Here is a 115343-nt window from a genome sequence, read left to right as displayed (position 1 = left end):
CCCTGGCATTTCCAGGGGATTCCCCCGGCGGCCGGGCGGGGGTGGGGCGCCAGGGGGCGGGGCCCGCCTGCCTGCCGGGCGCGGACCGGGGCTCCCGTGCCCACCTTCCAGGAGGTCCCTTCCCCCCCACCCGCCGGAGGTGTGCCCATGGCCCAGGCCCACGAAACCGAAACCGAGAAGCAGGAACGCCACGCGCGGCGGCATGAAGCCCACCTGCGCGCCACCTACGCGGCGTTCATCCATCACCTGTGTGATTTGAGCGCCCTGCCTCCCGCGCTCGCGGAGTCCGCCGCCGTGTCGGTGCTGAGCGCGCTGGAGCGCAGGCTCATGCCCAACGGGGCGCGCAACCTGGAGTCCCAGCTGCCTCGGCTGCTGGTGGAGTTCCTGCCGCCGCCGGAGGAGCGCCCCCGGCACCCCCACCGCTTCGGTCGCGAGGAGTTCATCGCCTCCGTGGCGGAGGACCTCCAGATGCCGGTGGACCAGGCGGAGGTGGTGGTCCGCGCGGTGCTGCGCGCCTTCCAGGACCAGATTTCGGAAGGCGAGGCGGACAAGGTGGCCAGCAACCTGCCCGCGGACCTGCAGGCCCTCTGGCGCCTCACGCAGTAATCGCGAGGCGCCTCGGGGCCCGGGCGCTACTCCGCAGGGCCGCTGCCCGCGCCGTCCCCGGTGGTGAACACCGGGGTTCCGCCGGGGATGCTGGGGTCGTGCGGGAGGCTGCCGCGCGGGCTGCGCAGGTAGACGAACGGCGTGGCGAAGAGGAAGTTGCTCACGCGCGACGTGTAGATGTCCGCGTAGCGCTCCACCTGCCGCGCCAGGTGGCTCTTGTCGTTGCCGGCGCGGGTGAGCAGGCCCCAGTGCGGGTTGGACAGCTCGCCGGCCGCGCGGGCCATGGGGCCCAGCTCCGCGTCCAGCGCCTCCAGCTCCGCGCGCAGCTCCGTGAGCCGCGTCACCAGCTCGCCCTCCGTGGTGTCCTCCACGCGAGGGCCGTAATGGTGCTTGCGCCGCTGGAGCTCCAGGCGCACCTGGCAGCTCTCCGCCTCCAGGCGCTCCTTCTTGAGCATGCGCTCGCCAATGCGCACCTCGGTGGCTCGGAAGGCGGCGATGGCGCGCACCTCGTCCTCCAGCTCGCGCAGGATGAGCGCGGTGCGCCAGCGCAGCACGTTCTTGCTCACGTGCACGTCGCCGAACATGTGGTCGCCCACGTAGAGGATTTCGTCGCCGGACAGGCCCAGGTGCCGCTCCAGCTCCAGCGCGCTGCCGCCGAAGTAGGGCTTGTTCTTGTCGAGCGGTCCGGAGTGCGGCCGCAAGAGTGCTTCACCATTCGCCTCCACCACCTCGAAGAGGGTGGAGCGCGTGGTGAAGAACTCGGGCTTGCGCGCGCTGACGATGACCACGTCGAAGAGCTGCCGCCAGGTCATGCCTTCGGGCAGGTGCCGGTCGAAGGCGAAGTGCATCATGGGCTCCGTGTAGGCCCACTCGCTGTTGGTGATGAGCAGCACCTTCTTGCCGGCGTTCTTCTGGTCCAGCAGCGCGAGCGGCGTCTCCGGGTCGTCGATGACGTATCGCTCGGGGTCCGCGATGATTTCGGCCTTGAGGCGTCCCTGCATGTGCGTGGCGTCCAGGTTCTTGCGCACGTGCTCGTAGAGGTCCGCGTAGCCCATGGGACCGGGGAGCTGGCCGGCGTCCAGGCGGTCCACGAGCTGCGCGTAGATGCAGGCCTCGGAGAGGGAGAACAGCGTGTTGAGGAACACCCAGCGCCGGTCCGCCAGGTCGATGACGGTGCGGGTATAGGCCTCGCGCTGGGACTCGAAGTCCATGGGGCGGCTGCCGTGCAGGGCCTTCTTCACGAAGCCGAAGCGGTTGGCCTTGAGGAGGTTGCCCTTGGCCGTGTCGATGATGAGCCCGCGGATGGCGAGCATCGGGTCGAAGGTCAGGTCGGCCACGGGCCAGCCCTGCTCCACCAGACGGTCGCGAATGTATTCGTAGGCGCGGCGTTCCCACGCCTCCACGCGATAGTGGATGAGCGTGTAGTCCATGTCGTAGCCCACGGCCTTGATGGCGCGCATGTTCAGGGTGCGGTTGCAGAACAGACCGCGCTCGGGCGGGGGACCGGAGAAGTGAGGAGCCATGGGAGCAAGGCTTGCCAAGGCTTGCTCGCAAAGTCGAGCGGCCCGTGTGTCCAAGTCGTCTCGTGGGCAGGCCCGGGCCGTTCGGGTGTCGGAAAGATGGGATACAGGTGACGTGCGCGCCGCGAGGGCCGGGCACGCGCGGAACCAAAGGGCAGAAGACATGTCGGGAATGACGCGGCGCTGGGGCCTGGCCCTGGCGGTGGTGCTGGCGGCGGGTGTGGCGGGGGCTCAGGAATGGGAGACGGTGGCGACGAAGCCCTTCGTGATCAAGGTGCGGCCCCGCCCGGGGACGAAGGCGAAGGACATCTGGGCGGAGGGCGAGCTCAAGGCGAGCGCGTTGCAAATCCAGACGGCGCTGGAGGACCAGGACTCGTACCGGCTCTTCATGCCGTACGTGAAGGAGTCGCGGGTGGTGCGGCCCACGGACGACGGCGGGCGGCTGACGTACACGCGGCTGGACCTGCCGGTGGTGTCCTCGCGCGACTACATCTGCCACGTGGTGACGGAGTCGAAGGTCGCGCCGGACGGGACGGGCGTGTACCAGCAGCGCTGGAAGGCGGAGCCGGACGCGTTCCCCTCCCGGCGGGACGTGGTGCGCCTGCGGCTGAACGAGGGCAGCTGGAAGGTGGAACCGAAGGGCGAGGGCACGTCCTGGGTCGTCTACAAGTTCACCGTGGACCCTGGGGGTTCCGTCCCGGGTTTCCTGGCCAGCGTGGGGCAGAACGACGCGGTGGTGGACACGCTGCGCGCGGTGGAGAAGCGGGCGAAGTCGCTGCCCGTGGAGCCGCCGCCCACGAAGTAGAGGTTGGAGGCGTAGGGGATGGAGGCAGGCGGGCCGGGTGTTCCCTCCGGACGCCATGGCTGACAACTCCAAGATTGAGTGGACGGACGCGACGTGGAACCCGGTGCGCGGCTGCGTGAAGCTGAGCCCCGGGTGCAAGCACTGCTACGCGGAGACGTTCGCGGAGCGGTTCCGGGGCGTGCCCGGGCACCCATATGAGCAGGGCTTCGACCTGAAGCTGATTCCGGGGAAGCTCGCCGAGCCGCTGCGCTGGAAGGCGCCCAAGCGCGTGTTCGTGAACTCGATGAGCGACCTGTTCCTCGACGACGTCCCGGAGGCGTACATCGAGACGGTGGCGCGGGTGATGGCGCTGGCGGACTGGCACACGTTCCAGGTGCTGACGAAGCGCGCGGAGCGGATGCAGCGGTTGTTGTCCACGCGGCTCGCGTTCGCGGCGAGGCTGCCAAACGTCTGGTGGGGCGTGAGCGTGGAGGACCGCAAGTACGGCCTGCCGCGGGTGAAGCACCTGCAAGCGGCGCCCGCGCGGGTGCGCTTCCTGTCCATCGAGCCGCTCCTGGAGGACCTGGGCTCGGTGGACTTCACGGGCATCGACGGGGTGATTGTCGGAGGCGAGAGCGGCGCGAAGTCGAGGCCGTTGGACCCGGACTGGGTGCGCTCGGTGCGCGAGCAGTGTGACGCGGCGGGCGTGGCCTTCTTCTTCAAGCAGTGGGGCGGCAAGCGCAAGGCGGCGGCCGGGCGCGTGCTGGACGGGCGCACGTACGATGCGCTCCCCCGGAGCACAGCGGCGCCGTTCCCGGAGGACACCCGGCGCCTGCGCTTGCTGGAGGAGGCCGAAGCGCTGGCGGCCCCATGGCTGATGCCGCCAGGCTTGGTCAGCGCCGCCGCTTCAGCTTGAAGAAGTCGATGAGCGCCTTGAGCTTGGGCGCCACCTGGACGCGGCTGGGGTAGTAGAGGAAGAAGCCGGGGAGGGTGGCGGAGTACGGTTCGAGCACGCGCACGAGCCGCTTCTCCGCGAGCAGTTGCTGGACGCGGCTCTCCGGGACATAGGCGAGCCCCAGCCCGGCGACGGCGGCATCCAGCACCAGCTCCGCGTCATCGAACGTCACGAGGCCCTCGACGGCGGCCTCGATGCGCTTCCCGCCGTCGCTCAGCCCCCAGCGGAGGAGCCCGCCAGTGGTCCGGCTGCGATAGTTGATGCAGTCGTGGTCGCGCAGGTCGCGAGGGTGCTTCGGCTTGCCACGAGCCGCGAAGTACGCGGGCGAGCCCACCACGTGCATGACGATGTCGCCGCTCACGGGGATGGCGATCATCTCGCGGTCCACGAGCTCCCCGACGCGGAAGCCCGCGTCGAAGCCCTGCTGGACGATGTCGACGAGCGCGTCCTCCAGGTGGATGTCCACGCGGATGTCGGGATGGGCGGCGAGGAACTCCGCCAGGCGCGGGCCGAGCACCTCCTGGTAGCCATACCGGGGCAGGGTCAGGCGCAGCAGCCCCGTGGGCCGGTCGCGAAGCTCGCCCAGGGACTCGAAGGCGTCCTGCACGCCGTGCATCGCGGGTTCGAGCCGCGACAGGAAGCGCGCGCCGGCCTCGGTGAGGCCCACGCTGCGGGTGGTGCGTTGGAGGAGCCGCACGCCGACGCGCTCTTCCAGGGCCCGGAGGCTCTGGCTCACCGCGGAAGGGGTGACCCCGAGCTCCGACGCCGCGGTGGTGAAGCTGCGTCTGCGAGCCACCGCGAGGAAAGCCATCAGGCCGGAGAGGTCGTCGCGCATTCCTTAGCGTAGCTACAAAGTGCATCCAGAGACGACGCGTTTCGGAGCGAAGGGCCGGGGCGTACTTCATGGGCCACGGAGGCAGTCATGAACGCACAGGGCAAGGTCTGGTTCGTCACGGGGTCGTCGTCGGGGTTTGGCCGCAACATCGTGGAGGAGGTCATCGCCAGGGGGGAGCGCGTGGTCGCGACGGCGAGAGACCCGCGCACGCTGGAGGACCTGGTGGCGAGGGCCCCGGACCAGGTGCTCGCGCTCCGGCTGGACGTGACGAAGCCAGAGCAGGTGCAGGAGTCCATCACGGCGGCGCTGAAGCACTTCGGGGCCATCGACGTGCTGGTGAACAACGCGGGCTACACGGTGTTGGGCGCGGTGGAGGAGACGAGCGACGCGGAGCTGCGGGCGGTCTTCGAGCCGCTCTTCTTCGGAGCGGTGGCGATGACGCGAGCGGTGCTGCCGCACATGCGCGAGCGGCGGACGGGCATCCTCGTGCAGGTCTCGAGTCTGACCGGACTGGTCGGGTACCCGGGCGCGGGGGCGTACAGCGCGGCGAAGCACGCGCTGGAAGGCATCTCCGAAGCGCTGGCGAAAGAGGTCGCGCCCTTCGGAGTGAAGGTGCTCCTCGTGGAGCCGGGAATGTTCCGCACGAAGCTGCTGGGCTCCGGGTTCCGGCCGATGCCAGAGCTGCCTGCCTACGCGGAGTCGATGGGTCCCACGAGAGCCTGGGTGGCGCAGTCCGCCGGCACGCAGTCCGGGGACCCGGTGAAGGCCGCGAAGGCCATCGTGGACGCGGTGGCCGCCGGAGCCCCGACGCTGCGCTTGTTCCTGGGGTCGGACGCCCCGGCGGCCATCCGCGAGAAGCTCGCGCAGGTGCAGGACGACGTGAACCGTACGGAGCAACTCGCACTGTCGATGGGCTTCTGAGCCGGGAGCCCCAGGAAACGGGCAATGAACCGCCAGACGCGCGGAGCCCACCGGCCCACGTGAAGCAGTCCGCCCTCCCTTGGATGTTCCACGGCATGGGTCCGTTCACTGGCACTGGTGACTGGGGCATCGGACAAGCCTTCCAAGACCGTGCCCATCATGTCCTCGGCGCACGTCCCACCGGATTCGGATGGGACGCGCACCGCGAGTGCTGGAATCACCGACATCCCGTTGTCAGACTCCACGGGGGAGGCTTTCTCGTCGGGGCGAGTTGAGACCCCAGGCACCTCGGTGTCCCCGGTGACTGGCTCGCAGTGACTGTCCGGAGAGGGAGAGGCAGGCTCCTTGGGGGGAGGAGCGAAGGCGTTCAGGACGCGCTCGTCGCGCGCCTTGAGCAATGCCGGTAGCTCGTGCTGGAGGGGCTGTGGGTCGCGCTCGGACAGGATTCTCATGGCGCAGAGAGCCCACTCGCGTAGCGCCTCGCCACCCATGAAGGGCTGCAGCCGGGTTGCTCCTCCCAGGAAGGCCCGATGCAGGGACTGCACGAGGAGCACATGCCCGGGACGATCCGCCACCCGGGCCGCCAGCCGCAGCAACTCGAATTCCACCTGTGCGCAGTAGGTCCCATCCTCCCAGTGCGCCGCGTCCTGGAGCTGGAAGCACGTGTACCTCAGCCGGTCCAGGTCGAGGTCCGAGGCTCTCGCGCAGCAGTCAGCCAGAAGCTCCACCAGGACCTGCCGCTTGAGGCTGAAGTAGCCCTCCAAGAGCCGCTGTGCGTTCGGGGCGCGCACGTCATGCAGCCCCAGCCCCAGGTTCTCCAGCGTCAGCGACTCATCCATGGCCACCGCGCGCGTCCTGCGGCCAGGGTGCTGCACCACCAAGCCCCGCGCCGCCAGTCGACGCACCGCTTCGCGGAGGGTGCCTCTGCACACGTTGAATCGACGCGCCAGCTTCGCTTCCGGACCGAGCTGCCCACTCGGATGCACCCGTCCCAGCGCGATATCGCGCTCGAGCTGCTCCTCCACGTACGCCACGAGTCCGCCTCGTCCCATCCCCATCCCCTCCTCGAATCAGCATGGCCATCCAACCACAGGGGTCTGACATGGACGTGCGGGCCCACCCTCCGGTGGCCCGGGCGGCTAAAACCTGTCCGACAGTCGGACAGGTTTCTGGAAAGCGCCTCCGGCGGGCGGCTTCTGTCCGTGCGGCGTGGATGGATCAGATGGAAGGAAACCGCACTCCCGGCAGGACGAGCAGCTTCGCGCCCTCCGCGTCCTGGAGTTCCAACGTGTAGACGCCGCGAGCCTCCTGGGACTGCGCTTCGGCTTCCACAATGATCTGGGCGCTCTCGGCTTCGGACCCGGAAGCCACTTCGAGCACTTCCACGACCCTCAGGGTTTGATGATTCGGGCCGCGGAGGCTCGCCTTGGCGGCCTTGCTCGGAAGGGGCGTCCGCACGGAGAACTCCAGTTGCACCGCGACCCGGCGTGCGGAGCGGAAGCTTCTGACTTGGAACATTGCGCCCGAGGCTCCTGTTTCGGGAGCCTTTAGCTGCAACGTTTGAACTCCTCCTTGACCCAGAACCGCAGTGGACAGGATCGCCGCCAGCCCCACGTCGGGACAGGACTGCTCGGAAAGCAGAGTGGCTGTGTCATCGGACACCCCTCCATCCGCGGCTGCGAGGAACGGAAGCAGGAACAGGAGCATAGGTCCTCCTATTCGTCGTATCGCCACACGCCCCGGATGGACATCATGTTGGGAACAACGGCGGTGTTCTCATTTCCCCCCTCGCTGCGAGGAACACCCCGCGTGCGGTCATCCAGGAACCAGAGTTCAATACAGACAGGAAATGTTTCACCGGTCTTGTTCTGACGCAGTTGCGTGAAACGGCCATAGACTCGTTTGGAACCGACGTAGAGCGTGCCCGTGAGCATGGAGCCGTGCCTTACGCGTCCCTCACTGCCGAGGGTGTACACAGCGGCACGTCCTTCTCGGACTGTAACGAAATCGGAGCGCGTATTTGGGTCAAATTTGGCGGCCCACTGGATTCCGTCAACCCTGAGCGCCTTCATGGCTGCCTTTGCATCCTCCGGACAGTCCTCCGCGGGAGGCGTGGGCCGGTCCACCAGGGGAGCGCTGGCGCAGGCCATGCCCGCCATGCAGGACGCAAGCGTCGCGGCCTTGAGCGCACGAGCGGGTTTCGGAGACGGCGGGGCAGGGGGCTTGGTCGTCACGGGAGTGTGTTCCTCTTTCTGTGCCACCACGGGGGCGGCGACGGGAACACTGTGCGGGCGGTCCGGCGGGCTCGCCAGTTTATGACCAACAGGGGCGGAAAGACTATCCGAGACCTGGAGGGTTGTATGGCGAGTCCAGCCCCGCAGCAGGACCTCCCAGGTCCGGGGGCCCGCCAGCAGCAATCCCAGGCAGGCCACCACTCCCACCCAACCCCAGGCCGGCAACCGTCGCGGGGCCACCGGCTCGGGAACGGGCCGGGGCCTGGGCGCGGGTGTCAGGTAGGGCTGCGCGGGCCATGTCGGACGGCGGATCTGATTGGGCGTGCCCGGAATCTCGTCGAAGAGGTGCGCCTCGAACGCCGCCGCTCCACCCGAAAGCAGCCCCCGCATCAGCTCCGAGTGCGCCGCCTCCCCCGTGCGCGGGCGCTGCTCCGGCTCCTTCTCCAGCAGCCGCAGGATGGCCCTCGACAGGAGCTCCGGCACCTGGGGATTGATGTCCCGGGGCGACGGCGGCAGCCGCTCCGTGATGGCCACCGCCAGCAGCTCCGGCTCCTGACCCGGTGGGAACGGGTAGTGCCCTGTCACGGCCCGGTAAAGGCACACACCCAGGGCATACAGGTCATCCGACTCCCGGTATGGGTAGCGCAGCTCCGGCTGCCTCCAGTGGCGCTGCTGGAAGCGGATGGCCTCCGGACTGCGCAGGTGCAGCGTCCCCGGGGGCAGGGTGGTGGTCGTCAACGTCGCGGCCCCCGTCTGGTCCCCGGCCCCGAAGTCGATGAGCACCGGCACCTGCTCCCTCGCGCGGACCAGGATGTGCTCCGGCTTCAGGTCGCGGTGCAGCACGCCTCGCGCGTGCAACACCCCCAGCGTCATCGCCACCGAGCCGCCCACCATCGCCACCTGACGGAACGTGGGGTTGAACGTCTCCGTCCAGAGGTGGAGCGCCAGCCCCTCCACGCAGTCCATGACGAAGTACGGCAACCCCTCCACCGGATCCGGCCATCGCCCCGTGGCATGCACCCGCACCACGTTCGGATGCCACGCCCGGTCCAGCAACAGCGCCATCTCCCGCAGCGCCCGGGCCGGGTCCGGATGCAGCGACAGCTTGAGCGCGAAGCTCCGCCCCGGCGCGTCCAGGGGCTCCACCCGATAGACCGCGCCGTACCCGCCCACCCCCAGCGTCCCCTGCACGCGCCAGCGCCCCACCTCCGCGCCGGGCTGGAGCGCCCCCGGGAACACCTGTGACCCTTCCTGACCCATGGACCCGGAGAGTCGCATGACTTTCACTCAACCTGGAAGGTCAGCCGGGGCAGAGGGCCGGAGGCAACCTGGGGCCGTGTGCTCCCAAGTCAGGAAGTCTCGCCTCGTGGGGCCAGGCGGAATGCCCCCAGCGGAACACGTCTGCGGTGACTGAAATGTGACATGAGCGAAGCGCGTATCGGGCCAGTGGCGTCAGACGGATTTGATGTATTAAGCCGCGTCTCATCGCAGCACTCCCCCCTCATTCAGGAGTTCCTGATGCGTCGTCTTGGCTCAGCCCTTCTCGCCGTGAGCATGCTCGTTGGTTGCGGTCCTGGTACCCAGGCGGAGACTCCCCCCGAGTCCGCGCCGGCCGCCGAGCAGCAGCAGCAGGCCCCCATCCTCACGACGACGAACGTCGACGTGGCCATCGAGTGCTCGGGCATCCTCGAGTTCGCGAACACGGCGTCGTACTCGCTCCTCGACCGCTACCTGCCCAGCAACGTGGTCACCAACATCGTGAACCGCCGCGCCACCGCGCCGTTCACGTCGCTGGCGGACCTGTCCTCCGTGCCGCTCGTCGGCCCGGCCCGGCTCAAGCAGTTGGAGGGCGGCGCCCGGACGATGGACTTCATCGACGCGGACTGTGTCGGCATCATGGATGGCATCGCCATCTCCCGTGACGACCAGACCGCCATCGTCGCGCTGGTGAACAGCATCGACGACTCGGAGCTGCATGACGTCCTTCCGGACGCGTGGAACGGCGCCGTCAACCTGCTCAACACGCGCCCCTTCACCACCGCGCAGCAGATCTCCGACACGGCGGGCATCGGTGACGTGAGCTTCCGCAACATCCGCAACTCCGCCACCCTGAGCCGCCCGCTGGAGGCGCTCTTCTCCGCCATCAACGCCATCCCCTCCAACGGCTCCTATGGCGCCACCACGCTGCGCCACTTCGACTGGTGGAACATCGCGTCCGCCGGCCACTACTACCGTGACGACAAGACCTGCTTCGGCCTGGAGCCGAGCAGCGTCCCCTCCGGCGCCGCCATCCGCCCGAACCTGGCCGACGCCGCCGAGGTGCGCGCCGCGGTCGCGAACGCCTTCAACTACGTCGGCGGCAATACCAAGGTCTCCGCTGCGGTCCGCGACGCGGGCTTCGCGAACCTGGACGCGCTGACCCAGGGCCGCTCCTTCAAGGGCTGCATCATCACCTACGAGAACGACCCCTGGAGCCGCAACACCGTCCACATCTACGTGGACACCGTGAACGGCTTCAGCGTGATGACCGAGACCTGGTGGGCGGAGTAGTCCTCCCCACCTGACGTCCCTGCCGTCCCGAAGCCCCGGGTTCCCTCATGGAGCCCGGGGCTTCGTCGTGTCCGGAAGCAGGCAGGCCCCTGGCGGGCAGGCGGGCCCGGGAAGGAAACCGTGCATCCCCGCGTGTCTATGGGTATAGACACGCCCCATGTGCCCCCTGGTGAACACGAAGGACCTGATTGACGCCCAGGAGGTGGCGGGCCTGCTGCGCCTGGCCCACCCCAACAGCGTCAGCACGTACCTGCGCCGGTACCCGGACATGCCGCGTCCGGTGCTCGACCTGGGCGCCGGGCGCCCGCGCCTCTGGCTCAAACCCCAGATGCTCCGCTGGGCCCGCGCCCGCCAGGCCGCCGCCAACACCGACACAAGCTCCCGAGGCTCCCGATGACCACCGCCACCCCCCGAACCGCCCCCGCCGTCCTCCCCGGGCCCAATGACGCCTGCTGGTGCGGCAGTGGCTCCAAGTACAAGAAGTGCCACCGCGGCGCGGACACCGTGGAGGCCCGCCGCAAGGGCGCCGACACCAACCGCAAGGGCATCCGCCCGGGCATCGTCAGCCCCCGCCGCGTGGTGCCGCTCACCATCGCCCGGCCGGACTACGCGGACTCCATGGCGGGCCGTCCCTCGCGCTCGCGCAACGAGCCGGACGTGAAGTCGCCGGACGTCATCGCCCGCATGCGCCGCGCCTGCCAGGCCGCCGCGCAGGTGCTGGTGGAGACCGCGCGGCACGTGCGTGTGGGCATCACCACGGACGAACTGGACGCCATCGCGCACGAGGCCTACCTCAAGCGCGGCGGCTACCCCAGCACGCTGAACTACCACAAGTTCCCCAAGTCGCTCTGCACCTCCGTCAACGAGGTCATCTGCCACGGCATCCCCGACAGCCGCGCGCTGGAGGACGGCGACATCGTCAACCTGGACATCACCATCTACCTGGATGGCGTCCACGGCGACTGCTCGGCCACGTACCTGGTGGGCAACGTGGAGCCCCAGCACCAGCGCCTGGTGCAGATCGCGAAGGAGTGCCTGGACATCGGCATCGCCGCGGTGAAGCCGGGGCGGCCCATCAGCGACATTGGCCGCGCGGTGGAGGCCCACGCCGTGAAGAACGGCACCAGCGTGGTGCGCGCCTACTGCGGCCACGGCATCGGTGAGACGTTCCACACCGCGCTCCAGATTCCGCACTACTACGAGCCGGAAGCGGACACCGTCATGCAGCCCGGGATGATCTTCACCGTGGAGCCGATGATCAACCAGGGCCACTGGGACCACCGCACGTGGAACGACGACTGGACCGTCGTCACCGCGGACGGCCTGCGCAGCGCCCAGTTCGAGCACACCCTGCTCGTCACCGACACGGGCGCGGAGATCCTCACCGTCCCCTGAGTGACGCCTTCCCCCTGAAACACCCCGGGCCCCGGACGCGCTTCGCATCCGGGGCCCGCTTCATTTCACGCCGCTGACCTTACGCGCGGCGGCGGCGCAGCTTCAGCGCCAGGCCGCAGAGCATCAGCAGGCTGGTGGCGCCCAGCGGGCCGGGCACCGTGCTCTGGCAGTTGCAGCCGTCGGACTCGTCCGGGTCCTGCGGGTCGCCCGGGTCGTTCGGATCCGGATCCGGGTCCACCACCGCGTCGTCGGTGACGAACACGGCGGTGCTGCGCGCCGGCACCGTGAAGCCGCCCGTGGCCGCGTCGTACGCGGACGTGCGCACCACCGGGTCCGTGGACGCCGCCAGCACCGGGTGCAGCTTGAGCTTCAGGGACTTGTACCCGTCCGCCTTGAACGTCTGCGCGTCGTCCGTGCCGTTGAACAGCACGATGGCGCGCTTGCCCTCCGCGTTGGTGCCGTGGTCCTGCATGGCCATCACGATGAGGCCCGGAATCTGGCCCGGGCCGGTGTTCTCGAAGCGCACCAGCTGCTTCACCTCGTCACCGGTGCGCAGGCGGAACAGCCGCGAGCTCTTGCGGAGGGTCAGCATCTCCTCGAAGTGGTCTCGCGCCCGGAGGATGTCCGCGTTCGTCGGCTTCAGCGCCGCGTCCGCCAGCAGCGGCCCGAAGAGCCCCCAGTTGCCCTGGTTGTCTGCGGCCGGGGGCAGGCCCACGCCCCAGTTGTTGGACTGGTAGGTCCAGTCCACCTTGTTGAACCAGTCACCGGAGTTGTAGCTGTTGCGGTCCAGCGACTTGGAGCGCAGGAGCTCGTCGCCCGCGTGGAAGAACGGGATGCCCTGGCCCAGCGCCACCAGCGAGATGCCCAGGTTGTGCATGCGCACGCGCTCCGCCATGGGCAGGTCGCGGCGGGCCTTCAACTGCACCGCGTCGAACAGCGTCTCGTTGTCGTGCGCGGAGACGTAGGTGATGACCTCCTGCGGATCCAGCGTGTAGCCGGCCTTGGCCCCGTTGTAGTCCACGCCTTCACCCGTGACGGTCGCGCCGGTGCGGTCCACCAGCGAGTAGTCCTTCAGGTTGCCGGTGAGGCCCACGCGGATCCAATCGCTGTAGCGCAGCAGCTTGTCCTTCTGCTCCGCGTCCGTGCCCTGGTTCGTGCCGTTGGGGTCGGACAGCAGGCCGGTGATGAAGCCCTGCTCCTGCAGTCCGCTGAAGGGGCCACCGCCGCGAGCACCGTCGCGCAGGCGGTCGTTGAACGAGCCGATGCCCGTACCCGCCATGTTGGCCTGCGTGGCGTTGGTGCCGCGCGCGTTGCCGGCCACCTCGCCGAAGTCCCAGCCCTCGCCGTAGACGTAGATGGCCTTGCCGTCCACGCCGTCCTTCTCCACGGTGAGCCCGTCCAGCACGGCGCGCAGCTTCACCATGTTGGACTTCATGTGGTGGCCCATCAGGTCGAAGCGGAAGCCGTCCACCTTGTACGCCTTGGCCCACGTCACCACGGAGTCGATGAGCAGCTTCTCCATCATCGCGTTCTCCGACGCGGTGTTCTGGCAGCAGGTGCTCATCTCCACGTTCCCCTCGTCGCTGAGGCGGTGGTAGTAGCCGGGGACGATGCGGTCCAGCACGCTCTTGGCGTCCTGTCCGGCGGAGTTGGTGTGGTTGTAGACCACGTCCATCACCACGCGCAGGCCGTGCTGGTTGAGCGACTGCACCATCTCCCGGAACTCCACCGTGCGCGTCGTGCCCTGCGCGTTGGTGGAGTAGCTGCCCTCCGGCACCGTGTAGTGGAACGGGTCATAGCCCCAGTTGAAGCCGTCCAGGTCCGCCACGGCCTTCACCGCCGCCTGCTGCTGGTCGGAGTCCGGCGGCAGCGACACCAGGTCGCCCTGCGGGTGCTGCTGCGCCGCGCGGTCCTCGTTGATGGTCGCGATGTCGAACACCGGCAGCAGGTGCACGTGCGTCAGGCCCGCCTTCGCCAGCCGGGTCAGGTGCTTCATGCCGTCCGAGTCCCGCGTGAACGCCTTGAACGTGCCGCGCTCGTTCTCAGGCACCGTCAGGTCGTTGATGCTGAAGTCGCGCGCGTGCAGTTCGTAGAGGACGATGTCCTCCGGGGCCTCCAGCGCGGGCTTCGCCAGCGTGCTCCAGCCCTGCGGCGCGAGCGCCGGGTCCGCCAGGTCGACAATCTGGCTCAGCTCGCTGTTGGTGGAGAGGGCCACCGAGTACGGGTCGGTGACGCGGTTGGTGACGACCTTGCCCTCCTTGCGGGCGTAGACCTCCACCTCGTAGAGGAAGAAGCGGTTCTTCCAGGACGCGTCGCCCGTCACGCTCCAGACGCCCTTGTCACCGGCCGTCATGGGCACGCGGGTGGGGGTGGACGTGGGGGTGCCGTCCGCGAACAGCAGCAGGTTCACGTTCTTCGCCGTGGGGGCCCACAGGCGCAGCGTGGGGATGCCGTTCTCGAACGTGGCGCCCAGCGCGCCGTCATACGTGTCCAGGTCATCCAGCACGCCCGCGAACTGCGCGCTGGTGGCGTCCAGCATCACGCCCTCCGCGTTGGTCGCGGACACGGCCACCTGGCCCTTGAGCCACGTGGCCGCGTTGGCCACGTCCGCTTCGGCCAGCTTCAGCACCGTGCGGCCCACCAGGTTCGGGAAGCGCGCGGCCTGCGCGGCGGTGAGGCCCGCGGCGTCCACCGTCAGCGTCGCCGTGGTGCCGCCCTGCACGCCGGTGCTGTTCAGCGTCATGCCGCCGGTGGGCGCCGTGTGCAGCTTGAACACCGTGCCAGCAGGGGCCGCGACCTCCGGGCTCCACACCACGGTGTCGCGCGAAATCCAGTGCGCCCGGGCCAGCAGCAGGTTGCCCGCCGGAGCGCCCGCGGCGCGGATGGTCACCTTCTTGGACGCGCCGGAGTCGAAGGTGAAGATCAGCTCCTGACCGTCCTCCTCCACCGCGAACGACGCGTTGCCGCCGGGGTAGGCGGTGGTCCACTGCTCGTCGAGCGCGACCTTGCACTCGTAGTTGCCCGCGGGCAGCGCCTTCGTGGTGAAGGTGTAGATGCCGTCACCGTCCAGGTCATGCATCATCGAGCGCAGGCAGTCCGGCTGCCAGTCACCCGGACAGCCCAGCTCGCTCTGGAAGCTGCCCGCCACCGTGGCGATGGTGCCGGAGCGGTTGCTCGTCACGAAGTGCGTGGTCGCGTCGAAGTAGAACTTCACCGCGCCCGCCGTCGCCTGGGTCAGCACCACGTCCGCGCCGCCCGGGCCGCCGTACGTCTGCGTCAGCGACCCGTCCAGCGCGACCTTGAAGTGCCAGGTGCCCGCCGGCACGCTGAACGTGCCCGTCCACTTGTCGTCGTCCGCGTCGTACGCCAGCGCCGTCTGCGCGCAGGTGGGGTCGTTGTTGGTGGCACAGCCGGCGCCCGTCTGCAGATCGCCAATGACAGTCACGGACGTGGGCGCCGCCAGCGACGACAGGGGAAGCAGCGCACTCAGGAGCCCGCCGAACGCGAGCGCTCGCGTCATGCGGGGAACCGCGAATGGAACTTTCAGGGGAAACCTCCAGGGGGGGTGAAATCCCGGGCACGGTACCAGCCGCACCTGTCACGGGAGACCCCTGGTTGTTTTCAGGAATTGCGTGACCCACTGGATGATCAGCGTTGGGACCGGCGCATCCCCCCCGTGACGTCGGATGGAGGAGGGGGTCCAATCGAGACGCGGTGCGGCAGAAAACACGCGCTCCGTTGAGTCCGCTCGCGCCATGCGTCACACGGATGTGCAGAGGAAGACATCCGGGACATGGCGCGTTGCGCCATCAGCCGATTGTTCCGACGACCCTTCACCCCTTTCAAGACTGTTGGATACAGTGCCGCGCCCAGATGTCCTCCCGCCTCCCCTGCCCACAACCGAACGCTGTCTCCCACCGCGGTCGGTGGCGCCCGATGCTCCAGGGACTTGCCGCTCTGTGTCTGGCGGGGTGCGCCACGGCGCCCACCCCGACGCAGCCCGCGCCGGAGTCCGCCGCGACACAGCCCGCCACGCCGGCGGCGCCCGCTCCCGCCACGGAACCCGTGAAGGAGGCCGCGCCCGCGCAGCCTGCTCAGGCTCCGGCGCCGAAGGAGCCCGCGCGCCCCTGGGCGGATGAGGTCCTGTACTTCGTCGTGGTGGATCGCTTCGCGGACGGCGACCCCTCGAACAACGAGAAGGGTGACGTGACGGCGCCGGGCACTTTCCACGGCGGCGATCTGAAGGGGCTCACCGGGAAGCTGGATGAGCTGTCATCGCTGGGCGTGACGGCGCTGTGGGTGACGCCGCTCTTGAAGCAGATCCCAGGCTTCGTCACCGGCTCTGGCTTTCCGGACTGGGGCTACCACGGCTACTGGGCGGACGACTTCCACGCGTTGGATCCGCGCTTCGGCACGGAAGAGGACTTCAAGGCACTGGTGGACGCGGCGCACGCGCGCGGCATCCGCGTGCTGCTGGACGTCGTCTACAACCACCCGGGCTACAACTCGCGCTACCTGAAGGACCACCCGGACTGGCTGCGCTCGGAGGACAAGGGCACCTGCGGTTCGGATGACCTGACGACGTGCGTGGCGGGCCTGCCGGACTTCAAGACCGAGCGCCCGGAGGTGGCGAAGTACCTGCTGGACGCGCAGATCGACTGGGCGAAGCGCTCTGGCGTGGACGGCTTCCGGCTGGACACCGTGAAGCACGTGTCCCACGACTTCTGGAAGGAGCACCGCCGCCGCACGCGCGCGGAGATCTCCCCGGACTTCTTCCTGCTGGGCGAGGTGTGGGGCGGCGACGTGGAGGTGCTGGCGCCGTACTTCACCCCGGACGAGATGGACGCCGGGTTCGACTTCGCCTTCCAGGGCAACGCGCTGGCCTTCATCCAGGGCCGGGGCCGCGCGGTGGCGTTCGACCGCTACCTCCAGTCGCGCGCGAAGGTGACGCCGGACCACCACCTGTCGCACTTCCTGTCGTCGCACGACGTGGACGGGGCGCTGCACCAGTTGCAGGGCAACGTGCCCCTCTTCCGCCTGGCCGCCACGCTGCAACTCACCACGAGCGGCATCCCCGTCATCTACTACGGCGAGGAGGTGGGCCGCGCGGGCGGTGACTGGCCTCAGAACCGCAGCGACATGCCGTGGGGCAAGCAGGCGGTGAAGCCTGGCGCGGGAAAGAAACGCGACGAGGCATTGCGCGAGTATTACAAGCGCCTCATCGCCATCCGCCGCGCGCACCCGGCCCTGTCGCGGGGCACGCACGCGCCGCTCTCCACCGAAGGTGATGTGTATGTCTTCCAGCGGCGCGATGAAGCGTCTGGCGACATGGTGGTGGTGGCGGTGAACCGTGGCAAGACGAAGGGCGCGGTGTCGGTGCCGTGGCCGGAAGGTTGGACGGGCGTCGGCGAGGTGGAGGATCTGCTGAACGGAGGGCGGACGAAGGCTGGTGCCACGCTGGACCTGGCGCTTGCGCCGCTGTCCGCGCGCATCCTCGGACGCGTGCCGTGAGGCACCCGGCGGTGCATGCGCAGAACCTGACCCGGACGTGCTGTTGTCACCGGCGCGAGCGGGGCTCTTGCTGGAGAACCTAGATGGCCGGCGTGTCGTTCAAGGACGTGGCGAAGCGGTACGGAGACGTGTCGGTCATCGAGGGGCTCAACCTCGATATCCGCGACCATGAGTTCATGGTCCTCGTGGGGCCGTCCGGTTGCGGCAAGTCCACGGCGCTCCGGATGATCGCCGGCCTGGAGGAGATTTCGGGAGGCACCATCTCCATCGGTGAGCGCGCGGTGAACGCGCTGCCCCCGAAGGACCGGGACGTCTCCATGGTGTTCCAGAACTACGCGCTCTATCCGCACATGTCCGTGCGGCAGAACCTGGAGTTCGGCCTCAAGATCCGCAAGACGCCCAAGCCGGAGATGGACAAGCTGGTGGACGAGGCGGCGGAAATCCTCGGCATCACGCACCTGCTGGACCGCAAGCCCAAGGCGCTGTCCGGCGGCCAGCGTCAGCGCGTGGCCCTGGGCCGCGCCATCGTGCGCAAGCCGGCGGTGTTCCTCTTCGACGAGCCGCTCTCCAACCTGGACGCGAAGCTGCGCGTGCAGATGCGCTCGGAGATCAAGAAGCTCCAGCACCGGCTCCAGGTCACGTCCGTCTACGTCACGCACGATCAGATCGAAGCGATGACCATGGGCCACCGCATCGCGGTGATGAAGGACGGCAAGCTCCAGCAACTGGGCACCCCGCTGGAGGTCTACGAGAAGCCGGTCAACGTGTTCGTGGCGCAGTTCATCGGCACGCCGCCCATCAACATGCTCACCGCCACGCTGGACGCGGACGGCGCGTCGCTCACCGGTGAGGGCTTCAAGCTGCCGGTGCCGCAGAAGCTGCGCGCGATGACGGCGGGCAAGGGTGGCCGCAAGGTGAAGGTGGGCCTGCGCCCGGACAACGTCCTGCCCGCGGGCAGCGCCGCGCGCGGTGAGTCCGCGCCCGCGGAGGCGCGCGTGGAACTGGTGGAGCCGCTGGGCAACGAGCTCATCGTGCACGCCCGCCTGGGAGACAACCCGCTGGTCTTCCGCCTGCCGCCCCAGTCCACCCCGGAGCCTGGCGCCGCGCTCCCCGTGACGGTGGAGCTGGAGTCCCTGCATCTCTTCGACGCTGAATCCGAGCTTCGGCTTTCCGTTTGAGTATCCGGAGGATTTTCCCCATGACGAACCTGCGAACGTTGCTCGCGGCCCTCTGTCTGTGCGCAGTCGGCCTGTTGCCCGTCCCGTCCTTCGCCGCCACGGAGCTGGTGCTCTGGCACGCCTACCGCGCGGAGGAGAAGGCCGCGCTGGAGAAGGTGGTCGCCGAGTACAACAAGGCCAACGAAGGCAAGGTCAAGGTCACCACGCTGGCGGTGCCCTACGACGCCTACGCGGACAAGATCTCCGCCACCGTGCCGCGCGGCAAGGGCCCGGACCTCTTCATCTTCGCGCAGGACCGCCTGGGCGGCTGGATTGAAGCGGGCAACACGGTGGAGCCCATCGACTTCTTCCTGGATGACGCGACGAAGAAGCGCTTCATCCCCACGACGATGGAGGCGATGACCTACCGCGGGACGGCGTACGGCCTGCCGCTGAACTACAAGGTCATCACGCTCATCTACAACAAGAAGCTGGTCCCCACGCCGCCCAAGACGTCCGGCGAGATGGTGACGATGGCCAAGAAGCTCACGGACGCGAAGGCGGGCCGCTTCGGCCTCGCGTACGCGTACAACGACTTCTACTACCACGCGGCGGTGATGAACGGCTTCGGCGGCGGCGTGTTCGACGCGAAGAACACCCCCACGATGAACTCGCCCGCCAACGTGAAGTCGGTGGAGCAGGTCCTCAAGTGGAAGAACAAGGACGGCATCCTCCCCGCGGAGCCCTCCAGCGCGCTCATCACGTCCCTCTTCAACGAGGGCAAGGCCGCGATGGTGTTCTCCGGCCCGTGGTTCCTGGGCGAGGTCGCGAAGGGCGTGGACTACGGCCTGGCCCGGCTGCCCACGCTGGATGAGAACAAGGGCACGCCGATGAAGCCCTGGATGACGGTGGAGGGCGTGTACGTGGCCGCCCCGTCGAAGAACAAGGAAGCGGCGTACGACTTCGCGAAGTTCCTCACCGACGCGGGCCCCGGCAAGACGCTGGCCCTGGAGGGCCGCCAGAGCCCCGCGAACCAGGCGGTGTACCAGGACGCGAAGGTGGCCGCGGATCCGCTGCTCAAGGCGATGAAGGACCAGGTGGACGTGGCGGTGCCCATGCCCAACCTGCCGGAGATGTCCATGGTCTGGACCCCGGCCACCAGCGCGATGAACACCGTGTTCAAGAACACCGCCACCCCCAAGGCGGCCCTGGACGCGGCCCAGAAGAGCGTGGCGAAGGACGTCGCCGGCCTGCGCAAGAAGTAAGTGAGGAGCTGAAGTGAGCCAGAACGCCCCCCAGCAGCCCCCTTCCGCGGCCGGCGCCCCCACGCCGGTCCGCGACTCCCCGAACGACTCCGTGAAGGACCCTTCGACTCCGGGACCTTCCGGCCGTGCGGGCGGCTACCGGGGGCGCGTGCTGGTGGGGCTCGCCCTGGCCCTGGGCGTGTCCCTGCTCCTGGCGCACGGCCTGCTCGCGCGCGCCAACCAGGAGCGCGCGGCGGAGCGCGAGCAGCGCACGGCCACCGTGTCCCTGCTGGGGCTGGCGGACCTGGTGCAGCGCGCGGGCGGCACCGGCGACGGCGTGAAGGCCGTGGTGGCGGGCTGGCCGGGCGTGCCGGGGAGCTCCGTGCGCGTCATCGCCTTCAGTGGCATCCGGCTGGAGGCGTCCACCTTCCCGGATGACACCGGGGACAAGGCGGCGCCGCGCCGGCTGTCTCGCGACGAGAAGCCGCTGTACGACCGCGGCCAGCGCCTGCGCGCCGCGGTGGAGACGAACCGCGAGGAGGGCAGCGCGCGCAAGGCGGAGGTGGAGTCGGAGCTGCTCGACAATGGCGCAAGCCGCCTGTTGTCCGCGCCCGTGGAGGTGGATGGGCAGGTGGTGGGTTCCGTGGAGTCCCTCACGCCGGTGGTGGTGAAGGGCGAGACGCCGTCCTGGACGCCGGTGCTGCTGGCGTTCCTGCTGCCGCTGGCGGCGTGCGCGGCGGCGGTGTTCGCGCTGTCGCGCCAGGGCGTGCGCGTGGCGGTGGCGGCGGCGCTGTTCCTGGCGGGCCTGGGTGGCTACACCGTCTATTCGCTGCGCGCGCTGGACGCGGAGCTGCGGCAGACGGAGGACGCGGTCAGCGCGGAGCTGCGCACGCGCGGCGAGAAGGCGCAGGCGCTGATCGCCGCGAACAACCTCGACGCGGAGCCCGCGCTGAAGCCCGGCGCGTGGGACGCGGACGCCATGCGCCGCCCGCTGGGCAAGCTGACGGAGTCCGGCTCGCCGGACGAGGCGAAGCTCGCGGCGGCGGGCGCGCAGGTGCGCGGCAACGCGACGAAGGCGCTGGGGGCGCTGGGCGTGGTGGGGCTGGCGGTGCTGCTGTTCATCGGCCTGGGCGCGCTGCACCGGGCGGTGGCCACGGCGGTCGAGTTCCGGCAGGCCTACGCATACATCCTGCCCGCCATGGTGGGCATGGTGGTGCTGGTGTTCTTCCCCTTCGGCTACGGCATCACGCTGTCGTTCACGGACGCCAACCTCTACAACAGCAGCCAGCCGCTGTCCGAGTTGTGGGTGGGCTTCCGCAACTACGTGGACATCCTGGGCGACTTCAGCTTCGCGAAGACGGCGGCGGACGGCTCGCTCGTCTTCAACTACCTGAACTTCTATTACACGCTGCTCTTCACCATCGTGTGGACGGTCACGAACGTGACCATCGGCGTGACGGTGGGCCTGCTGCTCGCGCTGGCGCTCAACGTGCCCAATCTGAGGATGCGGCCGGTGTACCGCGTGCTGCTGATCCTCCCGTGGGCCATGCCCAACTACATCACCGCGCTCATCTGGAAGGGCATGTTCCACCAGCAGTTCGGCGTGGTGAACCACGTCATCCGGATGTTCGGTGGGGACGGCCTGGCGTGGTTCGATTCACCGCTCACGTCGTTCTTCACGGCGCTGGCCACCAACGGCTGGCTGTCCTTCCCGTTCATGATGGTGGTGTCGCTGGGCGCGCTCCAGTCCATCCCGGGTGAGCTCTACGAAGCGGCGCGCGTGGACGGCGCCAACCGGTGGCAGCAGTTCACCGCCATCACGCTGCCCGCGCTGAAGCCCGCGCTGGTGCCGGCGGTCATCCTGTCGGTGGTGTGGACCTTCAACATGTTCAACATCATCTTCCTGGTGACGGGCGGCGACCCGGGCGGCTCCACCGAAATCCTGGTCACCCAGGCGTACAAGTTCGCCTTCGAGCGCTACCGCCACGGCTACGCGGCGGCGTACTCCACCGTCATCTTCGGAATCCTGCTCCTCTACAGCATGGTGCAGAACCGCGTGAGCCGCGCCACGGAGGCCGCGTAAATCCCATGGCGCTCTTCTCTGAACGTCGCGAGGGCATCTCCCACCTGCCGCTGCACGTGGTGCTGGTCACCTTCACCCTCTTCACCATCTACCCCATCCTCTGGGTGGTGAGCCTGGCCTTCTCCGGCAAGCAGAGCCTGGCCATCGCCACGCTGCCGGAGAACCCCACCTTCTGGGACCGGCTGCGCGCGGTGACGCCGTGGCCGGAGACCTTCAGCGTCTCCAACTTCGCGTCGGTGATGGCGGATCAGCCGTTCGCCAAGTGGATGCTCAACAGCGCCATCGTGGCCATTGGCACCACGGTGCTGGGCGTCTTCATGGCGTGCACGGCGGCGTATGCGTTCAGCCGCTTCAAGTTCCCCGGCCAGCGCGCGGGCATGATGGCGTTCCTGGTGTCCCAGATGTTCCCGGGCACGCTGATGCTCATCCCCCTCTACATCATCCTGGTGCAGTGGCTGGGCCTGGGCAGCAGCCGGCTGGGCCTCATCATCGTGTACGCCACCACGTCCATCCCGTTCAGCGTGTGGATGTTGAAGGGCTACTTCGACACCATCCCCAAGGACCTGGAGGAGGCGGCGCTGATGGACGGCGCGTCTCCGGGGCGCATCTTCTGGAGCATCATCCTGCCCTTGGCGAAGCCCGCGGTGGCGGTGACGGCGCTGTTCAGCTTCATGACGGCGTGGAACGAGTTCATCCTCGCGGCGACGTTCATGGACCAGGAAGCCATGTACACGGCGCCGGTGGGCCTGCGCTTCTTCGTGGGCGGCTTCAGCCAGCAGTGGGGCTACTTCGCGGCCGGCTCCATCATCGTGTCCGTGCCCGTCGTCTTCCTCTTCCTCTTCCTGCAGAAGTATCTCGTCTCCGGGCTCACCGCCGGTGGCGTGAAGGGTTAGTCCCGCAGTCCTTTCGTCTGTCGTTGCAAGGAGCAAGCACCCCCATGATCAACCCCCGCATCGCAGTGCTCACCCTGGCCGCTTCCCTGTCCGCGGCGCCGGCCCTGGCCGAGAAGGTGCAGTTCAAGGACCCCACCGGCGACGACAAGGGCCCGGGCAAGTACACCTACCCGACGGACCCCGTGTACAAGCCGGGCTCGTTCGACCTGACCGGCTTCAAGCTGGACCAGGGCGGCAACAAGACGGACGTGGAGATCCAGCTGAAGGCGTCGCTGGAGAACCCGTGGAAGATGGCGGACGGCTTCTCCGTGCAGGAGGTCTTCATCTTCATCGACACGGACCACAAGGCCGGCAGCGGCTTCACCGACAGCCCCCCGGGCCTGAACGTCTCCTTCGCGCCGGAAGACGCGTGGGACAAGGTCATCATCATCTCGCCGCAGGGCTCGTCGCGCGTGCGCGCGGAGGCCAACAACAAGGCCGGCGCGATGAAGGGCGCCGTCGTGGTGCCCACCAAGGTGCGCGCCTCCGGCAACAAGATCACCGCCACGGTCATGAACTCCGACCTGGGCGCCGGTGACCCCTCCACCTGGGGCTACCAGGTCGTGATGCAGTCCAACGAGGGCTTCCCCGCGGACAACGACCTGCTCACCCGCCGCGTCAACGAGTACGAGGGCCAGCACCGCTTCGGCGGCGGCTCCGACTTCAACTGCGATCCGCACGTCATCGACGTGCTCGCGGGTCAGGGCAAGGGCGACAGCTCTGAAATCAAGGCTCAGTACGAAATGCTTGCCTACGAGTGCGCGGGTGACGGTTCCGCCACGAAGAAGGCCACGCTGAAGATGGTCTCCGGCCCGAAGCGCCCGGCGGCGCAGGGCAGCGCGGCGGCGGCTCCGGCGCAGGCTCCGGCCGCTCCGGCTCCTGCCCCGGCGGCTCCTGCCCCGGCTCCGGCTCCGGCTCCGGCGCCCACGCCGGCCGCTCCGGCTGGAACGACGGTCGCTCCGGCGCCGACGACGGCCACGCCGACGAAGTAGCCGGCGGCGGACTGTTCAAAACAGTCCGTTTCAAGGTTTGATGCAACACGGGGAGGGCTGCCGTGGAGACCCCGCGGCGGCCCGGGAGAGGGGATGACCCCCCTCTGGTTCAAGGCTTTCTGAGAAGGGTTTTCCGGACATCATGAAGAATCGCAAGAACGTGGTGCGGGGAGCGTGTGCGCTCACCGTTGCGGTCGGCCTCATTCCCGGGGCGGCCATGGCGCAGGACAGCGGCCCCAAGCTCACCATTGGTGGCACGACCTATACGAAGTACCTCTGGGGCACGCAGCGCGACCAGGGCGCGCTCTACAACTTCACCACGGTGCCCGGTGAAGGCTACGGCGACAACGGCATCGGCACGGAGCTGGAGCTCCTGCTGAACGCGAAGATCTCCCCGCAGGTGGAGGTCAACGGCCGCATCCACAGCCGCTTCAACCAGAACTTCTGGACGAACTTCGGCGGTTTCGGCGGCAGCAACACGGCCACCAACTGCACCGCGGGCGACTGCGGCGAGTTCGACCCGCGCTCCAACCAGTACATCAAGCTGCGCGGCATGTCCGTGACGCTGCGTCCGGGCTACCTCATCGACTCGGCGCTCATCGGCGCGACGGACCTGGGCCAGTTCGACCCGTTCGTCATCGGCCGCGTCCGTTACATCGACCGCGACAACGCGGCGGCCATCATGCTGCAGGGCTCCAACTTCGACCGGATGCTCACGTGGGACGCGGCGCGCATCTCGCTGCCGCGCTTGTGGGCGGGCCCGAACTTCAGCACGGGCGCCTTCCACGCGCGTGACGCGGCGTACGGCTTCCAGGCGAAGGTCACCCCGTCCGAGCTCTTCGACGTGGGCGGCATCTTCCAGTACGCGAACGACCAGGAGATCAACCCGGAGGACACGGACCTGGACAACGGCCGCGACCTCACCCCGCGCTACCGCAACGGCGTGGGCGGCCTGAAGGCGGGCCTGCACATGGGCTCGTGGCTGGACGTGCGCGGCGCCGCGTACACGTCGTACTCCAACGCGGACCCGGTGCTGTCGCCCAAGAGCTTCGGCGTGGGCGGCTACAGCCCGGTGCTGGCCGGCCACCACACGGACCAGACGTACATGCTGAACGCGTCCATCAACGACCCGCTGGACGTGGGCCTGTCGCTGAACCTGCAGTTGTTCAGCATTGGCGCGGAGTACATGGCGGTCATGGCCAGCCGCCGCGAGGCGGACGTGCTCCTCACGGAGGGCCACGACGGCAGCTTCGCGTTCCCCGGCCCGTCCAACGCGGCCTACGGCGTCTACAAGGGCAACCCCACCCGCATCGGCTACGGCGGCTGGACGAGCGAGGCCCAGCAGGTCGCCACGCTCAACGTGGACAACGACTTCACGGACTTCGACGAGCCCATGGCGGAGACGGCCATTGGCTGGAAGGGCGTGACGGCGAACCCGGTCTACACGAACGGCGCGCTGGAGGTGGGTGGTGAGTACTCCTTCATCACCTACAACACCAACTGGCAGGCGTACGGCAACGCCGACCAGGCGCTGGGTGACAGCCAGTTCCCCGGCACGGAGCTGGACTCCGGCGTGGGCCACAACTTCCGCACGGCCTACCAGCCCTTCCAGGACAAGAAGACGCACCTGGTCGCGCTGCGCGCCAAGTACGTGGTGGACGTGCTGAAGGGCATCGATGTGTTCGGCAAGTTCAAGTACATCCACGAGACGGACAAGCGCATGAACGACCCGCGCTTCCTGCCGTTCCAGTCGGGCGCGTGCGCGGGCGGCGGCGTGGCGTGCGACAACGCGCTCGTCAACGAGTACAGCGCGGGCAACAGCACCTCGGACCTCTACCGCAACCCGAACGTCATCACGAACAGCCAGGGCGACACGGGCTACCAGTTCAAGCCGTTCGACAACATCGCGGACGACGACCGCCTGCTGGACTACACGACGTTCACGGCCGGCGCGGGCTACCAGTTCACGGATGACCTGTATGTGTCCGCCAGCTACTCCAAGTTCTTCGCGGACCTGCTGGACGGCAACACGGCGTTCCAGGCGTACGGCAACCACGAGATGGCGTCCGGCAAGCACAACAAGAACCAGGTGCTGGTGAAGGCGCGCTACATCCTGTCCGGCGTGGAGTTCGGCCTGGAGGGCCAGTACGCGTTCGGCACCTTCCGTCCGGACTTCGGCGACGGCTACGTGGTGCAGTACGCGGACGACACCATCGCGGCCGACCACAACGTGGCGGTGGGTTCGCGCGGCTTCACTGGCCGCAACGGCGGCTGGAACAGCCTGGAGGAGCGCAACTTCGACCACATGCGCGTCAAGGCGTTCATGAAGGCGCAGTTCTAGTCACCGCGCGCTCCGCTTCGGGCGGGGCACACGGTTGATGCAGTGGGAGCCCGGGGCGCCTGTGAAGGCACTCCGGGCTCCTTGCGTTTGGGGCACCGCGCGGTACACCTGGACGGGCCGTCCCTTCGTGCATGAGGTGCCCTTCCATGTCCGTGCGTTCCCGCGTGTCCGCGCTCCTGCTCGCCTCCTCCCTGGCCGCGTGTTCCGGCGGCAAGACGCGCGAGGACGCGCTGCTGTTCCGGTTGACGGATCCGGTGGGGGACGACCACGGCGACGGCGAGCTGCTGTATCCGCGCCGGGCGGACCTGGGGCGCGGGGACCTGGACGTGGTGTCGGTGGCCGCGTTCGCGGAGGGAGCGGCGACGCGGTTCGAGGTGACGTTCGCGCACCCCATCGCGAGGCCCTCGCGCGCGCAGGCGGTGGACCTGGAGGGGGCGACGGTCGCGGAGCGGGCCCGGCACGGCTTCTACACATTCAACGTGGACCTGTACGTGGACCAGGACCGGGTGCCCGGCTCCGGGCGCACGGACACGCTGCCGGGGCGCGGGCTCACGTTGGCGGCGGACTCGGGGTGGGAGAAGGCGGTGGTGCTGACGCCGCGTCCCTATGAGGCGCGCGAGGCATTGCGCAAGGCCTGGCGGCAGGCGGCGCTGGAGGCCTACGAGAAGAAGTCCGGGGGGATTGGCGGCAAGGTGGAGGCGGAGCTCAACGCGGCCACGGAGCAGGAGCTGGAGGCGCGGGTGTTCTTCCCCACCGTCATCCAGGTGAGCGGTCGCACGGTGGTGTTCCAGGTGCCGGACCGCTTCCTGGGCGGACACGCGAGCGCGGACTGGGGCTACGGCGTGGCGGTGACGGGCGCGACCATCGACCGGCGCGTGGCGCTGGGCGGGATGTTCGGTGGGGACACGAACGCGAACCCGCGGCTGATGGCGATGGGCATCGTGCCCGGGGAGCCGCCGTCCGCCGACCGCTTCGGCGGTGGGCGGAAGGGAGACCCGTCACAGTCGCCGGTGGTGGACCTGCTGGTGGCGCCGGGGACGACGCAGGAGGAGGTGCTGGGGGCCTCGAAGCCGGCGTGGAGCGCGGTGGTGCCGTCTGGGAAGGCCGTGACTGCTCCGGTGGAGGACGCCGGTGTGCCCGCGGACGCGCCGGATGCGGGGGCTGTGATGGAGGACGCCGGAGTCGTGGGTCCCGTGCCGCCCGCCCCGTGACGGTTGGTTCCCGCGCTGTGCGCGGGAGGTCCTGGTCGCGGTGAGTCCGCGCGGCCGAGGATGGATGCCTTGGAGGCATCCATGTCTTCGTGCCGGAGCTGGGCGGTCGCGGTGCTGCTGTTGCTGCTGAGCACGGGATGTTCAGCGACGCGTGGCGTCCGGCTGAAGACGGGGCCGGGGGCGCCTGTCGTCCATGTGCCTCGGGCGGAGGTCGAGCCCGTGGAACTGGACGGCGATGCGTTCACGGACGCGGTGCGGACGCTGGCGGAGGATGCGCCGGTGTCCCCGCGTCCTCGTGAGGATGTGTATCGGCGGTTCGCGGGGACGTTCTCCTCGAAGGCTTATGCCCATGTTCGTGGACGCCTGGGGCTGGTCTCCGTGGAGGAGCCTTCCCGGGCTCGGTTGCTGGTCGATGATCCGGACCGGGAGCTGGCGAGCGCTTATGGGCGGTGGTGCCAGCGCAAGCAGACGCCAGGGGACTGTCTTCAATTGCTGGAGGCGGGTTCCTCGCTGGATGAGGAGGGGCGGCGTTCGCTGGCGTTCGCCATCGCGCTGGATTCGGTCTGGGAGGAGACAGCGGAAGCGCTGGTGGGGATGACGGACCAGAGGGCGGTGCTCGCCACCCTCGTCGCGACGGGCACGGTGTACCTGTCGCTCTGGTTGCTGCCCGAGCCCGTGTCGAAGGGCATCGCTGCGACGATGACGGTGGTGCTCATCGCCTACCTGGGCATCGACACGGTGTGGAACCTCATCCAGGGATGGATTGAGTTGTCCGAACAGGCGCGAGTGGCCCGGACGTTCGATGAGCTTCGAGAAGTGGGGGAGGAGTACGGCGAGGTGATGGGGAAGAACGCGGCGCGGGCGTTCGTGATGTTGGCGTTGGCGGCGGTGGGCAGCACGGCGGAGACGTTCGCGGCGAAGGTCGCGACGCTCCCGGGTTCAGGGCATGCCTCGCTGGTGGCCGCGGAGGTAGGCGGCTTCAGGCTGGGCGCAGCGGCGCAGGTGGAGTCCGTGGCCGTGTCCTCCGAGGGCGTCGTCACGCTGGTACTGCCGCCGAACGCGGTGGCCATGTCCGCGCGGGATGAGAAGAGTCCCGTCGCGAGTGGCGCGGATGCGGAAGGGCATGAGCACCACATCGCATCCAACAAGTGGTGGAGTGCCACGAATCGCGGTGGCCCGTGGTCACCGCAGTTCCAGAAGATCTTCGACAAGGCGGGGATGTCGCTTGATGATCCCGCGAACAAGGTCCGTGTGCCGGGTCACAGAGGGCCGCACCCAGAGGCGTACCACCAGTGGGTACTGAAATCCCTTTCCCGAGCAACCCGGCAGTGCCGCAGCATGGAGCAATGCAGGGCCCTGCTGACAAATGAGTTGAGAAGCCTTGCCCGTCAGATCACCGAAAAGGGGGGCATCATGAATCGGTGGGTGACTGGCCTTGAGTGATGCGGGAAACCGGTGAGGACCATGGAATACTTCGAGCTTCATGCGGATGTCGCTGAAGGGTTCTGGTGCCTGGGGCATCCGCTCGACATGCAGAGGCGCGAACTCGACGACCCCTGGCAGTTCTCGGTTGGAGAACCCGCGCACTTCAAGGACCCGATCCGGCTTCCGTTGGACCTGGAGGGGGAGCCCCGTGACTATTCACATGCGGCGTTTGGTACCCCGGTCGTCAACGCGAAGCTGGCGGCTTTATTTCGCGAGTTGGCTCCGAATGACATCGAGTTGATCCCCGTCGAGATCGACTCCCATGCAGGGCCGTACTTCATCCTCAATGCCATTCGCACCATTCCGTGCGTCGATATCGAGGCTTCGGAAGAGGTCCATTTCTGGACCGAAGAGGATGAGATTCCGGAGAAGGTGGGCACTCTCCGTTCCATCTACGGCATGCGCATTGACCCGTCGAAGGTGGGCGATGCGAAGGTGTTCCGTCCCTCGGAGTGGGAGGTCTCCCTCATCATCTCCGAGCAGATCAAGGACGCGATGGAGCGCGCGGGCCTCACGGGCGCGAAGTTCGAAGCGGTTACGGGGCCACCGACCTTTGACCCTGTGCGTCGCGCGGAGACGAAGCGGCGAGGCGAATTGTGGGACCAAGCCCGCTATGCCCGTAGAGCCGTGTGGCGTGGGCTCGGCACCATGTCCGACGATTTCTATATTCCCCCTGTCGTGGGCGGTCCATGGCCTGGCGAACGGCAGTGGTGGACGGCCATGCGCCGTCCCGACGGCGGCATGCTCATCGTCACAGACGGCCTGTCCGACCCGTTCAACGACATCCTGGACCGTCCCACCGCGGGCTTCGGGCTGGAGCTCGCCATCGAGACTCCGGAGCCGCTCGGGGAGGTGTGGAAGAGCTGGCCGGTGCACCTGCTCGAACGCGTCGCCTATGAGGTCGCCGAGTTCGAGAAGCTCCGCGTCTCCCTGGCCAATGGCACGCTGTCCATGGAGGTGGACGGCGTGGGTATGCCCGAAACCCTTGTCACTCCCGAGGGCCGTGTGGCCGTGCTCATCGGCATGGAGACGGACTCGCTACCCGCTCGCTTCACGCTTCCCGGGGGCGAGGTCCGGCTGCTCACCGTGAAGGTGCTGATGCCCGCGGAGCTGAAGTGGCTGCTCCAGCAGGGCAGGGGGGCGGCGGCGGAGCTCCTCCGCCGCTTCAAGGCTGCGGGAGAGACGCACCTCTCCCGCTCGTGGCGTCAGCCTGTCGTCAGCTAGCGCAGCCGCCAGATGCCCGTGGCACGCGCCGGGATGCTGGCCTTCCATGCTCCCGTGCCACCCGTGAGCTGCGTCACCCCGGGGTCCAGGAACAGCGGCTCCGCCGTGGTGGCCTCCACGTCGAACGGCCCCACCGACTCCTGCGAGGTGGAGAAGTTGTGGACCACCAGCACCTGCTCGTCGTCCAGCGTCCTCACGAACGCGAGCGTCCGTGACACTCCCGTCGTCGCCGTGAACAGCCGCAGGCCTCCGTTTCGCAGCGCCTCCGAATCCTGGCGCGCGTGGATGAGCGAGCGGTAGCGCGACAACAGCGACCCCGGGTTGCGCTGCTGCGCCTCCACGTTCGCCGTCTCCCTGCCGCTGGAGAACGCGTACCACGGCGAGCCCGTCGTGAAGCCCGCGCCGGCCGCGCCGCTCCAGGGCATCGGCGTGCGCTTGGACTCGTCGTTGTTGGCGTTGCCGTTCCCCAGGCCCACCTCTTCGCCGTAGTAGAGGAACGGCGCTCCCGGCAGCGTCAGCAGCACCGCCGCCGCCAGCCCCAGCTTGGCCCCGTCGTTGGCGAACTGCGTCGCCAGCCGCACCTGGTCGTGGTTGGTGAGGAAGGGCGCGTCCGCCACCCCGGCCGGATAGTTGTTCTTCATCTCCAGCAGCTTCGCCGCCACGCCCCCGCCGCTGCCCGCGTTGATGCCTTCAATCACCCGCGCGGACATGGGGAAGTTGAAGTTGAGCGGCAGCTCGTCCCCGCCCGGCACCGTCGCCGTGGAGCCGTAGTACTTCGCCACCGACGGCGTCTCGCTCCAGTTCTCACCCACCAGCACCGCGTCCGGCTTCACCGAACGCACGTGCGCGGCGAACTCCTTCCAGAAGGCGTGCGTCTCCGGCGTGTCCGCCTGCCCCGCGCCGCCGCCCGTCTCGATGAGGTAGCGCGCGGCGTCCAGCCGGAAGCCGTCCACGCCGCGCTGGAGCCACAGCGTCGCCAGGCGCTTCACCTCTTCGCGCACCGCGGGCGTCTGGAGGTTCAGGTCCGGCATGCCGCCCCAGAAGGCGCCGTAGTACCAGCCCGTGTCCCGCTGATGCCACGTGCCGGTCTGCGAGTAGAGGTCCCAGGGCTGCTTCCAGCCGGGATCGCTCGCGCGCCACTGGTACCAGTCCCGCTTCGACGACTGCGCCGAGGACGCCGAGTCCACGAACCACGGATGCGAGGAGCTGGTGTGGTTGATGACGAAGTCCAGGATGACGCGCATGCCCCGGCGGTGCGCTTCGTCACACAACCGTTGCAGGTCCTCCAGCGAGCCGTACGCCGACTGGATGCGCTCGTAATCCGTCACGTCGTAGCCGTGGTAGCTGGGCGACGCGAACACCGGCATCAGCCACAGCGCGTCCACGCCCAGGTCGTCCGTCGTCGCCGGGTCTCCGTCGTTCAGGTAGTCCAGCCGCGAGATGAGCCCCGGCAGGTCTCCCACGCCGTCGCCGTTGGAGTCCTGGAAGCTGCGGACGAACACCTCGTAGAACACCGCGCCCCGGTACCACGCGTCTCCCGCGGGCGCGGCGAGCGTGATGCTTCCAGGCGCGGCTGGAGCCGGAGCGGGCGGGGGCGAGGAACCGGCGCAGGCCGACAGCAGGGCCGCGCCACAGAGGGAGAGTCCGCGGAGGGGGCGCATGGCCTCTTCCTCTAACAGCGAACGTTCCACGCGGGCCAGCGCGCCCCCCGGATGAAGCGCGCTCACCCGGACGGTAGGCTTGTGGCCAACATGTCTCACCCCTCGCGCCGCCTCCATTCCCTGCATATCCGGCAGGGGCACCCGGACTTCCTCGACCTTCCGTGGGAGCTGCCGCTGGAGGCGTGGACGGAGCGTTCACCGCGCGTGGTGGAGGTGCCGCGCGGTCTGTCCCGGCACGTGGTGGTGTTCGTCTCCTACGGCGCCACCATCTACGCCTTCAAGGAGACGCCCGCGCGCGTGGCGCAGCGCGAGTACGACCTGTTGCGCGGCCTGGAGGACCGCCGGCTGCCGTCGGTGTGTCCCGTGGGGCTGGCGGTCCAGACGGAAGAGGGATTGGACGCCGCACCCGGGGACAGGCCAGGGCTGCTCATCACCCAATACCTTGCATCGTCGCTGCCGTATCGCGCGCTGTTCATGCATCAGGGATTGGAGCGTTACCGGTCGCGGCTGTTGGACGCGATGGCGGGCCTGCTCGTGCGGCTGCACCTGGGCGGCTTCTTCTGGGGCGACTGCTCGCTGTCCAACGTGCTCTTCCGCCGCGACGCGGGCGAGTTGCAGGCGTACGCCGTGGACGCGGAGACGTCCGAGTTGCATGAGCAGCTCTCCGCCGGGCAGCGGGAGATGGACCTTCAAATCATGGAGGAGAACGTCGCGGGCGGCCTGGCGGACCTGGCCGCTCGCGTGGAGCTGGCGGAGGAGCTGCCGCGGGAGCTGGAGGCCTGGCAGGAGACGGCCGCGAGCATCCGCCAGCGCTACGAGCGGCTGTGGGCCGAAATCAACCGCGAGCTCATCCTCCAACCGCATGAGAGCTACAGAATCCACGAGCGGATCCGCACGCTCAACGACCTGGGCTTCTCCGTGGGCGAGGTGGAGCTGCTGGCGAGCGGGCAGGGCAGCCAGCTGCGCATGCGCACCATCGTCACCGACCGCGAGTACCACCGGCACCAGCTGCACTCGCTCACCGGCATCGTCGCGGAGGAGCGCCAGGCGAGCCTGCTGCTCAACGAGATGCAGGAGATGAAGGCCACGCTCACGCGCAAGCTGGACCGCAGCGTGCCCCTGAGCGTGACCGCGTTCCGCTGGCTGGACGAGCGCTACCACCCCACTCTGTCACGTCTGCAGAAGGAGCTGGGCCGCGCGGCGGACACCGCGGAGCTCTACTGCCAGGTGCTGGAGCACAAGTGGTTCCTGTCCGAGCGCGCGAAGCGCGATGTGGGCCTGGACGCCGCCGTGCAGGACTACGTGACGCTCACCCTCAAGCAGCCCGGCATCGCGCCGCTGCTCGAGGCCGCGGCGCGGGACCCCAAGGCGCTGTAACCCCGCGCGCCACAGGACGGCCCGGGGCTGTGACAGCCAATGCCACACATGGGATGGGGCAGCCCGGGCTCCCGCACGGAGAGTCATTGGCATAACCGGTGAATGCAGGCGCTGGCCGTCTTCCTGGGATTTTCCCTTGGAACCCATCAGGAGCCCCCACCATGCGTCTGTTCCGCCGACTTGCCCACTCCAGCCTCGCCACGCTGTTCGTGATGGCCCTTCCGCTCGCGCAGGCGCAGGCGCAGGACTGTGTCCAGTTCTCCGGGATGAAGCACTGCGCGGTAGGGGACGCGAAGCTGGTGGTGGATGGCAAGGAACTGCTCGTCCAGTCCGCTGACACGTCCGGCAAGGACGGCGTGGCCGTGGACACCGCGCAGGCCAAGAACTGGAGCGCGGGGCTGGCCCACGAGCCCTCCGGCGAGGCCCGGGAGACGACCGTCAAGACGGTCATCTCGGACGGCAAGGTGGTCGCCGCCTCCGTCGTCACGGACACGTCTGAAGGGCAGGAGTTCACGGCGAGCTTCGTGGACGCGAACGGCAAGCCGGCCACCTACTCGGCGATGGTGTTCCGCGACGGCCAGCTCGTGGCCTCCGTGAGCGGACTTCCCAGCGGCTCCGTGGGGGCCAGGTCCATCGCGGGGTTCGGCAAGAAGTCCTGCACCACCCTGACCTACAAGGCGTGCATGAAGCTGTGTCTGGGCGGTCCCATCGAATGCGCCTACTGCAAGGTCCCGTGCATCGGCAGCGTGAACCAGGAGGAGTGGGTGCTCAGCAACGGCAAGTATCCCCACATCGACTTCTCGTTCCAGTCGCCCTTCGGCGCCTTCTCCGTGGGGGACGTCGCCAAGGCGGCTCCGCAGATCGTCGTGGGGGATCAGCTGGTGCTCGTCTCCGACGCGCCGAGCGAGGGCGCCCAGGGCATCGACCAGGTGCTCGTGCAGAGCACGGCGAAGGCGGTGTCGCTCTCCAACGAGAGCGTGTCTCCCCGGTAGTCCCCCGTCCGTCCTCCCGCCACGAACGGCGGGAGGGCGTCAGCGGCAGACGCGGATGGGCGGCTCGATGAGGAACGGCTCGGTGGCGTTCGGGTCGTCCGGGTCGAACGCGGGCGACATGGGGCCCGCGCCGGTGGGCTTCCACTTGCGCGGCACGCGCTCGATGCCCACAGGGTAGATGGTCAGCGCCCCGTCCTTCCCGATGCGCATGCGCAGGAAGTTCTTCCAGTCCGGCAGCGCGAGCGACCCGAAGGCCTCGTTGGAGTGCGCGCCGAAGAAGTTCACGCTCATCCAGAGGTACAGGCCCGTGATGAACGGGCCCACGAGGAAGCCGCCCACGAAGGTGAACGTGCAGGAGAAGAAGAACTTGCCCGCCAGGTGCAGCCAGCCGTCCGCGCAGTGCGCGCCATCCGGTGACAGCACCGGACACACGCCCAGCTTGCTCACCGTGAAGTAGGTCGCGCCCCAGGCGACGAAGAACGCCGCCACGATGTGCGCCACGCCGTGCAGGCTGCCCAACAGCGCGCGCCACCTCCCCAGCGCCGCGTCCGCCAGCCCGGCGAGTCCTCCCACCGTCACCATGCCGAGGATGAGCGTCCAGGGCCGGTTGACCATGCTGTTGGCCACCGCCGTCACCACCTCCGGCAGGCGGGAGAGGCCCAGCGAGCCCACCTCCGCGTAGGCCGCCAGCGCGAGCAGCAGGTACCACAGGCCGGTGATGAGCCCGAACAGCGGGCTGTGGCGGATGAGGAAGAGGTTCTTGCGCGCGAGCTTCCGCGACGTGGACTCGTCCGGGAAGCTCTTGCGCAGCGTGGAGCCGTCGCGCAGCACGGGCGCCGCGGGCGCGTGCGTGGGGTGCATGAAGGCGCCGCCTCCGCCCGCGGTGATGCGGTGCTGGCCGGTGTCGTCCTCGTGCCGGCGGTAGTGGTGCAGGTCGCCCGCGAGGAACACGGCGATGCGCCGCCCGAGCACCTTCTCCTCCAGGTACTCCAGGTTGTTCTCCAGGTAGCTGCCCTTGTGGCGCCGCGCCGCCGCGGCCAGCACCCACGCCGGCTCCGCGTTGCAGAGGATGACGCGGTCGTCCGGGCCCATCTGCTCCGCGACCTGGCGGAAGTACTCCACCTGGGGCACGTCGATGTCGCTGTTGAGCTGCACGTCCGTGCCGATGAGCCACCAGTTCTTCGGCAGCTTCAGCGCGAAGTAGCTGCGGCTCTGCCGCGTGCGGCGCCCGGCCAGCCAGCGCTGCGCGCAGAACAGCCGCATGAAGGCGGACAGGCCGTCGTACCAGTCATGGTTGCCCGGGATGACGAACAGGTCCGGGTGGGGCGCCTGCGAGCGGCGCATGGCGGCCTCGTAGGGCTGCACCGTGCGCTCCTCGTACGTCTCACGGCTGGCTCCCGGGTAGACCTCGTCGCCGCCGAACACCAGCACGCGGCCTCGCGGCGTGACGTGCGCGGTCTTCCCGTCCTCCTCCGGCAGCCGCAGCTCCGGCAGCGCCAGCAGGCGCGCCACCGCGTAGGTGGAGTCCCAGCCGTCACCGATGTCGGAGACGTAGTCGAGCCAGAAGTCGCCGTCCGCGCCGGACTCCTCCGAATAGTCGAAGTAGGGCTGCTGCGGACGCACCACCGCTTCGATGAGCCGGTGGTCCGCTCGCGCGCCGAACACCGTGGCCACCACCGCGTCCAGGCCCGTGCGCAGCACCTGCCCGGGATGCAGCCAGCGCACCATGTCCGCGTGCTTCTGGGGCCGGGTGGCGGTGGCGGTGCCGCGCTCGCGCACCAGGTGCGGCGCGGGCGCGGGGCCCTGCTCTTCCCAGGGCGCGGGGGTGTCGTAGCGGCGGTCCTCTTCGGGCCGCGTGGGCTCACCGGCCATCGCGGAGACCCGGGACGGCGGAGGAATGGGATGCGACGGCGGGCGGCGCCAGCGTGGACCGGAGAGCCATGGACCCCTGGCTTAGCATGCCTGCGCGGGACTCCTGGAGGGCAGGCAGGCGTGGTTTCCATTCCCTGGCGGGATGGTCCCTGCGACCCTGGGGGCATGTCGAACGCCGCCCTGAAGGACTTCCCAGTCGTCGTGCCCTTCCCCGTGCACTGGAGCGAGATGGACGCGTACGGGCACGTCAACAACGCCCGCACGTTCACCTGGTTCGAGTCCGCGCGCATCGCGTACATGGCCCGCATCGGGTTGGTGGGGCCGACCGCCGCGGGCGCGGATACGACGTCCGCGGACGGCGTGGGGCCCATCCTGGCCAACACGCACGCGGACTACCTCAAGCCGGTGGTGTTCCCGGTGAACCTGGTGGCGGGCGCGCGCGTCACGCGCGTGGGCAATTCCTCCATCACCTTCGAGCACGTGGTGGCGGGCGCGGATGACGGGGTGCTCTACACGCGCGGCGGTTCCATCGTCGTGACGCTGCGCTACGCCACGCATGAGAAGGTGCCGGTTCCCGCGGCGGTGCGGGCGGCCATCGAGAAGCTGGAGGGTCGTCCGGTGGGTGGGCAGACCGGGTGACCGGGCAGGGGCGTGTCGCCATGAACGCGAGTCCACGGGCGGTGGCCCTTCCAGGCCGGTAGATTGGTTCCCATGAGCGCGTCCTCCTCCAATCCCCACATCCGTCCCGCCGCGGCCATTTCCGCGGACGTCGAGGCCGTAGGCCGCATCGAGGCCGTGAAGACGGTGCTGCGGGTGCTGACGCGGACCACGGGCCTGCGCCTGGCGGTGGTGGCACGCGTGACGCCGGAGTCGTGGACGTGCTGCGCGGTGCTGGACGAGATGGGCTTCGGCCTGCGCGCGGGGGACACGTTGGTCGTGTCCACGACGTTCTGCAACACGGTGCGCGGCCTGGGGGCTCCGTTGCTGGTGAACCACGCGAGCCGCGACCCGCGCTTCAAGGACCACCCCGCGCCGAAGATGTACGGCATCGAGAGCTACGTCGCGGTGCCGCTGTACCGGCGAAATGGGGACTTTTTCGGCGTGATGTGCGCGCTGGACGCGAACGCGGCGGACCTCACCGAGGGCACCCTTGAAATCTTCCGCCACCTGGGCGACCTGGTGGGCCACCAACTGGAGCAGGAGGAGGTGCTGAACGAGCGCGACTCGCAGCTCCTGGGCGCCCGGGAGGCGTCGGTCCTGCGCGAGCAGTTGATGGGCATTGTCAGCCACGACCTGCGCAACCCCCTCAACGCCATCTCCCTGGCGGCGGCGACGCTGATGCGCAGGACGGACCTGGATGACCGGGCCCGGCGGGGACTGCGGCGCATCCTCGACTCGTCGGACCGGGCCAACCGGCTCATCCGCGACCTCCTGGACTTCACCCATGTGCGCACGGGCATGCCCCTGCCGGTGAAGCCCCAGCCCATGGACCTGCATGAACTCGCCGAGCAGGTGGTGGACGAGGTGCGGCTCACCGCGCATGGGTGCTCCCTGGACCTGGTGTGCGAGGGCAGCGGGCGGGGGAGCTGGGATCCGGATCGCATCGCGCAGGTGCTGACCAACCTGCTCACCAACGCCGTGCAGTACAGCGCGCCGGGCGCGCACATCCGGGTGGAGGCGCGCGGGGACGCGCGGGAGGTGGTGCTGGCGGTGACGAACCTGGGGACGCCCATTCCGCCGGAGCTGCTGCCCGTGCTCTTCGAGCCGATGACCCGGGGCACCACCGAGGGCAGCGAGCACCGCAGCGTGGGGCTGGGGCTCTTCATCGTGAATCAAATCGTCCGCGCGCACGGCGGCGCGGTGGACGTGGTGTCCACCGAGGAGGCGGGCACCACCTTCCAGGTGCACCTGCCGCGCGGCTGTTGATCAGCCCGTGCCCAGCGGGTGCATCCGCACCGCGCAGAGCAGCTCCGCCACGCGCTCCGGCGCCGGAGGCACCGGGCCCACCTTCGCGAGCTTCCCCGCCGCGAAGGCCGTGCTCCTCCGGGCGCAGGTTTCCAGGTCGTGGCCTTCCAGCCTCGCGGCCAGCAATCCGGCAACCAGCGCGTCGCCCGCGCCCACGGTGCTCGCCACCTCCACGGGAGGCGGCAGGGCCCGCCAGGCGCCGTCGTTCGACACGAACAGGGCGCCGTCCGCTCCCATCGACACCACCACCAGCCCGATGCCTGTCGCGTGCAGTTCGCGCGCGGCTCGCGCGATCTCGCCCGCGTTCCTCAAGGGCCGTTCGACCAGCTCTTCCAACTCGTGCGCGTTCGGCTTCACGAAGTCCGGCTTCGCGGCCACCGCGTGGCGCAGCGGCGCTCCGCTCGTGTCCACCGCCACCCGCGCGCCCTTCGCGCGCAGGCGCTCCGTCAGCGTGGCGTAGATGGATGCGGGCACTCCCGCCGGCACGCTGCCTGACAGCACGAAGCAGCCGTTCTCCTCCGCGAGCGCCTCCACCGTCTCCAGCAAGGCGGACAGGGACTCCTCCGGCACGCTCGGGCCCGGCAGGTTCAGGTCGGTCACCGCGCCGCGGGTGCGGTCCACGACCTTGATGTTCACGCGGCTGGAGCCCGGCAACCGGAGGCAGCGGTCGCGGATGCCTCGCTCGCGGAACAGCGTCTCGAACAACGGCACCGTGTCCTCGCCCAGGAAGCCCGTGGCCGTCACCGGCTGGGTGCCTCCCGAGAGGAACGCCGCCACGTTGATGCCCTTGCCTCCCGGCGTGCGCGTCTCCGCCACCACGCGGTTCACCGCGCCCGCCGTGAACCCCGGACACTCCAGCGTCTGGTCGATGGCCGCGTTCAACGTGACCGTCACCACCCCCGGCTTCGTCGGCCTCACGCCTTCGCTCCCTTCCGGGCCAGCAGGCCGCGCACCAGGTCCCGCACCTCGGCGGCGTTGCCGCACTCCAGCGCGGACCGGGCCACGGCTTCCGCGTCCGCCATGGAGATGCCCCTCAGCAGCGCCTTCACCGCGGGGATGCTGGGGATGGCCACGCTCAGCTCCGTGACGCCCAGGCCGGACAGCACCACCGCGCCGGACGGTTCTCCCGCGATGCCTCCGCACGCGCCCACCCAGATGCCCGCCTTCCTCGCCGCCTTCACCGTGAGGTCCACCATGCGCAACACCGCCGGGTGCAGGCCGTCCGCCTGGGACGCGAGCACCGGATGCTGCCGGTCCATGGCCAGCAGGTACTGCGTCAGGTCGTTGGTCCCGATGGAGAAGAACGACACGTTCCGCGCCAGTTGCTCCGCCATCATCACCGCCGAGGGCACCTCCACCATGATGCCCGTCTCCACCGGAGCCGCGCCCACCTCGCGGCGCACGGACTCGGTGATGGCCTGGGCCTTCGCCAGCTCCTCGGGCATCGCCACCATCGGATACATGATGCGGACGGGGCCCTCCATCGACGCGCGCAGGATGGCGCGCAGCTGCGTGCGGAACAGGTCCTCCCGTTCGAAGCACAGCCGGATGCCGCGCACGCCCAGGAACGGGTTCGCCTCCGCGGGCAGCGACAGGTACGGCACGTGCTTGTCTCCGCCGATGTCCAGCGTGCGCAGGATGAGCGGCTGGCCGTTCAGCGCGCGCACCAGGGTGAGGTACGCGTCGAGCTGCTCCTCCTCGCCGGGCGGTTCGTCGCGACCGAGGAAGAGGAACTCCGTCCGCATCAAGCCCACGCCATCGCCGCCCGCGTCCACGGCCCTGCCCGCTTCCGCGGCATCGCTGATGTTCGCGGCCACCTCCACGCGCTGGCCATCGAGCGTGATGGCGGGCCGGTGCCGCTCCCGCTGCTCCTCCTTGCGGCGCGAGCGGATCCGTTCGCGCTGGTGCGCGGCCTTGGCCCGGTCCCGCTCCGACGGCCGCACGACGAGCACGCCCGCGTCGCCGTCCAGGATGCAGTGCTGTCCGTTGCGCAGGTCCAGCACCGACGGCCCCAACGCGACCACCGCGGGCAGGTCGAGCGAGCGCGCGATGATGGCCGTGTGTGACGTGGTGCCGCCGCCCGCCGTGCACAGGCCCAGCACCATGGCGGGGTCCAGCTTCGCGGTGTCCGACGGTGACAGGTCCTCCGCCAGCAGCACCACCGGATGTTTCGGGAAGGTGGGCTCGCCCTCCAGCACCCGGGCCAGTGGCCGCAGCACGCGCCGGCCCACGTCCCGCAGGTCGGCGGCGCGCGAGGCCAGCACCGGTTCATCCATCGCGGCCAGCGCCTCCGCGCGGCTCTCGAAGACGCGGAGCCAGGACGCGCCCGCGCTCAGGCCGGTGTCGATGAGGCCGTGCGACTCCGCCAGCATCTCCGGGTCGTCGAGCAGCTCCAGGTGCGCCTTGAAGATGGCGGCCCGCTGCGCTCCGGCCTTCTGGAGGAAACCTTCGTGCAACTGGCGCAGCTCCGCCGCCGCTCCGGCCAGGGCCGAATCCAGTAATGGGTGTTCCCTCGCGGCGTCGGCGGCCCGCTCCTCCACCTCCAGCCGTTCGCGCTGGAAGGTCCACACGGGCCCGGCCGCGATGCCCGGCGAGGCGGACAGGCCCGCGACCAGCGTCCCCTCGTAGTCGAGCACGGGGGCGGGCATGGGCTCCGGTGCCCGCGCGCGAGCCGTGGGCGGCCCTTCTCCCAGGCCGACGTCGAAGGCCTCCTGAAGCGCGAGGAGCACCGCCGCCGCGTCGTCCCCCGCCGCGGTGAGCGTCAGCGTGGAGCCGCCCCGCGCGCCCAGGCGCAGCAGTGACAGGACGCTGCGGGCGTTCGCCTGCCGCCCCTCGTGGTGGACGGTGACGTCCGCGCGGAAGCGGCGCACCACCTCCACCACCGTGGTGGCGGGGCGCGCGTGCAGGCCGTTCGGGGAAGGGGAGAGGACCTGGAGCGAGAGCCCTTCGAACGCGGGCGCGTCCTGCGCTTCCGGCGGAGCAGTGGAGCCCTGGAGCGCATGGATGATGACGGCCGTGTCCAGGGTGGAGGCCAGGGCCACGGCGCGGGCCTCGTCGTCCAGCACGCCGGTGAGGTTGGCGAGCACCTGGAGGTGTTCGTCGGACCTCGCGGCGATGCCCACCACGAGGTGCGCGTGGCCGTCCTCGCTCCAGACGACCCCGGCGGGGAACTGCACCACGACGACGCCCGTCTGGAGCACGAGGTGGCGCGCCTCCGGCAGGCCGTGCGGAATAGCGATGCCGTGGCCGAGGAACGTGGCGGACACCTGCTCGCGCTTGATCATGCTGTCGACATAGCCGGGCGAGATGAAGCCGGACTCCACCATCACCTGTCCGACCAGGCGGATGGCCTCCGCCTTGTTCGTGGCGGACCATCCCAGGCGGACCTGTGACGGCGTCAGCGACAGCATCGGTGCTCCTTGCCTCGGGTGCGCGCGAGCTTCACGCGGGGAATGACGGTGCAGTCTGCCCGGTGTCGTCCGCACACGCCCGCGTGGGCTTCCCGAGCCCCGTCTTCCGGGTAACAGCTCACAGAGGCGAAGACGTCCGGCATCCGCGTGCGTGACGGCTCGCACGGGGGTGTTAAAGGGGGAGCCGTCATGTCTGACAGCGTCCTGGACTTCTACGAAGGGCTGGCCGAGGAGTACCACCTGCTCTTCGCGGACTGGGAACAGTCGGTGGACCGGCAGGGCGCGGTGCTGGACGCGCTGCTGCGCCGCTCGGGCATCGCGCCGCCCCGCCGGGTGCTGGACTGCGCGTGCGGTATCGGCACGCAGGCGCTGGGGCTGGCGGCGCGGGGTTATTCCGTGCACGCCACGGACCTGAGTCCTTCGGCCGTGGCGCGCGCGGAGCGGGAGGCCCGCGCCATGCACGTGAGCATGACCACCGGCGTGGCCGACATGCGGATGCTGGACTGGCAGGTGCCGGGCACCTTCCACGTGGTGATGTCGTGTGACAACGCGGTGGCGCACCTGTTGGAGGACTCGGACCTGGAGGACGCCGCGAACGCGATGGCGTCGCGCCTGGTGCCCGGGGGCCTGCTGGTGGCGAGTCTGCGCGACCATTCCGCGCTTTTGGAGAAGCGGCCGCGCTTCACGGCGGAGCGCGTGCTGGACACGCCGATGGGCCGCCGTGTGCTGTTCCAGGTCTGGGATTGGGCGGTGGATGAAAGACAGTACACGGTGCGCCAGTTCATCCTGCGCCAGGAGTCCGGCATCTGGCACACCACCGAGCACACCGGCGTCTACCGCCTGCTGCAACCCGTGGAACTGGAGCAGGCGCTCACGCGGGCGGGGCTGGTGGATCCGCGCTGGTACACGCCGGAGGAGACGGGCTTCAACCAGCCGCTCATCACCGCGCGGAAGCCTTGAGCCGCATCAAGCGCGTGGGGGCCGTGAAGTGCTCCGGGACGCCACCGCTTCGTGCCACCACGACTCCAGCTCCGCGAGCACGAACGGCGCCGCGTGACGGCGCACCGTGACCGCGGCCTTCCACCAGACGCGGGCCGTGTGCTCCCCGGCGCTCAGCGTTTCCCTCAGGTGCATGGGAGGCAGCAGCGCGAGCAGCAGGTAGAACGCCAGGAGCCAGCCCACGCCCTCCCGGATCAACGGAGAGAGCGGCACTGGCTCCCGGCGTGCGTCAGGGCTCCCCTGTCCATGCGGCGGTCGGTCCACGGCACCCCTCCTGACGACAGTTGTAGTCAGGAGCGGTATGCCATGGCTACAGTTGTAGTCAAGTGGCCTTGTCGCGAGGCAGGGCCCAGAGGTCTTCCGCGGGCCGGTAGGCGCGGGCGTCCTTGCCGGCGGTGCCGTGGGCCTTGGTGTCGAGCAGGCCCGCGTGCCAGAGGTTCTGTTTGAGTTTGAAGACGGTGGACGGGTTGATGTCCGGCCCTCGCAGCCCGGGCTTCAGCGTCGCGGAGGGGTCCGCGAGGAAGAGGGCTGTCGCCAGCGCCGGGTCGTCGTGGCCCGCCGCCACGGCCAGCTCCAGCAGCGTGAGGCTTCCGCCGTGGTCCGTGAGCGTGCGGTGGATGAGGCGCACCGCGGGCTGACGGATGAGGACGAAGCGCGCCACGGCTGCGAACGCCGCGTTCACGTCCAGCAGGCGCTTTCGCTTGTCGTAGCGGGTGTCGGGGTCGAACTGGAGCGCGGCCAGGAGGTCCGCCACGGTGCGCCCTTCGAGCGTGGGGTTCCAGTCCAGGTCCAGCAGCCCGAGCGTGTTGGCGCCCATGGCCGCATGACGCCGGGAGCTGTCGCTGCCCAGGTCCTTCCAGTGCGCGGCGAGTGACTTCAGCAGCTCTCCGGAAGGCGCGCCCCGGTCCGCGAGGAACGCGGCGGCGAGGTAGTTGAGCGGATGGTTGAGCTGGAGGCTGCGCGCGGCGGGAACACCTTCGAGCAGCGAGGATGCCTGGCTGACGGCGCGGGGCAGCGGAGAGGGATCCGCGGGCGGGATGACCTCCACCCAGTGCTTCGCGTCGCGGGCGAGGATGCCGACCCCGATGCTCTTCGCCTGCGCCAGGGTGGGGGCGCGGAGGTCGGCGGCGGAGGACGGCAGCGCGAGGTACGCGTGATGGACGCCCGGGCGATAGCTGTGCGCCTGACCCAGGCCCTGGACCCAATCCCTCTCAGAGGCCTTCACTTCAATGCCTGTGACGAGGACGCCCTCGGGCCGCGCCACGCTGCACAGGATGTCTGGCCTTGTGCCCTCCAGCGTGAGCCGCGTCATGGGCTCCAGGTCCCGGGCGAACGGGCTGCGGACATACGAGGGATGCGCATCCACCAGCAGGTGCAGGACGCGCGATTCGCGCAGCCCATGGGTGAGCAGGTGATGCTTCAGCTCGCGGACGACCCTGGCTTCGGCGTGGGGCATGCGGCTCAGGCGCGCTTCGCGTCCGCGGGCGCGTTGGGGTGGCGCGCGAGCATCATGCGCAGCGGGGGTTGACGGCGGACCAGCTCCTGCTTGAGCAGGTGCGCGATGAGCGCGGGCGGCGCGGCGCTCCAGCGCGCGATGTTCTGGATGAGCATGGGCGAGCGGTACGTGCGCCCGCACAAGAGCGACGTCGTCTTGCCGTCCACCGGCATGCCCACGAGCGCGCCCAGGGCCCGGCCTTCCGTGTTGAGGATGAGCTCCACCTTCTCCTCGGACGGACCGGTGGAGAAGCGCTGGCGGAGCAGCTCGCGCGCGGTGCGGCGGGTCTGCTCCGGGACGTCCCGGTCCACCGTGAGCTTGTGGTGCTCCATCAGGCGGCGCATCGCCCACAGGCGGCGGAAGAGGGCGGCCGGTAGCTGCGGGTTGCGCACGAGGAAGCGGCGCACGCCTGTGTCCGATGCGAACGCCGCTCGGGCCACCATCGCCTCCAGGCCCACGGGGTTGCGGTGGTGGCGCGCGATGAGACGTGCGTGCGCGAGGCCCACTCGCGAGTTCTCCAGCACGGCCTTGATGACGGCGGGCACCGGGTCGAAGCACAGCGCGGACAGCTCCGGGTCTTCCGCCCCGTGCGCGAGCGCTACCCGCTGGTCCTCCGGCAACGCGTGCAGCCGCGTCTCGAAGAGCTTGCGGTAGTCGCCCTGGATTGCTTCGGGCACTTCATCCACGGGGCCTGCTTCGTCGTCCGCGCCGTCTCCCGCTTCCGGCAGTGGCTCTGTGTCGCTCGCGTCGAGTGCTGGCTCGGCACGACCGTGGGCCACCGCATCAGTGGCGAGCGTCTCGCTCCCGATGCCGCTGCTCACCGCGGACGCCGTGCTCACGGATGGATGAGCGGCAGCGCTCATGGCTGATGCGTGCTGCGTCGGCTCCAGCCGTGCAGTGCTCGCGGATGCGTGAGGCTTCATGCTGCCGGCGGCGCTCATGGCTGACGCGGCATTCGCTCCCAGGACCGTGTTCGCGGGGCTCGTGGCCTCCGTGCCTGGCAGCAGCGCTCCCTGGGACACCAGCCTCGTGAGGATGTCCCGCAGCTTGTCAGGCGGGAACCCTGTCAGCGCGGGCAGGTCCTTCTCTCGCGTGTGGCCGTCCAGCCGCGACAGCACGAAGCCTTCTTCCGCGTTCAGCGGGAGCCGCCGCAGGTCCACCGCCGGGTTCAGCTTGGGCGTCCAGTCACTCATGCGCGCTCCCGAGTCTTTCACGACACGTGCGGTTCGCGCCTCCCTCCGTGCTCGCCGTCCGCGTCGGATTGTTCCCGGTCCGTCCGAAAACGACGGGGCGCGTCGAGGACCGCCTGGCTGCCCTCCTGCCCTTGGGCCTGTTTCCGGTGTCGCGACCGGCACGAAGAGGGCCCGCATGGGTTGACGAGAGGCGGGCAGCTGGACACAACTTCACTTCATGTCCGACCGCATCCAGACCTATGCCGAGTTCTGGCCGTTCTATCTGCGCGAGCACTCGCAGGCGTCGACACGCTGGCTGCACTTCGCTGGCACCAGCCTGGGCGTGGGTCTGGGCATCACCGCCGCCGTCACCGGGCGCGGCGCGCTGATTCTCGCCGCCCTCGTGTGCGCCTACGGCTTCGCGTGGGCCAGCCACTTCAAGATCGAGCACAACCGGCCCGCGACCTTCAAGTACCCGCTCTGGTCGCTCATCTCCGACTTCCGCATGGCCGCGCTGATGCTCACCGGCCAATTGGGCCCGCACCTGGAGCGCGCGAACTCCGGCGCGACGGCCGCCGCCACCCTGGCGCCGGCCCCCGTGCAGAGCCGTTGACGCTCGCGGATTCTTGGGTCCGCTACCTCGGCGGTGGCGGACCGAAGCGGCCCGCGCGGTACCCTGCGAAGGAGCTCAGGATGTCGTCCTGGGTGTCCCCGATGAACGGCCCGTGGCTCACCAGCGGCTCGCGCTGCGGTTGGCCCGCGTACAGCAGCACCCGCGCCCGCGTCGTCCCGGTGATGCGCACCGTGCTGTCTCCTCCCGACACCGGACGGTCCAGCCAGCCCACCTGCCCGGGTTTCAGCGACTGACGCTCCGGCCCCACCGCGACCTCTCCCTCCAGCACGAGGAAGAAGCCGTTGTACGAAGCAGGCAGCTCCTGCGCGATGGATGCTCCCGGCTCCAACTGGAACTCCGCCAGCGTGACGGGCACGTAGTTCTTCGTCGCCGACCGCACCGTTCCCGACGTGCCGCTGTAGAGCCGCACCTCCACGCCCGGCTCGCGCCGCACCGGCAGCTCCGCGTACGACAGGTCCTGGTAACCGGCGGGCACCCAGCGCTGCGCCTTCGGCAACGTGAGCCAGAGCTGGAGGATGCGCGCCTGCCCCATGTCGCCCTCCAGGCCCTCGCCGTGGATGACGCCGCTGCCCGCCGTCATCCACTGCACGTCGCCTTCGCCCAGCTTGCCGCTGTCATGGGTCATCCCGCCCTTCACCACGAGGGTCACCGTCTCGAAGCCCGCGTGCGGATGCGGCCCGCCGATGGGCTTGCCGTCGATGCGGTCGTCCATCAACAGGATGAACGGATCCGACCGCGCGTAGTCCTCCGGTGAGATGACCGGCACCACCGTGTGCGCGGGCCCGAACTGCCCCTGCGTGGGTTCGGGCAGGTCGATGATCCGCTCCAGCCTTCGCTGCGTGCTCATGACGGTTCCCTCCTTTCCGGCTCAGCTCAGAGCCGGGTAGCTGGTGAAGCCCTGCTCCTCGCCCTGGAAGAAGGTCGACGCGTCCGGCGTGTTGAGCGGCGCGGACCGGCGGAAGCGCTCCGGCAGGTCCGGGTTGGCGAGGAACGGCACGCCGTACGCCACGAGGTCCGCCTCGCCGCGCTCGATGACCGCTTCGCCGCTCTGCGCGTCGTAGCCGCCGTTGGCGATGATGACGCCCGGGAACGCCTTGCGGATCGCCGGGGTGATGCGCTGCTCGGGCGCCGGAGCGGCGGGGCCCGTGACGAGCTCGGTCACGTGCAGGTAGCCCAGGCCCAGCTTGCCCAGCTCGCGGGCCAGGTACGTGAAGGTCTCCGTGGGCGTGGAGTCGTGCATGCCCGTGTATGGGAAGTTCTGCGGGAAGAGCCGGTAGCCCACTCGGTCCGCGCCGAACACCTCCGCCACCGCCCGCGCCGCCTCCAGCGGGAGGCGCGCCCGGTTCTCGATGCTGCCGCCGTACGCGTCCGTGCGCTGGTTGGAGCCGTCCCGCAGGAACTGGTCCAGCAGGTAGCCGTTGCTGCCGTGCAGCTCCGCGCCGTCGAAGCCGGCCTCCTTCGCGTTGCGTGCGGCCTGGCGGAACTGCTCGACGATGCCGGGGAGCTCATGCGTCTCCAGGGCCCGGGGCGTCACCGCGGGCTTCTTCCCCTGGAACGTGAAGACCTCCTGCTGGACGGCGATCGCGGAGGGCGCCACCGGCAGCTCGCCCCCGTGGAAGTCCGGGTGCGAGACGCGCCCCACGTGCCACAGCTGCGCGAAGATGAGGCCGCCCGCCGCGTGGACCGCGTCCGTCACCTTCTTCCAACCCGCCACCTGCTCCGGCGAGTGGATGCCCGGCGTGCGGATGTAGCCGACGCCCTGGGGGCTGACCTGGGTGCCCTCGGAGACGATGAGGCCCGCGGACGCCCGCTGCGCGTAATAGGTCACCGCGAGGGGGTTGGGGACGTTGCCGTCCACCAGCGCCCGGCTGCGGGTCATGGGGGCCATCACCAGCCGGTTCTTCAGTTCGAGCCGGCCCAGGCGCAAGGGGGAGAGGAGCTTGAGTGTATTTGCCATGGCCGTTGAATGCTCCAGGCGCTATGGACGTGCCATGGCATCCAGTCCAAATAAATTGACCGATCGTCCACAAACGGTGGAGGGACAGGGGGCGGATGTCCTGGCGGAGGTGCTGGACACCCTGCGCCTGTCCACCCGGATGCACGGCCGCTTCGAGCTGTTCGCCCCGTGGGGGCTCCAGTTCGGGACGACCCCGGGCGCGCACATCATCCTCGTCGCGCGCGGCGGGGCTCGGCTGGAGGTGGAGGGCGTGCCGGAGGCCCTGGAGTTGTGCGCGGGGGACCTGGCGGTGCTGCCGCACGGCGGAGGCCACACGCTGCGCGACGCGGAGGGCAGCCCCGTTCATGTCCTGGAGCACGGGGCCTGCGCGAACGCCCGCGGCAAGGGCTCCATCCGGCTGGGCGGCGAGGGCGAGCGGACGACGCTGGTCGCGGCGTCGTTCCAACTGGGGGTCGCGCCGCGCACGCTCCTCTTCAAGGAGCTGCCTCACGTCATCCACCTGGCCGCGGACGACGCGGCGACGGCGCCTTCACTGGCGTCCACGGTCCAGTTGATGCTGGCGGAGAGCGCGTCGTCGCATCCGGGCGCCACGGTCATCATGAGCCGGCTCGCGGACATCCTGCTGGTGCAGGCGCTGCGGGCGCACATCATGAAGTCGGAGGGGGCGTGCCGGGAGAGCGGGCTGCGGGCGCTGTCGGACCCCCAGATTGGCAAGGCGCTCGCGCTCATCCACGAGCGCCCCGAGGAGCCCTGGACAGTGGAGAGCCTGGCGTCCGCCGTGGCGCTGTCGCGGTCCGGCTTCGCGGCGCGCTTCAGCGAACTCGTGGGAGAGCCGCCGTTGGAGTACCTGGTGGGATGGCGGATGATCAAGGCCGCCCAGCTCCTGCGTGAAAGCGAGCTGCCCCTGAGCGAGGTCGCTCCGGCCATCGGCTACCAGAGCGAAGCGTCCTTCAACCGGGCCTTCAAGCGCTGGGACGGGACCGCTCCCGGCGCGTACCGGCGCAGCCACCGCCGGGCGTGAGTCTGTCATTAGCGGGCCGTTGGAGGCGCGGCGCCTCAATCTGACCGACAGTCGAACAGGTCTTCCAAGGCCACATCGGGCACGCTCTTCTCGGTGCATTCCCGTCGGAGTTCGCCGACGAGGGCGTCCGGTGCCGTGTCCTGCTCCGCGGTCGACACAGGGCCGTCGAATCCATGCTCTTCCTGCGCAGGGGCTGACATGGGAGCGCCGAAGTCACATTCCTCCGTGCAGGGGCGTTTCTCTGGTGTGGAGTCCTGCGGGGTTGATGACACGGGGGGAACGTGGGCCTCGGGTGATGCCTGTTCCTTGGCCGCGGGGACAAAGGCGTCCAGCACTCGCTCGTCGCACGCCTTCAGCAGCGCTGGGAGCTCGTGATGAAGTGCCTGTGTGTCGCGCTCGTGCAGGATCGCCATCACGCGGAAGGCCCACTCGCGCAGCGCCTCTCCGCCCAGATGAGGCAGCAGTTGGGCGGCTCCTCCCAGGAAGGCCCGCTGCAGGGACTGAACGAGGAGCACGTGCCCGGGACGTGCCGCCACTCGCGCTGCCTGCCGCAGCAACTCGAATTCCGCCTGCGCGCAGGCTTCCCCCGACTCCCAGCGCGCCGCGTCCTGAAGCCGGAAGCACGCGCTCCCCAGCCGGTCCAGGTCGAGGTCCGAAGCTTTCTCGCAGCAGTCGACCAGCAGCTCCACCAGCACCTGCCGCTTGAGGCTGAAGTAGCCCTCCAGAAGCCACCGGGCATCCGGGTTGCTCGCGTCATGCAGCGCCAGGCCCAGGTTCTCCAATGTCAGCGATTCATCCAGCGGCACCGCGCGCGTCTTGCGTCCGGGGCGCTGCACCACCAGGCCCCGCGCCGCCAGCCGTCGCAGCGCCTCGCGGATGGTGCCCCGGCATACCTCATAGCGCCGCGCCAGCTTCGCTTCGGAGCCGAACTGCCCGCTCGGGTGCAGCCGCCCCAGCGCGATATCGCGCTCGATTTGCGCCTCCACATAGGCCACGAGCCCTCGCCGTTCCATCCCCATCCCCTTCCTCGTTCCAGCATGGCCATCCAACCACAGGGGTCTGACATGGACGTGCGCGCCTGCCGAGCCAGCGCGCCCCCGGGCGGCATGGGGCGAAAACCTGTCCGACAGTCGGACAGGTTTTGAGGCAATCGGGCCCGGGCGGGCGCCTCCATCCGTGCCCCACGTTGGCGTTCGCGCACGCACGAGGTCGCGCTTCCGCCGAACCGGCGTGGACTCGGGGCACATGCGGCGGAACCCTGTCCGACAGTCGGGCGGGTTTTGCGGCAACCGGGCAGGTGCCGCTGCTCGTTTCCCGTCTTGCCGCCCGTGCACGCCTCCATCGCAGCGCTCCGTGAGGCGTGCATCCTCGCGGAGGACTTCGGGGCGCAGGACTTGTTCACGGGCCGCTGGCCGCCTGCGTGGGGTTCAGCTTTCTTCCTTGGGCGGCGGGCCTCGGAAGGCATCCAGCTTCTTCGCGGCCTCCAGCTTCACCGCCTTGCCCTCCTGCGCGGAGCGGTAGAGCGCTTCGATGATGCGCATGTCCGCGAGCCCTTCTTCGCCCGGCGTGTGCGGGACGATGTTCTCCTGCACGCAGCGCGAGAAGTGGTCCATCTCCCGGGCGAACTGGCTGGGCTGGCTGAAGCTGCGCTCCACCGTGTCGTCCGCCTTGGGGAAGGACTTGGACTTCATGCCCACGCGCAGGCGCAGGCCGCTGTAGGAGAAGCCGGGGTCCATGGAGGCCCAGCCGTCCGTGCCCATCAGCCGCAGGTCCTTCGTCTCGTGCGTGCTGTAGTGGCTGGTGCAGTGCGCCTGGAAGCCGGAGGGGAAGCGCAGGTGGAAGGCGAAGGACTCCTCCACCTCCTTGAAGCGTGGGTCGTTGGGGGTGCTGTAGCTGAAGCCCTGCACCTCCGTGGGCTCCTCGCCGCTGAAGTAGCGCGCGGCGGAGAGGCAGTAGATGCCCACGTCCGGCAGCGCGCCTCCGCCCGCCAGCGACTTCTTGTGACGCCACTGGTTGGGGTCGCCCTGGTTCTGGCCGTTGTTCGCGGTGAAGAGCTTGAGCGTGCCCAGTTCCTTGTTGCGCGCCATCTGGATGACCGCGCGGTGGTGCGGTTCGTACTGGAGGCGGTAGGCGATGCCCAGCTTGCGGTCCGCCTTCTTGCAGGCGTCGATCATCTGCTGGCACTCGGCCGAGGTGTTGGCCATGGGCTTCTCGCAGAAGACGTGCTTGCCCGCCTGCGCCGCGCGCACGGTGAACTCCGCGTGCATGCTGTTGGGCAGGACGATGTAGACGGCCTGCACTTCCGGGTTGTCTTTGATTTGATCGAACGACTTGTAGTCGTAGAGGGCCTTGTCGGCGACGCCGTACTGCTTCGCGATGGCTTGTGCCTTCGCTCGGTCACCGCTCACCAGCGCCACGAGCTTGCCTCGCTTCATCTGTCCGAAGGCGGGGAGGAGTTCTTCCAATGACAGGTGGCCCAGGCCGACGACGGCCCAGCCCACGCGCTCGGATTCGGGCTGCGGGTTGGGTGGGCCGGGGCGCTCGCGCTCCGTCTTGGCGTAGGTGTCCGGCAGCTTCACCTGCGGCGCGGTGGCGGCGAGCACCGGAGGCATCCATGCGCTCGCGGTGAGGAGTCCCCCCGTGGCTCCAAGCATGCGCCTGCGGGTCCACAGCCGGGGTGTGTCGTCCATCATTCGCGGGCCTCCTGGTGTCGGTGCTTGAAGCGGTTGGAATCCAAGCGCCGGATGGGACGAGAGGGGTGGGCTTCTCCTGGTCCGACGTGGGGGGCTGTTGGAAACAGGATCGAGGCGGCGTGTGCTTCCGCCCATGACGACCTCTCCTGAACAGCGCGGTGATGCCGCGTCCTTCTCCTCCTATTTCGCCGGCCGCGCTGTCGCCGAGCGCGGCTTCGTGTGGGGCGCCCCCGACGGAGCCCAGGCCCTGGCGGACGCGTCGGATGTGGTGATCCACCGGTGGGACGAACGTGGGCTGAAGGTGGCGTGCATGGTGAACCGCGCGCGGGACCCGGCGCGGCGCTTCGCCCTGACGCGTGAAGAGGTGACGGCGCTGGCCCTGCGCTGTCTCGATGCCGGCGCGGCGCGCTCTCCTGCGCGACGTGTGTCCATCGAAGTGTTCGAGCTGGGCACGCCGCCCACTCCCGAGGACCGGGCGCGGCTTTCACCGCTGCGCAGGGGCTCGGGCGCGGAGGGCGTCGACATCACTCCGTGGATCCTGGCCCCGTCCACTGGAGCCCTCTGGTCCGGAGCTCCGCTGGGTGGCTTCTTCGTCGGACGGCGCTTCTTCCAGGAGGTGATGCGCGGTTACTCCGCCGCGCACCGGTCTCCCGCGTAGCACGCGTCATGCGGAGCGTGGCCGGCTCCGGTCGTGGCTGGAAGGCGATGCGCGGTTACTCCGCCGCGCACCGGCCTCCCGCTTGAGGATGCGTCATGCGGAGGCGGGCTTGCTCCGGTCGTGGCTGGAAGGTGATGCGCGGTTGCTTCGCCGCGCACCGGCTTCCCGCTTGAGAATGCTTCAGGCGGAGGCGGGCTTGCTCCGGTCGTGGCTGGAGAAACGCCACGTGTCGGGGAGACCCCGCTCCTTTAGGAGCGCCTGGCACTTGGACAGCCGCGCCTCCACGTCGGGCGTGCGCGGGTCGAAGAGCAGGCCCGCCACTGTTCCGCTGTGCGCTACCTGGAGCCCCACCGCTCCGGAGGCCTCCATCACCTCCAGCAGCAGGTCGAAGTGGGGCTTGGGCAGGAAGCGCTGGTTGATGCGCGCGCTGGTCGTGGCCACCTCGCCCAGCAGCCGGTAGTCCCCCGTTGCTAGCGCCCGCTCCAGTGCGGCACGCAGGCGATGGAACTGCTCGATCTCCTCGCTGTCGTAGCGCGCGGGCGCGTGGGCCAGGGTGTCCACGCCCTTGCCACCAGGGTCCAGGTTGATGCTCACCACTCGCAGGTCGAGTACCTCTCCGCTGAAGCGTTGGAGCACCACGCCCTCGCGATGCGCGAAGATGAGCGCGCTGTTGCCGAAGATGGTGGAGTCCGACGCCGTCTCCGCCTTCACCGCCAGCCGCGCGGTGTCCTCCGGTGTCAGCGGCCGGTCCAACGCCGCGGACACGGCGCGGATGGTGGCCACCACGTCGCTCGTGGAGGAGCCCAGCCCCCATCCCACCGGGATGTTGCTGTGCACCACCAGATGCCCGCCGCGCGGCTCCACGCCTGCCCACTCCAAGGTGAGCGCGGCGGCCCTCGCCGCCTTGGTCTTCCACGTGGGCTCCACGGTGAGCCCCGTACCAGACGTGAGCTGGAAGCGCGCATCCGAGCGCAGCATGCCGCAGGGCAGCGACAGCAGGCCCCGATGCAGGCGCCCGTCCGCGTCGCGGAACACGCCTTGGAGCAGCTCACCATGGTGACCTACGGCTTCGCCCCGTCCCTCGGGGGAGAGCGCAGGGGCCGCTTCCACCACGGGCACGGCTGGGATGGCGGGCGCCGTGTCTGGAGTAGGTGCGCGGGCGGCAAGGGCTTCGCCGACGAGCTTCTCCAGGCGGTGGATGGTGCGGTGCTTGAGCAACTGCCGCAGGCCCAGCGTCACTCCGAACTGGTCGGTCATGCGCGCGAGCAACTGGAGGGCTCGCATGGAGTGCCCGCCCAGTTCGAAGAAGTCCGCGTGGATGCCCACGGTGGGCAGGCCCAGCACGTCCTTCCAGAGCTCCGCCAGCCGCTCCTGGAGCGGCGTCTGGGGCGCGACCATCGGCGCGGCGGGACCTTCGTCACCGAAGGCCGGGGGCAGGGCGCGCTCATCCACCTTGCCGCTGAGGTTGCGGCGCAGGCGCGAGACGAACTGGTAGCGCTCCGGCAGCATGTAGTCCGGCAGCGTCTTCGCGAGGAAGTTCTGGAGGCGGGCTCCGTCCAGGAGCTGCCACGCGGCGGATTCACCTTCCGCGTGCGGGTGCTCCATCCACACGCTTGGGTCGAAGTACTCGGCGACGCCCCGCTCCACGTCCACCGTCACCGGCTGCATGGTGCCCGGGAGCGCGTACTCGCCGGACGCGGTGAGCCGCTGGCCGCTCCACTGCTCCCACGAAGCCAGGTCCCCGCGGATGTACTGCGAGCGCGGCTCCACGTGGAGCATCCGGCCTCCCACGCGCTCGTGGATGCGCAGCCACGGGTCCTGGAGCTGTCCGTCCTCGCGGCGCGCGTGGCACCACTGTTCGAAGGACAGGTCCGGACGTGACGCCTTGCCCGTGGGCCGCACCGGGACGACCACCCGGCCCAGCCCGTGCGCGCGCGCCAGCACCTTGAAGCCCCGCAGGATGAGCGTGGCGAGTCCCCGGCCCAGGGCGTCCTCGGCCACCACGCCGGTGAGGATCATCAGCGTGTCGGCGGGCACGCCGCGCGCCGCGTCCTCGAAGCCCTGCCGCAGCCCCGCGTCCCAGCCCGCGGGCAGGCCCTCGCGCGTGCCGTCCCAACGGATGGGCAGCGCGTTGCCGGCGGCCACCACCGCGTCGTTCTCGTCGACGAGCGCGAACTGGTGCGCGGCGAACTCCTCCGCGAGCCTCGGCCAGAACTCGCGCAGGACCGTGTCCCCCGCGAAGAAGTCCGGCCACGCGCCCACGTGCAGGTCGTCCATGGCCCGCTTCAGCTCCGGACGCTGCGCGAGCGTGAACATGCGGTAGCGCAGGCCCTCGCCCTGGAGCGTGCTCGCGGCCTCGTGCAGCTCCACGGTGGCCACCAGGCCGTCGCCGCCGCCGGGCTTCTTCGCGTGCCGCACGATGCATCCCGCCACCGCCGGGTGCGCGGCGAGCCGGGATTCAATCTCCTCCAGCTCCACGCGGTTGCCGCGGACCTTCACCTGCTTGTCCACGCGGCCGATGAACTCGACGTCGCCCGCCTCGGTGTACCGGCCCAGGTCTCCGGTGCGATACATCCGCGCGCCCGGCTCCTGGCCGAAGGGGTCTGGCAGGAAGGCGCGAGCGGTGCGCGCCGGGTCGCCCAGGTAGCCGCGCGCGAGCCCCGGCGTGCTCACGTACAGCTCGCCGGTGACGCCGAAGGGCACGGGGCGCAGCGCTTCATCCAACAGGTATAGGCGCGTGTTGGCGATGGGCCGGCCCAGCGGGACGATGTCGCCGTCCACCGGCCGCGCGCAGTCGAAGCGGCTGGCGTCCACGGTGACCTCCGTGGGGCCGTAGTGGTTCGCCAGGCGGGTGGGGAACGTCGCGACGAACGCGTCGCGCAGCTCGCGCGGCAGGTACGCGCCGCCGGAGAGGACCCGCCGCAACGACGGCAGCTCCGGGATGCGCCCGGCACGCCGCGCGTCCACCAGCTCCCCCAGCATCAGGGGCACGCACTGGAACAGGGTGATGGACTCACGGCGCACCACCTCCGCCAGGTGCTGGGGCGAGCGGGCCGCGGCGTGCGGCGGAATCACCACGCGCGCGCCTACGGTCAGCGGCCAGTAGAGGTCCAGCACGAACGGGTCGAACGTGAACGAGGTGAGCAGCAGCACCGCGTCGCTCGCGTCCAGCGCGTAGTCCCGCTGGGTGGAGGCGACGACGTTGGCGATGCCCCGGTGCTCGATCTCGATGCCCTTCGGCACGCCCGTGGTGCCCGACGTGAACAGCACGTAGGCCAGGGCCCTGCCACCCAGCGAACCCTCCGGAGAAGTGGAGGGACGGGACGCCACGGCCGCGCTCTCCGCGTCCATGGAGAGCACCGCCAGCCCCGGGCGCTGGAGGCTGGTGGCCAGCGGCCCCTCGGTGATGAGCAGCCGGGCTCCGGCGGTGTCGAGCACCTGGGCCTGACGCTCCTCCGGATGCTCCGGGCTGACGGGCACGTACGCGGCGCCCGCCTTGAGCACGGCCAGCAGCGCGAGCACCAACCGCGGTGACGGCTCCAGGCGCACGCCGATCCGGTCCTCCGGACCCACGCCGTGGGCCCGCAGGTGGTGGGCCCAGCGGTTGGCCTCCTGGTCCAGCTGCCGGTACGTGAGGTGTCCGCCCTCCCAGGACAGCGCCACCGCGTCCGGCGTGCGCTCCACCTGCGCTTCGACCAAGCGGTGCACGCCGGTGTCCGCGTCGTAGGGCAGCGCCGTGTCGTTGAACGCGTGCAGCAGCCGCTGCTCCGACGTCGTGGACAGCATCCGGTAGTCCGCGAGCGCGCGGGTGGGGTCCGCCACCAGCTGTTCGACGAGCGAGAGGTACTGCTCCAGCATCCGCTCCGCGGTCGCGGCCTTGAACAGGTCGGTGTTGTAGTTGAGCCGGACGATGACGCCCTGGGCGACGTGGTCCACGATGTACGTGAGGTCGAACTTGGACGTCTCGCTCTCGGCGACCTCGATGCCGCGCAGGAACTCCAGCTGGAGCCCGTCGAAGCGGACCTCGTCGGCGAGCCGCAGCTTGTTGTTCTGCAACCCGTACATCACGGAGAAGAGCCGGTTGCGCGACAGGTCCGTGTCCGGGTTCAGCTCCTGGATGGCCAGCACGCTGGGGTAGACGTGGTGGTCATACGCCTCCGCCGCCGTCTGACGCGTGTCCTCCAAGAGCTGCTGGAAGGTCATGCCCGGCCGCACCGTGCAGCGCATGGGCAGCGCGGTGGCGAAGAGCCCCAGGAGCGGCGCCACGCGCTCGTCATCACGGTTGGCGATGGGCGTGCCCACCACGAAGTCCCGCTGTCCGCTCAGCCGGTGCAGCTGCGCGTGCAGCGCGGAGAGGAAGACGATGTTGAGCGTGGTGTGGTGCCTGCGGGCGAAGGCGTCGATGGCGGCGGCGCGCTCCTTCGGGATGACGCGGTGGACCTCCGCGCCGTTGAACGTCTGGAAGGCGGGGCGCGGGAAGTCGAGCGGCAGCTCCAGGGGTGGCGGGAGCGTGGCGAACTTCTGGAGCCAGTAGCGGCGCTGGGGCTCCAGGGCGCCGGAGGCCACTGCGTCGTGGATCCACGCGGCGTAGTCCACGTAGCCCAGCCGCAGCTCCGGCAGGCGCGGGGCTCGCGCGGCGCGGAGGGCGTTGTAGAGCTCGCTCAGCTCCCGCGCCAGGTTCATGGTGGAGGTCTCGTCCCAGATGATGTGGTGGACGAGGAAGAGGACGAGGAAGCGGCCGCCGGAGAAGTGCGCGAGCTTCACGTGGAACATCGGGCCGTTCTCGAAGTCGAGCGACATCCCGCTGTGCTGGCGCGCCAGCTTCTGCACCTCCGCGTGGAAGTCCGCGTCCGGGACGTCGCGCCGATCCAGGTACAGCGACTCACGGGTGACGGCCACGTGCGGGCGGACGAACTGCACGGGCTGGCCGTCCACGTAGCCGAAGTGCAGCCGGAAGATGTCGTGGCGGTCCACCAGCGTCTGCCAGGCGCGCGTGAAGGCGTCCAGGTCCAGGTCACCGGTGAGCACCAGGTCGCCGATGCACACGTTGTAGAACGGGCTGTCCGGCTCCAGCTCGTGCATGTACCACTCGGGGAACTGGTACGTGGCCAGCGGGTAGTGCGCCCGGGGCTCCAGCCTGCGCAGGGGCGGCAGCGCCACCGCCGGCGCGGCGCCGTCAGTGGGGGCGCTCCGCAAGGCCTCGATGCGCTGCGCGATGCGCGCCACCGTCTGGCCCTCGAAGAGGTCGCGCACGGACAGCTCCACGCCGGTGAGGGCGCGCAGCTTCGCGTTGGACTGGATGGCCACCAGCGAGTGCCCGCCGAGCGCGAAGAAGTTGTCCTCCGCGCCGACGCGGGGCAGGCCCAGCAGGTCCGCCCAGACGTCCGCGACCCGCTGTTCGAGCGGCGTGCGGGGCGCGACATAGGCGGTGAGCGACCCCAGGTCGCCCTCTCCCGGCGCGGGGAGCGCGTTGCGGTCCACCTTGCCGTTGGGCAACAGCGGCAGCGCATCCATCAGCACGAAGGCGGACGGCACCATGTAGTCCGCCAGCCGGCTGGACAGGTACTCCGCGAGCGCGGCCGGGGTGACGGCCTCTGGCTCCTTGAGGACGGCGTAGGCCACCAGCCGCTTCGCGTGGCCCTTGTCCCCGCGCGCGATGACCACCGAGTCCCGCAGGCCCGGGTGCTGGGCGAGCGCGGACTCCACTTCGCCAATCTCGATGCGGAAGCCGCGGATCTTCACCTGGTGGTCGATGCGGCCGAGCACCTCGATGCTGCCGTCCTCCAGGAAGCGCACCAGGTCGCCGGTGCGGTACAGCCGCTGGCCGGGCTCCGTGGCGAACGGATCCGGCACGAACGAGCGGGCCGTCTTGAAGGGGTCCCCCAGGTAGCCGCGCCCCACGCCGACGCCGCCGATGTACATCTCCCCCGCGACGCCGATGGGCACCGGCTGGAGGAAGGTGTCCAGGATGTACGCCTGGAGGTTGGGCAGCGTGCCGTTGATGGGCAAGCTGGCCCAGTGCATGGAGGGCGCGGACAGCATGGGGTAGTGCGCGCTGTCGTCGGAGACCTCCGTGGCGCCGTAGGCGTTCACCATGGGCACGCCCGGCCACAGCTTGAACCAGCGCGCGCACAGCTCCGGCAGCAGCGGCTCACCGTTCACGATGAACCAGCGCATGCCGGAGAGGTCGTAGCGGCCGGGGTTGGCCTCCATCTCCTCCAGCATGATGCGCATGTGCGTGGGCACCGTCTCCAGGACGGTGACCCGTTCATCCCGCATCCTGGCCAGCAGTTGGACGGGCTCCCATGCGGACTCGTCCTTGAAGATGGCCGTGCGCGCGCCCACGAGCAGCGCGCAGACGAACTGCCACACCGACACGTCGAAGCTGGGCGTGGCGATTTCCGCCACCACGTCCTTCGCGGTGATGCCCAGCGTGTGCTGCTTCGCACGCAGGTGGTTGAGCATGCCGACCTGTTCGATCATCACGCCCTTGGGCATGCCGGTGGAGCCCGAGGTGAAGATGACGTACGCGAGCGCCTCCGGCGGCACGTGCACGTCCGGGCGCGTCCACGGCGCGTCCTGCTCCAGGAGCTCCGTCACCCGCGCGACGAGGCGGCCGGAGGCGATGTCCCGCGCGTCCGCGAGGTGGCGCTCCTCCGTGAGCAGCATCACGCACTGGCTCTGCTCGACGACGGAGCGCAGCCGGTGCCGGGGCAGCGCCGGGTCGATGGGCACGTACGCCCCGCCCGCCTTCCACACGGCGAGCATGGCGATGAGGAACTCCAGCTCCCGGTCCAGGAACAGCGCGACGATGCGGTCCGTGGACACGCCCGCGGAGAGCAGGTGGTGCGCCAGCCGGTTCGCCCGCACGTCCAGCTCCCGGTACGTGAGGCTTCGGCCTTCACACGTGGCCGCGATGGCGTCCGGCGTGCGGTCCACCTGGGCCTCGAAGACCTCGTGGAAGCACTCGTCGCGCCGCCAGGGCACGTCCGTGCGGTTCCAGTCCAGAAGCTGGCGCTGGTTCTCCGCGGGGGTGAGCAGGGGCAGCCGGGAGAGGCGCTGGCGCGGGTCCTTCGCGGCGCCCTCGAGCAGCGTCTGGTAGTGGCCCGCGAGCCGCTGGACGGTGGCCGCGTCGAAGAGGTCGGTGTTGTATTCGAACCAGGCGACCAGGCCGTCCTTGTCCTCGGTGAGGCTCAGGGTCAGGTCGAACTGCGCGGAGCCGGTCTCCACGTCCACCGGCGTCAGCGTCAGGCCGTCCAGCTCCAGGCGGGGCGGCGGCATGTTCTGCAGCGCGAACATGACCTGGAAGAGGGGCGGGCGGCTCAGGTCGCGCGGCAGTTGCAGCGCCTCCACCAGCTTCTCGAAGGGGACGTCCTGGTGGGCGTAGGCGCCCAGCGTCGTCTGGCGCACGCGGGCCAGCAGCTCCACGAAGCGCGGGTCGCCGGAGAGGTCCGTGCGCAGGGCCAGCGTGTTGACGAAGAAGCCGATGAGCCCTTCGGTCTCCACGTGCCCACGGTTGGCGATGGCGCTGCCGATGACCACGTCCTCCGTGCGCGCGTAGCGGCCCAACAGCGCGTTGAAGCCCGCGAGCAGCGTCATGAAGAGCGTCACGTCCTGGCGGCGCGACAGTTGCTGGAGCGCGTCCGTCAGCGCCCTGCCCAGCTTCCAGGCATGGCGCGCGCCCCGGTAGCGCTGCGCGGCCGGGCGGGGCCGGTCGGTGGGCAGCTCCAGCGAGGGCGGTGCTCCGGCCAGCTGCTGCTTCCAGTACGCGAGCTGCGCGTCCAGCCGCTCGCCGCGCATCCACTGGCGCTGCCACACGGAGAAGTCTCCGTACTGCACGGCCAGGGGCGCGAGCGCGGCGTGCTGCCCGGAGGTGAAGGCGCCGTAGAAGGCGGCCAGTTCGCGCACGAAGACGCTGATGGACCAGCCGTCGGAGATGATGTGGTGCATCGTGACGAGCAGCACGTGCTCCATGCCGCCCAGGTCCAGCAGGCGCGCGCGCAGGAGCGGGCCCGTGGCCAGGTCGAAGGGCCGGCGCGCCTCCTCCTCCACGCGCTGGCGCACGGCGTCCTCGCTGGCGCCGGACAGGGTCTCCACGTGCACCGGCACCTCCACCGTGGGGTGCACGCGCTGCACGGGCTGGCCGTCCACCAGCGCGAAGGTGGTGCGCAGCGTCTCGTGGCGCTGCACGAGCGCCTGGAGGCTCTTCGCCATGGCCTGCACGTCCAGCGGGCCTAACAGCCGCACCGCGCCCGCGACGTTGTAGGCGGTGAGGCCGGGCTCCAACTGGTCCAGGAACCACAGCCGCTGCTGCGCGAAGGACAGCGGCAGGGGCGAGTCACGTGGCGCGGGGACCAGCGGCGGCAGGGCTTCCCCCGAAGCTTCCGCGCGCGCGCTGTCCACGCGGGCGGCGAGCCCCGCCACGGTGGCCGACTCGAAGAGGATGCGCAGCGGCAGCTCGGTGCCGAGCGCGGAGTTGAGGCGGGACATCACCTGGGTGGCCAGCAGCGAGTGGCCCCCCAGCTCGAAGAAGTTGTCGTGCCGTCCCACGCGGGGCACGCGCAGCAGGCTCGCCCAGGTGCCGGCGATGAGCTCCTCCGTCGCGCCCTGGGGCGGCAGGAAGGCCTGCGCCGCCTGGGGGCGCAGGGGCGCGGGCAGCGCGCGCAGGTCCACCTTGCCGTTGACCGTGAGGGGCAGCGACTCCAGCAGCATCCACGCCTGCGGGATGAGCGACTCCGGCAGCCGTTCCTTGAGGAAGCCGCGCAGCTCCTCGACGGTGGGCGCCGTCTGGCCCTGTCTCGGGACGACGTAGGCCACCAGCTCCCGGGAGGGCGCCGCGGGGGCGTCCTCCCTCGCCAGGTTTCGGGCCGGCGGTTCACGCTGTTCGGAAGGGGATTCGGAGAGCCGGTGGTGCGTGGACGACATGTTGGAGCGGTCCTGGGGAAGGGTGTCGGCGTAAAGGGGCGGATGCGACGCGCGCGGCCTGGGCTCAGAAGTAGGACTGGAGGACGCCACGGCGGCGCACGTCGAGCGTGGCGCAGTGGAACGAGCCTCCCAGCCGGTAGAAGTGGGTGAAGTTGCAGGTGATGGGCTTGAAGCCCCAGTCCTTGAACGCGCGGATCAGCGTGTGCTCGTTCTTGTCCACGACGAGGCGCTGCTCATCGAGCATGAGGATGTTCATGCTCAGCCACTTGCCGCTGAAGTAGAGGATGAGGTCGTCCGACGCGCAGGGCGGCGGCGCCTGGAGGATGTCCCAGGACTTGAACATCCGCGGCAGCTCGTCCACGCGCTCCGGGTTCACCAGCAGCTTGCCGGGCGCCAGCGGCATGAACGTCGTGTCGATGTGCATGGGCTTGGTGTCCCGGCACTTCAGCTCGTGGATGCGGTACTCGCTGCCCAGGTGCCGCCGCAGCCACTCCACGCCGAACGCGTTCGTCACGTGGCTGCGGATGTAGAAGAGGTCCCGGCCGCAGCGCACGAAGTCCGCCGCGTCGAAGAGCGGCTCGAACTCCGTGAGGGCGTAGCGCATGGGCTCGTCGTCACCCGGCACCTCCCAGGTGTCGTCGAACGACTCGTCCGTCAGCTGCGGCTTGGGTGCGGAGGTCCACCGCGCGCCCGCCTGGAAGTATTCTTTCAATAGCTTGCGGTAGGGGTGGACCTCGAAATAGCGGGAGCGCCACGGCATGGGCGTCTCGATGAGGTGGTCGCCCACGACGAGCAGCAGGTCGCGGGGCATGGCCGTGTAGAGGCCGCCCGGCGAGTGCCAGTCCGGCGTGGAGAAGGGCTTCGCGTGCGAGACGCGCTCGGGGCGGCGGACGCGGATGCCCTCGGCCTCCAGGATGTGCGCGAACTCGTCCAGGTCGCGGTTGGCCGCGTCCACCATGTCCTGGGGGAAGGGCTTACCGCCGTGCTCCTGGAAGAAGCCCCAGTGTTTGCGGGGCATGGTCGACTTGAGGGTCACGTGCCACGAGGGCACCGTGGCGCCGTCCGCGACGCCGACGATGACCTCCTCGAGGGGATCCCATTCGGTGTGCGAGGAGACCACCGGCTGCGACTGGGGCTGCGGGACCAACGACGGGTGCTGCGAGGCCAGTTGGAGGTTGGTGCGTTGCATGGCGTGTCTACTCCTCGGGGGGATGAGGGTCAGGGCAGGGGATGAGGGGACGGGCCGCGCGCGGGCGGCTCCAGCGGGAGCAGGCGCGGATCCATCGCGGCGGGCTCGGGCTCCACGGCCTGCTCGCGCGCGAGCACCACCACGTCCTGGATGGCGGGGTGCTGGCGGAGCGCCGCTTCAATCTCGCCCAGCTCCACGCGGACGCCGCGGATCTTCACCTGGTGGTCGCCGCGCCCCAGGAACTCCAGCTCGCCGTCCGGCAGCTGGCGGGCCAGGTCACCAGTGCGGAACAGGCGCGAGCCCGGAGGGCCGAAGGGGTCCGGCACGAAGCGCTCCGCGCTCAGGTCCGGGCGCTGGAAGTAGCCGCGCGCGAGGCCCGGGCCGCCCAGGTACACCTCGCCGGGCGCGCCCGGGGGAGCGGGCTGTCCGCGCGCGTCCAGCACGTGCATCTTCATGTTCCCCAGCGGCCGGCCCAGCGGCACCGCCTTGCGCGCCATGCCGGGCGCGCAGGTGAACCACGTGGCGTCGATGGAGACCTCCGTCTGGCCGTAGAAGTTGAAGAGCGTCGCGGAGGAGTGCTGCGCGAGCCGGTCCACCAGGTCCGTGGTCAGCGCCTCGCCTCCGCAGACCACCGTGCGCAGGGCGTGGCAGTCCGCGATGCGGGGCTCCTCCAGCACCACGCGCAGCAGCGACGGCACCACGTTCATCTGCGTGACGCCGCGCCGGGCCATGAGGTCCGCGATGTAGCGGCTGTCCTGGTGCGCGCCGTCGCGCACCATCACCGCGCGGGCCCCCGCGAGCAGCGCGCGGAAGAACTCCCAGATGGAGGCGTCAAAGCCGAACGAGGCCACCTGGAGGACGCGGTCCTCCGGCCCCAGCGGCAGCGCGTGCTGTTCCCAGAGCATCCGGTTGGCGATGCCCGCGTGGGAGATCATCACGCCCTTGGGCACTCCGGTGGAGCCGGACGTGTGCACCACGTAGGCCAGCTGCTCCAGGTGGACGGTCCGCGCGGGAGGCGTCTCCGCCAAGCCTTCCTGCCGCCATGCGCCGGGCTCCAGGCGCGCCTCCGGCGGCACCGGCAGCTTGACCGCGAGCGAGGCGGGCGCGAGCACGTAGCGGGCGCGGCACTCCGCGACCATCAGGGCCAGGCGCTGCGCGGGGGCTCCGGCGTCCAGCGGCACGAAGGCGCCACCGGCCTTCATGACCGCGAGCATCGACACCAGCACCTCCGTCGAGCGGGGCAGGCACAACGCCACGCGCTCCTCGGGCTCCAGGCCGGACGCGAGCAGCAGGTGCGCGAGCCGGTTGGCCCGGCGCTCCAGCTCCGCGTACGTGAGGGCGTCGTCCTCGCACTCCACCGCGATGGCGTCCGGCGTGCGCCGCGCCTGCTCCTCGAAGAGGACGTGCAGGGGGCGCGGGGACAGCGGCACCGCGGGCGGGTGGAAGGACTCCAGCGCCTGCTGGCGTCCGGCCGCGTCCAGCAGTGGCAGGGCGGAGACGCGGCGCTGAGGGTCTTCCGCGATGCCTTCGAGCAGGCGTTCGTAGGCCCGCGCCAGCCGGTCGGCCGTGGAGGCGTCGAAGAGGTCCGTGTTGTATTCGAGCCAGCCCGTCAGCGCGCCGGACGTCTCGACCAGCGTGAGCGTGAGCTCGAACTTGGCGGTGTCCGTCTCCAGCTCCAGGTTCGTCAGCGTGAGCCCCGGGAGCGCCAGCGGCTGGAGCGGCGCGTTCTGGAGGACGAACATCGTCTGGAAGAGCGGCGAGCGGCTCAGGTCCCGCTTCACGCGCAGGTCCATCACCAGCTTCTCGAAGGGGACGTCCTGGTGGGCGAAGCCGCCCAGGGCCGTCTCGCGCACGCGGCCCACCAGCTCCGTGAAGCGCGGGTCGCCGGAGAGGTTCGTGCGCAGGGGCAGCGTGTTGACGAAGAAGCCGATGAGCCCCTCGGTCTCCGCGCGGTTGCGGTTGGCGATGGGCGTGCCGACGACGAGGTCGTCCTGGCGCGTGTAGCGCTGAAGCAGCACCAGCCACGCGGCCAGCAGGGTCATGAACAGCGTGGCCCCTTCCTGGCGGGAGAGCGTGTTCAGCGCTGCGGTGACGGCCGGGGACACGCCCAGGGGCAGCTGCGTGCCGCGGAAGGTCTGGGCCGGAGGACGCGGACGGTCCGTGGGCAGGCCCAGCGCGGTGGGCGCGTCCGCCAGGTGCGCGCGCCAGTACGCGAGCTGCTCCTCCAGCACGTCGCCCTGGAGCCAGTCGCGCTGCCAGCGAGCGAAGTCGGAGTACTGCACCTTGAGCGGCGGCAACGGCGAGGGCGCACCCTGGAGGAACGCCGCGTACAGCGCGGCCAGCTCGCGCACGAACACACCGATGGACCAGCCGTCGGAGACGATGTGGTGCATCGACAAGAGCAGGATGTGCTCGGTGTCCGAGAGGCGCAGCAGCTTCCAGCGGATCAGCGGACCGCGCTCCAGGTCGAAGGGCGCGGCCACGTCCTCGGCGGTCAGCTCGCGCACGCGGCGCGCGGTCTCCCGTGCGTCCAGCCCGCCCAGGTCCACCACGTGCAGCGGCAGCTCGGGCGCGGGCCCCACGACCTGCACGGCCTCGCCCTCACGGGCCTGGAAGGTCGTGCGTAGGGATTCGTGGCGCTGGACGATCTCCTGGAAGCTCCTCTCCAGGGCGCCGCGCTCCAGCGCTCCGCTGAGGCGCACGGCGAAGGGGATTCCGTAGTGGTGGCTGCCCGGCTCCAGCCGGTCCAGGAACCACAGCCGCTGCTGGGCGAAGGAGGGCGGGAAGGCCCGGGGCTTCGCCGCGCGCTGCTGGATGAGGGCCCGGGCGCGGGCGCGCTTCTCCTCCAACGCGGAGGACTGCTTCACATCACTCATGATTCGATTTCTCCGCTTTCGAGCTCCGCGATGAGTGCGTCCAGCTCCGCTTCGGACAGCCCCTCCACCTGGGGCGGCGCCTCTGCTGGTGCGCGTGCCGTGAGGAGGGGTTGCTTCCGGACCTCCGCCTGCCTTGAGACGACCTGCGCGAGCGCGGCCACGGTGCGCGCCTCGAAGGCGCTGCGCAGGGGCACGTCCACGCCGAAGGACTCGCGCACGCGCGAGATGACCTGGGTGGCGAGCAGCGAGTTGCCGCCCAGCTCGAAGAAGTCGTCGTGGACGCCCACCCGGGGCGTCCCGAGCAGCTCCGTCCAGATGTCCGCCAGCCGCTGCTCCGTGGCGTCCCGAGGCGCCACGCCGTCCGCGCGGGGCGTGGCGTCCGGCGCGGGCAGCGCGCGCCGGTCCACCTTCCCGTTGAGGGTGAGCGGGAGCGCGTCCAGGAACATGATGGCGGACGGCATCACGGACTCCGGCAGCCGGCGGCGCAGGTGGGCCTTGAGGTCGCCTTCCGTGCACGCCTGGCCCGGCGCCACCACGGCGTGGAGCACCAGCCGCTTGCCGCCAGGCCCGTCCTCGCGGACCGTGGCGATGGCCTGTCGCACGGCGGGGTGCTCCAGCGCGAGCGACTCCACCTCGCCCAGCTCGATGCGCAGGCCGCGCAGCTTCACCTGCGCGTCGGTGCGGCCCAGGAACTCGAGCGCTCCGTCCGGCAGGAAGCGGACCCGGTCCCCGGTGCGGTAGAGGCGGGCGCCGTCGCGCGCGTCGAAGGGGTGGGGCACGAAGGCGCGCGCGGTGAGCTCCGGGTGGTTCAGGTAGCCGCGAGCGAGCCCCAGGCCGCCCAGCCACAGCTCGCCAGGGACGCCCACGGGGACGGGCTGCTGGCGCGCGTCCAGGACGTAGGCCTGGGTGTTCGCGATGGGACGCCCGATGGGCGGGTTCACCGCGCCTGCGGACACCGGGCCGCAGGTGGCGACGACCGTGCACTCGGTGGGGCCGTAGTGGTTGATCAGCTGGAACGGGGTGCCTTCGGGCGCGCCCCGGTGCAGCCGGTCTCCGCCGGTGAGCAACGTGCGCAGCGCGGTATTCGCGGGCCAAGGCTGCGTGAGCACCGCCTCCGCGAGCGGCGTGGGCAGGAAGCAGCGGGTGATGCGCTCCCCGGTGAGCCACGCGACGAGGCGCTCCGGCAGGGCGCGCACCTCGTCATCCACGATGTGGAGGCTGGCGCCGGCAGCGAGGGTGGGCCACAGCTCCCACACCGCGGCGTCGAACGCGGGCCCGGCGGCCTGGGTCGTGCGGTCCTCCGGCGTCAGCGCGTAGGTCCGCTGGTGCCAGTCCACCAGGTGGGCCAGGCCCGCGTGCTCCAGCTCCACGCCCTTGGGGCGGCCGGTGGAGCCCGACGTGTAGATGACGTACGCCAGGTGGCGCGGACCCGTGAGCTCCGGCGGGGCGTGCGCGGGCGCACCGGTGGCGCCGAAGCCGTCCTCCGCGAGCAGGCACTGGCAGCCCGGCGGAAGCGTCAGTGCGGCGGTGTTTCGCGAAGCCAGGAGCACCGGCGCGCGGACGTCCTCCAGGATGGACTGGAGCCGCTCCGGGGGCGCGGAGGGGTCCAGCGGAACGTAGGCGCCGCCGGCCTTGAGCACGCCCAGCGCCGCTTCGACGAACGCGGTCGAGCGCTCCAGGCAGAGCACGACGGGCACGTCAGGCCCCACGCCCAGGTCTCGCAGGTGCCAGGCCAGCCGGTTCGCGCGGGCTTCGAGCTGACCGTAGGTGAGCGCCTCGCCCGCGAAGGCCACCGCGAGCGCGTCCGGCGTGCGCTCCGCCCAGGCTCCGAAGCGCGCGTGCACGGAGACGTGGGACGGCGGCGCCACCGGGCGCGGGTTCCACCCGTGGAGCAGCGTGGTCCGCTCCTCGGCCGTCATCAGGGCCAGGTCGCCCACGTGGCCGTCGGGATCCGCCGCGATGCTGGAGAGCAGCACGTGGAAGTGCTCCGCGAGGCGCGCGATGGAGGCCGCGTCGAAGAGGTCCGCGTCGTATTCGAAGCGCGCGGTCAGCCCGCCGTCCTCGCCGCGCTCCAGCGCGAGATCCAGGTCGAACTTCGCCGGAGCGGACTCGGACTCCAGCAGCGTCAGGTGCAGCCCCTGGAGGGCGCGGGAGGGCAGGGGCGCGTCCTGGTAGGAGAACGCGACCTGGAAGAGCGGCGTGCGGCCCAGGTCGCGCTCCACCGCGAGCGCTTCGACCAGCTTCTCGAAGGGCACGTCCTGGTGCTCGTGCGCCGCGAGCACGGACTCGCGCACCCGGCCCAGCAGCTGGCGGAAGGTGGGGTTGCCGGAGGCGTCCGTGCGCAGGGGCAGCGTGTTGACGAAGAAGCCGATGAGCCCTTCGGTCTCCACGCGCGTGCGGTTGGACAGCGGGCAGCCCACGACGAGGTCGTCCTGGCCCGTGTAGCGCAGCAGCAGCATCTGGAACGCCGCCAGCAGCGTCATGAACGGCGTGGCGCCTTCGCTCCGGCCCAGCTCCGCGAGTCCTCCGGCGAGCGCCGCCGGGAGATGGACCGCGTGACGGCCGCCCGCGAGTGTCCGCACCGCGGGCCGGGGCCGGTCCGTGGGCAGCTCCAGGACGCCAGGGGCGCCCGCGAGCCGCTGCTTCCAGTGCGCGAGCTGACGCTCCAGCACGCCGTCCGCCAGCCACTCGCGCTGCCACAGCGCGAAGTCGATGTACTGGAGCGGCAGCGGCGCGAGCGCCGGAGGCGCGCCCATGGAGAACGCGACGTAGAGCGCGCCCAGCTCCCTCAGCAGCACGGCGACGGACTCGCCATCCGCGACGATGTGGTGGAGCGTGAGCAGCAGCACGTGCTCGTCCGTGCCCAGCCGCAGCAGACGGCCGCGCAGCAGAGGGCCCTGGGCGAGCGAGAACGGAGCGCGGGCCTCCTGCTTCGCGAGCTGGTGCACCTCCGCGTCGCGCGCAGTCGGGGACAGGTTGCTCAGGTCGACTTCGGGCAGTTCGAAGGGGACGTGTGCGTGGACCCGCTGGGTGGCGCGGCCCTGGTGCTGGGAGAAGGTGGTGCGCAGCGCCTCGTGGCGACGGACCACTTCATCGAGGCCTCGGCGCAGCGCCGCGACGTCCAGTGGGCCCTGGAGGCGCACCGCCGCGGGTAGGTGGTAGCGCGCGTCGCCGGGCTCCAGTTGGTCCAGGAACCACAGCCGCTCCTGCGCGTAGGACAGCGGCGCTTCCGGCGCACGGTCCGGCCGGTGCTTCAGCGCGGGACCGGGAGTCGGAGCGCGCACGCCTCCGTCGATGCGCGCGGCGAGCGAGGCCACCGTGGGCGCCTCGAACAGTGTGCGCAGGGGCAACTCCACCCCGAACACCTCGCGCACACGGGCGAGCAGCCGCGCGGCCAGCAGCGAGTGGCCGCCGAGCGCGAACCAGTCCTCGTGCAGGCCCACGGTGCCGCCGAGCAGTTCGGTCCAGAGGCCCGCGAGCTTCTGCTCCGTGGCGGTGCGCGGCGCCGCGTCCTCGGGGGACGTGGGACTCTCCAGCTCGGGCGCGGGCAGGGCCTGACGGTCCACCTTGCCCGTAGGGGTCAGCGGCAGCGCGGGCAGGAGCACGAAGGCCGCGGGGCACATCACCTCCGGCAGCTCGCGGCGCACGTGCTCGCGCAGCGTGGCTCCGGTGAGCGCCGCGTCCGGCGCGGCGACGACGTAGGCGACGAGGCGCTTGCCCGTGGGAGGCTCGTCGCGCACCGCGACCACGCACTGCCGCACGTCCGGGTGACGCTGGAGGACGGATTCGATCTCCCCCAGCTCGATGCGGAAGCCGCGCAGCTTCACCTGATGGTCGAGCCGGCCCAGGAACTGGAGCTCGCCGTCCGGCAGCACGCGCGCGAGGTCGCCGGTCCGGTACAGGCGCGCGCCGGGAACCGTGCTGAAGGGATCCGGCACGAAGGCGCGAGCGGTGAGGTCGGGGCGGTCCAGATAGCCGCGAGCCACGCCCGGCCCACCGATGCACAGCTCACCCGCGACACCCAGCGGTTGGGGCCGCAGCGACGCGTCGAGCACGTGCACGTGCATGCCGTCCAGAGGCCGGCCGATGGTGGGCAGGCCGGACGCCGCGTCCCCGGATCCGACCGGGGCGAAGGTGGCCGCCACGGTGCCTTCGGTGGGGCCGTAGAGGTTGGTGACGCGGAAGGGAGTGCGCGCGGAGGGCCGCCGACGCAGTTGGTCTCCGCCGGTGGTCAGCTCGCGCAGCGTGAGCGTCTCGGGCCACTGTTGTCCGAGCACGCCCTCCGCGAGGGCGGTGGTGAGGAAGGTGTGCGTGATGCGCTCGGCGGCGAGCCACTCGACGAGCCGCTCCGGCAGGGCGCGCACGTCATCGCCGGGCAGGTGCAGGCTGGCGCCCGAGATGAGCGCGGGCCACACCTCCAGCACGGACGCGTCGAAGACCGGCGTGGACAGATGCGTGGCCCGGTCCGCGGGCGACAGCGCGAAGGTCCGCTGGTACCAACCCGCGAAGTGGGCCAGGCCACCGTGCGTGAGCTGCACGCCCTTGGGACGCCCAGTGGAGCCGGACGTGTAGATGACGTAGGCGAGGTGGGCCGCGTCGGGAGTGGAGTCCAGCTCGGTGTCCGGCGCGCCGTGGGCCGAAGCCGTCACGTCGTCCAGCACCCGCACGGACGCGGGCACTCGTGGATGCTGTTCCGGTGAGGTGTTCACGACGCCGTGGGCCTGAGCCGTCACGTCGTCCAGCACCTGCACGGACGCGGGCAGTCGTGAACGCAGCTCTGGAGTCGTGAGCACCACCGCCGCGCCCACGTCCTCCAACAGTGCTTCCAGCCGCGCCTGCGGTGCGTCCGGATCCAGCGGCACGTACGCACCGCCCGCCTTGAGGATGCCCAGCAGCGCCAGCACCTGCTCCGGCGAGCGGTGCATCAGCACACCGGCGCGCACGTCCGGCCCCACGCCCAGCTGGCGCAGCCTTCGCGCGAGCACGCGGGCCTGCTGCTCCAGCATTCCGTACGTCCACTGTCGTCCATCCGAGGCGATGGCCAACGCTTCGGGCGCGAGCGCGGCACGGGCCGCGATGGCGTGGTGAACAGGCGTGAAGGACGCGGACACCGGAACTCCCGCGCTGAATGTGCGCACGCGCTCCTGCTCCGCGTCCGGCAGCAGCGGCAGGGCCGACACGCGCTGGTCCGAGTCCGCCGCGATGCCCGCGAGCAGGCACGTGAAGCGCGCCACCATGCGGCCCGCCGTGTCCGCGTCGAAGAGGTCCGTGTCGTAGCGGAGCGCGCCGTCCAGCCCGCTCGGCGCATCCGCCATCTGGAGCGCGAGGTCGAACTGCGCCGTGCCCAGCTCCACCGGCACGCTCTCCGCCTCCAGCCCCGCGAAGCGCACGCGCACGCCAGGCAGGCCCAGCACCAGCGGAGTCAGCTCCTCGCGCCGGTGCGGCTGCTCCCAGGCGAACACCGCCTGGAACAACGGAGACCGGCTGGCGTCACGCGGACGCCGCAGCCGCTCCACGAGCAGGGGGAAGGGATACTCTTGGTGCTCCAGCGCCTCCAGCACCGTGCGCCGGACCCGGCCCAGGTGCGCGCGGAAGGACGGGTCCCCGGACAGGTCCGCGACCAGCGCCACCGGGTTGACGTGGTAGCCGACCACGTCCTCCAGACCCGAGCGCGTGCGCCCTGCCGCGGGCGAGCCGACCGCGAAGCGCTCCTGCCCCGCATGCCGCGCGAGCAGGACCTGCCACGCGGCGAGCAGCAGCGAGAACAGCGTCGTGCCCTCTTCACGCGCCAGCGCACGCAGCCGCCGCGTCAGCTCCGCGTCCAGCCGGAAGGTGCACGCTGCACCCCGGAACGCGCGCACCGCCGGACGGGCGCGGTCGGTGGGCAGCTCCAGCACGTCCGGAACGCCGTCCAGCTGCTTGTGCCAGTACGAGAACAGCCGCTCACCGTCCGGGCCCTCCAGGAACGGGCGCTGCCAGCGGGCGAAGTCCGAGGGCCGCAGGGCCGGAGAGGGGGACTCGGAAGCCCGTCCATCCTTCAACGCGGGATAGAGCCCGTGCAGCTCTTCAGCGAGCAGCGCCAGCGACCACAGGTCCAGGATGAGGTGGTGCGCCGCGAGCAGCAGCACCTGGCCACCGCCCGCGTGGGCGTACAGCGAGGCGCGCAAGAGCGGCCCCTGCTCCAGGTCGAACGGGCGAGAAGCCTCCGTGGCGAGCGCGTCCCGCAGCGGAGAGTCCTCCAGCGGAAGCGAAGTCGCGTCCCTCAGGAGCCCACCGCCACTGGCCGGGTGCACCTGCTGCACGAGCTCACCGTCGTGCTCCAGGTGGAAGGTGGTGCGCAGGGCCGGGTGCCGTGCCACCAGCCGCGTCAGCGCCTCACGCAGCGTGGGCACATCCGCCGGCGTGTGGAAGCGCACTGCGAAGGCCAGGTGGTTCGCGGTGCTCTCCGGCGCCAGGCGCTGCGCCAGCCAGAGCGCCTTCTGTCCCTCGGACACCGGGTGGCGTCCCAGTGCGTCCCCCGACACCGTGGGCGCGAGCGGCCGCTGCCCCAACGTGCCCACCAGCTCCCGCGCCAGGGCCCGCAGGCTCACCGCGTCCATCAGCCGCGCCAGGGACGTGTCCGTGCCCAGCCACGCGTCCAGGTCGCTCTTGAGCTCCACCGTCGCCAGCGAGTCCAGCCCCAGGCTGATGAGCGCCCGCTCCGCGTCGACGTGCGCGCGGGGAAGGCGCAGCCGCGCCGCCACCGCGTCCACCAGCGACGCCTCCAGGAACGCCGCGCGCTCCAACTCAGGAATCGCGAGCAGCTGCTCCGGGCTCAGCGTGGGCACGGACGGGACGGAGGACTGGAGCGTGCTCTGCCCCAGCACCTCCAGCTCCCCGGCGAGCCACGCCTGACGGCACGCGTAGCGCTGCACCTTGCCGCTGGACGTCTTCGGCAGCGAGCCCGCCTGGATGAGCACCACGTCGTGCGCCTGCGCGTCGTGCGCCTGCGCCACGGCCTCGCGGATGCTCCGGGCCAGCGCCTCCAGGTTCGTGCCGGCGTGGCGCGCGTCCACCTCCTGCACGATGACCAGCCGCTCCTCGCCCTCCAGCTCCACGGAGAACGCCGCGGTGCAGCCCGGCCGCAGCGCGGGGTGCACGCGCACCGTGGTGGACTCCACGTCCTGCGGGTACAGGTTGCGCCCGCGCAGGATGATGAGGTCCTTGATGCGCCCGGTGACGAACAGCTCACCGCCGCGCAGCACGCCCAGGTCGCCGGTGCGCAGGTAGCGCCCATCGTCCGGGCCCGCCCCCTCCACCCGCGCGTGGAAGACGCGCGCGCTCTCCTCCGGCCGCTCCCAGTAGCCCTGGCCCACGCTGGCGCCCGCCACCCAGATCTCCCCCTCCTCGCCGGGCGCGCACTCGCGGCCGGTGCGCGCGTCCACCAGCCGCACCGTGTTCCCCTCCAGCACCCGGCCGGAGCCCACCAGGTTCACGCCGTCCGTCACCGGCGCCGTGCCCAGCGCGTGCCCGGTGACGATGAGCGTCGACTCGGCCAGCCCGTAGCAGGGGTAGAAGGCCTCCCTGCGGAAGCCCTGCGGCGCGAAGGCTTCGTGGAAGCGCTCCAGCGTCTCCGGCCGGATGGGCTCCGCGCCGTTGAAGGCCACCTTCCAGCGGCTCAGGTCCAGCGTCGCGCGCTCCTCGGCGCTCACCTTCCGGACGCACAGGTCGTAGGCGAAGTTGGGGCCGCCGCTCGTCGTGGCCCCGTAGCGCGACACCGCCTGGAGCCAGCGGAACGGCCGCTGCAGGAACGCGATGGGCGACATCAGCACGACGGGGAAGCCGCCGTAGAGCGGCTGGAGCAGCCCGCCGATGAGCCCCATGTCGTGGTACGGCGGCAGCCAGATGACGCCCTTGCTGTCGCGCGAGTGGCCGAACGCGCGGTGGATGAGCGCCAGGTTCGCCAGCAGGTTGCGATGCGTCAGCATCACGCCCTTGGGGCTGCCCGTGGAGCCGGACGTGTACTGGAGGAACGCCAGCGCGTCCCCCGTGACGCCCGGGTCCTTCCACCCGTCCTCCAGCCCCGGCGCCAGCGCGTCCGTGGCCACCCAGGTGAGCCCCGCCAGCTCCGGCGCCTGCTCGAAGAGCATCCCGGCCATGCCGTGGATCATCTCCGTGGTGAGCACGAAGCGCGCCCGCGCATCCCGCACCATCGCCTCCAGGCGCGGCAGGCTGCGGTTGAGGCGCGTCACGTCCGGCGGATACGCCGGCACCGCCACCACGCCCGCGTAGAGGCACCCGAAGAAGGCCGTCAGGTACTCGTTGCCCGGCGGGAACAGGAGCAGCGCCCGCTCTCCCCGCGCCCCGTTCGCCTGGAGCCACGCGCCAATGGCACGCGCCTGCCGGTCGAACTCGCCATAGGTGAGCGCCGCTTCCTCGGATTCACCATCCACCAGGAAGGTGTAGCCCTGATGTCCTGGCGCCTCGGCTGAACGTAGACGCAGGAGTTCAATCAGGCTCGCCGGTGACATGTCGTTGGGCTCCACGCGATGTATGGCTTGGAAGACGACATTCATGTGTCACGGCCAATGCATGTCTGTCAAATCTTGCATTGATATACTTGAGCCCTGTAAAATCCTTGATGACTGGTTTCTTCCGGCCCAAAGACAACCATCCAGGTTTCAATTCCAACACCGGGTCCCTCTAGGAGAGCGGATGTACGAGAACATCGAGCGCATCAAGGCCCCTACTCGCGAAGTCTTCCTCGACGAGTACGTGCGGAAGCAGAAGCCCGTCATCATCACGAACCTGTTCGACGGGCAGCCCATCAGCCGGCTGTCCAGCCTGGACATCGCCCGCAGGGAACTGGGGGACATGCCCGTCGTGGTGCAGGAGGGCCACGAGGAATACTTCACCCGCATGCTGTCGATGCTCATCTCCAAGGACTTCACCTTCGAGGACATCGGGAAGAACCAGAGCACGGTGAACGGCTATCTGGAGATGGTGGCAAAGGACCCTGACAGCCGGCTGGTCTGCGCGGAGGTCCCCCGGTCGATGATCCAGAAGGTGGAGGCGGGATACACCATCCCCGAGTACTGCCATCCGGACCCGGGAGAGCCCGACGAGTACACGTCGATGCTGTGGTTGGGGAACACGGGCAACTTCACCCACATGCACTTCGACGCGGACTACAAGAACATCTTCCAGTACCAGCTCTGGGGGGAGAAACGCGTGGTGCTGGTCCCGCCCACGTCGTCGCGGAAGATCCTGCCCATGCGTAACAACAGTGCGCTCAGCCCGGAAGGACTCAGCCAGGAGGAAAATGACAACTTTGTCCGCTACGTCGGGGGTTATCAGGCGGTGGTGCGCACCGGCGAGACGCTCTTCATGCCCGCGCTGATGTGGCACTACTTCGAGTACATGGACACCAGCATGGCGCTGACCATGCGCTTCCGCCGCAACAAGTACCTGCGCTTCCTGGCGGAGAACTTCCACACCGACTACCGGCTCCAGCACATCGCCTGGAAGCTGGCCAACGAGCGCGGCGTGGACGAGCAGGGCCGCCAGGCCTTCGCGCGGCTGGAGGCGGAGTTCCGCAAGCCCATGGACAACCCCATGGAGAAGGCGAACCACCTCCAGAAGGCAATCAATGAGATCTACGCCAGCTACTGTACGGATGGCCTGAAGGGCGACCTGAGCCGTCCCTTCCTGGAAGAGATTCGCGGCGCCATCCGGAACATGGATGTGCTGGCGGGTTCTCTGTATTCAGACGAACGGCCTACTGTCTGAGTTTGCCCGTGGGCTGGCGCCCGCCCAATCCCTTGCATCGGAGGGGTTGTGGCGGGCGCCGCACCTGAGACGTCTCAAAGCCCCCACTGGTGGGACCACTTGAGCAGCCAGGTGTCCGTGGTGGCGCCGTCCAGCAACTGATTGGGCGCCAGGCGGGTCACCTGGGCGGTGCCCGGCGTGGTGGGCAGCTCCGTCTGGGCGCGTGAGTAGACGAAGTACAGCGTGGAACCCAGCCGGTACTCCCAACGCAGCACGGCGTTGAGGTTGAGCGCGGACTCGTGGAAGTCCGGGTCCAGCGCGGTGGTGGTGGGCGTCAGCCGCGCCAGGGGCAGCCGGCCGTTCGCGTCCGGGGTGCCTTCGAAGAAGGGGCCGTAGCGGCCGTACGCGGAGAAGAACTGCGCGTACGCCTGGAGCGTGAGCCGCGGGGTGAGCACCAGCAACTGCCGCAGCGTGAAGGACAGGGCGCGCGGGTGCAGCTGGCCGAACACGAGCCGGCCGTCCTCGTCCCCCACGTAGCGGGGACCGTCCAGGTTGGTCAGCAGCTCGCTGGTCAGCTGCGTCTCCAGGCGCGGCGTGGGGCGCCACGTCATGGTCACCGCGCCGCCGCCGCCCGTCTTGGAGGGCAGGGGCGCCGGGGCGGAGATGCGGCCCACGTAGCCGTCCAACTGGAAGGAGAGGGCGCGGTTCTTGTCCGTGGAGCCCGCGCACGCCACGTACCGGTACGGCGGGCGCTCGTAGGGGATGCCGGTGAGGGGAATCTCGCGGATGTCGCTGCGCCCGGTGAGCTGGCCCAGCTCGCACTCCACGGCGTGGAAGCCGGGCAGCGTGGCCAGCGCGCCCACCGTGAGCTTGTGGCTGAGGCGGATGCCGCGCCCGTCCGTCGTCCAACGGGTGATGCCCTGCACGGAGGAGGAGAAGTCCAGCAGCGGCCCGAAGCCGGTGGGCCGCACGAAGGACACCCGGCCGGAGGCCTCCTGGAGGTTCTGGGTCGGCTGGTAGCCCGTGGTGCTCAGCTCCAGGCGCGGCGACAGGTACTCGTAGCCCACGTCGAAGCGGAAGGGCTCACCGCCCTGCTTGCCGCCGCTCACGTACGCGCCCAGGCCCAGGTCGCCCGGGCGCAGGAGCGTGCCGTCGCGCAAGGCACGCCCCGCCTCCGGACCTCCCGCCACGCGCGAGCCGGTGAGCTGGCCGCGCACGCCCCAGGCGCCGTCCGTGCTGCGCACGTCCCAGTCCAGCGCCGCCGCGTTCCCTCCGGCCACCCGGCACGCGTCGCGCTCGGCGGGGTCCTGGGGCAGGACGCCCGAGCACAGGTCCGACAGGGGCGTCGCCGCCGCGACGGTGCCGCCCACGGACACGCCGGTGACGGGCTGCTGCCGCAGCACGACGGTGAGGAAGTTCTGCGCCGGGCCCGCCTGCGCGGGCAGCGCGTTGTTGGGGCCCAGGTGCAGCGGCCGGGACGGGTGGAAGCGGATGCGCCGGTCCGGCGGCGCCTCGTCGTCCTCGCCCACGGGTCCCGTCCGGGGCGCGGAGGGGCCCATCACCACCGCGTCCAGCAGGCCCACCTGGAGCGTGTCGGTGAGGTTTCCGGTCAGCTTCACCGCCGCCAGGATGGGCGTCTCCAGGCCGATGCGCCGCGTGTAGAAGAGCGTCTGCGAGGACTCGCCCACCGGCTGGAAGACGTCCATGCCCTGGAGGAAGAAGGGGCGCTTCTCCGGGAAGAACTGCTCGAAGGTGCTGAGGTTGAGGATGAGCTGATCCGCCTCCACCTGGCCGAAGTCCGGGTTCACCGTGGCGGTGAGCGTCAGGTCGCTGGTGAGCGCCGCGCGCAGGTCCACGCCCACGTCCGCGGACGGGGAGCCCAGCCGGGGCGTGGGCCGCGCCGGGTCCGCGGAGCGGGGGCTCATGCCGAAGCGCGCGGCCACGTAGGGCGTCAGCTGCACGCCGGTGCGGGACGGGATGCGCTCCAGGCCCTCCAGGTGCCCGAAGCGGGACACGAAGGCGTTGTCGTTGCGAGGCAGCAGGGTGGAGTCGATGACCTCGCGCGTGCGGGCCAGCTGCCGGCGCACCGCGAGCCCGAAGGTGTGCGTGGGCGCCTCCGGGAAGCGCAGCAGGTGCAGGGGGATGACCAGCTCCGCGCTCCACCCGTCCGGCAGGTCCGCCGCGGCGCCGTCCCAGACGGCGTCCCAGTCCTCGGTGTACTTGATGTCCTCGAAGTAGAGGACGTCGCGGAGGATGCCGCCCGCGTTCACCGTGAACGCGTACGCGGTGCGGTGGTCGTGCGCGCTGTCCACCATCACCGTGACGGAGTCCGACTCCGGAGGCCGGTCCCGGCGCCCCAGCTGGCGGTTGATCAGCTGGGGCTGAGAGTCGCGCGCCAGGATGCCGACGTAGAGGTTGTCGTCGTCGTAGAGGACGCGCAGGTCGGTGCGCTCGCTGGGCGCCGCGCCGTTCTTCGGGAAGGTCTGCACGAAGCGGTCGTACAGCGGCGCCTGGGCCCACTCCGCCTCGTCCAGCCGGCCGTCCAGCTGGATGGGCTTGAGCGTGCGCCGGGCCTGGATGGCGCTGGACGCGGGAGGCCCTTCGGCGCGCGGAGAGGCGGCCCAGAGCACGGTGAGGAGCCCCATGAGCAGGGGCCCCGTGGAACGCGGACGGGGAGCGGAAGACATGGTGAGGGGGGCTCAGGTCCAGCGGAACAGGCGCACGGCCAGGGCGAAGCACGCGGAGCCCCACGTGCCCAGGATGGCCAGGTCCGGCAGCAGCGCGGACAGCGACGCGCCTTCGTTGATGACAGCGCGCATGCAGGCGTTCATCGCGCTCAGGGGCAGTGCCCGGATGAGCGGCTGGACCGCGTCCGGGAAGTGGCTGGAGGCGAAGAAGATGCCCGCCAGCCCCATCATGGGCACCATCACCACGTTGATGAGGCCCACGGCCGTCTCGCTGGTGCGCGCGCGTGACGCGCACAGGAACGCCAGCCCGCTGAAGGCGAACGTCCCCGCCAGGGCCACCGCCGCCACCGCCGCGAGCGAGCCGTGGATGGGCATGCCGAACGTCAGGCGCGCGAAGCCCAGTAGGAGCGGCAGGTCCACGCACAGCACGAAGACCACTCGCGCCAGCGCGAAGGACAGCAGGTACTCCGGGCGGCGCATGGGCGTGGCCGCGAAGCGCTTGAGCAGCCGGCGCTGCCGGGCCAGGACGATGACGAACGTGATGCCCCACATGCTGCCGGCCATCACGTTCATGCCGATGAGGCCGGGCACCAGCCAGTCCACGTAGCGCGTGCCGGGCGCGCTCACCACGTCGTCCTTCACGGGGCGCGCGTCGGCGCGGCCGGCGTCGCGCTGGAGCACGTCGTCCACCAGGGTGCGCGTGGCGGGGGACTCGGGACGGGTGGGATCGAAGCGGTAGGCCAGCGCGCCCCCGGCCTGCTCCGGAGGCGTCACCTGCAGCGCGAACCGGCCGGCCCGCACGCCCGCGTACGCCTCGGTGGACGGGACGCGCACGGGCGTGAGGGCCGGGTGGGCGGCCAGGGCCGCGGCGACGCGCTCGGCGCCGGGCCCGTCCACCACCGCCACGCGCGTGCGCGGCGTCGCGCCGTGGTTGAACGCGCTGCCCAGCGCCACCGTGAGGAGGATGGGGAAGACGAACGTCCAGAAGAGGGTGCCCGGCTCGCGGATGAACTCCCGCAGCCGGGTGAGCGTCAGGCGCGCCAGGGGCGGCATGCGCCGTCCCCGCGATGCCTGCGCGCCAGCGAACGCGTCCAGGGTGGGCTCAGTCACGCAGGTTCCTCCCCGTCAGGGACACGAAGACGTCCTCCAGCGTGGCGTTGCGCGTGGTCAGCCCGGACAGCTCCGCGCCACGCTCCGCGATGCGCGCCAGGATGGAGGGCAGCGCCAGGTGGGGCCGCGACACCGACAGCGCCAGGCGGCCCGTGAGCGTGGTGCGCGCGGCCGTCACGCCGGCCACGGCTTCGAAGTCCGGCGGCCCCAGCGCGGGCTGCGTGGTGAGCTCCACCACGTGCTCTCCGCCCAGCGACGCGACCAGCTCCGCGGGCGTGCCCACCGCGATGACCCGGCCCTTGTCCACCACCGCCACGCGGTCGCAGAGCTGCTCCGCCTCGTCCATGTAGTGCGTGGTGAAGACCACGGTGCGCCCGCGCGCGCGGAAGGCGGAGATGAGCTGCCAGAGCGCCCGGCGCGACTGCGGATCCAGGCCCGTGGTGGGCTCATCCATGAAGATGAGCTCCGGGTCTCCCGCCAGGCTGCACGCGATGGACAGCCGCTGCCGCTGGCCGCCGGACAGCCGCACCACCCAGGTGCCTGCCTTGTCCGTGAGCTGGAGCAGCGCCAGCAGCTCCTCCGTGTCCGGCCCCTGCGAATAGAAGGACCGGAAGAGCTCCAGCGTCTCGCGCACGGTCAGCTTGTCCGAGAGGAGGTTCTCCTGGAGCACCACGCCGATGCGCTGGCGCAGCGCGTTCCCGGCCTTCTCCCAGGTGCGTCCCAGCACCTCCACCTCGCCGCGGGTGGCCGTCTGGAGTCCCTCGAGGATCTCCAGCGTCGTCGTCTTGCCGGCGCCGTTGGGGCCCAGGAGTCCGAAGCACTCGCCAGTGCGGACCTCCAGGTCGAGCCCCCGGACGGCAGCCACATCACCGAACTCTTTGTGCAGTCCCCGCACACGGATGGAAATCCCCACCTGTCCGGAAATAGACAAATTCCCGGATGCGAACAAGGAGGCGCGGGGTAGGCGCGGGGCTCAAGCCGGCTTGCACACCACGAGTCCGAACATCAGCGGGACAGAGGGCAACTCCTCGGGTGGCCACATGCGGCGGCCCTCGGTTTCGCGCATGCGCGGGAAGAGGCGCGCGCCGTTCGCGTAGGGGTACTCGCGGAGGGCTTCCAGGCGCAGGCCCGCGGACAGGAGGGCGGTGATGATCTCCCCGAGGCCCCACTGGAACGTGTGGTCCGGGTGCGGGTTGCGGAAGTCCTTCACGCCCTCATGGAAGCCCCAGGGCACGAGCGCGTCCTGCGCCTGCGCGACGTAGTCCGTCACGCCCGAGGTCTCCACGTGCACGCCACCACCATAGGGGTAGTGGAGCCTCCACTGCTCGTCGAGCGTGAGCGCCAGCGGATGGAAATCGACGACGACGAAGCGGCCTCCCGGCGCGAGCACGCCCGCGAGTCCCCGGGCCCACGCGCCCAGGTCGGACAGCCAGCACATCGCGCCATAGGAGGAGAAGGCGACGTCGTAGCGCGTGCCCTCCGCGGCGGTGGCGGCGAGCCAGTCGTAGACGTCCTGCCGCACGAAGGTGCCCGGGAGGCCGGACGCCTCGGAGAGCGAGCGCGCGAACGCGATGGCCTCGTCGCTGATGTCCACGCCCGTCACCCGCGCGCCCTTGGCGGCGAAGCTCAGCGTGTCCTGCCCGCTGTTGCACAGCAGGTGCACCAGCGACCGGCCGCGCACGTCGCCGACGAGCTCCTGCTCCTCGGGGAAGAGGGTGGAGTGGCCTTCGCGCAGCACGCGGGCCTGGTCGCCCTTGTGGCTGTTGTGGGCCGGGGTGGCCTCGTTCCACGAGCGCCGGTTGGCTTCATGCAGTTCTTTGGAGGGAGCCATGGGGCCATGATTCCAGGGGTGCAGGGGGGAAGGGTAGAAGGGAGGAGTGACTTCCTCCTGGTTGCCGCTGCACAAGGCTCGCGCTGGCACTCGCGTGCGCCTGTTCTGCTTCCCGTTCGCGGGCGGTGGCGCGTCCGTGTTCCGCCCCTGGGCCAGCGTGCTGCCGGAGGGCATGGAGCTGGCCGCGGTGCAGCCGCCGGGACGCGAGGAGCGCCTGTCGGAGCCGCCCTTCACGTCGCTGCCCGCGCTGCTGGAGGACATGGACGCGGCGCTGTCGCCCTGGCTGGAGGACCGGCCGTTCGCCTTCTTCGGGCACAGCCTGGGGGCGCTGGTGGCCTTCGAGTGGACGCGGCGCCTGCGCCAGCGAGGCGGACCCATGCCGCTGCACCTCTTCGTGTCCGGCGCGCCCGCGCCCGGCCTGCCGCGCACGGGCCCGCTGCTGCACGCGCTGCCGGAGCCGGAGTTCGTCCAGGTGGTGCGTCAGTTGGGCGCGGGGGCCTTCGACGGGCTGCCGGACGCGGGGCTGATGGAGACATGGGGGCCCCTGTTGCGCGCGGACCTGCAACTGGCGGAGAGCGCGGCGCCGGGGCCCGGTGAGCCGGTGGACGTTCCCCTCTCCGCGTTCGGAGGGCTGGATGACGCGGCGGTCTCCCGGGAGGAGCTGGCCGCGTGGCGCGAGCGGACGCGCGGCGCGTTCTCCCAGCACATGCTGCCCGGGGGACACCTCTTCATCCGCGCGAGCCATCCCGCCGTCATCCAGGTGATGTGGCGGAAGCTGCGCGGGTTGGTGCCGGGACTCTGAGGCGCGTCAGTATTCGCCGGTCACGCTCACCAGCGTCTCGTCCGTGACCGCGAAGCCGAAGGGCACCGGCATGGTGTCCTCCGGGCGTTGTGACGCGGGCGCGCCGGGGGCCTGGTCCAGGTCGTAGCGCACGGCGGTCGCTCGGAGTTGGACTCGCGTGCCTTCGGGCACGGTGAGCTCCAGTGGCAGGCCTCCTGGAGGCACGTCCCAGTACTCCACTAGACCGCCGCCCGGCGCGTCGCGCATCCGGGCCACGGCGCTCGCGTCCACGGGTTGGCCGGCGATGGTCAGGGTCCGCAGCGGCGTGCCCGCGCCGAACCGGACCTGGAGCAGGGGCGCGTGCTCCACGGACTCCACGTGGAGCAACAGCCGCCGCAGTCCGTCCCGCGTCTCATCCTGCGTCACGCGCACGCTGGGGGCGGGGAGGGGACGGTGGGGCGCGGGCGTCACGCGCACGTCGCGCCAGAAGCGGGGCAGGTAGCTGTCCAGGCGGCGCGCCGGAGCCTCCGCGCTCACGAAGCGCGAGGCCCACGCGTCCACCTCGAAGTCGCTGGAGAGCCAGTACGCCTCGCCGAGGCTGGCATCCACGGCATAGGCGATGCTGCTGGGGCGCGGGTCGCTCGCGTCGAAGCGCTCCCGGACCACGCCCACGCCCAGGAGCACGCACGCCAGCGCGAGCACGGGCAGCGCCACCGTCCGGCCAGGGCGCGTAATCGGCGCGAAGACCTGCGGCCACAGGAACGCGAAGAACGGCGCCACCGCCAGCGTGGCCACCGCTGCCATGGCGAGCGTCAGCGCGACATAGAGGTTGAGCACCTGCGGCACCCACAGCAGCAGGGCCGGGATGGCGCTCACGGCCAGCAGCAGCCGGCCTCGCGCGGAGGGCTGCTCCGCCGACCCGCGAAGCCGTCCCCCGAGCGCCAACGCGCCCACGAGGGCAGGCACCGCGAACAGGTAGCTGAGGCCCGGCGCCGCGAACGCACTTAGCACGCCCAGCACGGCCCACACCGCGAGCGCCCCCGCCACCAGTTCCTCCGCGAGCGCCTTGTGCGGGAATCGCGCCTGGACGCCGGCCCCCGCCACCAGCTCTTCCGCGTGCGCCCTGCGCTGGAAGAGCGCCTGAACGCCGATCACTGCCGACAGCGTGAGCGCCAGCAGCCCCGCGATGAAGAAGGTGCCGTGATAGGCGTCGCCCTGCGGCAGCACGCCCAGGCCCCCGTCGATGCGCACCACCAGCCACCACGCGGCCTGGACCGCCACCGCGCTCGCCACTGTCGCCGCGAGCAATGTGCCCGCGCCCCATGCCAGTCCGGACGCGCGCAGCCGGCCCCGCCGCAGTCCCTGGACCATCGCCGCCGCCACCGCGAGCAGCGCCAGCAACGCGATGGGCACGGCCCAGGTGGCCGGGTGGTGCACGAGGATGGGCCCGGCGTTGAAGTAGACGGCGTCCTCCGGCGGCGCGGGCTCCAGCGCGTCGTCGCCCAGGTGCCGCGCGAGCGCGAGCATCACCTCTCCGTGGTGCTGGAGGCTGTCCAGGCCGAAGTGGGCGAGGTCGTCCGTGCGCGCGTGGTAGCGCATGAACCCGTCGAGGAAGCCGAAGTTGAGCCCTGTCTTCCCTCGCTGGAGGAAGACCGTGAAGTCCGTGTCGTTCTGCAACCGCCGGTACACCTCGTCGAAGAGCGAGCTGGCCTGGGCGGGCGCCCCCGAGCGCGCCAGGTGCTGGATGAGCCAGCGGTTGCCGGGGCCCGGCTGGAACATCAGCGAGGGCCCATGCGAGCCCCGGGCCTCGAAGTTGAGGACCACGGAGACCTGCTCCGCCAGCGGGTGATGGAACGCGAACGCCCGCGCCCCCACGAGCCCCGTCTCCTCCGCGTCCGTGAAGACGAAGAGGACGTCGTTGCGCAGCGGCGGGCCCGTGCGCAGCGCGCGCAGCGTCTCCAGCATCGCCGCCACGCCGGCCCCGTCATCCGAGGCCCCAGGCGAAGTGGGCACCGAGTCGTAGTGCGCGACGATGGCGATGACGCCGCGGCTGTCCTGGCCCTTCACGTGGGCGAGCACGTTGTGGACGGTGGCGCCCGGGATGGAGTGCTCCTCCATGTGCGGGTGGATGGCGGCCGTGGCCTGCACCTCCGGCGTGACGCCCAGGCCGCGCACGGTGTCCACCAGGTACTCGCGCACCTCGCGGTGGGCCTGTGAGCCCACGGGGTGCGGACGGGCCGCGATGCGCGCCAGGTGCTCGCGCGCACGCCCCGCGGAGAACACCTCCGGGGGCGCTGTCGCGGGCAGCGCCGTGGGCGCGGAGGCGAAGTGCAGCGCGAGGGCGGCGGTGAGCGCGATGAGCACCACGGCCGCGAGGCTGGCGAGGCGGGAGCTCATGCGCGGAGCCTCACGCCGCTACTTCCGGGGCCACCACGTCGAAGCGGATCCGCTCCAGCGCCCGCGTCACCGCGCGCTCCACGTGGGCGCGGTCCTCGCCGCTCGCGATGACGTGGCCCAGCCGGTCTCCGGAGCTCTCCGGCGGACGCACGCTGACGCCCGGCGCCTTGTCCACGGACACCTCGCGCACGCCGTCCTCCTGGCGCGCTTCCTCCACGCCGTGCACCGCCGTGAGCCGCCCCGCGCTGGACGCGGTGAGGAAGCGGATGGAGGCCGTGGCCTCCTGACGGGGCGTCAAATCCACGGGCCGCCCGAGCAGTTGCTCCAGCAGCACCGTCAGCAGGTCGATGCCGGTCGCGTGGCGCACCAGCTCCGGAATCATCCCGCCCGCGAGCCGCGGGTTGATTTCGATGACCACCGGGCCCTGGGCGCAGAGGCGGATCTCCGTGTGCGCGGGGCCCAGGTCGAAGCCCACCGCGTCCAGCGCGGCCACCACGGCGCGCTCCAGCGCCTGGCGCTCGCTGTCGGCGATGGGGGCCGGGAAGTCGTGGCCCATCTCCACGAAGTGGGGCGGCGCGGACAGGTGCTTGCGCGTCACGCCGATGACGCGCGTGTCACCCCGGGCGAGCGTCACCGTCTCCACGCTGAACTCGGGCCCGGTGAGGAAGCCCTCCACCAGCACCTCGCCGGCCAGCGCCTGGCCGCGCTCGTTCACCCGGCGCGACGCGAGCGACCGGTAGTGCGCGAGCAACGCCTCCGGCGTGTCCACGCGCCGCACGCCGGTGCTGCCGCTCTCCGCGGTGGGCTTCACCACGCAGGGATAGGTGGCCTCGCGGCTCACCTGGAGCGCCTGGGCCTCGGAGGTGACCCACCAGAAGTCCGGCGTGGGCAGGCCCGCGTCGCGCAGTACCCTCCGGGCCTCGTGCTTCTCATGGCAGATGCGGGCCGCGTCCGGGTTCAGGTAGCGGAAGCCGTACCGCGCGGCCAGCTGGGCCACCAGCGGCACGTAGAACGTGGAGAAGGTGAGGAGCGCGTCCACGCGCGTGCGCGCCGTCAGGGCCCGCACGCAGGCGTCCGTCGCCTCCTTGTCGTTCGTGTCCGCCTCCAGCACCTGGAGGCCCGGGCTGCCCGCGAGCTTCGCGAGGAAGGGGTACTTGCCGGGCTGACGGGTGATGAAGGTGACCTGCTGGCCCTGCGCCACCAGCCGCTCCACGGCGAGCTTGCCGGTGCCCGTGGTGTTGCTCTCGATGAAGGCGAAGTGCGCGCGCATCACAGCCCCAGCTCCCGGGTGAGGTCGCCGCTGAGAGTGATGTCCGGCGCGTGGTACGGGACGCCGCCGTCGTGGGGCAGCGGCGCGTGGCTCCAGCGCTCGGCCACGTCCACGCCGTAGCGGATGGCCCGCGGTGACGCCGAGGCGGCGTGCTCCGGGCCGGCGATGCCGTGCTTCGCCAGGTAGTCGTCCGAGTAGATGGTCTCCCCGTAGCGGTCGCCCTTGTCCGGGAAGATGCCCACGACGTGCGCGTCCGGGCCGAACTGCTCCGCCAGCCACGAGCCCACGATGTAGACCGCGCCGGACGAGCCGCCCGCGAAGATGCCCTCGCGCCGGGCCAGCTCGCGGCAGCCCTGGAACACCTCGCCGTCGGACAGCCAGTGGGCCTCGTCGATGACGCGGTAGTTGATGTTGCCCGCGATGATGCTGTTGCCGTGGCCGCTCTGGAGCCGGGGGCGGTTGGGCTGGTGGAACTGCACGGAGCCCACCGCGTCCACGGCCACCACGCGCACGTGCGGCAGGCGCTGCTTGAGCGCGGCGGCCGTTCCGCTCAAGGAGCCGCCGCTGCCCACGCTGGCCACCAGCGCGGCGATGTTGCCGCCCAGCGCCTCGGTCAGCTCCTGGGCCATGGCGCTGCTGTACGCGCCGGGGTTGCTGGGGCTGTCGTACTGGCGCGGCCAGAAGGCGCCGGGCACTTCGCGCAGCACGTCCCGCAGGCGCTCCAGCCGCGACTGCTGCCAGCCGCCGGTGGGGTGGTAGGCGTCCACCACCAGGACTTCAGCGCCGAGCGCCCGCAGCTTGGCGGCGGTGCTCACGTCGATGCGCGGGTCGGTGATGATGATGACCCGGTAGCCCTTGAGGGTGCCCACGCGGGCCAGGCCCTCCGCCATGGTGCCGGAGGAGCTTTCGACGATGGTGCCGCCGGGCCGCAGGTCGCCCCGGGCCTCCGCGTCGGTCACCATCTTGAGCGCGACCCGGTCCTTCATCTGCCCGGGCATGGACAGCTCCAGCTTGCCCCACAGCGTCGCGCGCGGCCGGTTCACGGCGCGGCCCCGCAGCGAGACCAGGGGGGTGTTCTTCATCAACTCCAGAACGGACGAGACCTTGAGCATGGCGGGAGGACGGGCGGGTTAGGGGGTCGGGAATCCGGAGGCGGTGAGGATCGCGGCGACGGCGCTCTCCAACTGGCTGCGCGCGTCTTCCTGTTTGGCGCGCCAGCCATGGAGGGATGCGGTGAGGCCCGGGTCCTCCAGCGCGGCGAGCTGGAGCCGGACGGAGTCGGGCGCGGGGCCTCCACCATGGGCGGCGGCCTCCACGCAGGTGGCGGGCTCCAGCGCGCGCGCCAGCTCCGCCTCGTCGAGCGTGAAGGCGCGCGAGGTGACCTCGAGCAGCAGCGCCTCCAACTCGCGCCGGGCCTCCGCGGCGGTGAGGGGCGTGTCGCCCGTCTTGCGCGCCACGAGCCGGGCCACCACGTCGTGCGCCGTGCGGAACGCGAGCCCGTGCCGCGCGACCAGGTGGTCCGCGACGGCGGTCATCGTCGTGTCCGCGTGGACCAGGAAGGCGCGCATCGCGTCCGGGCGGACGCGCACGTGCTGGAGGAGCAGGTCCATGAGCTGGAGTGCCTTGCTGGTGCCCCGGAGCGCGGGCCACAGGTGCGCGGAGACTTCACCGCTGACCTCCACGCTGTTGGTGAAGGGCGTGTTCTTCAGGCCCATCAAGGCGTTCATCAGCGCGCCGGTGGGGTGCACCGCCTGCCCCCGGATGTGCTCCAGGACGAAGGCGTTGCGCTTCTGCGGCATGATGGAGCTGGTGCTCACCAGGTCATCCGGCCAGTCGAGGAAGCCGTAGGCCATGCTGGCCCAGGCCTGCAGGTCATTGGCCAGCCGCGTGAGCGTGGTGCCCAGGAGCGCCAGCGGCCCGAGCACCTGGATGACGAAGTCCCGCGAACCGACGGCGTCCGCCGAGTTGAGCACCGGCGCGGAGAAGCCCAGCAGCCGCGCGACCTCGTGCGGGTCGATGGGGAACGACGTGCCACCGCCGGCCGCGGCGCCCATGGGGCTGCGGTTGACCGTCGCGTAGCTGCCCGCGAGCCACGCGGTGCCCCGGACGAACTCCGACAGCACCGCCGTCAGGTAGTGGCCGAACGTGGAGGGCTGCGCGGGCTGCTGGTGGGTGAAGGAGCTCATCACCGTGCCCGCGTGCGCGTACGCCTGCGTGCGCATCGTGCGCGACAGGGACTCGCAGCTGGCGAGCACGCTCAGGAGCTCCGTGCGCAGCCGCATCCGCGTCACGGTGGCGTTGATGTCGTTGCGGCTGCGGGCCACGTGCGCGGAGCCGCCGACCTCGCCTCCCAGCCGGTGGATGTATTCGTTCTCGTACGTGAGGTAGAGGCCGCGGTGCGACGCGGGCGTCTCGAACACCAACTCCCCCGCGTCCGAGCGCAGCCGCAGGTCTCGGTTGACGGACAGCAGGCGCGCCACGGTCTCCGACGGGAGGATGCCCCGGTGCGCGAGCATCACCAGGTGCGCCGCGTCGATGCGCAGCAGGTGCGGCAGCACCGTGCGCTGGTCGTCCGCGAAGCCCGGCTCGTAGAACAGCCGGAAGAGGACGGGGTGGGGCGGCAGGGAAACACGGCCCAGCGTCTGGGCGCTCATCGCGCGTCCTCCGCGGCGATGTCCGCCACCACCGCGCCGGTGAGCCGCTGGATGTCCCGCGGCGAGATGCGCAGCATGTGCTGATCATCCCCGCCACCGCCGAAGACGAGGTCGTACGGGAGCACGCGCGAGTCGATGACCACGGGCAGCGGCGTCGCGTGCCCCACCGGAGGGACGCCGCCCACCGCGTAGCCTGTCAGCCGCAACACCGTCTGCGCGCTGGCCAGCTTGATTTGCGTGAGCTGGAGCGCGGCGGCCACCTTCGCGGTGGCGATGCGGATGTCGCCGGGCGCGATGGCCAGACACGCGCGGGACGCGTCCTTCTTCCCCTCGAAGACGATGGTCTTGACGATCTGCGCGGGTGTCACGCCCAGCGCCGCCGCCGCGAGCGGCACCGTGGGCATGTCCGCGCCGGGGTTGATCAGTGTCGCGGAGACCTGCGAATCACGCAGGAACTGCTCCAAGAACTCTCGTCGGGAAGGCGCATCCGTCGTGTGCATGACGAACGCGATTTTAGAGATTTCCCCTCTCTCGTACAGAGCGCCCGCGGAGCGGAACCCGTGACGGTGGATCCGCTCCGCGCGCGTGTTTCACGTCGTGCGCGCGAGCGTCAGGCGCTCACGCCAATGCCAATCGGGCAGCTCACGCCGGTGCCACCCACGCCGCAATAACCCCCCGGGTTCTTCTGCAGGTACTGCTGGTGGTAATCCTCGGCGTAATAGAAGGCCGGAGCGGGCAGGACCTCCGTGGTGATGTCGCCCAGGCCCTTGGCGTTGAGCGCGGCTTGATAAGCCTGCCGCGTCTCCTCCGCGGCGCGCTTCTGCGCGTCGTTCGCGAAGTAGATGCCGGAGCGGTACTGCGTGCCCGCGTCGTTGCCCTGACGCATGCCCTGTGTCGGGTCGTGGTTCTCCCAGAACACCTTCAAGAGCTGCGCGTACGTGACCTTCGCCGGGTCGAACACCACGCGCACGACCTCGTTGTGGCCGGTGAGCCCGGAGCAGACCTCTTCGTACGTGGGGTTCGGCGTCAGCCCGCCCGCGTAGCCCACCGCGGTGGAGTACACGCCGGGCACCTGCCAGAACTTGCGCTCGACGCCCCAGAAGCAGCCCATGCCGAAGACGGCTGTTTCAAAGCCCTCCGGCACGGGCCCCTTCAGCGGGGTGCCCAGCACGGTGTGCTTCTGCGGAACCGGCATCTCCTGCGGGCGGCCCGGCAGCGCCTCCTGCGGAGTGGGGAGCCTCAACTTCTTCGGGGACGTGAAGAACATGCTCTAGCTTTAGCCCCGGGCCCTCCCGTTTTCACGCCCGGCGCACGCCCACCCGCCCGCCCGCCGTCCCACCAGGAATGCCCCGTCCTCCCGACGGTTTCCCAGGCCTCCCATGCGCACCCGCCTCCTCGCCGCCCTCTGTCTCCTGGCCCCCACCGCCGCCCTCGCCGCCAAGGACCCCCGCTGCGCCGGCAAGCCCGCCGCCCGCGCCGCCCGCTTCTCCGACACCGCCCTGAAGGGCAGCTCCGCCGCGGAGCGTTACGCCGCCTACGTCCAGGCCTGTGCACTGGATGACGTGGTGGCCCTCACGCAGACGCTCGTCCGCTTCAAGACGGTGAGCAGCGAGTCCCCCGCCGCGAAGAACCCGGAGGTGGCCGCCATGGGCCGCGCCCTGGAGGCGTGGGCGAAGCAGCACGGCTTCGGCTTCCGCACCGTGGGCGCCAACGACGTCTTCGAGCTGTCCTGGGGCGAGGGCGAGCCGCTGCTGGGGCTCGTGTTCCACGGCGACGTCGTCCCCGCGCCCGCGCACGAGTGGAAGCGCGCGCCCTTCAAGCCGGTGGTGGAGAAGGGCCGCCTGTACGGCCGGGGCGTGGAGGACGACAAGGGCCCCATCGCCTCCGGGCTCGTCGCGCTGGCCATGGCGAAGGACCTGGGCCTCAAGCCCCAGGGCAAGGTGCTGATCATCATCGGCAACGGTGAGGAGAGCGACTGGAACGGCATGAAGAACTACGCGGACACGCAGCCCAAGCCCACGCACGTCATCTCCGTGGACTCCGGCTACCCGGTGATGGCCGCGCAGTCCGGCTTCGTCGCGTGGACGCTGGAGGCGCCCGTGGGCGCTGCCCTCGCCACGCCGAAGGAGGGCACCGTCGCGCGCGCCGTGGACGTGAGCGCGGGCGAGTTCCTCACCCAGGTGCCCGGCACCGCCACGCTGAAGCTTCAGCCCGTGAAGGGGCAGACGCCGGAGACGGTGCTCGCCGCCGTGAAGGCCGCCATCGCGCGGGAGTCCTCCGCGCGCAAGGACCTGAAGGCGGAGGCGAAGCGCGAGGGCGACGCGGTGGTGCTCACCACCCACGGCGTGGCGGTGCACTCGTCCACCGCGGACGAGGGCCACAACGCGCTCTGGGATGTGTCCGCGGTGGCCTCGCGCCTGGCGCTGGAGGACAACGGCATCGCGGCGCTGCTGCGCGTGGTGGCGAAGCGCTTCGACGGCGACCACCACGGCGAGAAGCTGGGCCTGAAGTACCAGGACGCGCTGATGGGCCCGCTGCTGGTGGCGCCCACCGTGCTGCGCGTGAAGGACGGCTCCGTGTCCCTGGGCGTCAACATGCGCCGGCCGCAGGGCCAGGACGCGGCGGCCTTCAACGCGTCGCTGGACGCCGCCGCGAAGCGCGTGGGCGAGGACTCCGGTGGCCAGGTGAAGGAGGGCGCCGGCCGCTACCTGGGCGACCCGCACGTGGCGGACACGTCCGGCCCGCTGGTGAAGACGCTGATGGACATCTACCAGCGGCAGCGCAAGGCGCCGGACGCGGTGCCGGGCTCCATCCGCGGCGGCACCTACGCGCGGCTCTTCCCTCGCGCCGTGGACTTCGGGCCCGCGTTCCCCAACGAGCCCTACACCGGCCACGCCCCGGACGAATCCATCGCGCTGGAGACGCTGGACCTGAGCACGCGCATGCTCGCGGAGGCCGTGCACACGCTGGCCATCGCGCCCGCGTCCGAGGTGAAGGCCGCGCCGTGACGGCGGCTCACGGCGTCAGGTAGCCCAGGGGCGGCGGGACGCGGGGCCAGCGCACGGTGAAGGTCGTGCCGTCCCCGGGGGCGGTCTCCACGCGGACGCTGCCCCGGTGCACCTGGACGATCTCGTTCACGATGTAGAGCCCCAGCCCCAGGCTGCGGTGCTTGCTGCCCGCATGCGACACGTTCGTCTGCTTGAACGGGTCGAACAGGTGCGGCAGCAGTTCTGGCGGGATGGGGTCACCCTCGTTGCGCACCCGCATCACCACGTCCACGGCCTCGCCCGTGAGCGTGGTGATGACGGGCGAGTCGTTCCGCGCGTGTTGCAGCGCGTTCACCACCAGGTTGCCCAGCACCTGCGTCACCCGGTCCGGGTCCCACTCCCCCCACAGGTCCTCCCCCTGCACCTCCAGCACCAGGGGCCGCTCCGGATAGACGACCTGGAGCTCCTCCAGCATGCCCTGGCACAGTTCCTCCATGTTCACGTGCTGGCGCGTCACCGGGATGCCCCCGCCCAGGCGGCTGCGCGCGAAGTCGAGGATGTCGTTGATCATCCGCGTCATCCGCGCCGTGGCCTTGCGGATGCGGTCCACGGAGCGGCGCGCCGTCGTGTCCAGCGCCGGCGCCTTCCCCAGCATGAAGGCCGACGCGTTCACCGCGTGCAGGGGGTTGCGCAGGTCGTGGCCCAGGATGGCGATGAGCTCCTCGCGGAAGTCGATGGCCTGCTGGAGCACTCCTTCCGCGCGCTTGTGGTCGGTGATGTCCACCACCGTGGAGCCCACGCCCAGCAGCACGCCGTCCGGGGTGCGCACCGGGAAGTAGTCCGCGCGCCAGACGCCCGCGCGGCCCCGCACCGGATCCGGCCCCTCGAGGAGCACGTCCTGCACGGGCTGCCCGGTCTCCAGCACCTGGCGCAGCGAGCGCTCGATGGAGACCACGGAGCGGGTGCGGACCATGTCGTGCAGCGTGCGGCCCCGGTGGTCCTCCACGGGCCTGCCGTTGAGCCGCGCCAGCGTGCCGTTGATGCGCAGGTAGCGCAGGTCCGAATCCAGGAACGCGATGCCCACGGGCGCCGCCTCCAGCAGCGAGTCCAGCAATGCCAGCGACCGCTCGGCCTCCTGGCGTGCCTCGTGCTCGCGCGCGTGCAGGTCCGTCTGGGCGATGTAAGCGGAGGCCCGCTCCGCGACGGCGTGGAAGAGCAGCACGTCCGAGTCGGAGAAGGCGAAGGCCGTGCGCGAGCCCATGTACGCCATGCCCAACAGCCGCTCACCGTCCATGAGCGGCAGGCCGTACAGCGCGCGCAGCCCCGCGCTGCGCAGCGGCCCGATGTGGACGCGAGGGTCCGTGGCGGCCGAGCGGACGAAGAAGGGCCGCCGCTCCAGCGCCGCCTGCCCGCTCACGCCCTGCCCCACCGGCACGCGAAGGCCCTTCACCTCGTCCGTGCTCAGCCCCACCGAGGCGCGCACCACCAGCGCGTCGTCCTCCAGCAGCATCACCGCCGCCGTGTCCACGGTGAGCGCGGACTCCATCAGCCGGGTGAGCAGGCGCTCCAGGAGCGTCTCCATGCCCGGGTCGTCCAGCGTCGCCTCGGACATGCGGTCCAGCGTCTGGAGGATGCGCTGCTTCATGTCCCAGAAGAACGTCATCGTCCGGGTGACCACCCGGTCGAGCATCTCCTCCAGCCGCGTGAGGTCTCCGGGGCGCAGCCGCTGCTCCCCCGCTTCCAGCCGGTGGAGGATGCAGCGGCGCAAGAGCGCGTACTCCCGCGCCACCTCGCCCAGGTTGAAGCCCGCGTCCAGGCGGGCCGCCGCGTGCGCCGCCTCCAGGCGCTCATCCAGCGCCTCCGGCCCCGAATCCATCGCGTCCGCCAGGGCGGTGAGCAGCTCCGGCAGATGGTCGATGAGCCAGGGGGGGTGGACGGTCTCCTCCCCGCCCAGGTCCCGCATCACCGCCTGCTGCCATTCGGCCAGCAGCGCGTCGTGATTCGCGCGCAGGAACTCCGCCGCGGACAGGCGGGGGCCGCCGCGCGCATGCTCGTCCACGGAGTGAGAATCCGGCTCCTGCATCGCCCATCTCCCCAGGCCTTCGCCCGGTCGTGCCACCCCTCGCGAAAAGTCTGCGCATGGTGCTCCTGGCGTGCCTCGCCTCCGCGTCGGATGAAGGTCCAGCACGGGCCCTTGGCCGCTGGCTCCAGGCCGGGCTCGGGACGACGCACCGCCCGGCGGGCCGTTCACCTTCGTGCGCTCGGCCTGCCCTGGGGACGTTCGCGCCCCAGGGCACGCGCGCGCTCGGGTAGGGTGGCCGTCACAGCATGCGCACCCTCCTGCTCAACCGCTCCGCCGTGGCCCGCAACATCCAGGCGCTCCTGCTCCTGGACGACCTGCGCGAGGCCTTCCGCACCGACGTCCTGGCCCGCACGGTGGCCCCGCAGCGCGTGCGCGCGCCGCTGCACTCGGTGGGCTCCGCGATGGTGCTCTTCCCCGGCTGCGTGCCCGGCATCCCCGCGTACACGGTGAAGGTGCACTCGAAGTTCCCCGCGCAGAAGCCCGCCATCCAGGGCGTGGTGCACCTGCACGACCTCGTCACGGGAGGGCTGCTCGCGGTGATGGACTCCGGCCACCTCACCGCCGTGCGCACCGGCGTGGTGGGCGCGCTGGCCGCGGACGTGCTGGCCCGGCCGGACGCGACGCGCGTGGCGGTGATTGGCGCCGGCCGCCAGGGCGTGCTCCAGCTCAAGCAGCTGCGGCTGGTGCGCACGCTCAGCCAGGTGCGCGTCCACGACACGAACATCGCGCACGCGAACGCCTACGCGCAGCGCATGTACCAGGAGCTGAACCTGCCCGTCAGCGTGGAGACGTCCGTGGCGGACGCCGTGGCGGACGCGGACATCGTGGTGACGGCGACGTGGAGCCACCAGCCCTTCCTGCACGCGGGCATGGTGCGGCCGGGCACGCACATCACCGCGCTGGGCGCGGACGAGCCGGGCAAGGCGGAGCTGTCCCAGGACCTGCTCGAGCAGTCGCTGTTCATCTGCGACCACCGCGGCTTGAGCGTCTCCACCGGCGCGGCGGGCGCGGTGGGGCTCACCGAGGACGCCATCCACGCGGAGCTGGGCGAGGTCCTCGCGGGCCTCAAGCCCGGGCGCACGTCCCAGGAACAGGTGACGGTGTTCGCCGGGGTGGGCCTGCCCTTCCAGGACCTGGCCGCCGCCTGGCATGTGTACCAGTCGGCGACCGGCGACGAGGACGTGCCCACGCTCGACTTCAGCGAGTAGCGCGGGGCGCGTCCGTGCGTCCGGCCTGGCTTCAGGCCTTGGACAGCGTCTTCGACAGGCGCGTGGCCTCTTCGTGCAGGTCGGTGTCCTCCGCCAGCGGCATGGCGAGCACCTTCGCCACCAGCTCCTTGGCCTTCGCCTCCTGGCCCAGGCGCGCCTGCGCGAGCGCCAGGTTGAGCAGCGGCTCCGGCCGGTCCGGGGCGCGGCGCACGGCCTCCTCCAGCACCGTCACGGCGCGCGGCAGGTGGGCGTTCGCCGGCTCCGCGGGGACGCGCAGGAGCAACTGGCCCAGGTTGTTCGCCGCGCGCCAGCCGTCCGGCGCCAGCCCCATGCCCTGCTCGTACGCGGCGATGGCCTTGTCGTACGCGGGCGGCTCCTGCGACTCGAAGCAGGTGGCCTCCGCCATCTTCAGCGACTCGCTGGCGACGCCCAGCGACGCCATGGTCTGGCACAGGTGCCGGGCCTGCTCGATTTGACCGCGTGCCAGCATCAGCTGGGCGAGGTTGGCCTGGGCGTCCGCGTCCTTCGGGCGCTGGGCCGCGAGCGTGGAGGCCGCCTGGTAGGACGTGCGCAGGTCGCGCAGCGCCATGGACAGCACCGTCACGGACGCGAGCAGGCGCGGCTGGTTGGGCACCGCCTTGAGGCCCTGCTCCAGCACGCGGCGTGCGTCCGCCAGCTTCTCCTGGGCGGACAGCGCGTGCGACAGGCTCAGGTACGCGGGCACGAAGCGGGGCGCCAGCGTGAGGACCTCCCGCAGGGTGGCGAGGCCGGCGTCCGTCTGGCCCGCCTCCAGCTGCACCTGGCCCAGCCGGTAGCGGAACACGGGGTTCTGGGGCGCAAGCCGCGCGGCCTGGGACAGGGCCTCCAGCGCCTGGGGCGCCTTATCCTGTTTGATCAGCATCATGCCCTTGCCGAAGTGCGCCTCGGCGCGGTTGGGCTCCACCGCGAGCACGCCCTGGTAGGCCTTGAGGGCGGCGTCGAGCTGGCCCTTCTGGGCGGCGATGTTCGCGCGCACGAGGCCGGTCTCCGCCGTGGCGCCCTGGCCTTCCGCCTTGGCGAGCAGCGCTTCCGCCTGGGGCACCTTGTTCTCCACGAGCGCCAGCTTGGCCATGACGACCAGTGCGTCGCGGTGGTTGGGGTTCTTCGCGAGGAGCTTCTCGGCCTCGGCCTTGGCCTGGGCCACCTGACCCTGCGCGAGGAGGGTTTCCAGAGAGTTCATGATGGAAAGTGTCCCCCAGGGGGCGGGGGCTGTCGAGCAACGGGGAAAAGGAAAGGGCCTCGCCCGGATGGACGAGGCCCTGGGAAGTGCATCAGGTGGGAAGCGGCCGGACGCGGCCCGCCACTACCACTTGGTCAGCGCGTCCTTGATGCCTTCACCGACGTTCTTGATGCCCTCGCCGACGTTCTTGATGCCCTCGCCGACGTTCTGCACCGCGTTGCCCACGCCCTCGACGGCGGCCTTGGCGGCGTCGCCCACCTTGCCCACGTCGACGGAGAAGCCGAACTCCACGCTGGCGCCGATGCCCAGCGCCGCGCCCACGTCGAAGTTGGCGGACAGCTTGCCGTCCTTCAGGCCGACGTTGGCCTCGAACTCCACGCCGATGCCGGCGAAGGCCTCCGCGCCGGCCGTGACGGTCGCGGGACCAATCTCCTGCGTGACCTCCGCGCTGGCGCGGGCACCGGCGAAGGCCTCACCGTGCACGGAGGCAGCGGCCTGGCCGTGCAGCGGATCCAGCACCACCTGGCCCGTGGCGGTCGCCTCGGCGCCCACGTTGCCCTCCGCGCCCCACTCGGAGCGGCCCAGCGCCGTGTCCGCGTGGCCTTCCACGGAGCCGCGCACCAGGTCCGCCTTCACGTCCACGGAGCCCTGCGCGCCAATCTTGCCGTGCAGCGGGTCGATGGAGACGTTGCCCTGCGCGGACACGTCCGCCGTCAGCGCCTGGCCTTCCACCGTGTTGTGGAAGTTGCCGTTCACGTCACCGGAGGTGTGGGAGCCGGAGGCCGCGGTCCAGTTCTTGTTCCACTCGCCCTGGGCCACCGTCTGGTCGAAGCGGCTGGTCTCCAACTGCTTCTGGATGTCCGTCGTGGTGTTGGGGTTGGCCTGGTTGCTGGTGGTGACGCGGTTGCCCTGCACGCCGCGGTTCAGGTCGATCGTCGCCTCGCCCTGGGCCCGGTTCTGCGTCTGGGCCTGCACCTCGCGGCGCACCTGCGTCCCGTTGGCGGGCGCGGGCGTGGTGGGGTTCCGGAACACGGGGCGGTAGCGGTTGGTCTCGATGGACATGGAAGAGGGCTCCGGCGGGCGCGAGGCGCGGTGGGGAATCTTGTGACTTGAGAGAGTATCGGCGCTCCACCCGAGAAAGTTTCCGCGCCTCTTTTTCTTTCTGATCCGCCCAAGCGCCCTCAGGGCTCGGATCTCCCGGGAGCCAGGATTCCCTCGGGATCGAACGCCGCCTTCAGCCGCCTGCGCACCTCCGCGGAGTCGTCCCGCACGGGCGGTGCGGCGTCCTGCGCCTGGAGTCCGGCTCGGGTCAGGAAGTACCCGGCGTCCGCCAGTTCGCGGGTGAGGGCGCGGTAGCAGGCCTGGGCGCGGGCGTCCTCGCCGCGGACGTCCCGGTCATAGGCGAGCGCGGTGACCAGGTAGACGCAGCGCGGGGAGTGGGCGAGGAGCGCCAGGTTGGGCTCGAAGCCGAAGAGGCGGGGGACGCGGTCGGCGATGTCCGAGGCGCGCTTCGCCTCCGGGCCGGTGAAGGGGACGGCGACGGAGCACCAGATGAAGCCGCAGCGGTCCCGGTCCGGGTCCGGGTCCTCCGGCTTGGGGGTGCGCTTGCGCCAGTAGGCCATGGCGAGGTTGGTCTCGGTGGGGACGCCCTGGAGCGTGCCCTCGCCGAAGGGGGCCACCGGGCCGAAGGACAGCGGGCGGAAGGCGCCCTCCACGGCGCGTGCGAGCCGCTTCTCCAGCAGGGCGCCCATCTCCGCGTCCGGGGCGATGAGGGTGCCGCTGATGGCCCAGCGGCCAAAGCCCTCGCGCAGCTTCTCGCGGGCCCAGTCCGGCAGCGGCGCGCGGCCCACGGAGGGGTAGGGGAACTGCTGGGTGATGCTGTACGCCTTGATGTCGTTCCAGAAGAAGAAGCTGCCCTTGAGCGTGCCGTCCAGGGCCAGGGCCTGGAGCCGGTCCACCATGTCCCAGAGCTGGGCGTCGTCGTTCACGGCGCAGAAGAAGTCGCGCAGCCAGGGCTGCTTGCGCGCCAGCCAGAACGTCATCCGCGTCACCACGCCCAGGGACGACTGGCTGAAGAGGCCATCCAGCACCGGGCCCAGGCCCCAGCGGAAGACGGGGGCGGAGCGGGCGCCGGGGAACCTCGCGTGGCCCGTCTCCACGCGCTCGCCCGTGGGGAGCACGGCCTCCAGCGCGCACACGTTCTGGAAGATGTCCGCGTTGGGGCCGGCCCCGTCGCCGCGCTCCAGCGCGTTGCCCACCATGCTCGCGTCCGGTGATCCGCCGATGGTGGTGATGAACGTGGAGGAGCCCTTGCCGCGCAGGTACTCGTAGGCCTGGCGGAACGTCACGCCGGGCTCCACGGTGAGGTACGCGAGCTGCTCGTCGTGCGCGAGGATGCGGTTCATGCGCCCCAGGTCCAGGAGCACGCTGCCGTCGCCGGGAGGCACGCGCGAGCCGTAGCCCCAGTTGCGGCCGGCGCTCACCGGGTACACCGGCACGCGGTGCGCGCTGGCGATGCGCAGGCACGCCTGCACCTGCGCCGTGTCCGCGGGCCGCACGATGGCGGGGATGCGCTGGGTGGTGGCGAAGGTGGCCGTTTGCGCGGCCTCCAGCGCTTCGGGTTCCAGGATGACGTGCGCCTCGCCCACGGCCTGCCGCCACGCGGCCAGCGCCGCTCGCAGGTCCGGAGCCTTCCCATCGGTCTCGCTCACGGGGCCGCAGTATGCCCGCGCGAGCGTCCCCCCGCTGACTCCCCGGACGGCGAGCGGGCGGGCGGGCCCCGGGCGGCGAGGGTCGCCGGGTGGACACCGGCCATGGTCCCCCCCTGCCGCGTGTTCATCTTCGGCGTGGGGAGGTTGTTCATGGTCGGCTTCATCAATTCGCGCAACGGACGGTGGATTCGGATTCTGGCGGGCACGGGCCTGGTCCTGGGCGGGCTGGGCACGGGCACGCCCCGGGGCGCGGTGGTGGCGCTGACGGGCCTGCTGCCGCTGCTGACCGGCGCGCTGGACTTGTTCCCGCTGGGGCCGCTGATGGGCCTGCCCCTGAAGGGCGCGGACGTGCGGCGCGCGCTGGGGCAGCCGGAGGAGGCGCCGCTGCTCGACTTGGCGCACGACGGGGGGCGCTCTCCCTACGCGCCCCCCAGCACGCTGCTGCACTAGCTACTTCGTGCTCACCTGGAAGGGGATGCCCATGGAACCGAACGGCTCTCCGGTCTGGGCATCCACCAGGTTCAACTGGAGCGTCACCGCGTTCTCGCGGTGGGCCACGCCCTGGAAGTAGAGGAAGCCCTCCTGCGTGCCGCCGGGCTCCAGCGTGCCCTCGGGCAGCGCGTTGTTGAGCATGTCCTCGGTGGGCAGCGGCTGCTCGTAGTAGTACGGGTAGGGCCCGTAGAAGGGGCTGCCCCAGCCCCAGGGGCCGCCGTACCAGCCCGGTCCCCAGCCGCGCCAGGGCGCGTAGCCGTAACGGCCGCCCACCCACACGCCGCCCGCGGGGTACACCGCCGGGCGGATGCTCGCGGGTTCCTCCGTGTCACGCGACGAGCTGGCCCGCCGCAGCGACAGGGGCGCCAGCGCGCTGTAGCGGAAGCGCGACTCCTGGCCCACCAGCGCGAAGTCCTTGTACTGGAGGCGCAGCGGGCGCTCCCCGTGGTTCTCCAGCCGGACGTAGACGGGGGTCACCCGGCGCTCCAGGTCGGACGGCGAGCCCTGCCACGCCGAGCCATCCGCCGTGAGCCGCACGCCCGCCTCCTCCGTGATGGCGCTGCTCTTGCCGCCCTGGAGGATTCCCGCTTCCGGCAGGGGCCGCAGCTTCGTCTCCGCCGCGCAGCCCGCCATCAGCATCAACCCCAGGGCCCCCACTCCCAATGCTCCACGCATCGCATGCCTCCTCGTACTTCAAGGTAGGGCGTGCGGCGTCCAGGGGATGACATGCGCCGTGCTCCACCCCGGGCAGCGTGCGGGCTGGCGGGGCCTCTACGGCTGGGGCGTCACCGGCTCCGCGGCGGTTGCGGGCCAGGCGGGCGCCTTGACGAAGTCCCAGTCCTGATGGCGTGCCCAGGTCTCGAAGGTCTGCCAGCCCACGCGCGGGTAGCTGTTGCGCAGGGTGAGGATGTCCGCGTGGTAGCCCACGCGGTCCAGCCACTCGAACATGGCCGCCAGGTCCTCGCTCTGTTGCTGGAGTTGATCCAACGGGATCTGCTCGAAGTGGATGCGGTGGCCGCCCACCATGGAGAGCAGCGCGGCGGCCTGCTGGCCCGTCACCTCGTCGGAGGCGACGTCGACGCGCTCGCCGATGAAGCGCTCCGGGTCTCCCAGCACGTGCAGCGCGAAGCCGGCCAGGTCCTCGATGGCCACCATCTGCAGGCCGCGCGTGGCGGGCAGCCCCAGGGCCAGCTTCCCCGCCGCCAGCAGGTCGCGCGTGGGCGGCTGGAGGAGGTTCTCCATGAAGAAGGTGGGGCCCAGGATGGTGAAGGGCATGTCCCGCCGGCGCAGGTACAGCTCCACGGCGTGCTTGCTGTCGAAGTGCGGGATGCCGGTGAGCTCCGACGCGCCCGCCACGGACGAGTACACGAAGTGCCGCACGTTGGCGCGCTTCGCCGCGTCCGCCAGGTTCTTGCCGTGCTGGACCTCCGCGTCCACGCCGCCCGCGCCAAAGGGCGTGGCCATGGCGTAGACGGCGTCCACGCCGCGCATGGCGCTCTCCAGGGAGACGGGGTCGTCGAAGTCGCCCTGGGCCAGGGTGACGCCGGGCCTGCGCAGGGCGCGGGCGGCCGGGGCGTCCGCGTCCCGCACCAGGGCCACCACGTGGTGTCCCCGGTCGGCGAGCTTGCGGAGGACGGCACCGCCCTGTTGGCCGGTGGCGCCAGTGACGAGCACGGTGATGGAGAAATCCACGGGCATGGGTTCAGACCTCCGGACGCGACGTGTCACGGAAACCTGGAGACGCCCCCGTCCAATGGCGAGGCCTGGAAGCCGCAGTGTCCTCCCCCGAGCACAGGCTCCCGAGGCAGGCAGGCAACCTGAAGGGAGGGGCGGGCGGCATGGCATCCTCCCGGCCCCATGAGCAAGCGTGACACGCCCCCGCCCTCCGAGCTGGTCTCCGCCGCCCAGGCGCTCGACGCCGAGTTGCTGCGCTTCGAGGCGCTGTCGGAGCAGTTGAAGGAGGCGCCCCTGACGTCGGAGAAGCATCTGGAGCGCGCGTCGAAGACGCTCAAGGACCTGGCGGACCTGGACGACGCGCTCCGGATGCGCGTGGGCGCGCTGGTGCAGGCCATCACCGGCGTGCGCAACCGGCAGCAGACGCAGGCGGACGCGGTCAACGTGTGCGCGCAGGAGCTGCAGCAGCGCACGGAGGTGTTCAAGGACCTGCTCACGCGCTACGGCGCGCTGGGGCAGAGCGCGGCGGACCTCAACGGGCGCATGCAGGAGTTCGCGGCGCTGCGCCAGCAGGCCACGCGCACGGCGGAGGAGGACGCGCGGCTCACGGAGGTCTTCACCGCGCTCCAGGCGCGCATGGCCGAGGTGGCGGACGAGGCGGCCACGCTGACGACCGCGGCGGAGGAGGCGAAGTTCTCCGACATCGGCCGGCAGGCGGAGTCGCTGCGTCAGCAGCTGCTCTCCGCGCGCAACAAGCTGGGCCTGTTGCACCAGAACCTGTCGAAGTGACGGGGCGCCTTCAGCCGAGCCTTCAGCTGAGGTAGGTGGGCTCGAAGTCGTCCGGGCTGTCGATGGGGCGGCGCCCGGAGAAGCCGGCCTTCAGGTCGTGCCAGTGCGCCACGGTGTTCTCGCCGAAGCGCCAGCAGAGGTACACGGGCTCCTCGCCGCGCCGCGCGTGGAAGTCCACCAGGCCGTCCGCGCCTTTTATCTCCAGGCCCATCTCCTGGAGCGGGCCCAGCTCCCCGCGGATGCGCTCCAGCAGCTCGTCGCGCTCCTCGCGGAAGGTGCGCACCTCGGCGGTGTCGGGAGGGGCCTCCGGACCGTCCAGCACCTCCGCCAGCTTCTGCACGCGCTCCACCCACGGGCGCACGCGACCGAAGGTCTTCGTCAGCAACGGCACCAGCCGGCTGGCCTCTTCCACGCTGAAAAAGCGCATCAGGGGACAGCATGCAGTGGGAACCCCCCGCAGGCCACCTCCTTCGGGGTGGGGGCGGGAGGGCCTGTCACAACGGCCGTGACATGTCCGGAACATGGCAGCGGGTGGGACGGACGGTCACCCGCGCCGCAGCGACGACAGGTTGTCCAGGAGCCAGCGCCAGGCGGCCTCGCGCAGGGGGAAGGCGGCCTCGCGCGCGAGGAAGTCCGCGGTGTGCTCCGCGGCGCAGCGTCCGGCGTCGTCGTGTGCGTCGTGGGAGTCAGGCCCCGTGTCGGTGGCGAGGTCCGCGTGCAGCAGGGCGTGGAAGACGATGAAGTCCACGACGAAGGCGGGCACGGTGGGGCGGTCCAGCGCGGGGTGGACGCGCACCTCGCGCAGGCGGGCGTCGTAGCCGCCCAGGTGGATGGTGCGGCGGGTGCGGCGGGCGGGGCGGCGGGCCCAGCCCACCTCCACGGTGTGCACGCGCCCGTCGAAGTACACCGCGTCCAGCCGGGCGTGGACGGCCTTGAGGTCGAAGCAGCGGCCGCGCGTGCGCAGCGGGGCGCCGGGTTTGCGCTCCCGGCGCACCTGGCCCTGGTGCGCGTGGCTGAAGGCCTCCAGCACCTCGCGGGCGGCGGTGTCGCCGGCCACGTACAGGGCCAGGGCGCGCACCACGGAGTCCGGCGCGTCCAGGAACAGGTGGTGCAGGCGCAGGCGCACGCCTTCGGGGAGGCGGCGGTAGCTCACCAGGGTGGCGCGGTTGTCCGTGAGGCGCAGGTGCACGGGCCGGCCCAGCAGGGCGGACACCCGGCGGGCCAGCTCCGCGGCCCGGGGCAGCGCGTCCTCGCGCGAGGGCAGCCGCGCGCGCGCCGGTTCACTCCCGGGCGCCGGGGCGTCGAACATCGCCATCTGTCCGGGCGGCGGACGCATCCAGGGAAAGGTAAGCCCTGCCCCCGCCCGATGGCCAGGAGGATGCGCGGCGCCGTGTCCGGCGTTCTACGCGGGCCGTGGGCTGATCGGCCGCGCGCCTCGGGAAGCCTCGCGGAGGCGCGGGGACCGGACGGACGTCACGCCTTCGGGAGCGCGGGGTAGCGGTCCGCGAGCGAGGCGATGACGGCGAGCAGCTCCCCGGGCTCCACCGGCTTGGGCACGTGGCTCTGGAAGCCGGCGCGCAGCACGCGGGTGCGGTCCTCCGAGCGGGCGTAGGCGGTGATGGCCACCGCCGGGGTGTGGCCTCCCTTCGCGGCGGACAGCGCGCGCACGCGCTCGATGAAGCCGTAGCCGTCGATGCCCGGCATGCCGATGTCGGAGACGAGCACGTCCGGATGCTCCGCCTGGAGCACCTGGAGCCCCTCCATCGCGGAGCCTGCCGTCACCACGTGGGCGCCGCTGTCCTCCAGCAGCGTGCGCAGCAGCTCGCGCGCGTCCTCTTCATCATCCACCACGAGCACGCACACGCCGCGCAGCTCCGGCGGCGGCGAGGGGATCCGCTCCGCCGCGGGAGGCCTCGGCGACGGCGGCATGGCGGGGTCCCGCCGCTGGGTGACGGACAGGGGCAGCCGCACGGTGAAGGTGGAGCCCCGGCCCTCGCCGTCGCTGGCGGCGGTGACGGTGCCGCCGTGCATCTCCACGATGTGCCGCACGATGGCCAGCCCCAGCCCCAGCCCGCCCGTCTTGCGCGTGGTGCCGCCGTCGGCCTGGCGGAAGCGCTCGAAGACGTGGGGGAGGAAGGCCTCGGAGATGCCCTGGCCGGTGTCCTCCACGGTGAGCTCCACGATGGAGTCGCGCCGGCACACCACCAGCCGCACGTGGCCGCCCTTGGGCGTGAACTTCACCGCGTTGGACAGCAGGTTCCACACCACCTGCTGGAGCCGGTGCGGGTCTCCCATCACGCTGCTGGAGGTGTCCACCGTGGCCCGCACGTCGATGTGGCGCGCGTCCGCCGCGGGCCGCACGGACTCCAGCGCCTGCTGCACCGCCGCGGACAGGTCCACGGGCTCCACGTCCAGCTTGAGCTTGCCGGACACGATGCGGCTGACGTCGAGCAGGTCCTCGATGAGCTGTCCCTGCGCGCGCGCGTTGCGCTCGATGGTCTCCAGCGCGCGCTCCTGGCGGGGCGGGGGCAGGTTGCCGGTGCGCAAGAGCTGCACCCAGCCGAGGATGGCCGTGAGCGGCGTGCGCAGCTCATGGCTGATGGTGGCGAGGAACTCGTCCTTGAGCTGGTTGGCCTCCTCGGCCTCGCGGCGCGCGGCGCTCTCGCGGGCGAGCAGGGCCTCGCGTTCCACCTCCGCCTGCTTGCGGTCGGAGATGTCGATGACGCTGCCGATGTAGCCCAGGAAGTGTCCGTCCGCGTCGAAGCGGGGCGAGCCGGTGTCCACGGCCCAGCGGTACTGGCCGTCCGTGCCGCGCAGCCGGTAGTCCAGGCGGAAGGGCCGGCGGGCGGCGTTGGACTCCGTGAAGGTCCGCTGCGTGCGCTCCAGGTCGTCGGGGTGGATGGCGTCGAACCATCCGAAGCCCAGGCCCGTGGCCTCGGTCTGTCCGGTGAAGGCGTACCAGCCCCGGTTCATGTACGTCGTGGCGCCCTGCACGTCCGTCACCCAGAGCATGACGGGGGCGTGGTCCGCCATGTTGCGGAAGCGGGCCTCGCTGTCGCGCACGGCCTCCAGCAGTTGTTCGCGTTCTTGAGCGACGGTCTTCTGGTCGGTGATGTCGCGCGCGGCGGCGTAGATGAGGCCCAGCTCCGGCACGGGGCGCGAGGCCCACGCGAGCCACCGGTAATGGCCGTCGCGGGCGCGGAAGCGGTTCTGGAAGCGCAGGGTGGGGATGCCCTGGGTCAGCTTGCGCATCTCCTCGCGGGTGGCCGCCTGGTCGTCGGGGTGGACCAGGTCCATGAAGGGGTGTTGGTAGAGTTCCGCCTCGCTCCACCCGAGCACCTGGACGAAGTACGCGTTCACGCGCTTGAAGTACCCGTCCATGCCCGCGACGCTGAACATGTCCGGGGACAGCTGGAAGAAGCGCTCGCGCTCCTCGGCCTCGGCGTGGTGGCGCTCGGCGCTGTCGAACGCGAACGGGATGACGGCCTGGGCCAGCGCGTTGTCGATGCAGGCGCCGAGCACGCGCAGTTGATGCAGCGGCACGTCCAGGTTGGCGCGCTCGGCCCGGGCCAGGATGCAGTCGCGCAGGAGGGCGTATTCGCGCGTGACGAGGGACACGTCGGCGCCCAGGCGCAGGCGCTGGCGGCCGTGGGCTCCGGAGATTTCGCTGTGGCGGAGCGCGGGGGGGCCGTTGGCGTCCTCCTCCGCCTCCACGAGCATGTCGTGGAGCTCCGCCAGGAAGGAGGGCAGGGCGTCGACGATCTGCTCGCGTGTCAGGCGCAGGGCGGTGAAGAGGGGTGACACCCGGGCGACCCAATCCTCCAGGAGCGCCTCGCGGCCGGAGTCGAGCAGCTCGGCCAGGGACGCAGGCGGCTTGCCCCTCGTGGGCAAGGGCCCTTCGGAAGAAGGGCCGCGCTCCTGTGAACCCGACGAAGTCATGAATGGTCTTGAGGTGCGGCGGCCGGGCGCGCATGGGCAGGGGCGGGGTGCCCTGCGCCGCCCTCCTTGACTGCGCACCGGTCAGCCGGGTTACAGCCCCAGGTACAGGAGCAGCGCGCCCAGGTCCGCGTCGGACAGGGCCTCCGTGCTGTAGAGCGGCATGTTGCCGCCTACGCCGAAGAACGGCCCGTGCCGCACCTTTTCGATGACCACCTGTGCATGCGGGATGCCTGGGAACACCTGGTCGTAGGTCTGCGTCACCTCCGGCAACACCGACGCGAAGTCCGTCAGCCGGCCCTCTCCCGTGTGTGGCGCGCCGTGGCAGTGATGGCACGCCGTCTGGTACACCGCTTCGCCTCGCGTGACGTCGCCCCGGGGCACGTCCTGGATGTCCTTCACCACCGTGAAGGGCAGCGCCGGTGCCTGCGCGTCCGGGCTGATCCGCGACAGGTACTCATACAGCGAGCGGGAACGCGGCTCCTCCACCTCCAGCTTCGTCACCCCGCGCATGAAATTCACGTAGCAGAAGTTCACCGCGTCCATCAGTCGCGTCTCGCTGCCGCCCCACCAGCTCGGCCGCGCCGCCACGTTGTACAGCGTGTGCCCTGAGTCGATGCGCCACCCCGGTGCCTCCGGCGTCGTCACGTGGCACGTCGCGCACGAGAATTGGTTGTACTCGCTCGGCGACAGCCCCGGGTCCTGGAACAGCGCCTCGCCGTAGTCCGCCGCGGCCACGGGCCCCGCCGTGTCACCGCCGCACCCGGCCAGCACCCCCACGAGCAGCGCCGCCACGCCTCCACGCACGCCCCTCATGGCTGCCCCCGCAGCAGGCTCACCGAGTCCGGGAAGAGGCCCACCTCCACCGTGGACAGCACCGTGTCCTCCGCCAGGTCCACGACGTGCAACGTGCCCGGGCCAATGTGGTCCCCTTCGCAGACCGCCAGGCCGTGGCGCTCGTCCGGCGTCAGCATGAACTGGTGCACGTTGAGACAGCCCGCCCGCGACAACTCCACCGTACGCAGCACCGTGGACGTCGCCGCGTCGATGACCGCCACCGCGTCCTCCTGCTGATAGGGCATGTACAGCGTGCGCCCGTCCCGCGTGAACGCGCCGAACATGGGCGCGCCGCGCAGGTACACCGTGCGCTCCGGGTTCATCGCGCGCGTCCCGGGCTCCAGCACCTGCACCTGCTTGCTCGCGAGCGAGCTGACCCACACGTCCCCCGTCGTGGGCGACACCGTGAGCGCGTACGGCTGATGGCGCGGGCTCACCGCCGTGCCCGAGCCCGCCGCCACCTTCACGCGCGTCACCGGCATGCCCGCCGTCGCCAGGTCCACCACCGCGACCTCGTCCGACCAACACGCCACGTACGCCGTGCGCTCATCCGCGGACAGGCGCACCGCGTGCGGGGCGGGGCACACCTTCACCCGCTCCTTCACCGTCATCGTCTCCGCGTCGAGGATGACCATGCGCGCGGCCATGTCCTCCTCCGTCCCGCCCTTGCGCGCCACCTCCGCGATGCGCAGCAGGTCGAAGTGCGTCTGGTACAGCGTGCGCCCGTCCGCGCTGACGATGACGTCCCCCGGGTTGCGGTCCACGCGCGTGGACGCCACCAGCCGGTTGTCCTTCGCGCTCAGCTTCAGGCAGTAGCCGTCCGCCGTCCCCGTCCCATGCGCGCCATGCGGCCCCGAGCCGCCGCCGGGCACGTAGTTGGAGATGCCCACGTAGTAGAAGTCGCCCGCCGGAGACACCGCCGTGTGGTGCGGCCCCTCCAGCTCCACCGGGTGGAGCCCCACCGGCACGCGCGCCAGCTCGCCCCAGCCCGGCGTCCCCAGCCCGTCCATGTCCAGCAGGCTCACGGAGTCATCCAGGCTGTTCGTCACCAGCAGCCGCCCGGACGGCCCCGGAGGAGGCACCGTCGTTCCTCCCCGCGTCCACGGGTTCGGATCCGCGTACGTCAGGTCGGGCGCGTCCGGCGGTCCGGCCTCCGTGCACGCGCCCAGCGCCAGGACGCAAAGCCAGGCGGCCCGCCTCACCTGGCCATCCCCATCGTGAAGGGCACCGGCGCCCCCATCGAGTACGGCCCCTCCGTGATGCGGTTCTGCACCAGGTACGCGCTCACCACCTGCACGGACAGCTCCTTGCCCGCCGCGTCCTTCACCGTCCGCCAGGTGCCGTCATCCAGTTGCCACTGCAACTCCGACGTCAACACCTGCGCGATGGGGCACTCGCGCCCGGCGACCTGGACCTTCACCCAGTAGATGTCGCCCGTGTACGGCGGCAGGTGGGCCTCGGCGGTGGGCAGGACCATGTTGCCCAGCCACGCGAGCACCGAACGCTTCGACTCGCGCGGGCGGCCCTCCAGGAAGGGGGCCGTGCGGCCCGGGCGCTCCAGCGACGCGCGCAGCGGGGACGTCCACTGCCACAGCGGCGCGGCCTGGTCCGTGAAGTACGACTGACCGGACTCGGGCGAGGTAAGCGTCACCGCGCGCGAGCCGTCCTGGGGCTGGTTCCGCGCGTCCAGCAACGCGCGCCACACCTCGTCCGTGGCGCCGCCCGCGTAGAGCGGCTCCTCGCACTCGGTGGGCTGGGGCTCGGTGTCGTCGCCATCACACGCGCTCAGGGCGAGCAGCGCGACCGCGGCGGTACTCCAGGACAGGGAGGTCTTCAGCTTCATGGTCAGGGCTCCGGGCGCCGCCGGCCGCGGCGCGTCGATGGAAGCAAGGGAATCAGGAACAGCGGAAGCAGCATGCCCGCGGGCGCGGCGGCACAGCCCGAGGACGGCTTCGGCTTCGGGTCGGGAGGCGTGCCCGCGTCGTCGTCGGAGGGCTTCACGCCGGCATCCGGCACGCCCGCGTCCGGCACGCCATCCGGGTAGAGCGGCGCGCCAATCGTCTCCGCGACCTGGGGCCAGCGCGACGGGCACAGCTCGCGCACGGGCGTGCCCGCCGGGCACTGATGGCTGCCTTGAATCTGCTCCAGGCTGAAGAGGGGCTCCCAGGTGCTGCCCTCATCGCTGCTGCGCGCCAGCGACCAGTCATGGAGCCACGGCGAGCCGCAGCCGTAGAGGACGTCTCCCACGCGCGTCACGCACGCGTTGCCCGTGGGCAGCACCAGCTTGGAGAAGGGTCCCCCCTCCTGGCTGCGGAAGAAGGAGTTGTACGTGGACACCCACGCGGTGCCGCCGTCGGCGGAGACGTCCATGTTGATGAACACGTCGTCGATGCCGGTGCCCGTGCGCGCGGTGAAGGTGCGCCCGCCGTCCGTGCTGTGCAGGATGTGCGTGTAGCCCTGCGCGGACACGCGCGCCCAGACCTTGAGCGGATCCACCGGGTCCGTCGCCGTCACCACGAAGTCGAACGGGCGCACCAGGTCCGGGAAGGCCTGCGACAGCTCCTCCCACGTCTCGCCCGCGTCGTCGCTGCGGAACAGGTACATGCGCGTCGTGTCGGACGCGGATACGTAGAGCGTGCGGGGCGCCGCGGTGGACACGCGCACGGCGGAGAAGAGGACCCCCGCGCGCTGGAGCGGAAGCGCCCGCCACGTCTCCCCGCCATCGTCCGAGCGGAACACCCCGTTCGTCGCCGACGTGGAGCGGCCCGTGGCCACGTACAGCACCGCGTCATCCGTGGGGTGCGGCGCGAGCCCCGTCACCCAGGTGTCCTTGAACGCCGGGTGCGACGCCCACGAACACGCGCCGTCCTTCGAGGACAAGAGCGCGTTGCCCGTGGCCGCCAGGATTTCCCCTGTCCCGCGCCAGACGAAGGACTCCGGGCGCCAGCCGCCATACCCCATGGCATCCGGACACACCCAGCGCCACGTCCGCCCACTGTCGCGCGAGATGACCGCGCCGAACGTGGCCCCCACGAAGAAGTCCTCGGAGTGGCCCCGCCGCAGCGTGACGTTGGACGTCTCCGGCAGGCCCGCGTGCGCAAAGGCTGCGCCCGAGCTCACCGAACCCAGGAGGCCGGCCACCGCCGCCCCCCGCCAACCCCCCGTGATTCGTGGCGTTCGCATCCGGCGCTCCGCGGAAGGCCTCATGGCCCCCCACGATAACGCCCGGCCCGCGCATGCATAGCGGTGCGTGCGGCCCGAAAGCCGCCCCTCCCCGAAGCGCCCGGCAGGGGAGCGGCCGCGCGGTCACTGTTTCCCGGTGGGCACATCCATGACGGTGGGCAGGTCCAGGACGGTGAGGGTGGCGACGCCCAGGTTCGCCGTGAGGCCCGACGGTTGGACGCAGGCCGCCAGCGTCGTGAGCGTGGGCACGGCGGTGACCAGGCGCACGCCGTGGCCCGCGTGGCGCCCGGAGCCGATGGTGCCCTCGGACGTGAAGACCTGCATCCCTCCGTCCAGGGTGGCCTCCACGCGCTCCAGCACCACGGAGGACTTCTCCCCGTTGGACCACGTCACGGTGGCGGTGGACGCGCCGCCCGTGCCGCCGATGCAGGTCGCGCGCTTCAGGTGCTGTGCCTCCATACCCACGGACGTCATCACCACGCCGTCGTTGACGGGGCAGCCGCTGAACTGGAGCGCCTCGCGCTGCACGGAGCCGCGGGGCGTGGTGAGCAGCAGCCCGGGACGGTAGGCCTGATGGAGCGACCCCGAGCACACCACCACCGGCGCCTCCTCCAGCGTCCGAGCCGCGTCCGTCATCACCGCCGGCAGCTCCGCCTGCGCCAGCGCCTCCTCACCCCACACCGCGTCATCCGCCGGGGCCGCGTCCCCCGCTGGCACCGGCGCCTCGGCCTGCACCCGGGCTTCGGCCGCCTCGGCCCGCGCCGGAGCGTCGGGGGCCTCGGGCTCGTTGGCGCGGGCCGCTCCGGACGCGAGCATCAGCAGGCAGCCGCCTCGCGCGAAGAGGTTCAGCGCGCGGCGCGAGTGGGACGACTCCAGGACCTTGAGAGAACGGAAGGAAGCGGGGCGCGACGTCATGGGGGAAGACACCTTGGGTAGGAGTCCCTGGGGCAGGGATGCCTGAAGGTGGGGAATCCCTTTCACGCAAGACAGCCACCCCGAAGCGCAGGGTTTCAGCCCACCCCAACCTCTCAGGTTTTGCGCATCCGATTCACGCGGTGGACAGTGTCCAGAGCCTGTCGCTCTTCCCCGCGATGGCTGGCTTTCCCTGTTTCAGGATGCTACGGAACCAGGGGCCCGGACCCAGGCGTGGACCCCCTTGTCCGCCAGGGCGTCCGGGAGGAACGACAGGGCCGTGGCTCCAAGCGATTCGAACGTGGGTGACGTGGCCGTGGGTCCTGGCTCCAGCGTGACGCGGGGCGTGTGGGCGCGGGTGTTGAAGGGCGCGGTGGAGGACGCGGTGCGGGCCTACGAGGCGATGGGCGCGGGGCAGCGCGAGCGGGTCCTGGAGGAGGCGCTGGCGGTGCCCGCGGACACGCGCGCCCGGCTGGTGGAGGTGCTGCGGCAGGCGCGCGACTTCGCGGGCGCGGCGCGGCTGCTGGAGGCGGATGGAGACGACGGGGGCGCGGCGCCGCTGTACGAACAGGCGGGAGCGCCGCTGCTGGCGGCGGAGGCGTGGCTGAGGGTGGGGGAGCAGGCCCGCGCGGCGGCGGCCTTCGAGCGGGCCGGTTCGCTGGAGCAGGCGCTGTCGCTGTACCAGGCGCTGGGCGCGCGCGAGTCGCTGGCGCACCTCTTGGGCCGCATGCACCGGCCCATGGAGGCGGCGCAGGTGTTCCGGGTGCTGGGCAACGCGCACGCGGAGTTGGAGATGCTGCGCGCGGTGCCCTCGGACGACGCGCAGCGGCCGGAGGCCGTGCTGCGCATGTGTGAGCTGCTGGACGCGGAGGGCGCCACGTGGCGCGCGCTGGTGCTCCTGGCGGACGGCATCAAGCACGCGTCGGGGGCGGGGCTGCTCCTGCTCCAGGCGGAGCAGGCGCGGCTGCTCCAGCAGTTGGGGCTCGCGTCGGCGCCGGAGGGCTCGGTGGCGGCGGAGAAGGCGCCGCCGGTGGTGGATGGCTATGGCTATCTGAAAGCCATTCCCATCTTCGATGGTCTGTCTTTGGAGGACATGCGCGACCTCTACCGCCTGGCCAGGCCCGTGCTGGTGCCGGCGGGGACGACGGTGCTGGAGAAGGGCGCGAAGGGGATGGGGCTGGTGGTGCTGCTGGAGGGCATGGTGAGCGTGTCCACCGGCCCGGGCCGGGACGCGCGCCAGCTCAACATGCTGGGGCCGGGCGCGTTCCTGGGCGAAATCTCCCTCATCCTGGACGGGCCGGTGTCCGCGCACGTGCGCGCGCACACGGTGGTGCGCGCCCTGCGCGTCACGCGGACGGACTTCCAATACTTCCTGGAGACGCACGAGGCCGCGGCCCTGCGCATCTACCGCCTCTTCACCCAGAGCCTGGCGGAGCGCGTGCGGGACTTGAGCAGCTGAAGGTCGGGGGTGTGACAAGGGACACCCCGCCGGGACCGCCGAACGGATGCGTGCGCCGCGCGGCTGGGTTACAGAGCGCGCATGGCGGACTCCCCACACGCGCGGTCCCTGAAGGCCCATGCGGCGACGCTCGCCGCCGAGGGCAAGCTGGAAGCGGCGCTGGCCAGCTACCAGGAGGCCCTGCGCGCGGAGCCGGAGGACGCGGAGGTCCACCAGCGCGTCGCGGAGCTGCTCGAGTGGCTGGAGCGCACCCCGGAGGCCGCCCACGCCTACGACGACGCGGCGCTCGCCTGGACCCGCGCGGGAGGGCTCCTGCGCGCGGTGGCCGCCGCGGTGCTGTCGCGAGGCCTGCGGGGCGCGCGTCCCAGGACGGTGCGCACGCTGGCGGAGCGCTTCGCCCTGCCGCCCGGCGCGCTGGCCCCCACCTTCGCCTGGGTGCCCGACGGCAAGGACCCGGGCGTGCCCGTCCTGTCCGGCGTGGGGCGAGACGCCTTCGTGGCGCTGGTGGAGGCGCTGGAGGTGCGCGCCTTCTGGCCGGGCCAGCGCGTGGTGGAGGAGGGGCAGCCGGGCGACTCCATGTTCGCGCTGGTGGAGGGGCGCGCGGAGGTGACGCGCAAGGTGGAGGGCAACGCGCGCCAGGTCGTGGCCACGTTGGGGCCGGGCGACTTCTTTGGCGAGGTGGCGCTGGTGTCCGAGGGGCCCAGGCTGGCCAGCGTGGAGGTGCGGGAGCGCTCCGTGCTGCTGGAGTTCAAGCGCCAGTCCCTGGCCCGCGTCAGCGCGGCGCACCCGGAGGTGGACGCGGCCGTGCACGCCTTCTACCAGCGCCGGCTGGTGGACAACCTGCTGCGCACGAGCCCCCTGTTCACCAACCTGCCGCCCGCGCTGAAGCAGGCGATGTCGCGCGAGTTCGACCTGCGCGCCGTGCCCGCGGGTCAGGTGCTCCTCACGCAGGGGCAGCCGGGGGACGCCTTCTACCTGCTCCTGCGCGGCCAGTGTCAGCTGTCGCTGGAGCAGCCGGGCCGCATCCTGCTGTTGCCGGAGCTGCGCGAAGGCGACGTGTTCGGGGAAATCTCCCTGCTGTTGGACAAGCCCGTGTCCGCGACGGTGCGCACGAAGACGCCGTGCGTGGTGCTGCGCCTGGAGCGCGCCGCCTTCGAGCGGCACGTCGTGAGCCAGCCCGGCCTCAAGGGCCAGCTCATGCGCATGGGCACGGAGCGCCTCCAGCAGACCGCGAAGGCGCTCTTCGTCTGAAACTTCAGGCCTCCGCGTCCAGCCGCACGGGGTGCTCGCGCAGCCAGTCCTGCGCGCGGCGGAGGCGGTCCGCGCCGGACGCGCGGCCCTCCTTCTCCAAGAGCTGCCGGTAGGGCTCCAACTGCTCCGGCGTCCACGCGGGCAGGGCCTTCAGGTCCGCGAGCGCCACCATCTCCTCCGCGCTGCGCCCCTTCGCCTCCTGCCGCGCGGTGAGCAGCGCCGCCAGCACCAGCCGCGCGGGCTCGGCCTCGAAGGCGATGGCCGCGTCGGTGAGCCACTCGCGCGTGGGCTCGTCCGCCGCCGGGTCCTTCGCTCCCTCGCGCAGCCGCTCCAGCATGCCTTCGAGGAAGTCCGCGTCCACCGCGCCCTTCACGGCCTTCAAGAGCGCGGAGATGACCTGCCGCCGGCCTTCCGGGTCCTTGGGCTGGGACTTCATCGCGCGCAAGGGCTCCCACAGCACGACGGTGAGCCACAGCTCCTCCTCCGGGGAGAAGACGGACGGCGTGGCCGGGTCGCGCAGCTTCGTCTCCACCCGCTGCGCGCGCTCCTTCGCCTCGCGCGAGATGCGCTCCACCAGCGCGGGGTCCGCCTGCACGTGCTTCACCAGCGCGTCCAGCTCGCCGGCCTCCGCCTTGCGCAGCGCCTCGGACGCCTCGGGCGTGAGGGCCTCCGGCTCCATGTCCGCGACCAGGGACTCGTACTTGCGCACCACCTCCGCGTGCTTCTGGCTCCACTCGCGGAACTGCACGTCGAAGACGACGTCCAGCACGGGGTTGTCCTCCGGCCGCACCTTGCCCGTCTTCTTCGCCGCCGTGGCCAGGAGTGCGCCCACGCACAGCGCGCGCCGCTCCTCCGGCGTGCGGCCGCTCTTCGCCGCCTGCGCGAGCAGCCCCGCGCCCAGCTTCTCCTGGAAGCCGCGCGTGCCCAGCTCCCGCACCACGCCCACGCGCAAGGCGTTGCGCGCCTGCATCGCGTCCAGGCCTTCTTGCGCGGCCAGCTTCGCGAGCGCCTGGCCCACGTGGTCGCTGAAGGCCTTGTCGTCATAGCGCAGGCCCGGCTGGGGCCCCGCGGCCTGGAGCAGCACGCCCAGGTGCTCCAGCGCCTGGGACAGGCGGGACACGTCCGCGTCGCCCAGGAGCGACATGGCCGCCTCCAGGTCCTGCTTCAGCGGGTGGGCGGGGGCGGCGGTGGGAGGCGGCGCGGCTTTCGCGCGGTCCTCGGCGGCATGACAGGCCTTGTACTTCTTCCCGCTGCCACAGGGGCACGGGTCGTTGCGGCCGGGCTTGGAAGGGCTCACGGCCCGGCACCGTAAGCGAAAGCGCCCGGCCCTTCCATGAACGGAAGGAGCCGGGCGCCCCGGTGCTTCAGGAAATGCTCAGCCGGTTACTGGAGGTTGAAGCCCAGCGTCAGGCCCAGCACGTGCGCGTTGCCGGAGTACGTGCCCGGCATGCCCGGGGCCGTGCTCTCCTTGTCCGCCAGCGCGACGAACTGGTAGCCCAGGTCCGCGCGGAACGGCTTGAACTGGTAGCCCACGCCCGCGGACACCTTGAAGCGGTTGGCGTCCGGGAGGTCCGGCGTCAGCGTGCTGTTGGGGCTGGGGGTCGGGTCGTACGTCAGGCCCAGGCGCACCTGCAGCGCGTCCGTCACGCCGTACTCACCGCCCAGCGAGTACTTCCACTTCGCACGCCAGCGCTTGGGGATGGGGTTGTCGATTTCAGGGTTCTCGAAGCGGATGGCCAGCTCCGCGAAGGAGGACCAGTCCACCCAGCTCGCGTCGAACGCCAGCAGCAAGTTGTCCAGCGGCCGGTACGCCAGGCCCGCCGTCACGGTGGACGGCAGGACGACGTCCGCGTGCGCCTTCTGGTCCGTCAGCCGGCTCTGGAACTCCACCGGGATGTTCTGGAAGTCCGCCTGGCCCTGGAACGCGATGTCGATGGCGCTGCGGTAGTGCAGGCCCATGTCCAGGTTGTCCAGCACCTTGGCCTGCACGCCGATGTTGAAGCCGGAGCCCCAGTCCGCGCCACCCAGGTGGATGGAGCCTTCGCTGTTCACGAAGTCCAGGCCACGCGTCAGCTCGATGGTGGCCCGCGCGATGTCCAGACCCGCGCCGAAGCGGAAGCGCGGGTGCAGCTCATACGCGAACGACGGGTTGATGTAGTACGTCGCCAGCGAGGACTCGTAGCCGCGGAAGCGGCCGCTGAAGCCCTCCTCCCAGCGGCTGCGCGCGCCGTACGGCGTGAACACGCCCACGCCGAACGCGGCCTTCTCGAACGGCTTGTAGACGATGAACAGGTGCGGAGGAGGAGACAGCGTGGTGCGCTGCCCTTCCGCCTCCATGCCCGGCCGCTGGAACGTGATGCTGGGGAGGATTCCCGTGTCGCCCAGCGTGATGTCCAGCGTCTTCACGCCGACCATGTTCGCCACGTTGTAATAGATGGAGGACGAGTCCTCCAGCCATGCCGTGGCCGCGCCGCCCGTGCCGGTGGCGCGAGCGCTGTGGGTGTCGACCTGGAAGCCCGCGGCCTGGCTGGTACCGGCCGCCAGAATCGCCACGAGGGAGAGTGTCTTTTTCATGGGTGTTTGATTCCTCTCTCAGTGGTTGCCGTTACTGCGCGACGGCGCCGGTCTTCAGGAAGCCGATGAGCTGGTCCTGGGCCGCGTTGCGCACGGACTCGGGGATCTGCGGGTTGTTGAGGAACGCGTGGCGGCCAGCGGGCGGGATGGCGCCGATGACGGCCTCCGGGAACATGTACGTCGCCACCGTGCGCGGCGCGTCCGCGCGGTTGGCCGCGTTGATGAGCGCCTGCGTGTTCGCGTTCGGGATGACCTGGTCGCCCTCGATGTACTGGATGAACGTGCGGTGCACGGCGGGGTCCTCACCGGCGGCCGGGTTGTTGTCCAGCAGGTACGCGTAGTTGCGCGCGTCCGCCGGGTCCAGGATGGTGTTCGCTAGGCTGATGAACGTGTCGAACGTCGGGGAGCCCGGGTTCACGCCCGCGGCGGCGAGCGAGCCCAGGAACGCGGTGCGCTGCGCCTCGAAGGCGGGCGCGGTCAGCAGCACGCCGGCCAGGTTGCCACCGGCCACGTTGAGCACCGAGCGGTGCACGCGCGGGGACACCGCGGTGGACATGGTGCCCATGATGCCGCCGAGGCTCTGGCCCAGGTAGTCCACCTGGGCCGCGTTCAGGCCGCCCACGGCGTCGGACAGTTCCTTGCTGCCCAGCACGCGCAGGAACTGGCTGAAGTCCA

General features: G+C 70.9%; 80 protein-coding genes and 1 pseudogene (1 of these 81 running past the window's edge). 33 read left to right on the top strand and 48 right to left on the bottom strand.

Annotated elements, in window-relative coordinates; all coding sequences use genetic code 11:
- Nucleotides 1-147 precede the first annotated feature (147 nt).
- Entirely contained in the window at nucleotides 148-606 is a 459-nt protein-coding gene (locus JYJ93_RS01605; protein ID WP_206786044.1) for a DUF2267 domain-containing protein, read from the top strand.
- Between the two features lie 26 nt (nucleotides 607-632).
- Here JYJ93_RS01605 and JYJ93_RS01600 read toward each other — a convergent pair whose 3' ends face one another.
- A complete protein-coding gene (locus tag JYJ93_RS01600; RefSeq protein ID WP_206786042.1) occupies nucleotides 633-2129 on the bottom strand; it encodes an HAD-IG family 5'-nucleotidase in 1497 nt (498 codons plus the stop codon).
- A gap of 160 nt (nucleotides 2130-2289) precedes the next feature.
- On the opposite strand from JYJ93_RS01600, the gene JYJ93_RS01595 reads away from it, so the two are divergent.
- Both JYJ93_RS01595 and JYJ93_RS01590 read left to right on the top strand, forming a co-directional pair.
- Nucleotides 2290-2931 (top strand): SRPBCC family protein, encoded by a 642-nt coding sequence (locus JYJ93_RS01595; protein ID WP_206786040.1) that lies wholly within the window; start codon nucleotides 2290-2292, stop codon nucleotides 2929-2931.
- A gap of 55 nt (nucleotides 2932-2986) precedes the next feature.
- On the top strand, nucleotides 2987-3826 hold the full coding sequence (locus JYJ93_RS01590; protein ID WP_206786038.1) for a phage Gp37/Gp68 family protein: 840 nt from the start codon (nucleotides 2987-2989) through the stop codon (nucleotides 3824-3826).
- Here JYJ93_RS01590 and JYJ93_RS01585 read toward each other — a convergent pair.
- Nucleotides 3804-4700: a LysR family transcriptional regulator gene (locus tag JYJ93_RS01585; protein WP_206786037.1), complete on the bottom strand. Its 897-nt coding sequence runs from the start codon at nucleotides 4698-4700 to the stop codon at nucleotides 3804-3806. The two genes, JYJ93_RS01590 and JYJ93_RS01585, sit on opposite strands and share 23 nt — an antisense overlap.
- An 87-nt stretch (nucleotides 4701-4787) precedes the next feature.
- Between JYJ93_RS01585 and JYJ93_RS01580 the strand changes: the two genes are divergently transcribed.
- On the top strand, nucleotides 4788-5621 hold the full coding sequence (locus tag JYJ93_RS01580; RefSeq protein ID WP_206786036.1) for an oxidoreductase: 834 nt from the start codon (nucleotides 4788-4790) through the stop codon (nucleotides 5619-5621).
- 329 nt (nucleotides 5622-5950) lie between these two features.
- On the opposite strand, the pseudogene JYJ93_RS01575 reads toward JYJ93_RS01580, so the two are convergent.
- The 3 genes and pseudogenes from JYJ93_RS01575 to JYJ93_RS01565 all read right to left on the bottom strand — a co-directional run.
- Nucleotides 5951-6679: pseudogene (locus JYJ93_RS01575) on the bottom strand (GntR family transcriptional regulator); the annotation flags it as partial.
- A gap of 160 nt (nucleotides 6680-6839) precedes the next feature.
- Entirely contained in the window at nucleotides 6840-7328 is a 489-nt protein-coding gene (locus JYJ93_RS01570; RefSeq protein ID WP_206786035.1) for a DUF2381 family protein, read from the bottom strand.
- An 8-nt stretch (nucleotides 7329-7336) separates the two neighbouring features.
- Nucleotides 7337-9133, bottom strand: coding sequence for a serine/threonine-protein kinase (locus JYJ93_RS01565; RefSeq protein ID WP_206786034.1), 1797 nt, complete (start codon nucleotides 9131-9133; stop codon nucleotides 7337-7339).
- Nucleotides 9134-9373: 240 nt separating this feature from the next.
- Between JYJ93_RS01565 and JYJ93_RS01560 the strand changes: the two genes are divergently transcribed.
- From JYJ93_RS01560 to map, 3 genes are all read left to right on the top strand, one after another.
- Nucleotides 9374-10405 carry a helix-hairpin-helix domain-containing protein gene (locus JYJ93_RS01560; protein ID WP_206786033.1) on the top strand — a complete coding sequence of 344 codons (1032 nt, stop codon included), beginning with the start codon at nucleotides 9374-9376 and terminating at the stop codon, nucleotides 10403-10405.
- Between the two features lie 157 nt (nucleotides 10406-10562).
- Complete coding sequence (locus tag JYJ93_RS01555) at nucleotides 10563-10802, top strand: hypothetical protein (RefSeq protein WP_120552755.1); 240 nt, start codon at nucleotides 10563-10565, stop codon at nucleotides 10800-10802.
- On the top strand, nucleotides 10799-11800 hold the full coding sequence (gene map / locus JYJ93_RS01550) for a type I methionyl aminopeptidase (RefSeq protein WP_206786032.1): 1002 nt from the start codon (nucleotides 10799-10801) through the stop codon (nucleotides 11798-11800). The genes JYJ93_RS01555 and map overlap by 4 nt, the downstream gene beginning before the upstream one ends.
- A gap of 79 nt (nucleotides 11801-11879) precedes the next feature.
- Here map and pulA read toward each other — a convergent pair whose 3' ends face one another.
- On the bottom strand, nucleotides 11880-15320 hold the full coding sequence (pulA, locus tag JYJ93_RS01545; protein ID WP_206786030.1) for a pullulanase-type alpha-1,6-glucosidase: 3441 nt from the start codon (nucleotides 15318-15320) through the stop codon (nucleotides 11880-11882).
- A gap of 416 nt (nucleotides 15321-15736) precedes the next feature.
- Between pulA and JYJ93_RS01540 the strand changes: the two genes are divergently transcribed.
- The 10 genes from JYJ93_RS01540 to JYJ93_RS01495 all read left to right on the top strand — a co-directional run bounded on the left by JYJ93_RS01540 (nucleotide 15737) and on the right by JYJ93_RS01495 (nucleotide 29980).
- On the top strand, nucleotides 15737-17311 hold the full coding sequence (locus JYJ93_RS01540; RefSeq protein WP_206786029.1) for an alpha-amylase family glycosyl hydrolase: 1575 nt from the start codon (nucleotides 15737-15739) through the stop codon (nucleotides 17309-17311).
- 83 nt (nucleotides 17312-17394) lie between these two features.
- Nucleotides 17395-18489 (top strand): sn-glycerol-3-phosphate ABC transporter ATP-binding protein UgpC, encoded by a 1095-nt coding sequence (gene ugpC / locus JYJ93_RS01535; RefSeq protein ID WP_206786028.1) that lies wholly within the window; start codon nucleotides 17395-17397, stop codon nucleotides 18487-18489.
- A 20-nt stretch (nucleotides 18490-18509) separates the two neighbouring features.
- Nucleotides 18510-19733, top strand: a complete 1224-nt coding sequence (locus JYJ93_RS01530; protein WP_206786027.1) for an extracellular solute-binding protein — start codon at nucleotides 18510-18512, stop codon at nucleotides 19731-19733.
- A 13-nt stretch (nucleotides 19734-19746) separates the two neighbouring features.
- Nucleotides 19747-21795 carry a sugar ABC transporter permease gene (locus JYJ93_RS01525; protein ID WP_206786026.1) on the top strand — a complete coding sequence of 683 codons (2049 nt, stop codon included), beginning with the start codon at nucleotides 19747-19749 and terminating at the stop codon, nucleotides 21793-21795.
- 5 nt (nucleotides 21796-21800) lie between these two features.
- Nucleotides 21801-22688, top strand: coding sequence for a sugar ABC transporter permease (locus JYJ93_RS01520; RefSeq protein WP_121758058.1), 888 nt, complete (start codon nucleotides 21801-21803; stop codon nucleotides 22686-22688).
- Nucleotides 22689-22732: 44 nt separating this feature from the next.
- Complete coding sequence (locus JYJ93_RS01515; RefSeq protein WP_206786025.1) at nucleotides 22733-23719, top strand: glucodextranase DOMON-like domain-containing protein; 987 nt, start codon at nucleotides 22733-22735, stop codon at nucleotides 23717-23719.
- 142 nt (nucleotides 23720-23861) lie between these two features.
- Nucleotides 23862-26060: a hypothetical protein gene (locus JYJ93_RS01510; protein ID WP_206786024.1), complete on the top strand. Its 2199-nt coding sequence runs from the start codon at nucleotides 23862-23864 to the stop codon at nucleotides 26058-26060.
- Between the two features lie 146 nt (nucleotides 26061-26206).
- Nucleotides 26207-27271: a glucodextranase DOMON-like domain-containing protein gene (locus JYJ93_RS01505; protein ID WP_206786023.1), complete on the top strand. Its 1065-nt coding sequence runs from the start codon at nucleotides 26207-26209 to the stop codon at nucleotides 27269-27271.
- A gap of 81 nt (nucleotides 27272-27352) precedes the next feature.
- Complete coding sequence (locus JYJ93_RS01500; RefSeq protein ID WP_206786021.1) at nucleotides 27353-28714, top strand: AHH domain-containing protein; 1362 nt, start codon at nucleotides 27353-27355, stop codon at nucleotides 28712-28714.
- Between the two features lie 21 nt (nucleotides 28715-28735).
- On the top strand, nucleotides 28736-29980 hold the full coding sequence (locus tag JYJ93_RS01495; protein WP_206786020.1) for a DUF1629 domain-containing protein: 1245 nt from the start codon (nucleotides 28736-28738) through the stop codon (nucleotides 29978-29980).
- Here JYJ93_RS01495 and JYJ93_RS01490 read toward each other — a convergent pair.
- Nucleotides 29977-31641, bottom strand: coding sequence for an alpha-amylase family glycosyl hydrolase (locus JYJ93_RS01490; RefSeq protein ID WP_206786018.1), 1665 nt, complete (start codon nucleotides 31639-31641; stop codon nucleotides 29977-29979). The two genes, JYJ93_RS01495 and JYJ93_RS01490, sit on opposite strands and share 4 nt — an antisense overlap.
- 90 nt (nucleotides 31642-31731) lie before the next feature.
- On the opposite strand from JYJ93_RS01490, the gene JYJ93_RS01485 reads away from it, so the two are divergent.
- A complete protein-coding gene (locus JYJ93_RS01485; RefSeq protein WP_206786016.1) occupies nucleotides 31732-33018 on the top strand; it encodes a DUF4032 domain-containing protein in 1287 nt (428 codons plus the stop codon).
- A 161-nt stretch (nucleotides 33019-33179) separates the two neighbouring features.
- Entirely contained in the window at nucleotides 33180-34010 is an 831-nt protein-coding gene (locus tag JYJ93_RS01480; RefSeq protein ID WP_206786014.1) for a hypothetical protein, read from the top strand.
- Between the two features lie 39 nt (nucleotides 34011-34049).
- Here JYJ93_RS01480 and JYJ93_RS01475 read toward each other — a convergent pair whose 3' ends face one another.
- Complete coding sequence (locus tag JYJ93_RS01475) at nucleotides 34050-35882, bottom strand: metallophosphoesterase (RefSeq protein ID WP_206786012.1); 1833 nt, start codon at nucleotides 35880-35882, stop codon at nucleotides 34050-34052.
- A gap of 165 nt (nucleotides 35883-36047) precedes the next feature.
- On the opposite strand from JYJ93_RS01475, the gene JYJ93_RS01470 reads away from it, so the two are divergent.
- Complete coding sequence (locus tag JYJ93_RS01470; protein WP_206786010.1) at nucleotides 36048-36521, top strand: thioesterase family protein; 474 nt, start codon at nucleotides 36048-36050, stop codon at nucleotides 36519-36521.
- A gap of 72 nt (nucleotides 36522-36593) precedes the next feature.
- Nucleotides 36594-37808, top strand: coding sequence for a GAF domain-containing sensor histidine kinase (locus JYJ93_RS01465; protein ID WP_206786008.1), 1215 nt, complete (start codon nucleotides 36594-36596; stop codon nucleotides 37806-37808).
- On the opposite strand, the gene pfkB is transcribed toward JYJ93_RS01465, so the two are convergent.
- Together pfkB and ptsP are read right to left on the bottom strand one after the other, a co-directional pair.
- Nucleotides 37809-38765, bottom strand: a complete 957-nt coding sequence (gene pfkB, locus JYJ93_RS01460) for a 1-phosphofructokinase (RefSeq protein ID WP_206786006.1) — start codon at nucleotides 38763-38765, stop codon at nucleotides 37809-37811. It abuts the gene before it with no gap.
- Nucleotides 38762-41257 (bottom strand): phosphoenolpyruvate--protein phosphotransferase, encoded by a 2496-nt coding sequence (gene ptsP, locus JYJ93_RS01455; RefSeq protein WP_206786004.1) that lies wholly within the window; start codon nucleotides 41255-41257, stop codon nucleotides 38762-38764. The genes pfkB and ptsP overlap by 4 nt, the downstream gene beginning before the upstream one ends.
- Before the next feature lie 189 nt (nucleotides 41258-41446).
- Between ptsP and JYJ93_RS01450 the strand changes: the two genes are divergently transcribed.
- The gene (locus JYJ93_RS01450; protein WP_206786002.1) at nucleotides 41447-42217 is read left to right on the top strand and encodes a class I SAM-dependent methyltransferase; all 771 of its coding nucleotides are present in this window, start codon (nucleotides 41447-41449) and stop codon (nucleotides 42215-42217) included.
- Between the two features lie 6 nt (nucleotides 42218-42223).
- On the opposite strand, the gene JYJ93_RS01445 is transcribed toward JYJ93_RS01450, so the two are convergent.
- The 3 genes from JYJ93_RS01445 to JYJ93_RS01435 are packed head-to-tail and all read right to left on the bottom strand — an operon-like array spanning nucleotide 42224 to nucleotide 44944.
- Nucleotides 42224-42520 carry a hypothetical protein gene (locus JYJ93_RS01445; protein ID WP_206786000.1) on the bottom strand — a complete coding sequence of 99 codons (297 nt, stop codon included), beginning with the start codon at nucleotides 42518-42520 and terminating at the stop codon, nucleotides 42224-42226.
- 58 nt (nucleotides 42521-42578) lie between these two features.
- Nucleotides 42579-43712: a hypothetical protein gene (locus JYJ93_RS01440; protein ID WP_206785998.1), complete on the bottom strand. Its 1134-nt coding sequence runs from the start codon at nucleotides 43710-43712 to the stop codon at nucleotides 42579-42581.
- A gap of 5 nt (nucleotides 43713-43717) precedes the next feature.
- Nucleotides 43718-44944 (bottom strand): hypothetical protein, encoded by a 1227-nt coding sequence (locus tag JYJ93_RS01435; RefSeq protein WP_206785996.1) that lies wholly within the window; start codon nucleotides 44942-44944, stop codon nucleotides 43718-43720.
- Between the two features lie 217 nt (nucleotides 44945-45161).
- Here JYJ93_RS01435 and JYJ93_RS01430 point away from each other — a divergent pair, with 217 nt between their 5' ends.
- Nucleotides 45162-45536: a DUF962 domain-containing protein gene (locus tag JYJ93_RS01430; protein WP_206785994.1), complete on the top strand. Its 375-nt coding sequence runs from the start codon at nucleotides 45162-45164 to the stop codon at nucleotides 45534-45536.
- A 22-nt stretch (nucleotides 45537-45558) separates the two neighbouring features.
- Here JYJ93_RS01430 and JYJ93_RS01425 read toward each other — a convergent pair whose 3' ends face one another.
- Nucleotides 45559-46404: a pirin-like C-terminal cupin domain-containing protein gene (locus JYJ93_RS01425; protein ID WP_206785992.1), complete on the bottom strand. Its 846-nt coding sequence runs from the start codon at nucleotides 46402-46404 to the stop codon at nucleotides 45559-45561.
- 21 nt (nucleotides 46405-46425) lie between these two features.
- A complete protein-coding gene (locus JYJ93_RS01420; protein ID WP_206785990.1) occupies nucleotides 46426-47514 on the bottom strand; it encodes an alkene reductase in 1089 nt (362 codons plus the stop codon).
- A gap of 55 nt (nucleotides 47515-47569) precedes the next feature.
- Between JYJ93_RS01420 and JYJ93_RS01415 the strand changes: the two genes are divergently transcribed.
- On the top strand, nucleotides 47570-48535 hold the full coding sequence (locus tag JYJ93_RS01415; protein WP_242543564.1) for an AraC family transcriptional regulator: 966 nt from the start codon (nucleotides 47570-47572) through the stop codon (nucleotides 48533-48535).
- A 35-nt stretch (nucleotides 48536-48570) separates the two neighbouring features.
- Here JYJ93_RS01415 and JYJ93_RS01410 read toward each other — a convergent pair whose 3' ends face one another.
- Nucleotides 48571-49554: a GntR family transcriptional regulator gene (locus JYJ93_RS01410; protein WP_206785986.1), complete on the bottom strand. Its 984-nt coding sequence runs from the start codon at nucleotides 49552-49554 to the stop codon at nucleotides 48571-48573.
- 408 nt (nucleotides 49555-49962) lie between these two features.
- A complete protein-coding gene (locus JYJ93_RS01405; RefSeq protein WP_206785984.1) occupies nucleotides 49963-51228 on the bottom strand; it encodes a Gfo/Idh/MocA family oxidoreductase in 1266 nt (421 codons plus the stop codon).
- Between the two features lie 133 nt (nucleotides 51229-51361).
- Here JYJ93_RS01405 and JYJ93_RS01400 point away from each other — a divergent pair, with 133 nt between their 5' ends.
- Entirely contained in the window at nucleotides 51362-51886 is a 525-nt protein-coding gene (locus JYJ93_RS01400; RefSeq protein WP_206785982.1) for a hypothetical protein, read from the top strand.
- 180 nt (nucleotides 51887-52066) lie between these two features.
- Here the strand turns inward: JYJ93_RS01400 and JYJ93_RS01395 are convergent, their stop codons facing one another.
- The 4 genes from JYJ93_RS01395 to JYJ93_RS01380 all read right to left on the bottom strand — a co-directional run bounded on the left by JYJ93_RS01395 (nucleotide 52067) and on the right by JYJ93_RS01380 (nucleotide 73386).
- The gene (locus JYJ93_RS01395; RefSeq protein WP_206785980.1) at nucleotides 52067-60811 is read right to left on the bottom strand and encodes a non-ribosomal peptide synthetase; all 8745 of its coding nucleotides are present in this window, start codon (nucleotides 60809-60811) and stop codon (nucleotides 52067-52069) included.
- Nucleotides 60812-60875: 64 nt separating this feature from the next.
- Complete coding sequence (locus JYJ93_RS01390) at nucleotides 60876-62000, bottom strand: inosamine-phosphate amidinotransferase 1 (protein ID WP_206785978.1); 1125 nt, start codon at nucleotides 61998-62000, stop codon at nucleotides 60876-60878.
- 29 nt (nucleotides 62001-62029) lie between these two features.
- Complete coding sequence (locus JYJ93_RS01385) at nucleotides 62030-64876, bottom strand: amino acid adenylation domain-containing protein (protein ID WP_206785976.1); 2847 nt, start codon at nucleotides 64874-64876, stop codon at nucleotides 62030-62032.
- Nucleotides 64873-73386 carry a non-ribosomal peptide synthetase gene (locus tag JYJ93_RS01380; protein ID WP_206785974.1) on the bottom strand — a complete coding sequence of 2838 codons (8514 nt, stop codon included), beginning with the start codon at nucleotides 73384-73386 and terminating at the stop codon, nucleotides 64873-64875. Before JYJ93_RS01380 ends, JYJ93_RS01385 begins: the two co-directional genes overlap by 4 nt.
- Nucleotides 73387-73570: 184 nt before the next feature.
- On the opposite strand from JYJ93_RS01380, the gene JYJ93_RS01375 reads away from it, so the two are divergent.
- Nucleotides 73571-74644, top strand: coding sequence for a cupin-like domain-containing protein (locus JYJ93_RS01375; protein WP_206785972.1), 1074 nt, complete (start codon nucleotides 73571-73573; stop codon nucleotides 74642-74644).
- Between the two features lie 74 nt (nucleotides 74645-74718).
- On the opposite strand, the gene JYJ93_RS01370 is transcribed toward JYJ93_RS01375, so the two are convergent.
- The 4 genes from JYJ93_RS01370 to JYJ93_RS01355 all read right to left on the bottom strand — a co-directional run bounded on the left by JYJ93_RS01370 (nucleotide 74719) and on the right by JYJ93_RS01355 (nucleotide 80251).
- Nucleotides 74719-77310, bottom strand: a complete 2592-nt coding sequence (locus JYJ93_RS01370) for a DUF5916 domain-containing protein (protein WP_206785970.1) — start codon at nucleotides 77308-77310, stop codon at nucleotides 74719-74721.
- A gap of 12 nt (nucleotides 77311-77322) precedes the next feature.
- The gene (locus JYJ93_RS01365; RefSeq protein ID WP_269012932.1) at nucleotides 77323-78420 is read right to left on the bottom strand and encodes an ABC transporter permease; all 1098 of its coding nucleotides are present in this window, start codon (nucleotides 78418-78420) and stop codon (nucleotides 77323-77325) included.
- On the bottom strand, nucleotides 78413-79285 hold the full coding sequence (locus JYJ93_RS01360; RefSeq protein WP_269012933.1) for an ABC transporter ATP-binding protein: 873 nt from the start codon (nucleotides 79283-79285) through the stop codon (nucleotides 78413-78415). Before JYJ93_RS01360 ends, JYJ93_RS01365 begins: the two co-directional genes overlap by 8 nt.
- Nucleotides 79286-79393: 108 nt before the next feature.
- Complete coding sequence (locus JYJ93_RS01355) at nucleotides 79394-80251, bottom strand: class I SAM-dependent methyltransferase (protein ID WP_206785968.1); 858 nt, start codon at nucleotides 80249-80251, stop codon at nucleotides 79394-79396.
- A 46-nt stretch (nucleotides 80252-80297) separates the two neighbouring features.
- Between JYJ93_RS01355 and JYJ93_RS01350 the strand changes: the two genes are divergently transcribed.
- Entirely contained in the window at nucleotides 80298-81053 is a 756-nt protein-coding gene (locus JYJ93_RS01350; protein ID WP_206785965.1) for a thioesterase, read from the top strand.
- A 6-nt stretch (nucleotides 81054-81059) separates the two neighbouring features.
- Here JYJ93_RS01350 and JYJ93_RS01345 read toward each other — a convergent pair whose 3' ends face one another.
- From JYJ93_RS01345 to msrA, 6 genes are all read right to left on the bottom strand, one after another.
- Complete coding sequence (locus tag JYJ93_RS01345; RefSeq protein ID WP_206785963.1) at nucleotides 81060-83429, bottom strand: M20/M25/M40 family metallo-hydrolase; 2370 nt, start codon at nucleotides 83427-83429, stop codon at nucleotides 81060-81062.
- Between the two features lie 10 nt (nucleotides 83430-83439).
- Entirely contained in the window at nucleotides 83440-84699 is a 1260-nt protein-coding gene (locus tag JYJ93_RS01340) for an ATP-grasp domain-containing protein (RefSeq protein ID WP_206785960.1), read from the bottom strand.
- Nucleotides 84699-85781 (bottom strand): cysteine synthase family protein, encoded by a 1083-nt coding sequence (locus tag JYJ93_RS01335; RefSeq protein ID WP_242543562.1) that lies wholly within the window; start codon nucleotides 85779-85781, stop codon nucleotides 84699-84701. The genes JYJ93_RS01340 and JYJ93_RS01335 overlap by 1 nt, the downstream gene beginning before the upstream one ends.
- A 48-nt stretch (nucleotides 85782-85829) precedes the next feature.
- Nucleotides 85830-87353 carry an argininosuccinate lyase gene (argH, locus tag JYJ93_RS01330; RefSeq protein WP_242543561.1) on the bottom strand — a complete coding sequence of 508 codons (1524 nt, stop codon included), beginning with the start codon at nucleotides 87351-87353 and terminating at the stop codon, nucleotides 85830-85832.
- Nucleotides 87350-87817: a YbaK/EbsC family protein gene (locus tag JYJ93_RS01325; protein ID WP_242543560.1), complete on the bottom strand. Its 468-nt coding sequence runs from the start codon at nucleotides 87815-87817 to the stop codon at nucleotides 87350-87352. The genes argH and JYJ93_RS01325 overlap by 4 nt, the downstream gene beginning before the upstream one ends.
- 146 nt (nucleotides 87818-87963) lie before the next feature.
- Nucleotides 87964-88620, bottom strand: a complete 657-nt coding sequence (msrA, locus tag JYJ93_RS01320; RefSeq protein WP_206785956.1) for a peptide-methionine (S)-S-oxide reductase MsrA — start codon at nucleotides 88618-88620, stop codon at nucleotides 87964-87966.
- A gap of 112 nt (nucleotides 88621-88732) precedes the next feature.
- Here msrA and JYJ93_RS01315 point away from each other — a divergent pair, with 112 nt between their 5' ends.
- Nucleotides 88733-90361: a Sapep family Mn(2+)-dependent dipeptidase gene (locus JYJ93_RS01315; protein ID WP_206785955.1), complete on the top strand. Its 1629-nt coding sequence runs from the start codon at nucleotides 88733-88735 to the stop codon at nucleotides 90359-90361.
- Nucleotides 90362-90368: 7 nt separating this feature from the next.
- Here the strand turns inward: JYJ93_RS01315 and JYJ93_RS01310 are convergent, their stop codons facing one another.
- Nucleotides 90369-92399 (bottom strand): ATP-binding protein, encoded by a 2031-nt coding sequence (locus tag JYJ93_RS01310; RefSeq protein WP_269012934.1) that lies wholly within the window; start codon nucleotides 92397-92399, stop codon nucleotides 90369-90371.
- Between the two features lie 269 nt (nucleotides 92400-92668).
- Between JYJ93_RS01310 and JYJ93_RS01305 the strand changes: the two genes are divergently transcribed.
- Complete coding sequence (locus tag JYJ93_RS01305; protein ID WP_206785951.1) at nucleotides 92669-93631, top strand: ornithine cyclodeaminase family protein; 963 nt, start codon at nucleotides 92669-92671, stop codon at nucleotides 93629-93631.
- A 31-nt stretch (nucleotides 93632-93662) separates the two neighbouring features.
- Here the strand turns inward: JYJ93_RS01305 and JYJ93_RS01300 are convergent, their stop codons facing one another.
- From JYJ93_RS01300 to JYJ93_RS01290, 3 genes are all read right to left on the bottom strand, one after another.
- The gene (locus JYJ93_RS01300) at nucleotides 93663-94850 is read right to left on the bottom strand and encodes a tetratricopeptide repeat protein (protein ID WP_206785949.1); all 1188 of its coding nucleotides are present in this window, start codon (nucleotides 94848-94850) and stop codon (nucleotides 93663-93665) included.
- A gap of 123 nt (nucleotides 94851-94973) precedes the next feature.
- Complete coding sequence (locus JYJ93_RS01295; protein WP_206785947.1) at nucleotides 94974-95912, bottom strand: hypothetical protein; 939 nt, start codon at nucleotides 95910-95912, stop codon at nucleotides 94974-94976.
- A gap of 119 nt (nucleotides 95913-96031) precedes the next feature.
- Entirely contained in the window at nucleotides 96032-97561 is a 1530-nt protein-coding gene (locus tag JYJ93_RS01290) for an FAD-binding oxidoreductase (protein ID WP_206785945.1), read from the bottom strand.
- Nucleotides 97562-97663: 102 nt separating this feature from the next.
- On the opposite strand from JYJ93_RS01290, the gene JYJ93_RS01285 reads away from it, so the two are divergent.
- On the top strand, nucleotides 97664-98011 hold the full coding sequence (locus JYJ93_RS01285) for a hypothetical protein (RefSeq protein WP_242543559.1): 348 nt from the start codon (nucleotides 97664-97666) through the stop codon (nucleotides 98009-98011).
- On the opposite strand, the gene JYJ93_RS01280 is transcribed toward JYJ93_RS01285, so the two are convergent.
- Nucleotides 98012-98728 carry a hypothetical protein gene (locus JYJ93_RS01280; RefSeq protein ID WP_242543558.1) on the bottom strand — a complete coding sequence of 239 codons (717 nt, stop codon included), beginning with the start codon at nucleotides 98726-98728 and terminating at the stop codon, nucleotides 98012-98014.
- Nucleotides 98729-98824: 96 nt separating this feature from the next.
- A complete protein-coding gene (locus JYJ93_RS01275) occupies nucleotides 98825-99751 on the bottom strand; it encodes an NmrA/HSCARG family protein (protein ID WP_206785943.1) in 927 nt (308 codons plus the stop codon).
- Nucleotides 99752-99910: 159 nt separating this feature from the next.
- Here JYJ93_RS01275 and JYJ93_RS01270 point away from each other — a divergent pair, with 159 nt between their 5' ends.
- The gene (locus JYJ93_RS01270; protein ID WP_206785941.1) at nucleotides 99911-100516 is read left to right on the top strand and encodes a hypothetical protein; all 606 of its coding nucleotides are present in this window, start codon (nucleotides 99911-99913) and stop codon (nucleotides 100514-100516) included.
- Between the two features lie 22 nt (nucleotides 100517-100538).
- Here the strand turns inward: JYJ93_RS01270 and JYJ93_RS01265 are convergent, their stop codons facing one another.
- From JYJ93_RS01265 to JYJ93_RS01230, 8 genes are all read right to left on the bottom strand, one after another.
- Nucleotides 100539-100943 (bottom strand): DUF2203 domain-containing protein, encoded by a 405-nt coding sequence (locus JYJ93_RS01265; RefSeq protein WP_206785939.1) that lies wholly within the window; start codon nucleotides 100941-100943, stop codon nucleotides 100539-100541.
- A 117-nt stretch (nucleotides 100944-101060) separates the two neighbouring features.
- Nucleotides 101061-101825, bottom strand: coding sequence for a hypothetical protein (locus JYJ93_RS01260; protein WP_206785938.1), 765 nt, complete (start codon nucleotides 101823-101825; stop codon nucleotides 101061-101063).
- 164 nt (nucleotides 101826-101989) lie between these two features.
- A complete protein-coding gene (locus JYJ93_RS01255; protein WP_206785937.1) occupies nucleotides 101990-104407 on the bottom strand; it encodes a PAS domain S-box protein in 2418 nt (805 codons plus the stop codon).
- 138 nt (nucleotides 104408-104545) lie between these two features.
- Nucleotides 104546-105268 (bottom strand): c-type cytochrome, encoded by a 723-nt coding sequence (locus JYJ93_RS01250; RefSeq protein ID WP_206785936.1) that lies wholly within the window; start codon nucleotides 105266-105268, stop codon nucleotides 104546-104548.
- Nucleotides 105265-106491, bottom strand: a complete 1227-nt coding sequence (locus JYJ93_RS01245; RefSeq protein ID WP_206785935.1) for a YncE family protein — start codon at nucleotides 106489-106491, stop codon at nucleotides 105265-105267. The genes JYJ93_RS01250 and JYJ93_RS01245 overlap by 4 nt, the downstream gene beginning before the upstream one ends.
- The gene (locus tag JYJ93_RS01240) at nucleotides 106488-107132 is read right to left on the bottom strand and encodes a hypothetical protein (RefSeq protein ID WP_206785934.1); all 645 of its coding nucleotides are present in this window, start codon (nucleotides 107130-107132) and stop codon (nucleotides 106488-106490) included. The genes JYJ93_RS01245 and JYJ93_RS01240 overlap by 4 nt, the downstream gene beginning before the upstream one ends.
- Nucleotides 107133-107134: 2 nt before the next feature.
- Entirely contained in the window at nucleotides 107135-108472 is a 1338-nt protein-coding gene (locus tag JYJ93_RS01235) for a hypothetical protein (protein WP_206785933.1), read from the bottom strand.
- A gap of 123 nt (nucleotides 108473-108595) precedes the next feature.
- Nucleotides 108596-109387: a hypothetical protein gene (locus JYJ93_RS01230; protein WP_206785932.1), complete on the bottom strand. Its 792-nt coding sequence runs from the start codon at nucleotides 109385-109387 to the stop codon at nucleotides 108596-108598.
- Nucleotides 109388-109664: 277 nt separating this feature from the next.
- Between JYJ93_RS01230 and JYJ93_RS01225 the strand changes: the two genes are divergently transcribed.
- Both JYJ93_RS01225 and JYJ93_RS01220 read left to right on the top strand, forming a co-directional pair.
- Nucleotides 109665-110843 (top strand): cyclic nucleotide-binding domain-containing protein, encoded by a 1179-nt coding sequence (locus JYJ93_RS01225; RefSeq protein ID WP_269012936.1) that lies wholly within the window; start codon nucleotides 109665-109667, stop codon nucleotides 110841-110843.
- Nucleotides 110844-110924: 81 nt separating this feature from the next.
- Nucleotides 110925-112094: a cyclic nucleotide-binding domain-containing protein gene (locus JYJ93_RS01220; RefSeq protein ID WP_206785928.1), complete on the top strand. Its 1170-nt coding sequence runs from the start codon at nucleotides 110925-110927 to the stop codon at nucleotides 112092-112094.
- A gap of 4 nt (nucleotides 112095-112098) precedes the next feature.
- Here the strand turns inward: JYJ93_RS01220 and JYJ93_RS01215 are convergent, their stop codons facing one another.
- The 3 genes from JYJ93_RS01215 to JYJ93_RS01205 all read right to left on the bottom strand — a co-directional run.
- On the bottom strand, nucleotides 112099-113391 hold the full coding sequence (locus JYJ93_RS01215) for an SEC-C domain-containing protein (protein WP_206785926.1): 1293 nt from the start codon (nucleotides 113389-113391) through the stop codon (nucleotides 112099-112101).
- An 86-nt stretch (nucleotides 113392-113477) separates the two neighbouring features.
- A complete protein-coding gene (locus tag JYJ93_RS01210) occupies nucleotides 113478-114668 on the bottom strand; it encodes an outer membrane protein transport protein (RefSeq protein ID WP_206785924.1) in 1191 nt (396 codons plus the stop codon).
- Between the two features lie 31 nt (nucleotides 114669-114699).
- Nucleotides 114700-115343, bottom strand: the 3' portion of a protein-coding gene (locus JYJ93_RS01205; RefSeq protein WP_206785922.1) for a hypothetical protein. Its footprint extends 2305 nt past the window's final position; only the last 644 of its 2949 coding nucleotides appear in the window; the start codon falls outside the window, past its right edge; the stop codon is at nucleotides 114700-114702.

The organism is Corallococcus sp. NCSPR001 (assembly GCF_017309135.1).
Taxonomy (GTDB): Bacteria; Myxococcota; Myxococcia; order Myxococcales; family Myxococcaceae; genus Corallococcus.
Note: the sequence above shows the minus strand (reverse complement) of the source record. Positions and strands in the feature narration are given on the sequence as shown.

Bases quoted from the DNA above. Each gene is read 5' to 3' on its own strand.
- JYJ93_RS01515 (WP_206786025.1), top strand. From the start codon at position 22,733: ATGATCAACCCCCGCATCGCAGTGCTCACCCTGGCCGCTTCCCTGTCC.
- JYJ93_RS01300 (WP_206785949.1), bottom strand. From the start codon at position 94,850: ATGAACTCTCTGGAAACCCTCCTCGCGCAGGGTCAGGTGGCCCAGGCC.
- JYJ93_RS01295 (WP_206785947.1), bottom strand. From the start codon at position 95,912: ATGTCCATCGAGACCAACCGCTACCGCCCCGTGTTCCGGAACCCCACC.
- JYJ93_RS01380 (WP_206785974.1), bottom strand. From the start codon at position 73,386: ATGTCACCGGCGAGCCTGATTGAACTCCTGCGTCTACGTTCAGCCGAG.
- JYJ93_RS01430 (WP_206785994.1), top strand. From the start codon at position 45,162: ATGTCCGACCGCATCCAGACCTATGCCGAGTTCTGGCCGTTCTATCTG.
- JYJ93_RS01540 (WP_206786029.1), top strand. From the start codon at position 15,737: ATGCTCCAGGGACTTGCCGCTCTGTGTCTGGCGGGGTGCGCCACGGCG.
- JYJ93_RS01305 (WP_206785951.1), top strand. From the start codon at position 92,669: ATGCGCACCCTCCTGCTCAACCGCTCCGCCGTGGCCCGCAACATCCAG.
- JYJ93_RS01495 (WP_206786020.1), top strand. From the start codon at position 28,736: ATGGAATACTTCGAGCTTCATGCGGATGTCGCTGAAGGGTTCTGGTGC.
- JYJ93_RS01565 (WP_206786034.1), bottom strand. From the start codon at position 9,133: ATGCGACTCTCCGGGTCCATGGGTCAGGAAGGGTCACAGGTGTTCCCG.
- JYJ93_RS01595 (WP_206786040.1), top strand. From the start codon at position 2,290: ATGTCGGGAATGACGCGGCGCTGGGGCCTGGCCCTGGCGGTGGTGCTG.
- JYJ93_RS01275 (WP_206785943.1), bottom strand. From the start codon at position 99,751: ATGCCCGTGGATTTCTCCATCACCGTGCTCGTCACTGGCGCCACCGGC.
- JYJ93_RS01505 (WP_206786023.1), top strand. From the start codon at position 26,207: ATGTCCGTGCGTTCCCGCGTGTCCGCGCTCCTGCTCGCCTCCTCCCTG.
- JYJ93_RS01470 (WP_206786010.1), top strand. From the start codon at position 36,048: ATGTCGAACGCCGCCCTGAAGGACTTCCCAGTCGTCGTGCCCTTCCCC.
- JYJ93_RS01400 (WP_206785982.1), top strand. From the start codon at position 51,362: ATGACGACCTCTCCTGAACAGCGCGGTGATGCCGCGTCCTTCTCCTCC.
- JYJ93_RS01355 (WP_206785968.1), bottom strand. From the start codon at position 80,251: ATGGCTCCCTCCAAAGAACTGCATGAAGCCAACCGGCGCTCGTGGAAC.
- JYJ93_RS01375 (WP_206785972.1), top strand. From the start codon at position 73,571: ATGTACGAGAACATCGAGCGCATCAAGGCCCCTACTCGCGAAGTCTTC.
- JYJ93_RS01370 (WP_206785970.1), bottom strand. From the start codon at position 77,310: ATGTCTTCCGCTCCCCGTCCGCGTTCCACGGGGCCCCTGCTCATGGGG.
- JYJ93_RS01555 (WP_120552755.1), top strand. From the start codon at position 10,563: ATGTGCCCCCTGGTGAACACGAAGGACCTGATTGACGCCCAGGAGGTG.
- JYJ93_RS01425 (WP_206785992.1), bottom strand. From the start codon at position 46,404: ATGAGCACGCAGCGAAGGCTGGAGCGGATCATCGACCTGCCCGAACCC.
- JYJ93_RS01560 (WP_206786033.1), top strand. From the start codon at position 9,374: ATGCGTCGTCTTGGCTCAGCCCTTCTCGCCGTGAGCATGCTCGTTGGT.
- JYJ93_RS01420 (WP_206785990.1), bottom strand. From the start codon at position 47,514: ATGGCAAATACACTCAAGCTCCTCTCCCCCTTGCGCCTGGGCCGGCTC.
- JYJ93_RS01285 (WP_242543559.1), top strand. From the start codon at position 97,664: ATGGTCCCCCCCTGCCGCGTGTTCATCTTCGGCGTGGGGAGGTTGTTC.
- JYJ93_RS01475 (WP_206786012.1), bottom strand. From the start codon at position 35,882: ATGGCCGGTGAGCCCACGCGGCCCGAAGAGGACCGCCGCTACGACACC.
- JYJ93_RS01270 (WP_206785941.1), top strand. From the start codon at position 99,911: ATGAGCAAGCGTGACACGCCCCCGCCCTCCGAGCTGGTCTCCGCCGCC.
- JYJ93_RS01490 (WP_206786018.1), bottom strand. From the start codon at position 31,641: ATGCGCCCCCTCCGCGGACTCTCCCTCTGTGGCGCGGCCCTGCTGTCG.
- JYJ93_RS01590 (WP_206786038.1), top strand. From the start codon at position 2,987: ATGGCTGACAACTCCAAGATTGAGTGGACGGACGCGACGTGGAACCCG.
- pulA (WP_206786030.1), bottom strand. From the start codon at position 15,320: ATGACGCGAGCGCTCGCGTTCGGCGGGCTCCTGAGTGCGCTGCTTCCC.
- JYJ93_RS01220 (WP_206785928.1), top strand. From the start codon at position 110,925: ATGGCGGACTCCCCACACGCGCGGTCCCTGAAGGCCCATGCGGCGACG.
- JYJ93_RS01250 (WP_206785936.1), bottom strand. From the start codon at position 105,268: ATGAGGGGCGTGCGTGGAGGCGTGGCGGCGCTGCTCGTGGGGGTGCTG.
- JYJ93_RS01410 (WP_206785986.1), bottom strand. From the start codon at position 49,554: ATGGGGATGGAACGGCGAGGGCTCGTGGCCTATGTGGAGGCGCAAATC.
- JYJ93_RS01210 (WP_206785924.1), bottom strand. From the start codon at position 114,668: ATGAAAAAGACACTCTCCCTCGTGGCGATTCTGGCGGCCGGTACCAGC.
- ptsP (WP_206786004.1), bottom strand. From the start codon at position 41,257: ATGCTGTCGCTGACGCCGTCACAGGTCCGCCTGGGATGGTCCGCCACG.
- JYJ93_RS01315 (WP_206785955.1), top strand. From the start codon at position 88,733: ATGCGCACCCGCCTCCTCGCCGCCCTCTGTCTCCTGGCCCCCACCGCC.
- JYJ93_RS01230 (WP_206785932.1), bottom strand. From the start codon at position 109,387: ATGACGTCGCGCCCCGCTTCCTTCCGTTCTCTCAAGGTCCTGGAGTCG.
- JYJ93_RS01395 (WP_206785980.1), bottom strand. From the start codon at position 60,811: ATGTCGTCCACGCACCACCGGCTCTCCGAATCCCCTTCCGAACAGCGT.
- msrA (WP_206785956.1), bottom strand. From the start codon at position 88,620: ATGTTCTTCACGTCCCCGAAGAAGTTGAGGCTCCCCACTCCGCAGGAG.
- JYJ93_RS01390 (WP_206785978.1), bottom strand. From the start codon at position 62,000: ATGCAACGCACCAACCTCCAACTGGCCTCGCAGCACCCGTCGTTGGTC.
- JYJ93_RS01510 (WP_206786024.1), top strand. From the start codon at position 23,862: ATGAAGAATCGCAAGAACGTGGTGCGGGGAGCGTGTGCGCTCACCGTT.
- JYJ93_RS01585 (WP_206786037.1), bottom strand. From the start codon at position 4,700: ATGCGCGACGACCTCTCCGGCCTGATGGCTTTCCTCGCGGTGGCTCGC.
- JYJ93_RS01480 (WP_206786014.1), top strand. From the start codon at position 33,180: ATGCGTCTGTTCCGCCGACTTGCCCACTCCAGCCTCGCCACGCTGTTC.
- JYJ93_RS01345 (WP_206785963.1), bottom strand. From the start codon at position 83,429: ATGAGCTCCCGCCTCGCCAGCCTCGCGGCCGTGGTGCTCATCGCGCTC.
- JYJ93_RS01440 (WP_206785998.1), bottom strand. From the start codon at position 43,712: ATGCCCCACGCCGAAGCCAGGGTCGTCCGCGAGCTGAAGCATCACCTG.
- JYJ93_RS01500 (WP_206786021.1), top strand. From the start codon at position 27,353: ATGTCTTCGTGCCGGAGCTGGGCGGTCGCGGTGCTGCTGTTGCTGCTG.
- JYJ93_RS01405 (WP_206785984.1), bottom strand. From the start codon at position 51,228: ATGATGGACGACACACCCCGGCTGTGGACCCGCAGGCGCATGCTTGGA.
- JYJ93_RS01605 (WP_206786044.1), top strand. From the start codon at position 148: ATGGCCCAGGCCCACGAAACCGAAACCGAGAAGCAGGAACGCCACGCG.
- JYJ93_RS01260 (WP_206785938.1), bottom strand. From the start codon at position 101,825: ATGTTCGACGCCCCGGCGCCCGGGAGTGAACCGGCGCGCGCGCGGCTG.
- argH (WP_242543561.1), bottom strand. From the start codon at position 87,353: ATGAGCGCCCAGACGCTGGGCCGTGTTTCCCTGCCGCCCCACCCCGTC.
- JYJ93_RS01580 (WP_206786036.1), top strand. From the start codon at position 4,788: ATGAACGCACAGGGCAAGGTCTGGTTCGTCACGGGGTCGTCGTCGGGG.
- ugpC (WP_206786028.1), top strand. From the start codon at position 17,395: ATGGCCGGCGTGTCGTTCAAGGACGTGGCGAAGCGGTACGGAGACGTG.
- JYJ93_RS01465 (WP_206786008.1), top strand. From the start codon at position 36,594: ATGAGCGCGTCCTCCTCCAATCCCCACATCCGTCCCGCCGCGGCCATT.
- JYJ93_RS01600 (WP_206786042.1), bottom strand. From the start codon at position 2,129: ATGGCTCCTCACTTCTCCGGTCCCCCGCCCGAGCGCGGTCTGTTCTGC.
- JYJ93_RS01385 (WP_206785976.1), bottom strand. From the start codon at position 64,876: ATGAGTGATGTGAAGCAGTCCTCCGCGTTGGAGGAGAAGCGCGCCCGC.
- JYJ93_RS01235 (WP_206785933.1), bottom strand. From the start codon at position 108,472: ATGCGAACGCCACGAATCACGGGGGGTTGGCGGGGGGCGGCGGTGGCC.
- JYJ93_RS01335 (WP_242543562.1), bottom strand. From the start codon at position 85,781: ATGAAGAACACCCCCCTGGTCTCGCTGCGGGGCCGCGCCGTGAACCGG.
- JYJ93_RS01485 (WP_206786016.1), top strand. From the start codon at position 31,732: ATGTCTCACCCCTCGCGCCGCCTCCATTCCCTGCATATCCGGCAGGGG.
- JYJ93_RS01340 (WP_206785960.1), bottom strand. From the start codon at position 84,699: ATGCGCGCGCACTTCGCCTTCATCGAGAGCAACACCACGGGCACCGGC.
- JYJ93_RS01265 (WP_206785939.1), bottom strand. From the start codon at position 100,943: ATGCGCTTTTTCAGCGTGGAAGAGGCCAGCCGGCTGGTGCCGTTGCTG.
- JYJ93_RS01240 (WP_206785934.1), bottom strand. From the start codon at position 107,132: ATGAAGCTGAAGACCTCCCTGTCCTGGAGTACCGCCGCGGTCGCGCTG.
- JYJ93_RS01530 (WP_206786027.1), top strand. From the start codon at position 18,510: ATGACGAACCTGCGAACGTTGCTCGCGGCCCTCTGTCTGTGCGCAGTC.
- map (WP_206786032.1), top strand. From the start codon at position 10,799: ATGACCACCGCCACCCCCCGAACCGCCCCCGCCGTCCTCCCCGGGCCC.
- JYJ93_RS01450 (WP_206786002.1), top strand. From the start codon at position 41,447: ATGTCTGACAGCGTCCTGGACTTCTACGAAGGGCTGGCCGAGGAGTAC.
- JYJ93_RS01435 (WP_206785996.1), bottom strand. From the start codon at position 44,944: ATGAGTGACTGGACGCCCAAGCTGAACCCGGCGGTGGACCTGCGGCGG.
- JYJ93_RS01570 (WP_206786035.1), bottom strand. From the start codon at position 7,328: ATGCTCCTGTTCCTGCTTCCGTTCCTCGCAGCCGCGGATGGAGGGGTG.
- JYJ93_RS01520 (WP_121758058.1), top strand. From the start codon at position 21,801: ATGGCGCTCTTCTCTGAACGTCGCGAGGGCATCTCCCACCTGCCGCTG.
- JYJ93_RS01280 (WP_242543558.1), bottom strand. From the start codon at position 98,728: ATGCGTGGAGCATTGGGAGTGGGGGCCCTGGGGTTGATGCTGATGGCG.